Here is a 115,343-nt window from a genome sequence, read left to right on the forward strand (position 1 = left end):
TCCGTTGCCACCAGAATATACTGCCCCCGGTCACGCGCCGCGTACTCCCACTGCGCTTCCGTTGGCAGGGAAAACGCCAATCCCGTCTCCTTTTTCAGCCAGCGGCAGTAGCTGTCGGCCTCGCGCCATGACACCACCGCCGGACTGTTTTTAAAATGGGTCATATCCGCCAGCGTTTTATTTCGCCATTCTTTATCAAACTGCTGGGCAGGTAACCCCGCCATTTTCAGATAAAAAGCGTAATCCTCATGGGTCACCTTGAAACGACCGATGGAATAGCTGCTCAGCGTCACCTCATGCAGGGGTTTGGTATCTTTTTCCGAAGAGCAGCGCGCCCCCTCGCCATGCGTGTGGGAGCAAAAATCCCCCATCCAGAATGTGCCGCCCGGAATAAAAACCAGATCGCCGGTAATGCGTTGCAGGTATTGCGCTAATTCCGCGTTATCCCGCACCGCCGGTTCCGGTTTATCGCACCCGCTCAGCAACAGCACCAGCGCCAGGCTATATTTATAGATTCGGTTATTTTCCATTAATCGTTATTCTCCCACTTTTGCTGATACTGCGGCTCAACCGGCACAAAATGACACAGTGAGCTATAGAATGGATTATCATCACAATGCAGCTTATATTGCTTACTGCAGTTCGGAGAAAAAGAATAGCCGTAGGTTGGTTTTTCCTTTAAACGCGACACGAGCTCATCGAAATCGCGTAGTTCTAGTTTATCGATGATGTTATCCAACTCGTCATCACTATCAATGCCCGTCTGCAAGAATATCCGGATATTCTTTTGTGCCATTTTAACAACCGCATCCTCATTCCCCGGATACACCGTTCCCGTTGCTGTGATGCGCGTCAACACCTTTTTCCACTCCCGCTTGGTTTGAATACTGGACAAAATAAACAATACCGCTTTTTTTCGTTCATGGTTGGTATCCGGGATGAAGCCATCCCCCTGGTTATTGATATCAATGCGATCGTACGCGCCGTCTAAGGTCAGGATATACAGGGCAGCCCCTTTTGCTTCCGGCGAATAAAGATATACATTGCCAGGGTTGCTATTAATTTCAGACGCAAATTTATTGCGTTTTGCCGACTGGTCTCTTGCCATCATGATATCTGCAAATGTTGATTTAATAAAATCAGTAAAATCTTCCAGAACATTATCAAATTCAGCCTTCGCCTTATCATAATACTCTTGGTATTTTTTCTCCTGGTCCATCAACAAAATATATCCCAAAGCCTTAAATGCTTCTTCCTCAATAATCACCCAGTGCTTATAATCCATACCATAGAGTTGATAGATAACCCATACTGCGAACTCCATAAACAGTTCAGGATTAATCTCACCCTCCACAAGTCCCTTCGCGCCCGGCCCCAAACACAAACTACCATGAATATGGAACCTGAATCTTCCTTTAACAAAGCGAACCCTAAATTCACCGCTGGCTCCAGCGCCTAACTGAACCTCGCCACCAACTTTAAGTGAACCAAAATTCTGAAATGTTCCCAAATGATCGTCTTTCTTTTTATCATTCTCTTGTCTGAGTTGAATTGATTTTGCCATCGTTGCGGAATCAAGCATTAATTCAGGATCAAGACCTAACTTTCTTAACATGGCCGGGATTTCCGCGACCAGTGAAGTGAAGGGCTTCAGCCACTGTAATGTTCCCCCTAAACTAGCGCCGACTTTAGCACCACCAAAGGCTTCAGCTTTTACTTCCAGCCCCTTTTTTGCTTTGACTTTATTACCTTTAACTTTTACACCTTCTTTTCGTTCTGCAAATGTCGAACTTTTGGTGCGATTACCCATTAATAACTGTTTATTATTATGAGTCACAAACTGGAGGTTAGCTTCTACCTTAGCCGATGCGCCAACATACCCAGTTAACTCTCCGTCGATCTTTGCCCTCAGCACACCAATATTGGCTTCATCCTTGGCATTAATCATAAATTTAAGCGGCCAACCTGTTCGGTCTGGAACATAAATCGTAGAAGTTACTTTCCCGGAAAAAACCGTGAGTTCGGCCTGAGCCTCACCTTTTATTTGTGCTTGGCCAGTATCAGGGTTCCAGCTATTAAAAGTGGAAGCATTCGCTGTCAGGCGCATAAATTGAGCACCTGCGGAAACATCAATATACTCCCCTGTTTTGTTATAGGTTTTATCATTCCACACAGAAGCCCATTCAGTTAATGTATCTTCATACTTGATGTTGGCACTAACAATCATTGTGCGGTCCATCATTTGTTTGATCTTTACCCTGGCCGCTTTCAACTTCTCTGATAAAGATTTTATATCAATACCAATAATATTATTGTCTTTATCTTTGGTGAAGATCTTATCACCACTAAAATCATCCACGGAAATCACTGTGAATTTTTCTTCAAACTTCTTATAATCTTCTTCTTTTATATAGGAATAAAATCGACCAAATGCCTTTTTTTTAACATCTTCAATGGGTATTAGCTCAATTATGGGTTTGTATCCGCTTTCTTCCCTGAATTCGCCTAACTCCTGTTGTAGATTTTTAGTTGCTGTTTGTAGCTCACCTTCGGCCTTTGAAATTTCCTTTTCCAGTTCAGGCAACCGGTCCTTATTGGCAGTATCCTTTAACTGCACACCATATTTTTCAATAGCGTTTGAATATTTTTTCTTTGCAATATGATGTGTGTTTACCAGATTGCTCAGCTTGCTCATTGCGTCCTCAAACGCGCTGGCATCCGCTTCATCAATAAAGATTAATTGTAATTTTTCAATCCTGAAATAACACTGACAAGATTTGACAATCACAATTTTTACATTTGATTCAATCTTCTTCGTTTGATGTTCTGCTACTGGCGTATCTGATTCGCTCATAATCTTTTCCCTGATTATTCAGATGTATAAATTAATGAATTATCACTTCACCGGACTTGGGTGGTTAACGGCGCAGCGTACAGCTTTGTCGTCAGGAGAGTAACGCCTACTGTCCGGGTCCGCCTTATAGCGCACCATCGTCAGCCCGCGCCCCGGTCCCGAGAAGTCCTGGCTGCGCAGCACCCGCGTGTAGTACCCGTCCCGGTCTTTGAATACCGGCTGCTCCGGACCCTGCGGGTCTTTTACCGGCGAATGGCTGTAGTATTCCGGGTCATACCAGTCCTTCATCCATTCCCAGCCGTTTCCGGCCATGTCGTAAATTCCCAATGGATTAGGGGGACGAAAATCCCGGGGAAGCGGGGATAGCCACTTGAGGGTCAGGCCTGCCTTTTTGGCATACTCTTCAGCATCCAGCTCAGTGGCAATATTAATGCCCCTGCGATTTTCTATACGTATCGTGCCATCGTCGGTGGGCGCCACCACATATTTACCCCGGCTACGCGCCGCGTATTCCCACTGCGCTTCCGTCGGCAGCGAGAACGGCAGACCCGTCACTTCCCCAAGCCACGCGCAGTACCGCTCCGCTTCGTGCCAGTCCACGCGGGCTGGCGTATCCGGGATCCGTTTACTATCATTCCAGTCCCTCCCGCTTAAACGCCCCTTAACCTCCCGGCCCTTCAGGCCATTCCAGGCCAGATAAAACTGATACTGCTGGTTGCTGGCTTTGAACTTACTCAGCGAATAGCTGCTTAACTCCACCCGGTGCAAAGGCTTGCTGTCTTTACGCCCGTCGTACTGCAGTCTCTCCACACCATACTCTTCGCCAAAATCCCCCATCAGGTATTCACCGCCTTCCACAAATACCTGCTCTGACTTTATCTGCGCCACAAATTCCTGCAGCCGGGCCTGGTCTTCCGCACTGTGCCGGGGGGGGACTGAGGTGGGGTTTTGATCGCAGCCAGCCATCGCGCTGACTGCCAGGCTCAGGAGTAATAACGGATATTTCATCTTCATGACCATTCCTCAGAATTTGCGCCAGACAGCGGTGAAAATGTTCCCATACGCGGATAAAAAGGGTTATCCGCCGTCGTTAAGCGATACGCAGTGGTATTGTTCATCGTCAGGGCATATCCCCAGGCAGGCGTCGTTCTTAATCTTTTATAGATAAGATCCATTTCATTGACTTTATCGAAGCCTTCCTGGAGAAAACGCCTTACCGCATTCATTGAATTTTGCGCCACCATATATTTTAAGGCAGAGTTACCCTCTGCCATGTCACTCCCACTGGCATTAAATCGGCTAAATATCTGGAACCATTCCCGCTGCGTCTGGATGGATTGTAAAACGACAATAATCGCTTGTTTGCGCTCCTGATAAATATCGATAAAATAATCACCACGATTATCAAAATCAAAATGATCTGCGGTGCCATGGCGGGTAAGCAAGTAAAGTAATATTCCTTTGGCCTCAGGGGTACGCATCAGAAGTAAATCAGGGCTCTTAATAATATTTGCTGCCAGCTGATTTCTTCTTTCCGATTCATCAAAGGCGGATTCAATATCTTCAATTAATGAATCAAATTCATCCTCTATTGACTTGAGCGTTTCACTGCAAGCTGATAACCCATTTTTAATGGACTCTTCCATATCTGAAAGCAGTAAAACACTAACCTGGGTAAAGGCCTCAAAAGCTTTCTGTGCCATTATTTCGAAAAAGGCGTAGTCTAATCCATACAACTGATAAATGAGCCATTTTGAAAATTCATAAAATTTGTCAAAATCCACTTCGGCTTCAAAGCTACCTTTTGCCCCGAGTCCGACACAGAGGCTGGCCGCGATCTTGAAACAAAACTTACCGTTAACAAAATCACACTGAAAAGTACCACCAATTCCGGCGCCGGCCATTCCGACCAGACTTTCAGTAAAGGTACAAAAATCGGCGAACTCGTTAGCTTCTTTGGCATCGTCTCCGGTCTTGCCCTGGCGTACGGTAAGTTCCGGCGGCTGCAACCACTGTACTCCACCTGCGAGCTTTAGTTCTGCGCGCGCGCCGCCAAAAGCCTCTGCGCTCACTTTGGCGCCATCTTCGTTTTCCTCTCTGGCCTTATGGAAGGTTGCACCGCTCACATGCCGTTCGCTAAATCTCGGTAGACGCCCGGCGCTGTTACCCATAATCATTTGCTTACCGCCATAGGTGGTAATCTGCAATTGCGCTTCTGCCTGGGCAGAAGCCCCCACAAAGCCAATCAGTGAGGTTTTCAGATAAACTCTGAGCATTCCCATTTTTAATGGCTCAGTTCGATTTTCAGGCTGAAATGTCAGGCTCCAGCCGACGCGATCCGGAAGATAAAATGTCGTTTCAACAATGCCAGAAGCCAGAGAAAGCGTGGCCTTAAACTCACCTTTGATGGCCAACTCGCCCGTTGATGGATCCCATTCGGCAGAAGCCGCCAAATTAGACGTGCAGCGCATGAACTGCGCACCCGCTGAAAAATCGATAAACTGGCCAATTTCTTTATGCGAAACCAGACTGTTATTCCAGCTTTCTGCCCAGCCCGTTAACGTTTCATCTATTAATTTCTTGTCAATTGGATCAAAAAGGTTTACACCTTTATTTTCGAACTCCAGATCTTTAATCTGCTTTTTTAATTTAGAAACTGATATTCCTGTTATATTACCATTTTCTCTTTTTAGGATACTATCCGCATCCGATTGTTTAAACTTTACTTTATGTCTGACTCCTGCTCCTAAATTATCAACATATCCTTTTTTTGCAAAAACATAGCGTTTCTTAGTGCCAGCGCCACCATTTTTTCGAGAGATAGGGATGAGCTCAACCACATCATCATAACCAGCACCTTCGGATTCAAACTTACCCATTACTTTTTGTAAAGCATCCCTTTTGCCGGTTAAATTAGCTTCTTGATTAGAAATATTAGTTTCTTTGTCTGTAAGTGCAGAACTTTCCTCTATTTTTGAATTTAACACACCAAACTCTTCAACAGCTTTAGAATATTCCTCGTTAGCCTGATGAAATTCATCAACCGCCGTCATTATTTCACTGGCATGCTCATCAATATTTTTCGCTGCTGCCGTCGTTAAGAATAATAACTCCTGACTTTCAGTGCAATAATAGATATCACATGATTCATGTGATATCTGTACGGTATTATTTTCTTTTTTACTTAACTGATTCTCTGCTACGGGTAATGTGGATGTATCGCTCATGATACCAACCTGGTTTTATTCAAAGAACAATTTCATAGTCTGAGGTTCAAGGCCGTAATGAGATTGGGTATATCCATTCTCATCAGTCACACCACGAATAGTTTCACCACTTTCAGTTTCAATACGATATTTTATGTAAGGTTTAGGCTTACCATCCCCTTTGTCAACGATCTGAAAAGAACCATTCATAGGGTATTTATATTGCGGGTCAGAAACACTCATCGGCTTAAGCGCTTTTTCAAGGATGCCTACACCACCCCACTGGATATCAAGACTTTTTAGCTTAAGACTCCCCGGTGCGCCAAGCTCGATGGATCCATCTTTGATTTTTATATACGCCCCGCCAGTGCTGGTGAGCGTAATCCCCTGCTGAGCGTTTAAAACAACTTCGCCATTAACGCTATTAATATTCATTGTTTTATCTGACTGCAATCGCATCGCATCAGTTTGCGCCTGAATATCGATCATTCCTCTGGCAGCAAAAATTTTCATACCCATTTTTTGGGCAAACAGACTAATTGCTTCTCCGGCGGCAACGGTCAGACGTTTAAACAACGTCAGATCTGCATTTTCTCCCGTTGTGACAGTTAAAGAATGGCCCGCGGTGAGCTGTATATTTTTGGGTGTGGCCACACCTATACCAGCAGGGGCATTCAGTAACAAACCCGCTCCTTTTAATTGCGCCAGCATTTTCGTCAGTTCCTGCTGTGAAGCAATATCAGCATCAAGTGAACCGGATACCTTGGCGCTACTCGCTAACGCTGTAACCAGTTCGAGTGCATTTTGCAGCTCAGCAATTGCAGCCCGCATGTCCAACATCTCTCCCTGGGCCTGCGGCTGGTTATAAGCACTAATTAAGACCCCTTTACCACCGCGTACCGCCACCCAGTCGTCCGTGCGTAGCTCAGCCCCTTCTCCCCGCAGCGCACGCCCCGCATCCACGTTATGCCCCAGGTTCAGCTGCGTCTTCCCGCCGTACTCGGTGCTGAGCTTGATGTGCTCCTCGCCCCGTTTATCCTCCATACGCAGCTTGTTGTTCGCCGGCGTGCGGATGACGTTGCGGGTATGGTTTGCCTGTGTCACGTGGTCCGGATGCCGGGAGTCATGCAGCGCATGCGCGATATAGGGCCGGTCCGGGTCCCCTTCATGGAACGCCACCGCCACTTCTGTGCCCTGTATCAGCGGGAAGTGAATACCGTAAGTGTCGCCGCCGTAGGGTTTGGCAAGGCGTACTGGCATACTTTCGTAGCCCTGTTGTTTAGCATCGCGGTCCGCATCAAACTTAACCCAATAAAGCCCGCTCTGATTTAAATGAGCATATTCATCATTCTTTTTCGGGCTTGAAACACGTGCCATTAGCGTACCGCTAATTACTGGTCGCGGTTTGAGTGGAGGTCTCCAACAGCGCGTTTCACTGTAAATGGTCGCCATCAACACCACTTGTAGCGCTTCCTTGCGGCTTGCGCTGAATGAAACCGCCGTAACCAGCAAGCTGTTACGCACACTGACAGGAAGCGTTGGGACAGGTGTGGATTCCGTAATATTCAGGACCTGAGCCGGGCTGAGGCTTACATCGGTTGATAATCCAGAGATTGTCGCTTGTGAGGAGAGATAACGCTCATGTTCCAGACGCGCCCAAAAATTTCCTGTCTCAGGCGCCGGCGAAACCTTATCACCCGTTTCAAGATGGCGTGGGCGATAGTGGTAAACATCCCCATAAGTCACCTCGTCACCTTCACCGTAAGTCATATCGGTTTGTGCAGAAAATAATATTTTCTGAGCCTGGCGATGGTTATAATCCCCGGCAGTAACCGATGCCTGCACCGCAGACTGTTGGAACTGTATATCCCAGACTGAGTCGATGCCATTGTCATTCATTCCGGAGGGACTATTCAGCGGTAATGTTTTGCCAAACTCCCATGCGCTTTGTTTGTCAGCAAAATAGATCACCTCAGTGCCAGCATCAGGCTGAAGCCTAAAGAAGAAGAAAATCCCAACTTCAGAGAGCAGGCGTTCAATAAAAACCAGATCACTCTCCTGATACTGATTAATTTGCTCTCTTTTTGGATATTCCATTACCAAATCAAAATTATATTCCCAGTCTTTTAAACCATGTTCCTGTAAAATTTGAGTAACAACTTCCGGAACTGACATATTAATAAAGAAACGATGTGTACGAAATTGGTTTTTCAGCAACGCGACAAAGGGTTCAATGATTAACTGATAGGTTGCCTGGTCTTTTGAACCACTGATACGATGGAAAGATGTTACAATACCATGTACCATTTTGCGGGCAGTTAACTCACTTAACTTCCCCATTCCCATGGTCAATGTTGTTGATTTTCTAAGTATCGACTCTGCTGCAATGTCTTTATCATGGCTGGAAAAATTTACTACGTATCGATACAATGAACTCATTTCCTCTGTACCATTAAAGCTAATAACATCCAGTACAGATTTGCATGAAGGGATATACAATTGATAACGGTTTAATGTATTTTCATTTATAAATGAAATCCCGCCACCCAGTGATTCAGACATTCCCATATATTTAACCCTTGTTATTTTATAAAGAGCTATTTTTCAGATAATAAAAACTGCGCTCAACGCATTGTTTTTATCAGACTAACCAAATCCGTTTTCTCATTAGTGACAATAGAAAAAGTAAATTGACGATTCTCATTTGATATCCAAAGCTCTTCCCTTCCATTATTACTATAATCATAAAGATGAAAGCCAAGACCTGTTAGATAATTACGAATAATGCCTGCATCACCACCGCGAAAAATAATAAGATTTGTTTCTCGTGTACTCCCATCAGGAGAAATATATTCAAAGTAATAATCATTTGATATCCTTGGAGCCTGCTTGATATCAACATCGGTGTAGAAATAATAGTTAAAAAGATCGCTTTCCCGATATTCTAATTTATCTGGCCAGGGTATTAACAACGGTGACAAGAAAATCAATACAATCGTCACCAGTATTATTTTATAGTAGCTCATTACCATTCACCTCGACATAAATGAATAATAACCGCCATCCCCGGTGATAACTTCTACCCGACCAGAAGTGAAATCACTCCACGGTTGCACCCATGTCATAAACGAAGGTAAGCTTCCCTTATAGGGTTTATGCACAGCACAGTTATCCATGGGTTCTGGAAACAGTAATGGTAAAAATCCTTTATTCTTATAATTGCCTATCGGCCCATAAAAATCCCATCTACTCAGGGCCTGCTCTTTACTGACGAGCCTCAGTCTTGACTGGTAGTCTGAGGGAAGAATTGCCCGATAGAAGCCTAAAAGATCGGAGGTAAGGTCCTCTCCGCTAAAACCACTGTCGGTATACCAACTAAAACACAAATTAGATTGCAAACTTTCAAACAAGCGTGCAGTCGTCATCATCATGGCTAACGCAACGCTGTTTTTCTCACATGCAGATAAACCTTGTTTGATACGCCACTTAACAAACTTTCCTGTACCAAACTGGCGATGATATACAAACATCTTTTGGCTATAAATGACTTTATAATAACCATCACGGCCTGATTCACCTCGTTTTATATCTATCAGTAGGTTTTTAATATCACTTCCCTGTGCATGGCCTATATCTATCCATCCCAATATTTCGCTATAAACAAGCCCTGTTTTACGATCCGATGTCCACTCGGAAGGTTCAATAATATCGTTACGTTTACTCATCATTAAACTCCAGCATCATTCCCTCTTCATCATGCCAACTCAAAGTAAGCTGCTGAGGTTTTTGCTGCCGGGAAAGATACGTTAACAACTGCTGACTAAGCACAGGTAAGATTTGTTGATTGAGCAGACTATCGATATTCCTTGCCCCCGTATCCGGTAGCAGGCAAGCGGCGGTCAGGGCATCAAAAAGGCTCTCGGATATCGTCGTGGTGATGCCGTAGTGACGCAGTAATCGCTGGCTAACCTGATCCAGTTTCATTTGTACAATCGTACGTAGCGCAGATTCACTGAGCGGATGGTAGATAATCGTCTGGAAGCGGGCCAGTAGCGCTGGCTGGAAGTGATCGCGCAAAAGTGGGCGCAGCAGTTCGTGCAACTCAGACTCTGTGGTTTCCGGCTGTTCTTCCAGCATCTGCATTACAGCGTCGCCGCCAAGATTGGAGGTCATCAAAATAACGGTATTGCGAAAATCAATTTCACGGCCTTCGCCGTCACGCATGAAACCACGGTCAAATACCTGGTAAAACAGATTCATGACGTCGCGATGCGCTTTTTCTACTTCATCCAACAGTACTACGCTATAGGGGCGTTTTCGCACCGCCTCGGTCAGGATCCCTCCCTGACCATAACCCACATATCCCGGAGGTGAACCTTTTAGCTGGCTCACGGTGTGCGGCTCCTGATATTCAGACAAATTAATCGTGATCAGCGATTTTTCACCACCAAACAGAATGTCAGCCAGGGCCAGCGCCGTCTCCGTTTTGCCGGTTCCACTTGGTCCAGTAAGCAGGAACACACCCTGCGGGCCGTTTTCCGGCGTCAGTCCTGTTTTTGATGCCCGCAACCGCTGTGCGATCGCATTCAGCGCGTAATTCTGCCCGACAACGCGTTCTCCCATCTGGGTTTCAAGCGTCAGCAAGTCTGCCTGGGAGTCCTTCATTAATGATGACAATGGTACACCGGTCCAGTCGGCAATTACCGTAGCAACGGTGCGCGCGTCTACATCCGGAAACAGCAAAGGATGGCCCTGCTGAAGCATACTTAGCTGCAGTTGCAATTCAACCGTTTCCGCCTGACGAGAAATATCACGGCGGCTGGCCAGCAGTTGCTCAGTGAGCGTTAATTCCTGACCATACTGGGTTTCGCGTTCATCCAGTTCGACAAGCAGACGATTTTCACGCTGTTCAATGGTGGCCAGCCTTTCACCATGCTGACCATTTCCTACCGCGAGGTCTGCAAGCAACGCCTGCTTTTCAATTTCAAGCGCGGTGATCTCCGACTTCAAACGCGTCAGTGGTTCCGGAACAGTATCAAGGCTCATCCGCACTCTTGCACCTGCGGTGTCCAGCAGATCGACGGCTTTGTCGGGTAATTGTCGCCCGGTAAGATAGCGGCGAGAGAGCGTAACAGCAGTTTTAACCGCTTCGTCGGTGATGTGAACGCCATGGTGTTCTGCATAGCGTGATTTCAGACCACGCAGCATTAAGCAAGCAGTGTCATCATCCGGCTCATCCACTTTAACCATCTGAAAGCGCCGCTCCAGCGCAGCATCGCGCTCAAAATACTGTTTATATTCACTCCATGTGGTCGCCGCGATGGTTCGTAATTCACCTCTGGCCAGAGCGGGTTTTAGCAGATTAGCTGCGTCAGCGCCTCCCGCCTGATTACCGGCCCCAATAATGGTGTGTGCTTCATCGATAAAGAGCAGAACAGGCGTTGGCGATTGCTGAACGGCATCAATGATATTTTTTAACCGCTGCTCAAACTCACCTTTCACCCCGGCACCTGCTTGTAACAGCCCAAGATCCAACGTGCGTAATGTTACTGATTTCAGGCTATCCGGCACGTTACCTTCAGCAATACGCAGCGCCAGACCTTCCACCAGAGCGGTTTTGCCGACACCGGGTTCCCCGACCAGAATGGGATTATTTTTTCGCCGACGGGACAACACATCCACCATTTGCCGGATTTCATTATCGCGACCAAATACCGGGTCGATATCGCCGGCACGCGCTTTCGCGGTCACGTCCAGCGTAAATTTATCGAGAACGCCTTGTAATGCTGGCGATAACGTCGATTCAGCCAGGCCAGGACGTGGTTCATCATCAGGAGAAACCTGTGCCAGAGCGGCTTCTTGCTGTCTCTCAGGACGTTCATCCGACTGGACATTTAATAGCGGCAGGAGGCGTTCCAGTTGAGTATGTCCGGCGCTCAGAAGAGGCCACAGGCCATCACACTTCAGTAGCGAAGGCTTTCCCACCAGGGCCATCAGTAGATGCACACCACGTATCTGCGAATTTTCATCCGTTGCGGCACACAGCCACGCTTGTTGCATTAAAGAAAGGAGCGCATCAGACAACTGCGGGCGGCTTTTCACGGAACGAGGCTGAACATCCAGATGCGTCAGCAGCGATTGCCAGAGATTGTCGATATCCCATTCATAACGACGAGCAATGACAGTCATATCGCCCTCCCCCTGCTCCAACAGCTTCAGTAACCAGTGTTCGGGAGTGATTTCTGCATGCGCGCGCGTCTGACATAACGATGCCGCCGCTTCGAGCGCCTGGGCGCAATAGGGGTTGAGACGTCGTAATAACACTGCTGACTGGTGTTCCATTTGCTTCCTGGCTCCCTGTATTCAGGCACGCTACCGCCCGTGGCCGTAATCCAATGCCCATAAGGTAATAGTGATGTTGATACTCTCTGCTAAACCCCCGCCCCGGACGCTTAGCAGAGGGCATAAAAAAAACGGATGAGGAAATCCTCATCCGTTAGTGCATTACGCGGTGGTACGCTCGTTCCAGGCGTCAGAATGGATAATGTTGCCATCCTTATACGTCCAGACGATCTTCTCGTAGCGCAGTTCAATCTGTTCCAGGTGGTTATGCTTCTCTTTAGCGGGATCTTTGATGTCGTACATCACAGGGTTTACTTTCACCACTTTCACGTTGTGCAGAGTGGTGTTGAAGTATTCCACTTCCTGACCCGCATCATTGATGCGATACCATTTAAACTCGGCCTGGCGCAGGGTCTGACCGGTAGTTACAGCCTTGTACAGATACGGGCTGGAGGCATCGATTTCCTTAGTGAAAAGGAACGGGGTATGAATGCGCGTCCCGGTCAACTTACCGGTATTGTTATCGGTAGGGATGTACAGGTTATGTTCCTGAGCTACTACTTCGATACTGCCCACACGATCTTTTACATCAACAGAGCCTTTAATATCCGCGCCGCCGTCATCTTTCAGCCAAAGGTAGACTGGAATTGCCATAACTCTTTCTCCATTTTTACTTCGCTAATGCGTCACCGCTTTGCGGTGACGGTTCCTTCATGCCCGGCACCCGACAGGCATCAGCCTGCGGTACCAGACTGATCTCTACACGGCGGTTGGCAGCCCGACCCTCCGGCGTATCGTTGTTTTTGTAGGGACGTAATTCGCCGTAACCCTGAACGGCAAAACAACTCTCCGCGACGTCACCGGTATCACGCATCCAGTCGCGAACAGATTCCGCGCGTTTGAGAGAGAGCTGCTGATTAGATTTATCGTCACCCACATCATCGGTATGTCCGGCGATGACTATCAGCCAACCGGGCTTGGCTTTGATATTGACCAAAGCCCCAATGAGTACTTTTGTTGAGCCTGCTTTTAACGCCCATTTGCCCGTATCAAACAGCGACATACTGTCCAGGCGTACGGTTTGCGGAGAGGTCACTTTCGGTTTTTCAGGTGGCAGCCAGTCGCTGATGGCGGCCAGCAAAGGTGGGATCAATCTCATCCCCTGATACAATCCCATTGATAGAGAAAGGGGTTCACCGCGCTGATACCAGCGATCGAGACGCTGCGCATCACGACGAAGCTGATCCTGTGCCTGAACCTTTGGCTCAACAGGATTACCGGTAAGATGGCGGTATAACGTCAGATGATCGTTTGTGATCCTGATGAGATGTTGGTTATTGATAAAGCTGCACGTCATCGCCAGTCCGACAAAAATACCGCATAGCAGACCACTTACGCCCACCGTACGTTGAAATGCTGTCAGCGCCCGACGGCGAGATAAAAAAGGCAGCGCTAAATCAGGAAAAGGCAGCAGCTCGGACACTGCTGACGTCGCAGGGGAAAGTGTTGTTTGCGCAGTGATATGCCGTTGCCACAGATTATTTTCGCAGACCGCTAATGAGGTGAAACATACCACCCGTAAAGCAGAAAAAAGAGGTGGAGCGTGGCGATCCGTATCACCTTGCACCTTCTTCAGCCAGCCGAGTAAATTATCTAACCACATTGCATGTGTAAGATGAGAATGGCGAGCCGGGCGCTCTTGCGAAGAGAAAGGAACAAAATCGTCTAATCCCGTAGCCGACTGCACTTCTGCATCCTGGGGCGTTCGAATAAACCAACGTACAGCCTCATTGCATTGAGGCGAATTCAACCAACAGCACAGCCAAAACGGCGGTATACCTGATAACCAACGCCGACTCTGGGTCACCACACGCCGCCAACTGAGCAGCATGTGCTTAAGCGCGTCTTCATCATTATGCCGTTCCGGGATCAATGCCAGCATCACGGAAACGCGCATAAGAAGCCCCGGACGCTGCACAGCTATCTGACGAACCAGAGCAATATAATGCTCCGGGGACTGGACAGATAAATACCAGCCCTGCGAACTCTCGCAAGAATCGCCGCGTCCGGCAAACAAAGGGGCATTATCTCCACACACCAGCACAACAGGCCCACTGAAACTCTCCGGAGGGAGCGGAACTTCATGAGCCGAATGAGCAGACTTCAACCGACCATATTGACGCCAGCCATAAACGATCCCCGGAATGGAAAACAGTATAATAAAGACGGTAAGGCCGCCCCGGACACCCGCACTTAACGGACTGAATCCCCAGACAAGCAACAAAGCCAGGACGGTTGCCAGCACATAGTTAACGATCCCTCGCAACTGAGCCATGTCTTAACCCTGCCCAATAAGCTGAGCAATCTGCCCTTGTAAGACATGAGAAAATGTTAACCAAAAAGCACCCAGCGCCACCGCGCCGACAATCCATGCCAGCCACCAGCGGCGCTTACCGCCAGAAAAGCCGGAAGCCCGCATAATTACCGGCGCATCGTGCTTTAATTTAAAAGGCATCGCCTGAGTCGCCAGCGCTTCAAGAACATCTTCACGACGTTCGTCACCTTGCTCACGATAGCGCCCCACAAAACCGAGCGTGATTGCGCGATAAAAGCAGGTTAATACGGCGGTATCAGGAACGGGCTCGCGCAGAACGGTACGGATGCGCTCCCAGAGTTCTTCCCCGGCATTGGTGGTGTTGAAAAAGCGGGCCTGTAAAGGTGTCGCAAGCCAGGTAATATAACCGCTATCCTGCCGGTTGCGGTTCAACACGCTTTCATCCAGTAACGCACATTGCGTATAGAGCATGTGTTCAACGCTGTGTTCGCTGTACCCCATGTCACGCAATGTCTCACGCGCAGAATCAACCCATTGGCAGGCCCGGCGATAGAAAGCCGCCCCATCGCCGACTTCCGATCCGCCGCGTAACTGGCTGACAGCAAGCCAGGTTGGCCAGAATACCTGATCAATATCCTTATACATTTCAATCCCTTAATACAGCGAATAACTCAAGTTGAATCTCTCCCAGTGTTCCCGGCACATAGAAAGCGCAATTACCGGCGTCCAGCATGGCCTGGGCTGCTGGATGATTAATCTCAAGAGCAAAGTATTGATTTTCCAGTCGTAACGGGATGGCTGCAGGTACATGCGTCAGCGGTTTTAATGGAATACCGCTAAGTGCCACATTGACGACATCAGATACATCTGCCCGGCTCCCTGCTTTACAGAGCTGTGGAAATTGCGTTAGGAGGACATGCGCAGGAAGATCCGAACGAACGGAAAGGTAAAAATCAGCGCCTTCACGCAGTCGAGCATCCGACAATGCGCCATACCAGAACTGTCTCTCCTGCGTCAGTTCAATAGCGACAACGCGAGATGGCAGGCTGGCCTCCAGCAGTTCCACCAGGAGTGCAAACAGGGGTGGGAATACCTGCTGCAGATTGGCGTGCTGGTATGGAGGCACAACGCTGACATCATTTTCTAATGAAAAGGTCAGCAGACTGCCCGCTAACCGCGCTAGCTCACGCCACAAAAGTTCGGGATGACGGCCTGGGTTTTGCAGCATTTCTTTCAGAACGGGCTCTGAGCTATTAAGCGCATTCAGCAACCAAAACAACGAAACATCTGCTACCGCAAAATCCGCCATTCGTTCGTTACTTTCGCGGCGCAAGGCCATCAGGCGTCGACAACGAGCCTGGATACGATGCACCAAATCACTGAGCGAATTGATTAATGAGGGGCTGGCTGAGAGTGAAAGCGATGGGGGTAAAAAATCGCGTCCCAGCTCCCATTGCCCCTGAGCATTACGAATAAGGCAAGCTACCGGGCAAGTCAGGTAAGTGCTGTTATCGTCATGGGCATAGCGGAGGGTGATAGCATGCCGCAGCACTGCCATATCAGTCCGTTCCTGACCTGCGAGATCCTGTACTGGCAGCCACTCCTGCTGCCAGCGACACGGACGGCTAACGCCGTTGCCTGATGAAAGATTGCCGCCATTAGCCGAAAGCAGCGGCAACGCGAGGACGATATCAACGCTGCTGTAACCAGTAAGATGCGATAAATCACACGCCGGAGGCAGGTTATCTGAAATACCTGTATCCACTAACGTACCGTCAGGAAAGCGCACAACCAGATTAACGGGATTCAAACGAGAAACCGTTAGCGCACTTTCATCAAACTCCGCGCTGATGACGCCCCACGGTGATGAAAGCGACATGTGAGCAACAACGTCAGCTACATAGGCATCCCAACGTGTCTGTTGCTGAAACTGCTGGGGAGCCAGAAAGGCCCCCTCGCTCCATAACGGACGATAGATCTTCATCGCACCTCCTGTGCGCTGCGTCGTTAAGATTTCGACTTAGGCATTTGTGAAACTAACGACAAGCTGACGTCCATACCTTCAACCTGGAAATGCGGAATGGCATACAGGCGCACACGGAAGAAACCTGGGTTATCCTCAATATCCTCCACCACGACACGCCCATCACGCAGCGGGTGTGATGCCTGCAAGTCATCGCCAGGATCGGTCATTTCGGTTACCAGACTGCGCAGCCAGTTATTAAGTTCAAGCTCAAGCAGGCGGCGATCTTTGGTCGTTCCAATATTTTCTCGCTGCAGTATTTTCAGGTAATGAGCGATACGAGAAAGCAAGAAGATATACGGCAAACGAGAGTTAATCCGACTGTTAGCCGTCGCTTCCGGAGTATCAAACTGAGCAGGTTTTTGAGCCGAGTTAGCAGAGAAGAAACAGGCGTAATCACGATTCTTATAATAAGAAAGCGGAATAAAACCGAGGTTGGCAAATTCAAACTCCCGGGTTTCCGGAATCATCACCTCAGACGGGATCTTCACCTGATTACCGGTACCCAGATCGTACAAATGGATAGGCAAATCTTTCACCGCGCCGCCTGCCTGTGGCCCACGGATCTGGACGCACCAGCCATTCTTGATAAAACTTTTCACCATATTCACAGCGAAAGAGAAAGAGGCGCTGGTCCATAGATACTTTTCGTGATCCGGACCCTTAACTTCTTCAACATAGTTAAAACTGCGTACCGGCACGGTATCAGGGCCATACGGTAAACGACCCAGGACACGCGGCATAGTTAGCCCGATATAGCGTGAATCGTCGCTATCACGAAATGCTTTCCACTTGATGTATTCAGCACGTTCGAAATAATCATTGATATCTTTTATAGCTGCGACTTCTTCCATATTTTCTTTCAAGAAGAATTTCGGCCCAACGGAACCAATGAACGGCATATGACAGGCCGCCGACACGCCAGAAATATTGCGCAGCAGTGCAATATCCTGCGGACTGTTATCAAATTCGTACGCTGAAATCATTGCCGCAATGGGTTCGCCGCCAGGCTGATCGTATTCTTCAATATAAACATGGCGGTATAACCCGCTCTGGATAAGCTCCGGCGCATCGTCAAAGTCATCACGCAGCGCATCCTTGCTGATATCCATCATTTCTACACGGACATTTCGGCGAAAATCAATGCCGGTGATCATCGAATGCAAACCACGCCAGAGCGATTCTTGCTTCTGAAATTCAGCATGGTGCATAACTTCATTGACCTGATCGCTAATCTGCTTATCAAGACGAGCAATTTGCTCATCGAGCAGCGTTTTATCCAGGCGCTCTACGGGCTGCGCAGCATCCGCCAGACATGAAACCAGAACCTGAATAGCAGCAGTCACGCGTTCAGCGGGAGCGGCGTCAGAAAGCGCTTCATCACTCTGCCAAGCATCAACATTTTTTAATGTCGAAACCGGGGAAAGATTAATTTTGTCAAAGAGGGATTGATAAACGCTGCGTTCACTGGTCGTGGTGGTCGCGACTGAAGAGGTATGTTCCTGAACAGACATCAACATATTCCTTTTATGATCCTTTACTATTCCTGCCAATTGAGCGGAGGAAACCCTGTATAGCGTTAAATCTCTTCTGGCATCATGGTTGCCAGTTCATCACGCAGTTCCTGACTCAGGGCTGGATCTTTAAGGATAATTTCCAGCTCGCGACGAAAAGCAGCGTTATCAAGTAAGTTTGATTTCAGGTCACGAAGTAGGTTACGCATAGCCAACAGAACGCGTAATTGGGGGATATTTCGTGCGACCTGCTCGGGTTCAAAATCGCGGATATTTTTAAAGGTAAGGTTAATATCGTCCTTTCTGTCATCACCAGCCAACGTATTTTTAACACTCAGATTAACCACTGGTGAGAACTTAGCTAACACATCATTGAAATTATTCTTATTAATATCAACCTTTTCACGTTCAGATAGTGGTCGTTGTTCTCTACCATTACTGAAATCACCTACGGTCAAAAGTTTTAACGGCAATTCAACCTTTTTTTGAACGCCTCCGGTATGTAAATCTAACTTGATATTAACGCGTGCCGTCGGCACTTCATTCTGAAAACTGTCACCCATACGTCCCTCTCAGACCGGCGATTCCAGCCGATATTTTGCGTTTCCTAACGGAGCATTTTCCAATCGCTCAACGTGTTTCTTACAACGTCATTTCTGTGAGCCGTCAACAATGAATGTTAATGACGATTAATGATTATAATTAGTATGCCGACGTAATCCGATATATTCCCGGAGAGAAAATATGATCAATATCACTAATACACCAAATAATACATTAGCATTACTTATTTAAAAATAAAATCAAGAAATCATTTATCTAATACAAGCGACAGGAATTAATTAACCTTAAATACATTCATCAAATAAATACCTTTAAATTAAAATACATAATTGCAAAATATATTTACAGCCATATGCATAAACAATATTGATTATTAATTTATAATTACAGCCAATTTAACTATAAATAATAAAAGCCGGAGATATACTCCGGCTTTTTACAATTTAATTGAGAATACGCAAAAAGATTACTCTTCCTTCACCACAATCAGCGGTTCGATATCGCTCTCTTTTTTAATCACCAGCGACTCGTCGCCGCGCAGGCAGGTACCGCCGTAGTTACCGCCTACGGTGAAGGTACAAACCTGAATATATTTCCCGGCAACCTTTGGCAGACACCAAAGCTGCTGATAAATGTTCTTCTGCTCGGCAAACTTACCGCTGGTTTTATCCAGGAGCTCTTCCTGGTGGCTCACCAGATCGATGTTGCTGCCACAACGTCCTGCAATAGGTTTCACCGCATAACCGGTTTTCGCCAGCTCTTCATTAACAGTGAAATCCGTATCAAGCAGATAGCGGTGATGTGGGAACAGTTGCCACAGAATAGGCAGAATCGCTTTATTGCCAGGGATCACCGTCCACAGAGGTTCGAAGACCAACACTTCCGGGCGCAACAGCACGTCGATTAAACGCACTTCCTGATTCGTATGCCCGGTACGAATTGGCACCGCGGCGTACTCCGTTTCGCTGACCTCTCGCACCTGTTCAATCGCGGTTTCCCATGCCCAGGTTTTCCAGACGCAGTTCACCAGGCGACCGTCACCGTCAATCAACTGACCGGCGTCATCCCAACGTAGCTCATCGAGGCCACGCAGAATTTTGCTGTCAAACCCGGCCTGACGCAGCGCCTGCTGCATAAACTGCGCGTGATAGTTTTCCTCGATATCCTTATCCTGCATGATGTGGACAAAAGGTCGCGCGCGGCTGTGCTTCCAGGCCCCCGCCAGTTCGTTGATCAATCCTTCTGCCGGGTTGTGTCCCTGCCCTGTGTAGCCTCGCTCGGCCCATCTTTCGAGGATCAAACCGGCTTCAGTATGGCACGATGCGGAATCGGCGTTGTACTCATACACCTTCAGTCCGCGTTCATCCATACAGAAATCCATACGCCCCGTAATCATATGATGCCGACGACGCTGCCAGGAAAGGCGCAGGCGCGGCCAAAGGATTTTCGGGATGTCGAACAGCGCCAGCAGGTTATCGTCTTTCAGCACCTTGTCGGTCGCGTGCAGATACATCAGATGCAGTTCGTTGGTGGCTTTGATCAGTTCTTGTTCGGCACTCTCGGTAATAGTGAAGTACTGATGCGGATCCTGATTAATAACGTGGCCGTTCGCCAGCACGTAGGCTTTTTGCAGCGGATCCTGTTCATCCAGCCATTTACCGTCAAACTGCCCGTTATCTTCCAGTCGCGCGCCGCCAATTTTCAGCGAGTCATTGGCGATCTCCGGCTGCGGCAAACTGTCTCGGGTATCATCGGTCTGGATCATCCAACCAAGAATGGTGGTGTCGTCAAAGGTATCACGCAGGGTGTAACACCCGTTTTCAACCACCATCTCCAGTTCGCGGGTCCACTGCTGTCCGGGAGGAAGCGGCGTATGGAGCACGTTCTGTTCGGCAATACGAATTTTGTTTTGCAGCAACTGGGTGACGACCGCCACATGCCCGGTATCTTTAAATTCACCGCCTTTTTGCCAGATAAGCAGAGCGCCTGCTACCGGCGCGCGGGGCGAACCATTCGGAAATGCCTGTAACGGCAGGATATTGTCATTCACCACTTCGCGCAGGAAGCGTAAGGAGAAGATCTCCCAGGCCATGCCCACATCGGTGAAGACCACGCCATAGTTAAGGAAGAGAAAACGGCGTGCGAACTCTACGCACTGCCATTTGTGGCCCATGTATTCATCGTCGATATAGCTGCGAAATGCCGCATCATCGTCGTAGTCCCGTGGGTCGAGGGAGCTGTAATCTGAAGAGTAGATTGCTACGCCGCCTGGGGCGTAGCCCAATAATGTCCCGAATGGGGCATCCTGACTGGTCGTTCCTTTGCTCATGCACCTTACCTCAAAACAATACAGCCTGAGCAGGTTGGCGTGAATTTTTCGCTCTGATTACCTGCTCTGCGACACTAACCGGACAGAGGTCGATATCATCATACACCTCAACGCAGCGACTGGCGCTCAGAGGCGAAAAATTCACAACAGGAACTACGCTTTTGTCAGGGTGACCGGTACGCTTTTATACGCCGGAGTCAAACTTTGTGTGTCTACCGCTTCCAGCGAAAGCAGGACATTCGCTTCAGGCAGATAAGCGCCTATTGAGCCCGCCGCCATGTTGTAAATCACTACTGTTAAGCCGTACATGATGCGATCCGCGCAGGGCTGGCCGTTGTCGTCCAGCGCCTGAATATTGACCACATCGCCCTGGTCCAGGCCACGGCTCGCCGCCTCTTCGGCGCTTAAAAACACCACATCCCGACGACCGGCAATGCCACGATAGCGGTCGTTCATACCATAAATAGTGGTGTTGTACTGATCGTGACTACGCAGCGTTGCCAGTACCAGCGCATCAGCAGGCTGATGTTCCCGCTCAACCGCCCGTTGATGGCTGACGATAAAGTTGGCTTTGCCATTCTCCGTTCGCCATTCACGGCGCGAAGCAGGCGTATCCATGCGAAATCCACCCGGCTCGGCAATACGTGCGTTGTAGTCGTGGAACGCCGGGATCACGGCTTCAATGGCGTCACGGATCAACGTGTAATCTCCGGTTAACGCTTCCCAGTTTACCGGCGAAAGCGGCAGCGTGGCACGAGCCATACCCGCCACAATCGCGGGTTCCGATTTTAGCCAGCGGGAAGCCGGCTTCAGCGCGCCACAGGAAGCGTGAACCATCGACATAGAATCTTCGACGGTCACCGACTGGATCCCCGTTGCCTGCATGTCGCGCTCCGTTCGGCCTAATGCAGGTAGCAGGTAGTTATGCTTTGCCAGCAGCAGATGCGACCTGTTCAGTTTGGTCGCCACATGGACCTGCAGATCCAGATTTTTCATCGCCGCAAAGGTACGCTGCGGTTGCGGCATCGCCACCGCCAAATTGCCGCCCATGCAGATAAGCGCTTTTGCGTCTCCCCGCTCGATGGCGCGAATACTCTCCACGCTGGAGCGGCCATGTTTGCGCGGAACGCGGATAGAAAAATGCGTCTCAAGGCGTTGCAGGAAATCTTCGGACGCCGCTTCGTTGATCCCCACGGAACGATCGCCCTGCACGTTAGAGTGACCGCGCAACGGGCAGATCCCCGCGCCCGGCTTACCCATATTGCCTTTCAGCAGCAGCAGGTTTACCAGTTGCTGGACGTTCTCAGTGCCGTTTTTATGCTGGGTGATGCCCAGTCCATAACAAACGATAGTGGCACTGGATTTACTGTAGCTGTGCGCCAGGTCTTCCATCTGGCTACGCGTCAGACCCGAGTCCTGCTCCAGCTCCGCCCAGTTATGCTGACGTAAGTCGTCATACAGCGCTGCATATCCCGCGGTATGCTCTTCGATAAACGCATGATCGAGCGTCGGCTGCTGATCCAGTAAGATCCGCGCTTCGTCCATTTCGATCAGCGCTTTCATGATGCCTTTGAGCAGCGAAGCGTCACCGCCCATTTTTACCTGGTAGTAGTCGTTGCTTAGCTCCGTTGCCTGACCGGTGAACATCTCTTTCGGACTTTGCGGGAAGCTAAAGCGCTCAAGTCCCCGCTCGGCCAGGGGATTGATGGAGATAATTTTAGCGCCACGCCTGGCAACGTCGCGTAAGGTGGTCAGCATGCGTGGATGGTTAGTGCCGGGGTTATGCCCGATACAAATCACCAAATCGCAGTGGTCAAAATCCTCCAGTTCAACGGTCCCTTTCCCAAGGCCAATGGCAGGAGTTAGCCCTGCGCTGGTCGGTCCGTGGCACATGTTTGAGCAATCAGGGAAGTTGCTGCTGCCATATTCGCGGGCAAACAGCTGATACAAGAACGCCGCTTCATTTGATGTTCTGCCGGAGGTGTAAAACTCAACCTGTTGTGCTGAATCATAGCTGCGCAGACGCTCGCCGATCTCCTGGAAGGCGATATCCCAATCCACCGCCTGCCAGGTGTCTGTTGAGGCATCGTATTTCATTGGATGCGTCAAACGACCGATATTTTCCAGTTCATAATCGCTGTAGTGCCAGAGTGTAGAAACCGGATGACGGCTGAAAAATTCCGGTGATGCTTTCTTGCTGGTTGTCTCCCAGGAGACCGCCTTAACGCCATTTTCGCACAACTCCATTGGCGCACGGTGTCCTGGGTCCGGCCACGCACAGCCCGGACAATCGAACCCTTTCACCTGGTTCATTTTGAACATCGCGATAATGTCACGGGCGACAGCCTTTTGCGAAAACACCGAAGCAGTGACGGCTTTTACCGCGCCCCACCCACCCGCCGGGCCCTGATAACCGCTTACTCCTGGAACACCATTTTTCATTATTACTGCTTATTCACCGCCAATTTTTGATGGTGAATACGGTAGCAATTTCCGTCCAACATTGATTTCCTCTTCATGGAGTACGGACCGGGTACAATGAACGGGTTAGATTTATCTTCCCCTTTCAGCACAAAGCGACATAAAGTCCCAATCTGTTAAATTGAGTTCTACCTAACTGCTACACTGCATCAACACAACCACTCAGAAGGCAGGTCAATATGTCAGACAATACCTATCAGCCCGCGAAAGTCTGGACGTGGGAAAAATCGAACGGCGGCGCTTTCGCCAATATCAACCGTCCTGTTTCCGGTGCCACCCACGAAAAAACGCTGCCGGTTGGCAAGCATCCGCTGCAGCTCTATTCGCTGGGTACGCCAAACGGGCAGAAAGTGACGATTATGCTGGAGGAGCTGCTGGCGCAGGGCGTGAAAGGCGCAGAATACGATGCCTGGATTATCCGCATCGGCGATGGCGATCAGTTTTCCAGCGGCTTTGTTGAAGTGAATCCGAACTCGAAGATCCCGGCGCTGCGCGATCATTCGCAAAACCCGCCGGTTCGCGTTTTCGAATCTGGCGCAATTCTGCTCTATCTGGCGGAAAAATATGGTTATTTCCTGCCGCAAGATTTGGCAAAACGTACCGAAACGCTGAACTGGCTGTTCTGGCTACAAGGCGCGGCGCCGTTCCTCGGCGGTGGTTTTGGCCACTTCTATAACTATGCGCCGGTAAAAATCGAGTACGCGATCAACCGCTTCACGATGGAAGCCAAGCGCTTACTCGACGTGCTGGATAAGCAGTTAGCGCAGCATCAGTTTGTGGCCGGAGATGAATACACCATTGCCGATATGGCGGTCTGGCCGTGGTTTGGCAATGTGGTGCTGGGCAACGTGTACGACGCGGCAGAGTTCCTCGACGCAGGAAGTTACAAGCACGTGCAGCGCTGGGCAAAAGAGATTGCAGCGCGCCCGGCGGTTAAGCGTGGTCGTATTGTAAACCGCACTAATGGACCGCTGAACGAGCAACTTCATGAACGCCATGACGCCAGCGACTTCGATACCAATACCGAAGATAAGCGCCAGGGTTAACGTAAGATGCCGGATGGCGGCGCTAACGCCTTATCCGGCCTACATATAAGGCGCGGGCCTGATAAACGCTGCGCCATCCGGCATAAAATCACGCGCTGGTGACGTCGTACTCCATGCGGCGAAGTGCGTCTAACGTGGCTTTAGCTTCATCTTCATCAATGATGCTCATGGCGAACCCTACGTGCACCAGCACCCATTGCCCGACAAGCTCAGCCGTATCACCTTCACAAATCAGGGCAATATTGACATCACGTTTGATGCCGCACACTTCAACCTGCGCAAGCTGGTGAATATCTTCACCAACGGCCAGAACCTGACCAGGGACTCCAATACACATATCTGACTCCGCCCCATAGCAACTATGGGTTATTCGACTTCAATACTTTTCACTTTCAGTGAATCGCCAGCATCAACCCGCAGACGATCGCCCTGACATTGTGGACACTGCGCGTCATGCTGGGTGATTTCCACAACCTGACTGCAATCCCAGCACCACGCCTGGGCTGGTTTGTAATCAATATGCAGTTCACACCCCTGGGCCAGCGTTCCCTGACAGACGATGTCGAAACTAAACCGAACGGCGCTCTCTTCAACGCAGGAGAGCGCCCCGATTTCCAGCCAAACGCCGGTTACACGTTTGACACCGTGCTGCTCTGCCTGCTGTTGAACAATCTCAACCGCGCTCTGACAAAGGGACAGCTCATGCATTTTCGCAGTTCCGACGACCCAGCAGCAGCGCGCGGCGATTTAGCTGCGGCGCATTCGGATCGCTCACCGGCAGCGATAACAGCATGCGCGCGCAATCGTCAGTCAGACGGACGCCTTCTTGCGCCGACATACTGTGCGAAAGCGGCGACATCAGTGAGCAGGAGAAATATTGCGATACGCCGTCCAGTTCACCCACGGTAAAGGTCATCTCGCCATACGGCAGACGCAACCCGACTTTTTCGCTGACTTTACGCACCGGCCAGATCTGGTCCGGTCCGGGGAAAATCAGTGCGCTCAGCATCCAGGGCGTGATAACACACCCCGTCCACTGTCCTTCAAACAGCGTAAAATCAGAGACATATACCGGCATATTCGGATGCAGGAAAGAGAGATCGTGCATTGAACGCCGGGCAACCTCTTCAAACGCTGCCTGAATCTGCATCTTCGGGGCCGTCTGAAAACCGACAAACTCCTCAGACATGAGCCGCCTCCCGAGGGATCGCTTCAACGCCTGATTCGCGAAGCGCGGCAAGAACCTGCTCAAGCGCAGGTTCGATCATCGCTTCAACCGTTGGCGTTAGCCCGATATGCGGTTCCAGCGATTCCGGAATAACGCCGACTAACGTCAGCTTTTTCGGAAACTCGCCGGTAAAACGCAGGGCCGACAATACGTCGGCCAGGCCAAGCTGGTGCGGTGAGATTTTGTTGGTAAACAGCGCCGGGATCTCTTCATCCCGCAGGACCATCATCGTTCCTGGCGTGCTTTTCTTCGACACAATGGCGTCAGCAATGATCAGATGATCTCTGTTCGCCATATCGCCGAGAAGCTCCATCCCAGCCGTACCACCGTCCAGAACATCAACAAAGTCTGGCAGGATGTACCGCTGCTCTAATGCCTCAACGATACGCACCCCGATGGCTTCGTCGGTCAGCAAAATATTGCCGACCCCTAAGACTAATATCCGCATTACAGAACCTTAACTGAGACCACTTCGTTCCCGTCAACGTCCACCACATGCACCGCACATGACATACAAGGGTCGAAGGAGTGAATGGTACGAACCACTTCCAGCGGTTTGTTTGGATCGGCAATCGGCGTACCTACCAGCGAGCGCTCATACGGTCCCACTTCATCATTAAAGTTACGTGGGCCAGAGTTCCAGGTTGACGGAACAACCGCCTGGTAGTTGCTGATAATGCCGTCTTTAATCACCATCCAGTGAGACAGCATACCGCGCGGTGCTTCGAGGAAACCAACACCTTTGAATTCGCCCGTTGCCGGAATATCCGGTTTCACGAAGGTGGTGTGGTCGCCTTTACCGATGTTCACAATCAGCGCGTTGTACTGATCCTGCAGAACGTTCTGCAGTTCACAGCAGTGAACGGTACGGCCAATAATACGGCCCAGCGTAGAGTGCAGCTGTGACACTTCGATAGTTTTACCGGTCAGCTTGGTGTAAATCGCGATGATTTCATTCAGCTTGGCATGGGTAGACTCGCGTTTAGCCGCCAGTTTACACAGCATGTTGGCCAGCGGACCCACTTCAACCGTTTTACCGTAGAAGGTCGGCGCTTTAACCCAGGAATATTTGCCGTCATCTGACCAACCGGTGTAATCAGGAACCGTTGTGCCTTCCCACGGAGCCTGCGGCGCTTCGTCTTTGTACCACGCGTGTTTCGCGCTTTCCTGAATCCCTTTGATCAGGTATTCATCGGAATGAGAGGTGATCGGACGCCAGGTCGACAGATCGGCATCGGTGATATAACCGCCAGGGAACAGGAAGCTGCCGTTTTTACCGTCAGTCGGGAATTCCGGCGCGCTCAGATAGTTAACCGCACCCTGACCACGTTCCAGCCACTCAGGATAGAACGCCGCAATAACCGCGGTATCTACCTTGTAAACCTGCTCAACGAAGTCGCTCAGCTTATCGATGAAGGACTTGATGTACATCAGACGCTCAAGGTTCAGCACGCCGAGGCCGTCGAGGTTAATTGGGTTAGCAACCCCCCCTACCGCCAGGTTCTGGATGTGCGGCGTTTTACCGCCCAACAGCGCCACAACGCGGTTGGCATCTCGCTGGCATTCCAGCGCCTGCAGGTAGTGAGCGACCGCAATCAGGTTTACTTCCGGCGGCAGCTGCATTGCCGGATGACCCCAGCAACCGTTGGCAAAAATGCCTAACTGACCGCTGGCAACAAGATCTTTGATCTTGTTCTGAACCTTGGTGAACTCTTCTGCGCTGTTCAGGTGCCAGGAGGACACGCCGTTCAGCATGGCAGACGCTTTCGCAGGGTCAGCTTTCAGGGCAGAGGTGATATCCACCCAGTCCAGCGCAGACAGCTGATAGAAGTGAACAATGTGGTCATGCGTGGTGTGCGCAGCGAGAATGATGTTACGGATATACTGTGCGTTTACCGGAACATCAATATTCAGCGCGCTTTCTGCTGCACGAACGGAAGAGATAGCGTGAGTGGTCGTACAAACGCCACAGATACGCTGCACAATCATCCAGGCATCGCGCGGATCGCGGTTTTTCACGATCTCTTCCATGCCGCGCCACATGGTACCGGAAGCCCATGCTTTAGATACCACGCCATTTTCGATTTCGCAGTCGATGCGTAAATGACCCTCAATACGGGTTACCGGATCAATAGTAATTCTCTGGCTCATGCTTTGCTCGCCTCATGACGATTTTGATCGTTTTGTTTTAAAGGAGGAAGTATCGGCAGTAGACGAATGAGTACGATGTATGCACAAATCTCAATAGCCACAAAACCAATAGAAATCAACAGTTCTTCCCAGGTCGGGAAGTAGTGGTAGCCACCACCAGGATTGAACGCCACCAGCGAATAGGACAGACGCCATGTTGCACAACCCAGCAATGCGCTCAGCGCAGACAGATACAGCATGCGCGAGTCATTACGCAACTTAGTGACGCGCAGCACCACCAGCGGGAAGACCATCAGCACGACTTCAAGCCAGAACATCAGGGAGTAAAGATCGCCTGAGAACGCATAGGACAGCTTGTCGCGGTAGATCAGTTCGCCAAAGCGCAGTACCACGAAAATCGCCAACAGCACGCTGATGGTATTCGTCAGTTTGATGAACAAACTTTTCTCGTCCGGACCGTTACCTTTGAGACCAGCTTGTACCAACGAGCCTTCAAAGATGACGATCGAGAAGCCCATAATAAAGGCGGTTAATACGGAGAAAAGCGGCAACATTTCATAAGCTTGCCAGAGCGGATGCACCTTATAACCCGCAGAAATCATCAATGAACCCATTGAAGACTGGTGCATGGTTGGCAGCAGCGCGCCGAGGGCAATAATAAAGAACATCACTTTATTCAAACGCTTGAGAGAAACTTTCCATCCCAGACGTTCAAACAGAGCCGGAGCAAATTCCAGCGCCATGATGCCGATATAGATGGTCATACAGACCGCCGTTTCGAACAGTACCGAGTTCACGTTGAAGTGGCCCGGAATGTAGAAATACGGCAGGTTCCAGTAACGACCAACGTCAATGGTGATCGACAGACCACCCAGCGAGTAGCCAAACAAGCTCGCCAGCAGCGCCGGACGTACCAGCGGATGGTATTGTCCTCTGTTGAAAACATACACCGCCCACGCCAGCGCCCAACCGCCGCACGCGAAGCCGGTACCAATCAACAGGTCAAACGCGATCCATACACCCCATGGGAAACCGCCGTTCAGATCGGAGACTGAGCCCAATCCGAAGACCAGACGTTTCACGATCAGGAGCATACACAGGACGATAAGCGGCCCAAAAATAATGACCGGTTTGCTGATTATTTTTCCGCCCAGCGGTTTAGGATCATGACTCATGATCGTCTCCTCCATCGTGATGGTCGTTTTTCGTATTACGACGAACCAGCACGGTTAAGCCCGCCAGCGCAGCCAGGGGTAATATCATGCCCTTGTACAGGGAATGTTGAACATGTTCGGAACGCGCACCGGTTGAAAGATCATCCAGCTTCGGCAGATCCAAATCCTCGTAAGGAACACCTGTCAGAACCATTACCTGAGTACCACCACCCTCTTTCTCGCCGTACAAATGGGGGTAATACTTCGGTACCGTATGCAGATAGGTATCACCTGCTTTCACCGTCTGACGCGGATAGTGGTATTCGCTGCCCGGCTTCAGGGCGAGACGTTTTTTCGCCTCAGCCATCAGCTCTTCACGCGTACCAAAAATCACCGCACCGGCAGGGCATACTTCAACACAACCCGGTAAACCGCCTTTGTCCAGGCGCTCAACCCCTTTCTGGTTACACAGTTCACACTTGTGAAGCGCACCAAACGGGTTGTTGTAGTCGTACTTAGGCACGTTGTATGGGCAGGCGACCATGCAGTAACGACAGCCTGTGCAGACATCTTTGTCATAGTGGACGATGCCGGTTTTTGGATCTTTCTTCAGCGCAGAGACTGGGCAAACGGAGACGCAGTTCGGATCGACACAGTGCATGCACTGTTTCTTAATGTATGCGTAGCCATTTTCTTCCTGGTCTTTGTTAACGCCTGTTCCGCTACGCCACACCTGAATGATGTTATTGGTATACGGCGACAGTTTGTCGTTGTTTGACCAGGTCTGCTCGCCTTCCGGATTACGCGCAGGAAAGTTGATATCCTGACACTTGGTGACACAAGCCTGGCAGCCTACACACAGCGTTGAGTCATAGAGCATCCCTAAAGAACCAGGGATCGGCGGACGGTTTTCTGCAGCCGCATGGCTGATGGACGGCGCAGCGCCCAACAGCAATGCCCCGCTGGAGGCTGCTTTAATAAAGTTACGTCTGTTCACGGTTATTCTCCCCGTGAGTCAGCGTTATCTTTCTTCTGCTGACGACCCAGTTCACGAACCGCCATCACGCTGACGCCGGCAACCAGTCCTACTACGCCACCAAGCAACCCAATCGCTCCGGCAGAAACATTGCCGCCTTCTTTCATATTGACGTCAGGTTTTTCGGAACGCGGCGTTTGGTTTTCCACATGAGCAAGCTGGTGAATACCTTTATGGAAACCGATACCTTCTTCGTTACAGCCATAGCAAGGGTGACCGATAGCCACCGGCCATACGCCTCCAACATCGCAGAATTGCAGCGTTGAGCAGTTGCCGTAGGTTTCTGGTCCTTTACAGCCGAGATGGTAGAGGCACCAACCTTCACGGTGACCTTCATCGCCAAACTCTTTCGCAAAACGGCCTGCGTCAAAGTGCGGGCGACGCTCGCAGTGTTCGTGAATCAAACGGCCATAGGCGAATGTCGGACGGTTTTTGGTATCCAGTTTCGGCGGCTTACCGTAGGTGATGATATGCGCGACCGTGGCGAGGAAGTTGTGCGGGTTCGGCGGACAGCCGGGGATGTTGATGATGGTTTTGCCTGGCAGAACTTCCTGCAAGCCGACGGCACCCGTTGGGTTAACGCCAGCAGCAGCAACACCACCCCATGCGGCGCAAGAGCCGATAGCAATGATAGCGGCTGCGCCTTCTGCGGCCCGACGAATGTGATCCACGATCGGCTCACCGGCAACCATGCAGTAAATACCATTGTCTTTCAGTGGGATAGAACCATCTACAACCAAAACATATTGCCCTTTGTACTTCTCCAGAGCGTTATGTTTATTCTCTTCAACCTGATGGCCGAAGGCGGCGGAGAGCACCTCATGGTATTCCAGAGAGATGGTCTCCAGAACGAGGTTTTCCACTGTAGGGTGTGTCGCGCGAAGTAGCGATTCAGTACAACCCGTACACTCCTGAGCCCCAATCCAGATAACCGGTGGGCGCTGAGGACGAGAAACTGATTCGGCCATTTCTGCGGCGGCTTTGCTACTGAGCCCCATGGTAGCGGCCAGTGCTGCACAAAGCTTCATGAAATCACGGCGATTAATGCCGTTCGAATTGATGAGAGAGTTATCTCCAGTCATTTTATAGTTATTCCGTTGCGAAGACCTGGCTTTTATTTTGCACCATTCGCATGTTGCATATTGCGATCGGCGCGCCATTACCACACTTTTTATATGGTTATGTGCATTATAATACTTCGGCGGAGCAACAAAACGAAGGCGTAGGTCAATAGTGTAATTAATTAAAGCAAGATAATACCCCTTTCGGATCAAGCTTCGAGACGATAGCCAGCCATGAAAAAACGAATTGTTGTACTGGACTGGTTCTCTTTAAAGAAATCCATAACCATCTCTTTATCCAGCCCATAGCGGCGCGTGAGGATCCCCGCCTCCCAGGCGCTGAGCTGTCGATCGCCCGTTTTTTCAAACATTCGATGAGAAAATCCCAGTACAAAGCCGCGTTTATAATCAGCACAAAAATTGGCTACCGAGCGCGCGCTATCCGCGCTTGACGCGTTTAATCCGGCCATCAGGCCTTTTCCAAAATGGTTGTCCATGCATAACCTCCAATCGCTATATAATAAATTATATAGCGATTTTTTAAGCAAAGACCAGAGGTATCACGAACTTTTTATGTCAGCTTAAAAGGACACCCATTCATCCGTTTTAGCTGCCGCAGACGTTTTGCTGTCTGCTGAAGGGGAAGCGGTATTAGCGGCGGCGTACTGCACATCATTCGCTGAGAGGCGGAACTGTTGCACCGAGCGTTGCAGTTCTTCCGTTTGTCGTTCCAGCGCCACAGCCGCGGCGGAAACCTGCTCTACCAACGCCGCGTTCTGTTGCGTTACGCTGTCCATTTGGGTGATCGCTACGCTCACCTGCGAGATGCCTTTGTTCTGCTCTTCCGAGGCAGAGGCAATTTGTTTCATGATGACGGTCACTTCGGTGGCGCCGCGCAGAATCGCCTCCATGGTTAATCCCGTCTCTTTAACCAGACGAGCGCCCTGATCGACGCGACGCGACGACTCGCCAATCAGCGTCTCAATCTCTTTCGCCGCCCCGGCGCTGCGGCTGGCAAGGTTACGCACTTCACCGGCAACGACGGCAAAACCACGTCCCTGTTCGCCTGCTCTGGCGGCTTCAACTGCCGCGTTCAGCGCCAGAATGTTGGTCTGGAAAGCGATGCTATTAATAACAGAGGTAATTTCCGCGATCTGTTTAGAGCTGGCGGCAATGCCATCCATCGTCTCAACCACTTCTGAAACCAGGGTGCTCCCTTTACCTGCCGTTTCTGTCGCCGTGTCGGCAAGCTGGCTGGCTTCACGCGCGTTTTCAGCGTTCAGTTTTACCGTGGCGGTCAGTTGCTCCATGCTGGCAGCGGTCTCTTCCAGCGCAGCGGCCTGTTCTTCAGTTCGCGAGGAGAGATCGTTGTTGCCGGTGGAAATTTCCGTAGCACCTCGCCAGATGTTGTCACTACCTGAACGGATGGTACTGACGGCTTCGCGCAGGCTGTCCTGCATCGCGCATAGTAACGGCACCAGTTGGCCCACGCAGTTACGACCAAAATCTTCAATTGGATGGCTGAGGTCGCCCTGTGCAATCTGCTGGAACTGCTGGCGGATACGTCCCAACGGCTTCACCATCATGGCGACGAGGTAACGGTCAGTGAAAAACAGGAGAGCAATACCGAGGATCACGGCGGTAATGATTAGCGTCCGGATGATAGACGTTTTACCATCAACCATGACGCGCGTGGTATCAAGCCGCTCGCCTGCCGTGGTGTTAAAGCGTTCTGCACTGGCGCCAAACTCCCGGCTCAGCGCTGGCGTAACGGTGCTGGCATGCTCCGCAAAGGCCGTAAGCGTGCCCTGCTGCGCCAGTTGCATTTGCGGGATCACGCCGTTGTCCAGCAGCGCCTGCCACTTCGTCAGTACCGCCGCGGCCACTTCCGGATCCATTGGTCCTGGAGACAACGTTTTCATCTCCTGGAGTTTTTTGCTCATGTTCTCCAGGGACTGCTGCGCTGGCGCAAAATCAGGCGTTCCGCCGCTCATTTTGACATCCATGGCGCGACTCAAGCGCGTGACGAAACGAAAGTACTGATCGTTCCCCTGGCTGAGCACCGTCATCTGATGGACGAGATGACGGTCAATATCATTGCCTTCAGATATTTTTGATAAAGAATGAAGACTGAATAAACCCACGCCCGACCAGAGCAGGCAAAAAAGTCCCAGTATTGCCAACATGACAATACGAATAGTGAAGTTTTTCAGCAAACGCATAATAATTTCCTTGCCGTTGATGAGGAATTCGCCATCAGGCGATACTTATCCTTGTTATCGGCAGGCAACAGAGAAGATATAATGCGTTCTTTATTTTTTTACTTTCTTAAGTACATTCAATATCTATTTACACTATATCAACATGAATGCTAATGAAATTAGCTAGCATTATTATTCAGATGATTAACCTGAAGCATTAAATAATCCTTTGTTTTCTATCGTAAATATTTGTTAAACCATGCAAGAGTACGCTCCCAGGCTAAATCAGCAGCTGCTTTATCATAACGCGGTGTCGAATCATTATGAAAACCATGATTAACGCCGGGATAGATATATGCCTCATAGACTTTCTTATTAGCCTTCAGTGCCGCTTCATAAGCAGGCCATCCCTCATTAATTCGGGTATCTAGTTGCGCATAGTGTAGTAATAAAGGCGCGTTTATTTTGGGGACATCAGCCGCAGGAACCTGTCGACCATAGAAAGGCACCGCGCAGGCCAGTTCAGGGAAAGCGACGGCTGCGGCGTTCGACACACCACCGCCATAGCAAAAACCAGTGATCCCCACTTTTCCCGTCGCGCCGGCAAAACGCTGCATATATTCAATGGCGGCAAAAAAATCGTTCATCAGCTTTACCGGGTCAACCTGCTGCTGTAACTCCCGGCCTTTATCATCATTGCCAGGATATCCCCCCGCCGAACTTAATCCATCAGGCGCGAGTGCAATATACCCCGCTTTCGCCACCCGTCGCGCCACATCCTCAATATACGGATTCAGCCCGCGATTCTCATGCACCACCACAACCGCCGGAACGTTCCCCGTCGCATTAGCGGGTTTAACCAGGTATCCCCGCACATCGCCATGCCCTTCGGGTGATGGATAGGTAATATATTCCGCCAGGATATCAGGATCGGTGAACTCCACCTGCGTTGCGAGAGCATAATTGGGTTTCAACACGTTGAATAACGCCAGCGCCGTCATACCTCCGACTGCATATTTCGCCGCAAGATTGAGAAATTCGCGTTTCGTTATTTTTCCATGAGCGTAATAGTCATAGTAGTCGAGCAGTTCTTGCGGAAAGTCTTTGGCAGTTAGACGCGACATGGCAGGACTCCTGGCTGATGTTTTTTTAAGCAAAGCACAGTGGTCTGTTTTTGCCCAGTTTTTCATCCCAGTGTGACCTGGTGAACGGGATATTCGCCGTGAACCCGCTAGAATAGAAACGTTGTTTCGAAATTCACCTGCACTAAGGAGATCTCATGGCCTGGTTTGCCAATCCTGAACGTTACGAGCAGATGCTCTATCGCTACTGTGGGCGCAGCGGTTTACGCTTACCCGCGCTGTCGCTAGGTTTGTGGCACAGTTTTGGGCACGTTCAGGCGCTGGATTCCCAGCGCGCCCTGCTGCGTAAAGCATTTGATTTAGGCATCACGCATTTTGATTTAGCCAATAACTATGGGCCGCCTCCGGGCAGCGCAGAAGAAAATTTTGGCCGCTTACTGCGCGAGGATTTTGCACACTATCGTGATGAACTGATCATTTCTACCAAGGCAGGCTATGACATGTGGCCAGGCCCATACGGTTCTGGCGGTTCGCGGAAATACCTGCTCGCCAGCCTCGACCAAAGCCTGAAACGCATGGGCCTCGACTATGTCGATATCTTTTATTCGCACCGCGTTGACGAAAATACGCCAATGGAAGAGACCGCCTCGGCTCTGGCCCATGCGGTGCAAAGCGGCAAAGCGCTGTATGTCGGCATCTCATCCTATTCCCCGGAACGTACGCAGAAAATGGCCGAGCTGATGCGGGAATGGAAAATTCCGCTGCTAATCCACCAGCCTTCCTACAACTTGCTTAACCGTTGGGTAGACAGTAGTGGTCTGCTGGATACGCTGGAATCCAACGGTATGGGCTGTATCGCATTTACGCCGCTGGCCCAGGGGTTGCTGACGGGGAAATACCTCAACGGCATTCCGGAAGGTTCCCGCATGCAGCGTGAAGGGAAAAAAGTTCGAGGGCTGACGGAAAACATGCTGACGGAAGAAAACCTTACCAGCCTGCGTTTGCTCAATGAGATGGCGCAACAGCGCGGACAGTCGATGGCGCAAATGGCCTTAAGCTGGCTGCTAAAAGATAACCGGGTGACTTCGGTATTAATTGGCGCCAGCCGACCGGAGCAACTGGAGGAGAACGTTCAGGCGTTGGCTAACCTGACGTTCAGTGCCGAAGAATTGACGCAGATCGATAAGCACGTTGCGGACGGAAAGCTGAACCTGTGGCAGGCCTCATCTGACAAGTAACCGTATGCCACTTCGTGCCGGGTAGCGGCGTTAGCCTCCCCGGCACGTAATGCGGGCCAGCAAGTCCCTCACATCTCTTCCGCTTTAATCTCTGGACGTTGAAATTCCGGCCACACCAGCGCGACAAGCGCAGGATAAGCCTCCAGGCTGAACTCCCTGAAACACTGGCGTAAGTTGAGCACGTCCAGATCGGCATGCGGGACTTTCTCACCGCTCAGACAGCGCTTTTTAATATTGTCGTAATATTTATACACCGCAGAGTTGAGATCGCTACAACGCCTCTGTGCATCAAATAGCCCTGGCGTCTCATTCAACTCTACCATTGTCATCCGTTTGATCGTCGAATGGATAAAATCGATATATTCGTGATTAACGCGCCAATACCATACTGGGGTAATCGAATTCATCAGTAGCGAAAAATGATCCTCCCCCTCTTCTTTACTCAGCATTTCCGGCTGATTTTCAGAGTACCCATTTTCTGTTTCTCGGTTTTTATTTGCACTGCGCATCAACAAAAGTACCCCGCAGGTAAGCAATAGCAGGGTAATAACAGAATAAAATATACTGTTCATATACTGGCTCCATTTTTTTTGATTTTAAAATTACGCCATGCTATTGTCAACGCGGCCTGGTTTAATTAAAACAACATCTCATTGGCATCAAAGGATATTTCAACATGCTTCCCGAGCATCTTGTTCCCTCGCGTTTTCACTTATCCTGCTCCTCATCCAATACCAGCCCCGCAGATAATAGTGAAAATTTGACTCAGGGGAAGAGAACATTAAGTGATTACGAACCCGATATTTTGATTAGCTCTGCCGCTACCGGCCAGGCACGCAATATGTTATTTGAAGAGTGCGACCGCCATTTAAAAGAGCGCCTGTTTCGTGCCGCAAAAATTGAGTCATTCACTCGCCTGCTCAATTCACTACAAGCGGAAGGTGACATCAACGCTCAAGAATTAAGTAAAATTTTGTCCACAAAAATAGCCACCGTTAATGAGCAGGGCAATAAAATTTGGCTTAATTTAATTACCCGCGAAACCAGCGATCCTATTTTTTATTCTCTGGAAGAGAAATAAAATGAAAGATGTTGAGGATAATAATGTTTATTTGGCTTTAGATGACCATAAAAGCGATGAGTTTGTCTTAAAGCAAAATTTAGCCGTGCTGATTGCCAATAAAAACGCGACGCTGGAAAGCGTGGCCCAGGAAATAGTTTCTATACCTGCCGCACTGGTGCGTATGAAATGGCAAAATCGCCGTGAAATTTATGCACTACAGGCTAAGGAAGAGATCTACGGCGCCGCGATTGAAGCCATTATGGAGCAGCAACCAGAACTGCGGGACAAAATCATGGCCCGACTGGAGAGTACTTACCAGCATATACTCAAGCGAGAAACGGCCACCTTACGCCTGACGCGTAAACTGTCTGAGGGGAACTACGAACCCACCAGGATAACGACTGTCGCACTGGATGAGAACAGATAAGGGCGTGCGGAGGAGCTGGAACAGGAGCTGCAGGCCGGGTAAGGCGACAACCATTACCCGGCAACGAGGATTACTTCGCTTTTACGGTCTCTTCACCGACCAGACCAATTTTCAGGAAACCCGCCTGATGCAGCGTATCCATCACTTTCATCATGGTTTCATAATCGACGGTTTTATCCGCACGGAAGAAAATCGTAGTGTCTTTCTTCCCATCGGTCAGCGTATTTAATTCGCTAATCATGGTGTCGTCCGTCACCTGATTATTGCCGATAAACATACTCTTATCGGCTTTTACCGACAGATAAACCGGTTTTTCCGGACGCGGCTGCGGGGTACTGGTGGAAGCAGGGAGATTCACTTTCACATCCACCGTTGCCAACGGCGCGGCTACCATAAAGATGATCAATAAAACCAACATAACGTCGATAAACGGCGTCACGTTGATTTCATGCATTTCACCGTTATCGTCCAGGTTTTCATTAAAGCTCATTGCCATGGAACATCATCCTACACGTAATTTCTGCGCAGCACGTACTGGATGCGCAGAAGCGCTAGCATTCAGGTCCAGATCGCGACTTTGCAGCAACAGCACCTGTGCCGCGACATCGCCCAGCATCGCTTTATAGCTGCCAATCTGACGTGCGAAAATGTTGTAGATAACGACCGCAGGAATTGCCGCGACCAGACCGATCGCGGTCGCTAATAGCGCTTCTGCGATACCCGGCGCAACAACGGCCAGGTTGGTCGTTTGGGTTTGTGCGATCCCGATGAAGCTATTCATGATACCCCATACGGTACCAAACAGACCCACGAATGGAGAGATAGCCCCGATAGTGGCCAGGTATCCGTTACCGCGACCCATATGACGGCCTACCGCCGCCACACGACGCTCCAGACGGAAGCCGGTACGCTCTTTGATACCTTCGTTGTCGTCGCTGCCTTCTGACAGTTCCAGTTCGTTCTGCGCTTCATAAACCAACTGTGCGCCCAGGCTTTTGCCATCGAATCCTGCGGCAATCTCACTTGCCCTATCTAAAGAGCGGGCTTCCGCCAGCAGTTGCTGCTCACGCTTAAGGCGGCGTTTCTGAGTAAAGAACTCAAGGCTCTTACTAAAGAAGATAGCCCAGGTGACCACTGACGCCAAAATCAGCCCAATCATCACGCACTTAACCACGATATCGGCGTGCTGATACATACCCCAGACGGAAAGATCCGTCTGCATCAAATTATTACCCACTCTGTATCTCCAGGACGCAAATCACAAAATCTGAGCGTAATGATATCAAAAAGACGTCGAATTGATAGTCGTTCTCATTACTATTTACATATTGCCGCACCTTTGGTTTCTTTTCCTTGCGCTTACGCAGTAAAAAAGTCACCAGAAGCATTTTGAGATTATTTTCTACTGTATGACCGTTCCGCAGGATGCGTCACCTTTGATTCATGGTAGTTTAGACATCCAGACGTATAAAAACAGGTCAGACAACATGGCAGATAAACAACTTGAAACCAAACTCGTCCACGCAGGACGCAGTAAAAAGTACACGCTGGGCTCGGTAAATAGCGTGATCCAGCGCGCTTCTTCGCTGGTGTTTGACACCGTCGAGGCCAAAAAGCAGGCTACGCATAACCGGGCTAACGGTGGGCTTTTCTATGGCCGTCGCGGAACCCTGACGCATTTCTCCCTGCAGGAAGCGATGTGCGAACTGGAAGGCGGTGCAGGTTGCGCCTTGTTCCCCTGCGGCGCAGCGGCCGTTGCCAACACAATCCTCGCCTTTGTAGAGCAAGGGGATCATGTGCTAATGACCAACACCGCCTATGAACCCAGCCAGGATTTCTGCACCAAAATTCTCGGCAAGCTCGGCGTGTCCACCGGCTGGTTCGATCCGCTGGTTGGCGCCGGTATAGTGAAGCACATTCAGCCGAACACGAAAGTCGTATTTCTGGAATCTCCCGGCTCTGTCACTATGGAAGTGCATGATGTTCCAGCTATTGTTGCCGCCGTCAGACACGTCGCGCCGGATGCTATCATCATGATTGATAACACCTGGGCTGCCGGGGTGCTGTTCAAAGCGCTGGATTTTGGTATCGATATTTCTATTCAGGCAGGTACCAAATATCTGATTGGTCATTCCGACGGCATGGTCGGCACGGCGGTATCTAATGCCCGCTGCTGGGATCAACTGCGCGAAAATGCCTATCTGATGGGGCAAATGCTGGACGCCGATACCGCCTATATGACCAGCCGTGGACTGCGTACGCTGAGCGTTCGCCTGCGTACGCACCATGAAAGCAGCGTAAAGGTCGCCGAGTGGCTGGCCAGCCATCCGCAGGTCGCCCGCGTGAATCACCCGGCGCTGCCCGGCAGTAAAGGTCACGAATTCTGGAAGCGTGATTTCTCCGGCAGCAGCGGCCTGTTCTCCTTTGTATTGAATAAGAAACTCAATCATGAGGAGCTTGCCGCATATTTGGATCACTTCAGCCTGTTCAGCATGGCCTACTCCTGGGGTGGTTTTGAATCGCTGATCCTCGCTAACCAGCCGGAACACATTGCCGCTATCCGTCCGCAAGGTGAGGTGGACTTCAGCGGAACGCTCATCCGTTTGCATATTGGTTTAGAGAATGTTGACGATCTGATTGCCGATTTGGCCGCAGGATTTGCCCGAATCGAGTAAAATTGCCACAGATGGACATATATGCAGACACTTCTGGTGGAAAAGTCTGCAATTGTTGCGTCCGGGATCAAGGCATCCCGGACAATTCAGGAGTACAATCCACACATAAACGCTGTTCCACAGGAAAGTCCATGGTAGTCATTCAAGATATTGTCTCCGCGCTCTGGCAACACGATTTTGCCGCGCTGGCGGATCCGCACGTTGTGAGCGTGGTTTACTTCGTCATGTTCGCCACACTGTTTTTAGAAAATGGTCTGCTACCCGCCTCCTTTTTACCCGGAGACAGCCTGTTATTGCTGGCAGGGGCGCTGATCGCTCAGGACGTGATGAGTTTTTTACCTACCATAGCTATTCTGACTGCCGCCGCCAGTCTGGGCTGCTGGCTAAGCTACATTCAGGGACGCTGGCTGGGCAACACGCGGACGGTAAAAGGCTGGCTGGCGCAATTGCCTGAAAAATACCATCAGCGCGCCACCTGCATGTTTGACCAACACGGACTGATGGCGCTGCTGGCAGGACGCTTCCTGGCGTTTGTTCGCACCTTGCTGCCAACAATGGCGGGAATTTCTGGCCTTCCAAACCGTCGGTTCCAGTTTTTTAACTGGCTGAGCGGTCTGCTGTGGGTGACCGTCGTCACCAGCTTTGGCTATGCACTGAGCATGATCCCGTTCGTCAAACGTCATGAAGATCAGGTGATGACCTTTTTAATGATCCTGCCGGTTGCCCTGTTAACCGCAGGTCTGTTGGGAACGCTGTTCGTGGTAATTAAAAAAAAATATTGTAGCGCCTGAGCCGCATCCGAGGCCGGATAATCTCCGGCATTTCGCCTGATGGCGCACAGCTTTAAGGCCTGCGGAGTAACTGTCAGGCCAACATGAAATCAACTCCCCTGCATCATTCGAATTCTGGCCGCATCTTCCCCAGGCGTTACACCAAAGAAACGTTTGAACTCCCGGCTAAATTGCGATGCGCTCTCATAGCCGACGCGCATGGCAGCCGCACTGGCCTTCATTCCATCGTGGATCATCATCATCCGTGCTTTATGCAGACGGTAGCTCTTCAGATATTGCAGCGGCGACGTGCTGGTTACCGCTTTAAAATTATGATGAAACGCCGACACGCTCATGTTCGCTTCTGCCGCCAGCTGTTCTACATTGAGGTTTTCGGTGTATTTGGTTTCAATCCGCTTCAGCACCCGGCTTATCAAACTGAAATGCGTCTGACGGCTGACCAGCGCCAGTAACGCGCCGCCACGCGGCCCGGTCAGCACATGGTAGAGGATCTCGCGAATAATCTGTTTCCCCAGAATACGTGCATCCAGCGGTCGCTCCATCACATCCAGCAGGCGCTCAGCGGCGCAAAGAATTTCGTCAGAGAGCGTCGCGGAGTTGATCCCGCTGGCCGCCATAGCGGGCTGGAAGAGCTCATCTTCCCCGATGTCCATCAACAGCTCCTGCAACTGCAGAATATCAACATTCAGGTAGATACCGGCCAGGGGAACCTCCGGTGTCGCATGCGTTTCACATTCAAAGGGTAAAGGAACGGTTAGCAGCAGGTATTCGTTGGCGTCATAACGAAATACACGCTCATTGATGTAACCAATTTTATGTCCCGAAAAGAGAAATATGATGCCTGGCTGATACATGACCGGCGTACGGGCCGCTGGCTCCGTGCCGTGCAGCAGGCGGACATCTGGCAGCAATTCACTGAGTTTATTTTCATTGTTTTTCAGCTGTTTAATTTTATCTGTCAGCAGAAGGCAGATCTCATCACGGTTCATGGAGCACCATTTCATCATCGGTTTTCGACCCTGACATAATGCGCAGATTTATCCGTTTTCTCCAGCAGTCTGTAGAAATGGGCAAGACATCGGCAGAAATGAGCATTGAGAGCAACGCGGCGGGCGACCACAATGTTCATCATCCGGCAGACACCTCCTGCCCTCTTTTTTTACCCACATAAGGGAACGAGCAATGAACAACTTTAATCTCCATACCCCAACCCGTATTTTGTTTGGTAAAGGCGCTATCGCTGAGCTGCGCGATCAAATCCCTCAGGATGCTCGCGTACTGATTACCTACGGCGGCGGCAGCGTGAAAAAAACCGGCGTTCTGGCACAGGTTCAGGATGCGCTGAAAGGCCTGGATGTGCTGGAGTTTGGCGGTATTGAGCCGAACCCGTCTTATGAAACGCTGATGAACGCAGTAAAAATCGTGCGTGATGAAAAAGTGACGTTCCTGCTGGCTGTAGGCGGGGGTTCTGTGCTGGATGGCACCAAATTTATCGCGGCAGCGGCACAGTACGCTGACGGTATCGATCCATGGCGCATTCTGGAAACCCACGGTAACGACGTAACAAGCGCTATCCCGATGGGCTCAGTATTAACCCTGCCTGCAACCGGCTCTGAATCTAACTCCGGTGCGGTAATTTCGCGTAAAACCACCGGCGATAAGCTGGCCTTTATGACCCCGTTTGTGCAGCCGGTATTTGCCGTGCTGGATCCGGTTTACACCTATACCCTGCCGCCGCGTCAGGTTGCGAACGGCGTCGTGGATGCCTTTGTGCATACCGTTGAGCAGTATGTGACTTATCCGGTAGACGGGAAAATTCAGGATCGCTTTGCCGAAGGCATTCTGCTGACGCTAATAGAAGAAGGCCCGAAAGCATTGCAGGAGCCGGAAAACTACAACGTGCGTGCGAACGTCATGTGGGCGGCGACCCAGGCGCTGAACGGCCTGATTGGCGCAGGCGTACCGCAGGACTGGGCAACACATATGCTGGGCCATGAGCTGACCGCAATGCACGGTCTGGATCATGCTCAAACATTGGCCATCGTTCTGCCAGCGCTGTGGAATGAAAAACGCGACACCAAACGCGCCAAACTGCTGCAATACGCAGAGCGTATCTGGAATATCACCGAAGGTGATGATGACCAGCGCATTGACGCCGCTATTGCCGCAACTCGCGCTTTCTTCGAGCAAATGGGCGTACCGACTCGCCTGTCTGACTACGGCCTGGACGGTAGCTCCATCCCGGCGTTGCTGGAAAAACTGCAAGCGCATGGCGGTACGAAACTGGGCGAACATCAGGACATTACGCTTGAGGTCAGCCGTCGGATTTACGAAGCGGCTCGCTAAGGTTTTTTGACCTCCGCCTTTCGTTTTTGGGTATTTATACCAGGCTTAAGTCACACCATGTCACCGGAGTATGTTCCGGTGACAGTTATTCAGGGGGGAATTATGACCACTCCAACCATGATCAAACTACAGGATGGTAACGTCATGCCGCAACTGGGCCTGGGGGTCTGGAAGGCAAGCAACGAAGAAGTCATTACCGCCATTCATAAAGCGCTGGAAGTGGGGTATCGCTCAATTGATACCGCTGCGGCGTACAAAAACGAAGAAGGTGTCGGCAAAGCAATACGCGATGCTGGCATACCACGGGACGAGTTATTCATCACCACCAAGCTGTGGAATGATGACCAAAAACGTCCCCGGGAAGCCTTGCTCGAAAGCATGGAAAAACTCCAGGTTGATTACCTCGATCTGTACCTGATGCACTGGCCGGTTCCGGCGATCGATCACTACGTTGAAGCGTGGGAAAACATGATCGACCTGCAAAAAGAAGGTCTGATTAAAAGCATCGGCGTGTGCAACTTTCAGATCAACCATCTCCAGCGGCTGATGGATGAAACCGGCGTACCTCCGGTGATTAACCAGATAGAACTTCATCCGCTGATGCAACAGCGCCAGCTTCATGCCTGGAACGCCACACATAAAATCCAGACCGAATCCTGGAGCCCGCTGGCGCAGGGCGGGCAGGACGTCTTTGATCAAAAGATCATCCGTGACCTCGCTGAGAAATATGGCAAAACACCGGCGCAGATTGTCATCCGCTGGCACCTGGATAGCGGGCTGGTGGTGATTCCGAAATCGGTCACCCCTGCGCGTATCGCAGAAAACTTTAACGTCTGGGACTTCCGCCTGGATAAAGATGAATTAGGCGAAATCGCGAAACTCGATCAGGGCAAACGTCTGGGACCAGACCCGGACCAGTTCGGCGGTTAACTCCCCCTTTAAGCCCGGCGCCAGATGTCCGGGCTTACTCACTACCAGGCTGGCAAATCCCCGCTTTTGGTATCGAATGCGACGCATCCGGCAAGGAACATGTCACGCGATAAGCCTCGCCATCTGCCGCATGCACCCCGCCCAAACGACCGCCCAGTTCAACCTCGTACGAATCCCCTTCAGCGGAAATATGCAGCGCGGAGCGATAAATCCAGTCCATGGGGCCAATTGGCAGAAAGAATGTCCATTCGTACTTATCGGGAAAGGAAAAAAAACCATCTCGATCGGACACGGTACTGACTGGAGATGCGTTACTGTTTAAGGTAATTTCCGCACCCTGAACGGGTTGTCCAGCGCTATTTGTCAGTCGCCCATCCACCGCGGGCTGCGTCTGATGATGTGCCACACAACCGCTTTGTAGTATCACCGTCAGCAGCACTGCTGACCTTATCCACTTAGCCATCCTTGCTCTCACTTTGAATTAAGTCCATTTACGTTTTCCAGGAGCGAATGATACTCTGAGTCCATCATCCCCTGGAAGAGTCACCGCAATGACCTGTATTTTCTGTCAAATTGTTGAAGGCAAAGCGCCCTGCCATAAGGTCTGGGAAGACGAGCATCACCTGGCTTTTCTGTCGATTTTCCCGAACACCGACGGTTTTACCGTGGTGATCCCGAAAAAGCATTACCCCAGCTATGCCTTCGATATGCCGCCGCAGGCGTTGGCTGACCTGATGCTGGCAACCCAAAAAGTGGCTAAGAAACTGGATAAGGCTTTCCCGGACGTCAGCCGTACGGGGATGTTTTTCGAAGGTTTCGGCGTAGACCATGTGCACAGTAAATTAAGCCCCATGCACGGTACTGGCGATTTAACCCACTGGAAACCGATTGAAGCGCGGCAGAACAAATTTTTCGAGCAGTATGAAGGGTATCTGTCGTCACACGATCATGAACGGGCGGATGATGCAAAACTGGCCGCATTAGCGGCCAGAATTCGTGAGGCGTAAGTACTGAGTCTCTCTACTGGATGGCGGCGCAAGCCACTTACCCGGCCTACAAAATCGTGCTATTCGTAGGCCTGATAAGTATTTCACTACCAGGCAGGACGGATTAGCGCCCCGCCACTTTCCCACGTTTTTTGTTCGCGGCAGGCGTCTGGCGCTGATGCGCCACTGGCGTATGTTTAGTCAACGCCGGACGAGTATGACGGTTCTGACGACGTGCTTCGCGCATCTCTTCCAGCGTAGGCGCCGGAACCAGACATTCGCGACGACCACCGATCAGATGCTTTTTACCCATATCTTCCAGCGCCTGGCGGATTAACGGCCAGTTGGCTGGATCGTGGTAACGCAGCAGGGCTTTATGCAGACGACGCTGCTTATCACCTTTCGGCACCACCACGTCTTCACTCTTATAACCAATTTTACCCAGCGGGTTTTTCCCGGTGTAATACATGGTTGTGGAGTTCGCCAGCGGCGATGGGTAGAAGTTCTGCACCTGATCGAGGCGGAAACGACGTTGTTTCAGCCACAGCGCCAGATTCACCATATCCTCGTCACGCGTACCCGGGTGCGCGGAAATAAAGTACGGGATCAGGTACTGTTCTTTACCCGCCTGTTTAGAGTAGGTATCGAACAATTCCTTAAAGCGATCGTAGCTGCCCATCCCCGGCTTCATCATCTTCGACAGCGGGCCTTCTTCAGTATGCTCTGGCGCAATCTTCAGATAGCCGCCAACGTGATGGGTCGCCAGCTCTTTGATATAACGCGGATCTTCAACCGCGATGTCATAGCGTACACCGGAAGCGATGAGGATCTTTTTAATACCTTTCAAATCACGCGCACGGCGATAAAGGTTAATCGTCGGTTCGTGGTTGGTATCCATATGCGGACAAATATCCGGATAGACGCATGACAGACGACGGCAGGTCTGCTCCGCACGCGGTGACTTACAGCGCAGCATATACATGTTCGCCGTTGGGCCACCGAGATCGGAAATCACGCCGGTAAAGCCCGGAACGGTGTCGCGAATGGCTTCGATTTCATTGATGATCGAGTCTTCAGAGCGGCTCTGGATGATGCGGCCTTCGTGCTCGGTGATCGAACAGAACGAACAGCCGCCAAAGCAGCCACGCATAATGTTGATCGAGAAGCGGATCATCTCATAGGCCGGAATACGGCTGTCGCCATACGCCGGATGCGGCACGCGCTTGTAAGGCAGCGCAAAGACGCTGTCCATCTCTTCGGTAGAGAGCGGAATGGCTGGCGGGTTGATCCAGATGTAGCGATCGCCATGCTTTTGCATCAGCGCGCGCGCGCAGCCTGGGTTGGTTTCGTGGTGCAGGATACGCGACGCATGCGCATACAGCACTTTGTCGCCCTTCACTTTTTCGAAGGACGGCAGCAGCACGTAGGTTTTTTCCCACGGTTTCGGTCGTGGCGGCTGTACGGTTACCGCTTTCGCTTCCTGTTTTTTCGGGGCGACAGGTTTGTTGTCGGCACACGGCAAATCTTCGCCGTACGGATGTGGAATCGGGTCAATCTTGCCCGGCGTGTCGAGACGCGTGGAGTCCACCCCACTCCAGCCCGGCAGCGCTTCTTTAACCATAATCGCGGTGTTACGCACGTCGCGGATCTGATCGATAGTTTCACCCATCGCCAGACGATGTGCCACTTCCACCAGCGGACGTTCGCCGTTGCCGAACATCAGCATGTCGGCTTTGGAATCCACCAGAACGGAGCGACGAACGGTATCAGACCAGTAGTCATAGTGCGCGGTACGGCGCAGGCTGGCCTCAATGCCGCCGAGAATAACCGGCACATCTTTCCATGCTTCCTTACAGCGCTGGGTATAAACCAGCGTGGCGCGGTCCGGGCGTTTGCCTGCCACGTTGTCTGGCGTGTAAGCATCGTCATGGCGCAGTCGGCGATCGGCGGTATAACGGTTGATCATCGAATCCATGTTGCCTGCGGTCACACCAAAGAACAGGTTCGGTTTACCCAAACGCATAAAATCGTCTTTGTTGTTCCACTCCGGCTGGGCGATAATCCCAACGCGAAAGCCCTGCGCTTCCAGCATACGGCCGCAAATTGCCATGCCAAAGCTGGGATGGTCGACGTATGCATCGCCGGTAACCAGAATGATGTCGCAGCTATCCCAGCCAAGTTGGTCCATTTCGTCACGTGACATCGGCAAAAACGGTGCCGGGCCAAAACAGGCAGCCCAGTACTGCGGCCAGGAGAAAAGGTCTCTGTCCGGCTGGATCAGGGATATTGCGCTCATAGTGCTTCCAAAAATGGTAAAAAAATAATCAAAGGCCGGGGATTATAAGCCGGAATGCAATAGAGATCGAAAGATTATGAGCGCTGAAGCATTATTTTCCCGCACCGCAAACTTCGTCTATTCGCGCTTTGCCATCAAAAACAGAAGACTCGCCAATATACTGCCTGAAAGCATCGCGAAGTTCCGTACAAGAAATCCCTCCTGCATGTAGCGCGCTCACGACCTGCGATCCCTTATCTTCAGTGTAAAAACCGTGCGCCAGTTGGTTATCAGAGTAAGGCGCTTTACGCTCCAGTATGTCGCGAATAACAAGGGTAAGGACTTGCGGATCTCCATTACTGTAGCCCCTCGCACGGTCGATGGCCTCTTCCAGCACCTTATTGTTCCCATCGCGGTCGTCAAAATCCGTCCATTGTACGACGTCTTTGTCCAGAATGGCCTGAATCACCGGACGCGGCGCATACTCCACCAAATACTTCAAAAGCTGGTCGCGATAGTCGGAGTCGGTTTCCGCCTTCAGGATAGCGGGCGTAGCGGCAATATCATCCGCGATCGTGACATCTCCTGACAACGCTCTGGCCTGGAGCTGGTACATCCGCTTTATCGGTTGACGATGATTCCACAGAAACTGCGTCAGTTCAGCATCGCCTTCTTTGAGTATCCTGCGGTAAACCTCATCATTTAATAACGATGGCATGTGGCGTAATAAGACCGTTGCCATTGCAAAATAGCGCTGTTTTTGTTCGGTCGTTGGTATAGCAGAGAAATAAACATTATTGCTTAATGGGTTATCCTCCATCAGCGCTTCCCGATTGCGAGCAGCCTGTTCGGAATCACCTGACAATAATTCACTGAAAACCTTCAGCGCGGTCTTATTCTGGCTATTAACCGCCTGGGTCAGTGGCGATACATAAGGGTAGCCCGCGTTATCAAAAGGATTAGCCCCACTGGCGATTAAAATCCTGAACGTTGACTCCGGCATATCTTGTTCATATGCCGAATAAGAAAGCATTTTCTGACGGAAAGCGGGATCGCTTAACTGGTTTTTAAAGCTATCACTGGCCTGATGCAGCGTATAGAGTTGATTAATGTCTCGCGCGCGCTGGAAATCTACATAAAGCTGCGGCTCCAGTTGATTCTGACATACGAAAAAAATGGCTATGGCGACAAGATGGCCGCCAACCGAAGAACCGAGCAGTGTTTTTCCTTTGTACAGCAACCAAAAAGCCAATATTCCAGCAAGTATCGCAGGGGAAACGATCAAAAGAATACGCGAGTTTAATTCGTCGCCATAAAAAGTAAAAACGCCCCACAGCAATAGCAAAGCGACGCACTGTGGTAATACCAGCCATAGCAGGATATGACGACTGGTGAGATTTTTAAAACTGGAGCAAATCAACACCAAAATAGCGATGCCTGCTATTACAGGCATCGCCATCATCAAAAAAAATACAATAAGGTCATACCAGGTAAAACTAATCATCGTTGCATCCTTTGCAATAAAACGAATCCATGCGATATCAATAAATTAGCTACGGCGCCGGATTCACCAACATTTGTCCGATAGATCCCCGGTCCGCCATTTCCAGCGTCTGGCTGTTAAAGTAGAACGGGAAATGCGCCCATGACGGTTGCCCGTAGTAAACCAGTAATTCAACCTGACCGTCGACCCAGACGGTATCTTTCCAGCCTCTGTCTTCCGGGAACGGCATCGCGCCATTCACATTACGGATCAGGAACGAGACGCCTTCAATATGGAAAGACTGAGGCATATCCGCCCTTACCGTCCAGCGCTCCCAGGAGCCCTGCTGGGCGGTAATATCCATACGGTTGACGTCCCACAGTTGACCGTTAATGCCTGGATCGTCATCCAGGCTGATATCACGGCTGCGAATCGGCGAACCGCTGAGGATTTCAGTTGGCAGCAGGCGCATTGGCAGGCTATCAGTCACCAGTGGCAGAAGACCTGTCGGGCGCAACGTCAGTACCAGCGTGGAGATGAGAATACTGGAAGGCTCAAAGAATCCGCGGATCCTGTCGACAATGCTGGCCGCCTCACCGCAGGTGATAGAGACCTCATTTCCGTTTGTCATATCCACCAGAATCTCACGGCGCTCGCCCGGTGCCAGCGAGAGCTGCTTCACCGAAACCGGCGCAGGTAAAAAACCCTGATCGCTGGAAATCACATGCAGCGGACGGCCATCGCTCATTTGCAGCTGGTAACGACGCGAGTTTGACGCGTTCAGCAAGCGCAAACGCACCCAGCCGCGGGAGACTTCGACATACGGGCTTTGCGCCCCGTTGACCAGTAACGTATCGCCAACAAAACCACCGCTACCGGGCTCGCTGTATTCCGGCGTACCAAAGTTGTCCAGGCGCTTGTCCTGGATAATGATCGGAAAATCATCCACGCCATAGTGGTTTGGAATAGACAGTGACTTACTCACTTCATCTTCAACCAGCCACATCCCGGCAAGACCGTTGTAAACCTGCTGGGCGGTACGATTTGGCGTATTGGCGTGGTACCACAGCGTGGCGGCACTCTGGCGAATCGGTAGCACTGGCGCCCAGTCCGCATTAGGAGACATCATGCGTGCCGGGCCGCCCATCAGCGGGCCAGGCACCTGTAGTCCGGCGACGGTCATCGAGACATTTTCAGTCAAACGGTTGCTGTAGATAAGCTTGACGTCATCCCCTTTCCAGACGCGGATCGTCGGTCCCAGGTAGCGGCCATTAACCCCCCAGACAGGCGCGCGCGTGCCTTGCGTAAAGGACCAGTGCGCACGTTGCAGCGTCATAAATAGCGGCTGCCCCCGACGGGACTCCAGCAGCGGAGGCACGGGTAACGGTTGTTGCTGACCGGCAGCATTAGCCTTCAGCGGAACAGCACCTGCACACAGTGCGATCCCCGATGCCTGAATGAACTGACGCCGACTGAATGACATATAAACTCCATGAAAAACTGGCGATTAACACGCAGGAAATCTTTTCCTGTAAAAAACCCGAATTGCGCGGATTAAACCTTACCGGCGGCTTCCCGCTCAGCAACTTCTTTATCGAGTTCTGCGATTTTTTGTTCCATCAGCGTACGGCAATGCGCTGCCAGTTCACGAACCTGATCTTTCCCAAAGTGGCTAATATCCACCGGCGGCAGCATCTCTACAATCGCCAGACCATTATTGAGTCGGTTGAGTTTTATCTTGTTCGAGGTTGTTGAAACGCACACTGGAATGACCGGGACGCCCGCCGCAATCGCCGCATGAAACGCACCGGTTTTAAACGGCAGCAAACCGCGACCACGGCTACGCGTTCCTTCCGGGAACATCCAGATAGAAATGCGACGTTTTTTGAAATGGTTCACCACGGCTGCAATGGTGCTGTGCGCTTTTGCGCGGTTGTTTCTGTCAATCAGCAGGTTGCCGGTTAACCAGTACAACTGCCCGAAGAACGGGATCCACAGCAGGCTTTTTTTACCTACCGTCACCGTCGGCGGCTGAACGATATTCGCCGCGGTAACCATGTCATAGTTGTTCTGATGGTTACAAATATAGATAGCATTACCATAGTTCTGCGCGTCTGCCGGCATGCGGCACTCGACCTTCAGGCCATAAAGGGGAGCCAGGCGGCCAAACATATGACCGAACGTTGCGACGTGTTTTGGATTTCGTGGGCTGAACAGACAGTATATACAACCGAAAATACAGACCAGAATGCAGTAAATAACAGTAATGATTAAACGAAAAATATATAGCATAACAACCTCTAAGGCCTAAGAGCCTGGCATTTTACGTCACCTGATTCATCATGCAGTATCAGGTTAGGGCTTTGTTAAGGGCGGCTCTCTGGAAAAGCGTATTGTTAATCGCAACGCACGAATAAACAACGGTTTCACGGGAATTTTTAACGTTGGCTCTCCCTGGGCTAAAACAGAGAGAGCCGGACGGTAGCGTTATTCTTCGCTGTCGCCGTGACTGGCGCGTCGAGGCGAGTCAATATCAATGCTGTCGATACGCTGCAGACCACGCATTAGCGTCCCGCGACGGCCACGCTCGCCGGTTACTTTCTGCAACTCTTCAGGACGCAGTTTAATTTTGCGCTTACCGACGTGGATGGTCAGCGTGCTTTGTGGCGGCAGCACGTAGAGCTTCGCCAGGCCATCTTCGCCTTTCGCCGCTTCCGCTGAAGGGATATTGATAATCTTGTTCCCTTTGCCTTTCGACAACTGCGGCAAATCGCTTACCGGGAACATCAACATGCGACCAGCCTGGGTGATGGCCAGCAGCATATCGGTTTCATCTTCAATCACCACTGGCTGCATCACGCGCGCATTTTCTGGCAGTGTAATCAATGCCTTACCAGCACGGTTACGTGCTACCAGGTCATTGAAGGTGCAGACAAAACCGTAGCCCGCATCGGAAGCCATCAGCAGTTTCTGATCGTCGCCTTCCATCAGCATGTGCTCAACCGTCGCACCCGGCGGCAGAGTGAGCTTACCGGTCAATGGTTCGCCCTGGCCACGCGCCGACGGCAGCGTAATCGGGTCGATGGCATAGCTGCGCCCGGTCGAGTCAACGAACACCACCGGCTGGTTGCTCTTACCCTTCACTGCCGACTTAAAGCTGTCGCCCGCTTTATAGCTTAATCCTGGCGCATCGATGTCGTGGCCTTTCGCACTACGCACCCAGCCACTCTGGGACAACACAATGGTCACCGGCTCTGACGGCAGCATGTCGTGCTCGCTCATCGCCTTCGCTTCTTCACGCTCTGTCAGCGGAGAGCGACGATCGTCGCCATAGGCCTCGGCGTCAGCCTGCAGTTCTTTCTTCAGCAGGTTACTCATTTTACGCTCGGAAGCCAGAATGCCCTGCAGCTGATCGCGCTCTTTCGCCAGTTCATCCTGCTCACCGCGGATTTTCATCTCTTCGAGTTTGGCAAGGTGGCGCAATTTCAGCTCAAGGATGGCTTCAGCCTGGGTTTCAGAAATACCAAACCGCGACATCAGCTCGGGCTTAGGTTCATCTTCATGACGAATGATTTCGATCACTTCGTCAATGTTGAGGAACGCCACCAGCAAACCTTCAAGGATGTGCAGGCGTTTAAGCACTTTTTCCAGACGATAGTTCAGGCGACGACGCACGGTATCACGGCGGAACGCCAGCCATTCGGTGAGGATCTCCAGCAGGTTTTTCACCGCCGGACGCCCATCAAGACCGATCATGTTCAGGTTGATGCGGTAGCTTTTTTCCAGATCGGTAGTGGCAAACAGGTGGTTCATCACCTGCTCCATATCTACGCGATTAGAGCGCGGGACAATCACCAGACGGGTCGGGTTTTCGTGATCCGATTCGTCGCGCAGGTCGTCTACCATCGGCAGCTTTTTATTGCGCATTTGAGCGGCGATCTGCTCCAGCACTTTTGCCCCGGAAACCTGATGCGGCAGCGCGGAAATCACCACTGCGCCGTCTTCTTTCGTCCATACCGCACGCATACGTACGGAGCCGCGTCCGTTTTCGTAAATCTTACGAATCTCCGCACGCGAGGTAATGATCTCTGCTTCGGTCGGGTAATCCGGCCCCTGTACAATATCCAGCAACTGATCCAGCGTCGTTTTCGGCTGCTCAATCAGAGTAATCGCTGCTTTTGCCACTTCACGCAGGTTGTGCGGCGGAATGTCCGTCGCCATACCCACGGCAATACCGGTCGTACCATTCAGCAGAATATTGGGCAAACGTGCAGGCAGCATCTTCGGCTCCTGCATGGTGCCGTCGAAGTTTGGCACCCAGTCTGACGTTCCCTGACCGAGTTCACCCAGCAGGACTTCCGCATATTTAGACAGGCGGGATTCGGTATAACGCATCGCCGCGAAGGATTTCGGATCGTCTGGCGCCCCCCAGTTCCCCTGCCCGTCAACCAGCGGATAACGGTAAGAGAACGGCTGCGCCATCAGCACCATCGCTTCATAACAAGCGCTGTCGCCGTGTGGATGGTATTTACCCAGCACGTCACCGACGGTACGGGCGGATTTTTTAAATTTGGCGCTGGCATTCAGCCCCAGTTCGGACATCGCGTACACGATGCGACGCTGAACGGGTTTCAAACCATCGCCAATAAACGGCAACGCCCTGTCCATGATGACGTACATGGAGTAGTTCAGGTAAGCGTTTTCCGTGAATTCATGCAGCGCCAGGCGCTCTGCCATATCGCTCATTAATCGTGGTTCCTCAACTTTATACCCCTCAATGAAAGGGCAATATTGCCGCAGATACTACCCTATCTGGCGTGTTGAGTCACAAAGAAAAGGGCCGCGAATGCGGCCCTGATGGGGATTATTTGGCAACTTTGGTAATCTGTTTCACGTCGATTTCAACGGAGTTCCAGTCTTTATCCACCTCGCCCTGGATTTCAACCACATCCTGCGGCGTGACGGTTACACCGTTCCAGCGCTTGTGGTCGATATCCACATTCACCGTGCCGGTCGCATCTTTAAACACATACAGGTCGTCGGAAATACGTTCAACGATGTTCCCACGCAGGGTAACCCAGGTGTCATCACGCAGCGATTTGGCGCTTTCTACCGTTGTGCTGCTACCGTTCGGGCCGACAAATCCGCCGTTTTGGCTTTGCGTGGTGGTGGTTGGTCCAGAGAAGCCGCCCTGCTGAGCTGCCAGAACAGGTGCGGAACACAGTGCCATTACGGCAACCATTGCAGCTAATTTTTTCATCGTCATGTCTCCCTTTCATGTTGGTTTACGACTATTAAATAAGTTAATCCTTAACAAGTTCTTAAGGCAAAAAAAGATACTTTTTTTGCTGTACAGAGGCTGTAGCCACAGGTTTACTGATGGTAAAGAAAGCGGCGGCAGGGAAGAACATATGCGTATTTTACTGATCGAAGATGACACATTGATTGGCGATGGCCTGAAAACGGGTCTGAATAAAATGGGTTTCAGCATCGACTGGTTTAGCGAAGGCCGTCAGGGGAAAGAAGCGCTTTATAGCGCTCCTTATGATGCAGTTATCCTCGACCTGACGCTGCCTGGCATTGACGGACGGGACATCTTGCGCGAATGGCGAGCCAACGGGAAGCAGGAGCCGGTGCTGATCCTGACCGCTCGCGACGCGCTGGCAGAACGCGTTGAAGGCTTACGTCTGGGCGCGGATGACTATCTTTGCAAACCCTTTGCGCTGATTGAAGTTGCCGCGAGGCTGGAGGCGCTGGTGCGCCGTGCCAGCGGCCAGGCCAGCAGCATATTACGCCATGGTCAGGTGACGCTCGATCCCGGCGCGCTGGTCGCCACGGCGGCGGATGAGCCTTTGTCTCTCAAACCCAAAGAGTTCGCGCTGCTGGAGCTACTTATGCGCAACAAAGGTCGCGTCCTGCCACGCAAACTGATTGAAGAAAAACTGTATACCTGGGACGAGAACGTCTCCAGCAATGCGGTTGAAGTACACGTCCATCACTTACGCCGTAAGCTCGGCAGCGACTTTATCCGTACCGTGCATGGCATTGGCTACACCCTGGGTGACGCATGAAACTCACACAACGCCTCAGCCTGCGCGTCAGGCTAACGCTTATTTTTTTGATTCTGGCATCAGCGACCTGGGCCGTTTCCAGCTTTGTGGCCTGGAAGCAGACTACCGATAACGTCGATGAGCTGTTTGATACGCAACTGATGCTGTTCGCCAAACGGCTCAGCACGCTGGATCTTGACGAGCTAAAAGCCTCAGAGCGCATTGCGCATACGCCGAAAAAATTCAAACATGGCCATATTGATGACGATGTGCTGACCTTTGCTGTCTATACGCCAGAAGGGAAAATGGTGCTCCACGATGGCGACAATGGTCAGTACATTCCCTATAGCTATCGTCGGGAAGGTTTTGACGATGGCTATTTAACCGGCGACAACGATAAATGGCGCTTTGTCTGGCTGACGTCGGCGGATAAAAAATACCGCATCGTTGTGGGGCAGGAATGGGAATACCGTGAAGACATGGCCCTGGCGATTGTGACAACGCAACTGGTACCCTGGCTTATCGCATTGCCATTGATGCTATTAATCCTGATCGTATTGTTAAGTCTTGAGCTCAACCCCCTGAAAAAACTGGCGCAGGCGTTACGTTTGCGCGACCCGGAATCTGAAGATCCCCTCAGTTTAAAAGGCATTCCCGGCGAGGTTCGCCCGCTGGTTGAATCGCTCAACCAACTTTTTATCCGTATTCACACCACCATGGTGCGCGAACGGCGCTTTACTTCCGATGCGGCTCATGAACTACGTAGCCCACTCACCGCGCTGAAAGTACAGGCCGAAGTGGCGCAATTGTCTGACGATGATCCGCAGGCAAGGCAAAAAGCCTTAATGCAGATGCAAACCGGTATTGAACGCGCCACCCGACTGGTCGATCAGCTCCTGACGCTTTCGCGCCTCGACTCCCTCGACAATCTTCAGGATGTAGCGGAAATCTCGCTGGAGGAGCTACTGCAATCCGCGGTGATGGATATCTACCACCCGGCCCAGCAGGCGCACATCGATGTGCGTTTGCAGATTAACGCGCACGACATTACGCGTACAGGACAGCCGCTGTTACTCAGCCTGATGGTACGAAATCTGCTGGATAATGCGATCCGCTACAGTCCGCAGGGTAGCATTGTGGAAGTGACGCTCAACGCCCGCAATTTCAGCGTCAAAGATAATGGTCCTGGCATCGCGCCTGAGGTCCTTACCCACATCGGTGAACGTTTTTATCGTCCACCGGGACAAAGCGTGACCGGCAGCGGTCTCGGCCTGTCGATTGTCCGCCGTATCGCGACTTTGCATGGAATGTCAGCCTCATTTGGTAACGCTCCGCAAGGTGGCTTTGAAGCTAAGGTCAGTTGGTAACTGGGTTATTATTGCTCAAACAGCAAAAGACTTTGCACATTTTGCTAATTTCACCGCACCGCTGGTGGGAGTAAAATCGTCCTCAAACGTATTTCCTTGAGGACACAAAATGAGCAACATTCTGATTATCAATGGTGCGAAAAAATTCGGCCATTCTAATGGTCAACTGAATGACACCCTGACCGAGGTCGCGGACGGTATCCTGCGCGACCTCGGGCATGATGTTAAAGTCGTACGCGCAGACAGCGATTATGACGTTCAAACAGAAGTGCAGAACTTCGTGTGGGCCGATGCGGTTATCTGGCAAATGCCTGGCTGGTGGATGGGCGCACCGTGGACCGTGAAAAAATACATCGATGACGTGTTTACCGCAGGTCACGGTACGCTGTATGCCAGCGATGGCCGTACACGTTCAGATGCCTCTAAAAAATACGGTTCCGGCGGGCTGATTCAGGGCAAAAAATACATGTTGTCTCTGACCTGGAACGCACCGATGGAAGCCTTCACAGAAAAAGATCAGTTCTTCCATGGCGTTGGCGTTGATGGCGTTTATCTCCCGTTCCATAAAGCAAACCAGTTCCTGGGAATGGAAGCGCTGCCGACCTTTATCACCAATGACGTGATTAAAATGCCGGACGTCCCGCGTTATATCGCAGAATATCGCAAGCATCTGAACGAAATTTTTGGTTAACTGGTAACCTGGAATTAGAAGGAGTTAACCATGCTTACCGTTATTGCAGAAATCCGTACACGTCCAGGTCAACATCACCGCCAGGCGGTACTGGATCAGTTCGCTAAAATCGTTCCGACCGTACTGAAAGAAGAAGGCTGCCACGGCTACGCGCCGATGGTCGATCATGCTGCTGGCGTCAGTTTTCAGACCACGGCCCCGGACTCAATCGTAATGATTGAACAGTGGGAAAGCATTGCGCATCTTGAAGCGCATTTGCAGACACCGCACATGAAAGCCTATAGCGAAGCCGTGAAAGGTGATGTGCTGGAGATGAATATTCGTATTCTGGAATCTGGCATTTAAGATTGTCGATTTGCCGGATAACGCCACAAACAGACGTATCCGGCTTACACAGCAATCTCCAGGCCCGGTAAGCGCAGCGCCACCGGGCATTCTTTACCAGTAAAGCTTCCAGCTCTGAGTGAAGCGCATTAACGCCTCAACGTAGAAATAATCCCCCCAGCTTGCGCACTCATCGACCCCTTTGTTGCTCGACAGGTGATACACCGAGTGTTTCAGTAGCCCATTCCCCAGCTCATCTTTGCCCATCAGATAGTGCCTGGTCAGCGAAGACATGATCCCCATCGCCCACTGCTGATAGCGTTCGCGATCCGGATCGGTCACCGGCAGGTGTTTAATCAGCTCCAGCAGACCGCAGACGGCAATCGCTGCCGAAGATGAATCGCGCAGCGCATCGGTCCCGACTAATGCCAGATCCCAATGGCAAACGGCATCTTCCGGCAAACGATTAAGAAAATAGTTGGCCAACTTTTTCGACAGCTGCACCATCTGGGTATCACCGGTGTAGATATAGCTCAGCAGAAAACCATAAATTCCCCACGCCTGCCCACGCGACCAGCAAGAATCGTCGGCATAGCCCTGCTGAGTATTACCGTAACGCGGCTCGCCGGTTTGCACGTCCATATAGTAGGTGTGGAAGGTCGAGGCATCCTGGCGGATCAGGTATTTTGCTGCCTGCGCAACGTGCGCTTTGGCGGCATTCGCAAAACGCAGATCGCCCGTTTGCTCGCTTGCCCAGTACAACAGCGGCAGATTCATATTGCAGTCGATGATCATCCGCCCGGCCTGCTCGGGATCGCGAAGATCGCCCCATGCCTGGATGATCTGCGCCTTTTCATGAAAACGCTCCAACAGCGCTTCTGCCGCCATCAGGGAAAACCCTCGCGCATCACGATTACCCGTCAATCGCCAGGCCGCCACGCAGGAAAGCGTGTAGAGGAATCCCAGGTCGTGGGTGTTGGTATCGTGGCGTCCGCCAATACGCAAGCCAAACGAACGCACATGTTTCTCCGCCATCTCACGAAATTTGCTCTCACCACTCATTTCCCACGCCAGCCATAACTGCCCGGTCCAGAAGCTGGTCGTCCATTCCACATTATCTGTCAGCGGGTAATAACCTTGCACACAGGTTTCGGCAGGAAATTGTTCACCGAATTCCGTTAAATGACGGCTAATCAATTCGAGGACATGTTCTCGAGCGCTACTCATTTGATCCTGAAAGCTACCAGGATTAACCGGGCTGCCAGGAAATACGCGCAACGATTCCTCAACGATATGATTTAACATATTTCGGTTCCTTCTTACGTAAATTATTTTGCAGGATTATTTTCAGCAATATCGAGAGCGATATTTTTGCCTCGTTTGCTCTGACAGGCAGATAAAGTAAATGCTGATATCAATGTAAAGATCAGCGCCACAATGCCCATAATGATATATGTCTTCTCAAAACCGATCCGGTCATACATTAATCCAGCAGGTGATGAAACTACTACGTTACCGACATACAGCATGGCCTGATAACCCAGTAAATACATGGTCGCATTTACCCGTTTATCAAAATGCTCGGCAATATATTTAAAGACGGAAACCAGTAATAAACAGATCTCCAGACCGTATAGCGGTTTCAGCACAGAAATGAGCAGATGAGAGTCGCACAGGCCAGAGATAACCAACCGTGCGCCCACCAGCGCCCCAACAATCAGCAGGCCACGCTTTGCGCCAACGTAATTGACGAATAACGGAATGACCATGTACATGACAAATTCCATTCCCGACTGCACCGTCCCCAGATAACCAAACACGGCGTTCCCTTCATGCACATCCGAGAAGAAAGTGACGAAGTAGCGGGAGAACTGCTGCTCAGCGATGAACATCATCCACGCTACGCCTGCAACATACAGGCAGAATGCCCAGAATTTGCGATTTCGCAGCAGGGCGTACACATCCGCCGGGGCGATTTTCTCTTTGGTTAACACCTCCGAGGCGTTGGCCGCATTGACATTGACTTTCAGACTCAGCAGAACGACCAGCATCACCACCGACGCCACGCTGCCGAGCATAAAGTTATAGGCCGGAGAGAGGTTAAATAGCAGGCCAGAGAACGATGACGCCACTGCCCAGCCAAGTGACCCCCACATGCGGATTTGCCCAAACTCCATGCCGTTCAGGCGGCTGTAGCGATCGGAATACGATTCACAGGCAGCCACCCCGGCATACCACGCAAAGCTTAAGTAAATCGCGCCAACGATAATGCCCAGCATTGTATTGGACAGTAATAATGGCTGATAGACATAAATAAAAAAGGGTGCCATTAATGCAGACATCACCACGACAAAATAGAGCAGATATTTACTCATCCCTATTTTATCGAGAATATAGCCATAAATAGGTTTCAGAATAACCGAAAAAATACCATTCACGGCAAATACGGTGCCGATCACCGTACCACTCAATTGCGCTTTTTGCCCTAACCAGATAGCCAGCAGACCAATACTTGCAGACCATGTAAAGAAATAGAGGAATATAAAACTACTTATTTTATAATATTCAGTCCGATTTCCCATTGAATTATTTTTCATACCATCCTCGCTATAAAAAGAACGACAACTGGCGTGCACTTTCAGGCTGCTGAATAACAACCTGGCTATTGTTGATAGAAAGCAGCGGAACGGCGGCGTACTGTCTTTGCTGTCCACTGGCGCTCACGGCGCAGCAAAGCCAGCTTTCGCCCTGTGGGATTTCGGCGGTAAGCACAGGGATCGAGGCGCATTCAGGGAACATGATGCTGCTGTTTGGCGGCGTGACCACGTTGTCTGGCTGACGAACTATGGACGGTGAAAGATCAACGATAACGCTGGTTCCATTACGTGCCGCAATGAGACAGCCGCGATCGCGTAGCTGAGGCTCGGCTTTCATTACCGCAAATCCCCCTTCCACCGTTTGCAGGCTTCGCGCGCTGTGAATACGATGCAAACGAAGATGCCACTCACCAAACGGGACCAGCCATGTATCAAGGGTAACGTCATGCCAGGGAGACCAGCGGGACCAGATAAAATTCTCATCAACCCGAACGTCATCGCACTGACGACGGCCACGATAGTAGCCATCGCCGTCTGCCAACAGCAGCATAGAGTCACAGGCCGCATGTTTGATGCCGTAACGGCCACGCTCAATGGTGAAACCGAAACGGCTGGAGTAGGCGAATTTGGTGTATTTGGCTTCGGTATTGACGTAGTTGTTCAGTTCAAGCTGGCCTGAGGTCAGCATCGTGACATGTTCAGAATGCTCACTGTGCTGCATGATCTGCGCGGCATGCGTAATCACCCGTTTTTCATCAAGTACGGGTAAGGCCTGCTCTTCAGCCTGCCAGAAGGGATGCTTCTCGGGCAGAGCGAGGATCAAAAAGACCTTCAATGCCCAGTAGGGCGATCCCGGCGAGTTGTAATCTTCGCACATCGCCAGGTTCGGATAGGCAAACCCCAGTGTCAGAATGCCATCACGATCGAAAATCGGCTGCTTCTGCCACCAACGCAAATGGCGCAGGATCACGCCTTTAATGACGCCTGGCGAAAAGACATCCAGTTCAGCAAACGCTACTGCGCTCCAGAACGCAACCATGGCAAAGCGGTAGGTCAGGCTGCGGCCAAACGGCACCGATGCGCCGTCTGCTGCGGACAGATAAATGAAATCTTCGGCAAACAGACGCGAGCGCTCACGCAGAGTGGCGGCACGATCGGCATCATCGGGGCTTAGGGTGGCATATAACAGGCCATAAAAATGGAAGGCCATAGAGATGTAGTAATCTTTCGGACGCCCGGGACCATCGGAATACCAGCCGTCACCGAGATAGTAGGCTTCCATCAGCTCAAAACGGCGATCGATAGCAGCCTGATCATAAGGCAGACCCGCCCGCTTGAAGCCAAGCTGAACGATAATCGCAAAGTAGTTCCAGTTGCTGTCCGGCATTTGCGCGTCGGTTATCTGGTTCAGCCAGCAATGCAGATTTTCACGTTCGCGCAAGGAGAAGCAGTCCGTCAGTTGCGTCTGTAACAATGCCAGACCCAGACCATATGCAGCCATCTCGACCAGGCGCTGATCGTACGGGCCGGTATCCCCCCAGTAGTGTGGACTTTGCGGATCGGTGCCAAGTTTTATCGCCTGAATGTATTTTTCGGCATACGGCGCATCAGCCCCGCCCGCCATCAGCGGAAACAGTCCCCACAGCGCCCGGGAAAGTCCTTCCATACAGGCAATATCCACGCTGTAGTGAGCACAGGTATTGCCAAGTGAAAACTGAGCCTGTCCTACCGGAAACTGCTGATCCAGCGCACGCAAAATGGCGTGAACAGCGCACGTTACGTCTTCGCGTGATGACAATGGATTTGATTTTTCTTCAGTTGTTGACCACATACTCTGCCCCTCTGAATTAAGTGGCTAAAGAATAGTGAATCGCAGAGCAGCAGAAATGTTACGTCAATCACACCACCAGCATTAAAGTAAAACAGCGATTGAGGAAATTTAAAAATAGGGTTTATAAATTACTATTCGGCGGAAAAAATTTAAATTTATTGCACTATGACCTTATCCTCACAGCAAGAACATCTGGAGCTGATCGCCCTCAACGATGCGATTGCATCGTTCAGCCGTTTATTCGCCAATACGGTGCGTTACCACCACTGGCATCAGTGTCTGGAAGTGCTGTATGTGGAAGAAGGCTTTGGCGTGGTCACGGTTGACCATAAGCAGTTCACCATGCGACCAGGACGGATGTTCTTTTTTCCGCCGTTTACCCTACACAAGATATGGGTCGACGAGCAGGCGCGGGATGGTTATCGGCGTACCATTATTCATCTCGATCAACATGCGGTGCTGAAGGTGCTACGCGACTTTCCGCACACTCAGCAGCATCTGCAAAATCTGAGCGTGCGCGGCAGCGAAGCATGGGTTGTCGACGCGGCGGATATCCACACCCATGTTGATTTTCTTTTCAGCCGTTATGAAAAAATGGCTGCACAGAAGCCGCTGAACACTGAGCAGGTTGCCTGTCTGTTAGTTAATTTATTCAGCCTGTTACCCGAAGATAACGGCAATATGCCAGAAATTAGCAGTGGAATTGCCAGTCAGGTAATGTTCTGGCTGGATGAGCATTACACCCACAAATTTAGTCTGGCGGCGCTGGCGCAGGAGCTGGGCAAATCAAAAAGCTATGTTTCCCGCCGCTTCCAGATGGAAACGGGCGAGAGCATTCTCGACTATCTCAATACTCTACGTCTGCGAAAAGCCTGTGAAGCGCTGCTACACAGTGAAATCAGCGTGCGGGAGATTGCGCAAAAGGTAGGATTTTCAGAGGTGACGTACTTTATCAGCGCCTTCGGCAAAGGCATTGGCGAGACGCCGCTGCAGTATCGCAAGCGGCATAAACAGTAACGCCGGATAAGGCGGTTTACGCCGCCATCCGGCATTCACGGTCAATTATCCTTCGAGATCCGCCAGGTCGCCTTTCTCCTGCAACCAGTTACGGCGATCTTCAGAACGCTTCTTGGCCAGCAGCATATCCATCATTGCGTTGGTACGCTGATCGTCTTCATCATCAATGATGAGCTGCACCAGGCGACGGGTGTTCGGATCCAGCGTGGTTTCACGCAACTGCATCGGGTTCATTTCGCCCAGACCTTTAAAGCGCTGCACGTTCGGCTTGCCTTTCTTGCGCTTTAACTGCTCCAGCACGCCCGCTTTCTCTTCTTCCGTCAGTGCGTAATACACCTCTTTACCAAGGTCGATACGGTATAACGGCGGCAGCGCCACGTAGACGTGACCGTGTTTCACCAGCGTGCGGAAGTGTTTCACAAACAATGCGCAAAGCAGCGTGGCGATGTGCAGACCATCGGAGTCCGCATCCGCCAGGATACAGATCTTGCCGTAGCGCAATTGGCTCAGATCGTCGCTGTCCGGATCGATGCCGATCGCCACCGAAATATCGTGAACTTCCTGCGAGGCCAGCACTTCATCGGAAGAAACTTCCCAGGTATTGAGGATCTTACCTTTCAGCGGCATGATCGCCTGATATTCACGATCGCGCGCCTGTTTTGCCGATCCGCCCGCCGAGTCACCTTCGACGAGGAACAGTTCGGTGCGATTGAGATCCTGAGCGGTACAGTCCGCCAGTTTCCCCGGCAGCGCCGGACCGCTGGTCAGCTTTTTACGCACCACTTTTTTCGCCGCACGCAAACGACGCTGGGCGCTGGAAATCGCCATCTCAGCCAGCAGTTCAGCCGACTGCACATTCTGGTTCAGCCACAGGCTGAAAGCATCTTTCACGACGCCAGAGACGAATGCCGCACACTGACGCGAAGAGAGGCGCTCTTTGGTTTGTCCGGCAAACTGCGGATCCTGCATTTTTACTGACAGCACGTAAGCACAGCGATCCCAGATATCTTCCGCCGACAGCTTCACGCCGCGCGGCAGGATATTGCGGTATTCACAGAACTCGCGCATCGCATCCAGCAGACCCTGACGCAGACCGTTAACGTGCGTACCGCCCTGCATAGTTGGGATCAGGTTCACATAGCTTTCGGTCAGCAGCTCGCCGCCTTCAGGCAGCCAGAGCAGCGCCCAGTCCACAGTTTCCGTCTCACCGCTAAAATTACCGATAAACGGTTTTTCAGGAAGCGTCGGCAGGCCATTCACCGCTTCGCTCAGATAGTCATTCAGACCATCCTGGTAGCACCAGCGCTGTTCGCTGTTATTGACCTCATCCTTGAAGGTGATCTCAACGCCCGGGCACAGCACCGCTTTAGCTTTCAGTACGTGCGTTAAGCGCGAAACGGAAAAGCGCGGGCTGTCAAAGAAGCTTTCATCCGGCCAGAAGTGCACGCTGGTTCCGGTATTGCGTTTACCGCAGGTACCGACAACCTGTAAATCCTGCACCTTATCGCCGTTCTCAAACGCGATGTTGTACACCTGCCCGTCACGGCGCACGTTCACTTCCACACGCTTCGACAGGGCGTTAACCACAGAGATCCCCACCCCATGCAAACCACCAGAGAACTGATAGTTCTTGTTGGAGAATTTACCGCCCGCGTGCAGACGACAGAGGATCAGCTCTACCGCCGGAACGCCTTCTTCAGGGTGAATGTCTACCGGCATGCCACGGCCATCATCAATAACTTCCAGAGACTGGTCGGCATGTAAGATCACGTCCACGCGTTTCGCGTGGCCCGCCAGTGCTTCATCCACACTGTTATCAATCACTTCCTGTCCAAGATGGTTCGGACGGGTGGTATCGGTGTACATCCCCGGGCGACGGCGTACCGGCTCAAGCCCAGTGAGTACCTCAATGGCATCAGCGTTATAAGTTTGCGTCATGGTTTAAATAAGCAATTCGAATTGATCGTCAGAAACTGTGCAGTCCAAGGAAATCGACAATCGGGTTGAAATAATCTTCGAAGCCCGTGAATGCGTGGTTTCCGCCCTCAATAACTGTCTGGCGGCAGGAGGCGTAATACGCCACCGCCTGGCGGTAGTCCAACACTTCATCGCCCGTTTGTTGAAGCAGCCAGATCAAATCCGGCGCTTCCAGCGGGTCAATCTGCATGACTTTAAGATCGTAAATATGGCGTGACTCTAGCACATATTGCTGCCCCGTGTAGGGGTTCTCGTTTTGACCGAGATAGTCGACCAGCAGTTCATAAGGTCGGACAGCAGGGTTCACTACCACCGCTGGCAGTATAAAACATTGCGACAGCCAGGTGGCGTAATAGCCTCCCAACGAGGAACCGACAATGCCCAGCGACTCTCCGCCATGTTCAAGAATGATCGATTCCAGCATCTCTGCGGCCTGGGCCGGATACGGCGGCAGTTGCGGTACGATCATCTCAACGTGCGGATGGTGCTCCGCCAGCCAGTTTTTCAGCAAGCACGCCTTCGCCGAGCGAGGAGAACTGTTAAATCCGTGAAGATAGAGAAGCGTAGACATCAGTAGCCTTCTGAAGCGGTATCAGGGTGGAAGCGATTACCCTGCAGACGACGTACCTGAGTCTGCAACGTCCCGTCAGCAAAAAGCTCCAGCGTCCGCCAGCCGGGGCTAATGGTATCTAACGTGAAGTTGGAACAGTGCGGCTTGAACTGCACGCAGGTCGACGGCGTCGCCAGCAGGCGGCGTCCGTTCCAGTTCAGATCCAGCTCCTGATGAATATGCCCGCACAACAGATATTTAGCGCGAGGATAATTCACCAGCACGTTATCCAGCTCTGCGGCATTACGCAGGCTATGCTGATCGAGCCAGCTACAGCCCGCAGGCAGAGGATGATGATGCAGAAGCAGTAAGGTATTGCGCTCAGGCGCATCGGCAAGTTTACGTTCCAGCCATTCGAGCTGAAATTCGCTTAACTCACCGTGTGGAACGCCGAACACCTGACTGTCGAGCAACAAGATTTGCCACTGCTCGCCAATGAAGACGCGTTTAGCGGGGGAAATCCCTGCATCCTGAAGCGCGCTGTACATTGCTGGCTGAAAATCGTGATTGCCCGGTAGCCAAACGCAGGGCGCACGAAAACTTGCGATGCCCTCAGCAAAATGCTGATAGGCCGCAGCGGATTGATCCTGCGCCAAATCCCCCGTCGCGACGATCAGATCGTACTCAGGAGACTCTGCATGTATTGCATCCAGTACGGATTGATAGCTATCCCAGGTGTTCACACCCAGCAGCGTTTCATGCTTTTCGGCAAACAGGTGAGTGTCTGTAATTTGTAAGATCCTGACTCTGGCCTCACCAGCCAAAGGAAGGGTTAACAGGCTTTCCAAATGGTGTCCTTAGGTTTCACGACGCTAATAAACCGGAATCGCCATCGCTCCATGTGCTAAACAGTACCGTAACCAGTCGGCCAGAAACTGATTAATTTGATGCTTTTCGTCGCGTTGATGCAACTTTTTATTTGGATAATCATACCGCGCTTTGAAGCGAAAGATCTGCTGACTCGAACACACTTCAGCCACCCTTGCGTCATGATACAGGCGCACAGTCAATGACGGCAGGCTCCAGTAAGTGACTGCCGGTGCCGTTTGTTCGATCGCGACAAGCGTAGTGTATCGGGTCGATTCAACGATCGTTAACCGATATTGTGCGTTTGCTACCTGATAGCTCACTGTTTCACCGGCTGCGTCATTACGCGGCAACAGGCGGCGCAATTGCGAATAGTTGGTTTCGCACAGGCGCATCATTTCAGGGAAGTCAGGTGTGTAACGCTTCATTTTTTCCACTCAGTTTTTAACTCTTGATAGTGCAGCTGTAACCATTGCAAGGCGATGACAGAAGCCGCGTTGTCGATTGTCCCCTCTTCTACCCATTGGTAAGCCTGCTCCCGACTCACCACATGAACACGAATATCTTCGTTTTCATCAGCCAGACCGTGGATCCCGCTCGCGGTCGTGGCGTCCACTTCGCCAACTAAAATAGACAGGCGCTCGCTGGTGCCGCCCGGGCTTGCCAGATAGCTCAGAACGGGCTTCGTGCGTTTAACGTCCAGCCCGGCCTCTTCCATCGCTTCACGTCGGGCAACATCCTCAACGGTTTCACCCTCTTCGATCATCCCGGCTACCATTTCCAGAAGCCACGGGCTTTCGCTGGTGTCAAACGCCGCGATGCGGATCTGCTCAACCAGCACAACTTCGTCCCGCTCAGGGTCAAAGGGTAGCAAGACTGCTGCGTGTCCGCGCTCAAAAATTTCGCGCTTTACCTCACCGCTCATACCGCCGTTAAACAGGCGATGGCGGAACCGATAAAGATCCAATGAAAAAAAACCGCGGTACAGCGTTTCTCGTGCAATAATTTCTACATCATTTTTAGTGAAAGTCATTGGCAAGTTGTCTGGTTTACGCATTGTGCTGTCCTGAAACCAATAGTGATTAAAATGTGAATTTCAAGGTCGTTTGACTGATGTTTGAACGCCCTTGTGTTAAATTGATGCAAATTAACGCCGTATGGCACGTAACGCCAACTTTTTGAAGTGGCGGATTCTGCTAGAATCAGCAAATATTTTTACAATTTGATCAGCGCTAAATACTGCTTCACAACAAGGAATGCAAATGAAGAAATTGCTCCCCATCCTTATCGGCCTGAGCCTGTCGGGGTTCAGTACTTTGAGCCAGGCAGAAAACCTGATGCAGGTTTATCAGCAAGCACGCCTGAGCAACCCGGAATTGCGTAAATCCGCCGCCGATCGCGATGCTGCATTCGAAAAAATTAACGAAGCGCGTAGCCCATTACTGCCGCAACTGGGTTTAGGTGCCGATTACACCTACAGCAATGGCTACCGTGATGCAAATGGCGTCAACTCCAACGCAACCAGCGCGTCATTACAATTGACTCAGACGCTGTTCGACATGTCTAAATGGCGCACCCTGACGCTGCAAGAAAAATCAGCCGGCATCCAGGACGTAACGTATCAGACCGATCAGCAAACGCTGATCCTGAATACCGCTACCGCTTATTTTAAAGTATTGAACGCGATTGACGTGCTGTCTTACACTCAGGCGCAAAAAGATGCGGTCTATCGTCAGTTAGATCAGACCACACAGCGTTTTAACGTTGGCCTGGTCGCCATCACTGACGTGCAAAACGCCCGTTCACAATACGATACCGTGCTGGCGAACGAAGTTACCGCGCGTAACAATCTGGATAACGCTGTGGAAGAGTTGCGTCAGGTAACCGGTAACTATTATCCGGAACTGGCATCTCTGAACGTTGATGGCTTTAAAACCAACAAACCGCAGGCGGTAAACGCACTGCTGAAAGAAGCAGAAAACCGCAACCTGTCATTATTGCAGGCGCGTTTGAGCCAGGATCTGGCGCGTGAGCAGATTCGTCAGGCGCAGGATGGTCACTTACCGACCCTGGATTTAACTGCCTCTACCGGCGTTTCTGATACCTCTTACAGTGGGTCTAAAACCCGTGGTGCAACTGGTTCCCAGTATGACGACAGCAACATGGGCCAGAACAAAATCGGTCTGAGCTTCTCGCTGCCGCTGTACCAGGGCGGAATGGTTAACTCGCAGGTGAAACAAGCGCAGTACAACTTTGTTGGCGCAAGCGAACAACTGGAAAGCGCGCACCGCAGCGTGGTGCAAACCGTGCGTTCTTCGTTCAACAACATTAATGCTTCCATCAGTAGCATTAACGCGTACAAACAAGCGGTTGTCTCTGCCCAAAGCTCTTTAGATGCGATGGAAGCTGGCTATTCCGTAGGTACCCGTACCATCGTGGATGTGTTGGATGCCACCACCACGCTGTACAACGCCAAGCAGCAACTGGCGAATGCGCGTTATACCTATCTTATTAATCAGCTTAACGTCAAATCTGCGCTCGGTACGCTGAACGAGCAGGATCTGGTGGCGCTGAACAATACGCTGGGTAAACCGATCCCAACTTCTCCGGATAGCGTGGCACCGCAAAATCCGCAGCAAGATGCCGCGGTGAATGACTTTAACAGCACGGGCAATATCCCTGCGGCTCAGCCAACGGCCGCACGTTCAACCAGCAGCAACGGCAACAACCCGTTCCGTAACTGATGCTGATGACGGGGCTTCGGCCCCGTCTGAACGTAAGACAACGTAAAGATCCGCCTCTTCTTCCGCATTCTCGCCTCTTCCCGCTTCAATTTCGACCAGTCATCCTCTATTCTGAGCAGAGTTACCACTGGGTCCTGGAAGACATAAATGAAACGGACAAAATCTATACATCACGCCTCGTTCCGCAAAAGCTGGAGCGCACGCCACCTGACTCCTGTCGCTTTGGCAGTTACCGCTGTGTTTATGCTCGCGGGCTGTGAAAAGAGTGACGAAACGGTTTCGCTTTATCAGAACGCGGACGACTGCTCTGCAGCTAATCCGGGTAAAAGCGCCGAATGTACCACCGCGTTTAACAATGCGCTGAAAGAAGCTGAACGCACCGCGCCAAAATACGCCACTCGCGAAGACTGTATCGCTGAATTTGGCGAAGGCCAGTGCCAGCAGGCACCTGCACAGGCAGGTATGGCGCCGACCGGTGAAGGTCAGGCTCAGGCGCAGAATCAAAGCAGCGGCAGCTTCTGGATGCCGCTGATGGCCGGTTATATGATGGGCCGCATGATGGGTGGCGGTATGGGCGCTCAGCAGCCGCTGTTCAGCTCGAAAAATCCGGCCAGCCCGGCATACGGCAAATATACGGATGCAGGCGGCAAAAACTACGGCGCAGCAACGCCGGGTCGCACCATGACCGTACCGAAAACCGCCATGGCGCCGAAACCGGCCACCACCTCTACCGTAACCCGCGGTGGATTTGGCGAATCTGTGGCTAAACAGAGCACCATGCAGCGTAGCGCAAGCGGTACCACCACACGTTCAATGGGCGGCTGACCGTCATGGAAAGAGTCAGTATTGTTGAGCGCCCGGACTGGCGCGATAAAGCCACCGAATACGGTTTCAACTTTCACACGATGTACGGCGAGCCGTACTGGTGTGAAGACGCGTACTACAAGCTCACGCTTGCTCAGGTCGAAAAGCTGGAAGAGGTCACCGCAGAGCTGCATCAGATGTGCCTCAAAGTGGTGGAACGGGTCATCGCCAGCGATGAGCTGATGACGAAGTTTCGCATTCCGAAGCATACCTGGGGCTTTGTCCGCCAGTCCTGGCAGACACAGCAACCGTCGCTCTACTCGCGCCTCGATCTGGCGTGGGACGGTACGGGTGAGCCTAAGCTTTTAGAAAACAACGCCGATACGCCAACCTCACTGTACGAAGCCGCGTTTTTCCAGTGGATCTGGCTGGAAGATCAGCTCAATGCAGGCAATCTGCCGGAAGGCAGCGATCAGTTCAATAGTTTGCAGGAAAAACTGATCGAGCGTTTCACCGAGCTGCGTGAGCAGTATGGTTTTCAACTGCTACATCTGACCTGCTGTCGCGATACGGTGGAAGATCGTGGTACGATCCAGTATCTGCAGGATTGCGCTGCCGAAGCTGAAATCGCCACTGAATTCCTTTATATCGAAGATATTGGCCTTGGTGAAAAAGGTCAGTTCACGGATATGCAGGACCAGGTTATTGCTAACCTGTTCAAGCTGTATCCGTGGGAATTCATGCTGCGTGAAATGTTCTCCACCAAGCTGGAAGATGCCGGTGTTCGCTGGCTGGAACCAGCCTGGAAGAGCATCATCTCCAACAAAGCGCTGTTACCGCTGTTGTGGGAAATGTTCCCTGATCATCCGAACCTGCTGCCTGCGTATTTCGCCGAAGATGACTATCCGCAGATGGAAAAATTCGTCGTCAAGCCGATCTTCTCGCGTGAAGGCGCTAACGTTTCCATTATCGAAAACGGTAAAACGATCGAAGCAGTGGAAGGACCGTACGGTGAAGAAGGTATGATCGTCCAGCAGTTCCATCAGCTACCGAAGTTTGGCGACAGCTATATGCTGATCGGCAGCTGGCTGATCAACGATCAACCAGCGGGTATCGGCATTCGCGAAGACCGCGCGTTGATCACGCAGGATCTCTCGCGTTTCTATCCGCATATTTTTGTCGAATGATCGAGAGTGCCGGGTAGCGGCTCCGCCTTACCCGGCCTTCAGCATGAACTTAATGCCCGATAAGCGCAGCGCCAGCGGGCATACTTCATCCGACCTGAACCGACAACATGCTCAAACTTCCCATCTCAATCCCATCAACAGGAATAGTCACCGGCTCTTTGCCATCCCACGCGCCGAGTACATACAGCAGCGGCAGATAGTGATCCGGCGTCGGGTTTGATAACGATCCACCTTCATGATCGAGATAGTTCACCAGTGGGTGCTGTTCAACCGGTCCCTGCCATGTCAGGTTTGCCTTAACATAATCATTGAATGAGGTTGCCCATGGATACGGCGTGTTTTCACCGTGCCAACGCGCAGTACGCAAGTTATGTACCACGTTACCGCTGGCTACCAGCATAATGCCCTCATCACGCAGCGCCGCCAGCTTGCGACCCATCTCAAAATGCCAGGCCGCGGGTTTAGTGCTGTCAATGCTCAGTTGCACCATCGGAATATCCGCATTCGGGTACATCTTGATCAGCACGCCCCATGAACCGTGATCAAAGCCCCACGCCTCTTTATCTAAAGTAACGGGCACCGGTGCCAGCAGGTCAACCAGATGCTGTGCCAGTTCAGGTGAACCGGGAGCCGGGTAATGGGTGTCATATAATGCTTGCGGAAAACCGCCAAAATCGTGGATCGTTTTAGGCGCTTCCATGGCCGTTACGCCCGTGCCACGAGTGAACCAATGCGCCGAGACCACCACAATGGCTTTCGGACGCGGCAACGTTTCCCCCAGTTGCTGCCAGGCACGGGTATAAACGTTATCTTCCAGAACATTCATCGGGCTACCGTGGCCCAAAAACAATGCTGGCATACGAGTTGAAGACATGATGATATCCTTACTGAGGGAGTCATTTTGATACCACCACAATACGCTTATTCGGTTGATGAAGAACTCAGATAACCATGATGAAGATCATCAGTTATTTTGACGATCTAATCCGCAAAGCAGATTGATAAGGAGTTTTATTTGTCGATGTCAGTACCTTTACTTCTGACTTTACTGGCAGGTGCCGCCACGTTTATCGGCGCATTTCTCGGCGTGTTAGGGCAAAAGCCCTCCAACCGCGTTCTCGCCTTTTCTTTAGGCTTCGCCGCCGGAATTATGTTACTGATCTCACTGATGGAGATGCTACCAGCTGCGCTGGCCGCAGAAGGCATGTCACCGGTATTAGGCTACGGAATGTTCATCGTTGGCTTACTGGGCTACTTTGGCCTGGACCGTCTATTGCCGCACGCGCACCCTCAGGATCTGGTACAGAAAACAACGCAGCCTCTGCCCGGCTCTATTAAACGAACCGCGATTTTATTAACGCTCGGCATCAGCCTGCACAACTTTCCGGAAGGGATCGCAACGTTTGTTACCGCCAGCAGCAACCTCGAGCTGGGCTTTGGTATTGCCCTTGCCGTCGCATTACACAATATTCCTGAAGGATTAGCCGTTGCGGGTCCGGTCTATGCAGCTACGGGATCCAAACGTACGGCGATATTCTGGGCCGGGATCTCGGGCATGGCGGAAATACTGGGCGGCGTACTGGCGTGGTTAATTCTGGGGAGCTTAATCTCACCGGTGGTGATGGCGGCAATAATGGCGGCAGTTGCAGGTATTATGGTGGCGCTGTCCGTCGATGAACTCATGCCGTTGGCAAAAGAGATCGACCCGAATAATAATCCCAGTTATGGGGTACTTTGCGGCATGTCGGTGATGGGGTTAAGTCTCGTCATCCTCCAGTCCATGGGAATCGGCTAATTCATAGGGCGGATGCCACCCTGCTAATTTACAGCATCCGCTCATCCATAGCAGAACGTGAAGGACTATTCCTGTTCCTTAACCGCGCTGTTATCCTCGCCAGAATGACGAAAGAGTTTGTTTCGCGCCTCGAGTAATGCATCCCGATCTTGCCGAAATGCCCGACAATAACGCTTCATATGGCAATAATAACCAACCGCAACGAGTGCAATTAATACAATCCAGTACCAGGCAATAAACATTCTTTTACCCTTAAAATTTAACATCATTAAACATTTAACGTTAAAATTTTACACAACCTTATTCTGACATACTCCTATAGTGGCATATTCCTCAAACAAATATATGATTTCGATCATATAAACCAGCAGCCATGCCAATAGCCAACGGCGTTACAAAAAATAGACCAATATTGATAAACCCATACTTCACAATAATAAATAAACCCTTAATCCAGGGTACACATACCATTCAAATATATAAAAATATTAGCACGTTAAATAATACACTCTGTCAAAACTAATGCGCCTGTCATCAAATTAGTTTTATCAATATGGTTTTGATTTCATCGACATCATAAGAACATGATAAAAATGGTATTTGCGAACGAATAACCTGCAACCAGATTGTTGCTATTGGTTATGAGCGCTGACTGGGGAGTGGGAGGTGGTCAAAGCCAAACAAACTGCAGAGTAAACCAAGGCAGAGGTCTGTAATCAGACTTCTGCTTTTCTCACAATAGCTATACAATTCAAGTGTTAGTGCTTCTTCGAGTTAAAAACATTTCACATATATATCCCCCTAACACCAACGATAATTTTTCCATATTGATATATTCTGATTTTCAGAAACATAGTGCATCCAACTCACATTTTTAAAAAAATATCTTTCTGCCCTTAATACAAGAAAACATAATAAACCATCACACATTCCGATTCTTAATACCAAAGCAAATATAATATTTATATTATATATGATTATTTAATTGGTAGCGCGTCAAATTCTGAATTCAGTACGAGCACGAACATTCTGGGAATATCTGATGATATAATTTTTTAAAAGGCCTCGTGCCTTAACTTGTATATCAAGGATATTTTCATCACTAAAGGAATGTATATGAAATCAGCAAATAAGGCGCTGTTAGCACTGGCCATCACCGCACTAACCTCCGGCTATGCCTTCGCCGATGTTGATGGCGGTAGCGGCAAAATCACCTTCACCGGTACTATCATCAATGCCCCATGCGCTATCCTGCCTGAAGATATTGATAAGCAGGTCGAACTGGGTGAAGTACCTGCCTCCTACATTAATGCTAACGGGCATTCTGATGCGGTAGATTCCAGCCTGCATTTAATCAACTGCGACCTGCCAAACTCAGACAACGGTAGCGGCGTAGCCGTGAGCAAAGTCGATGTCACCTTCAACAGCGACAGCGTTACAACGGAAGACACCAGCCTGCTAAGCAACACTTTCGCCAGCGGCGCGCAGAATGTTGGTGTACGTTTGCTCGATAAAACGAGTGCCAATATTACTCTGGGTACCGCAAAGACCATTGATTTAAGCGCAGGTTCTGCGACCCAAATTCTGCCCTTTATGGCCTATATGCAAAAAGTGGGCGCAACGGATGTCACCGTGGGCGCCGTCGCCGCAACGGCAACCTACAGACTTACCTATAAGTAAGCACGCAATGGTGGCCGGATGGCCACCATCTAACACTTGCATCGACTGGGTATAGGTAAGGATTGCCATGAATACCTGCAAGATTGCGGCCTGTGGATGTGGGTTGCTGTTGTCATTTTCCGCTCAGGCTGTCGAATTCAACCTGAACGTACTGGATAAATCCATGCGCAACAGTGTGGATCTCTCTTTGCTGAAAGAAGATTCCGCAATAGCTCCCGGAAGCTATTTTGTTACCGTTGCCGTAAATAAAAATCAAATCTCCTCAGGTCGTCAGATAAGCTGGGAAAAACAGGGGGAGAGCGTCGCCGCTTGTATTCCATCTGAACTCGCCGGGCAACTGGGATTAAAAGAAAATATTTTAGGTTCACTGCCTGTACAGCACGAGTGCGTCGATTTCACTGAGTACTCTGATATCACCTTTACCTTAGATATGGCGAATCAACGTCTGGATATCAGTATTCCTCAGTCGCTATTGGCCTGGAAATCAGAAAGCTGGATGCCGCCCTCAACCTGGGATCACGGCGTGAACGGTCTGCTGTTCGACTACAACCTGTTTGCCAGCACCTACCGTCCCAACTCAGGTGGAAGTACAGAAAACCTAAACTCCTATGGCACCGCGGGCCTGAACATGGGCGCATGGCGCTTGCGTAGCGATTATCAGGTCAGTCAAAACCGCAGCGACGAAAATACCGAAACAACGCGGAGTATTTCACGCACCTATCTTTTTCGTCCTCTCCCTTCGCTGCGCGCCAAACTCACTTTGGGGGAGACAGATTTAAGCTCCAATATCTTCGATGGTTTTTCCTATAATGGCGCGGCTATGGCGAGCGACGACCGTATGCTGCCATGGGAATTACGTGGCTACGCCCCACAAATCAGCGGGATCGCGCAAACCAATGCCACCGTCACCGTTAGCCACTCCGGTCGCGTGATTTATCAAACAAAAGTGGCCCCAGGCCCCTTTGTCATTACCGATCTTAATCAATCCGTACAGGGAACGCTGGACGTAAAAATCACCGAAGAAGATGGCCGCACCAACACGTTTCAGGTTTCTGCCGCCTCCACGCCTTTTCTGACTCGTGAAGGACAGGTCCGTTATAAAATCGCGGCGGGTCGTGCCCGCCCGGACATCTCGCATCACGTAATTGATGATACCTTCGTCAGCGGCGAAGCCTCATGGGGCATGTTATCCAATACCTCGCTGTATGGCGGGATCCTCGCGGCAGGCAGCGATTACCGCTCTGCGGCGTTAGGAATTGGGCAGAACATGCTGTGGCTGGGGGCCGTTTCCTTTGATGTTACGCATTCCAGCAGTACCTTCGATGACGGCCATGAAGAAAGTGGCCTCAGCTATCGACTGAACTACAGTAAACGCTTTGATGCGACCAACAGTCAGATTTCACTCGCTGCATATCGTTTCTCCGAGCGCGAATTTCATAGCTATGCCAACTTTGTCGCCCATCAATTCAATAATGCGGATACTCAGGACGAAAAGCAGACCGTAAGCATCTCTTTCAACCAGCCGATTGATCCGCTGCGGATGAACCTGTACGTCAGCGCACTGCGCCAGCAATGGTGGGATGGCGACAGCTCCACTACCGCGTCGGTGACCGCCGGTTTTAATTTCGATCTCGGTGACTGGAAAGGCTTATCGCTGTCGACATCCTTCAGTACAACGCACTACGAGGAGAGTGATAACGACAAGCAGTTTTACGTTTCGCTCTCCGTTCCTTTCGACTATGGTCGACGGTTGAATTACGACATGCGTAATAGCAGCAACACTACCAATACACTCTCGTGGAATGACTCCTCCGATCCACACAACACCTGGGGCGTATCAGCAGGAACCGCGACTGACAGGCCGAACAACGGCGCGCAGTTCAGGGGAAATTACCAACATACCACCCCTGCAGGAGAACTGCAGTTCTCCGGAAGCTATGCCGCCAGCGACTACACCTCTGCCAGCGCCAGCTGGAACGGCTCAATGACCGCGACGAGCAACGGCATCGCGTTACATCGCCGCAGCTTTGGCAATGAACCCAGAGTCATGGTCGGGGCCGACGGCGTTGCCGACATTCCTGTGCAGGGCGACAGCAACCGTACAAACCATTTTGGCTATGCCGTTGTGCCGATGATTTCCAGTTATCAGCCCTCAACCATCGCCGTCAATATGAACGATCTGCCTGACGGCGTTACCGTTGATGAAACGATCACCCGTCAGACCTGGACCGAAGGCGCCATTGGCTACAAATCACTGGTATCACGCTCAGGCAAAAATATTACCGTCGCTATCAGAATGGAAAATGGCGACTTCCCGCCACTCGGCGCGATCGTACGTCAAATTGAAAACAACGCAGAAGTAGGAATGGTCAGCGAAGATGGTCATGCCTGGCTTGGCGGTGTCGACAGTGGACAGCAGTTTACGGTGATGTGGGGTGACAAACAGACTTGCACCATCACTTTGCCAGACGCGCTGGATATCTCCACCCAGTATCTGATTTTACCTTGTCATTAATTAAGGATGAAAAATGGCATTATTCAAAGGATTACCAATTGTATTACTCGCCTTATCGCTCACCAGCCAGGCGGCAATTCAGCCTGACAGAACGCGGATTATCTTCAACGGCAACGATAAGGCCAGCAGTCTGAAAATTGAAAACCAGAGCAAGCAGTTACCTTATCTGGCTTACTCGTGGATTGAAGATGAAAAAGGTAATAAGGATGACTCTTTTTTAGTCGCCCTGCCCCCAATACAGCGGTTAAACCCTGGGGCAATTTCGCAGGTGAGAATTGTTAAGCAAGATAAAGCACGCTCGCTTCCTCAGGATCGGGAATCACTGTTTTACTTTAATGTTCGGGAAATTCCACCTGCACCAGAAAATAAAGGCAACAATGCCATCGTGCAGATGGCGCTGCAATCCCAGTTGAAATTATTCTGGCGTCCAGCGGCTTTGAAGAAAAAGCCGGGTACTGAAGTTGAACTTCAGCTCAAAGTTAGCCAACAGGGAAATACGCTGTTGGTTAATAATCCTACCGCCTACTACATTACGTTGGCTTTTTTTGGCAAAGACAGCAAAAGCCAATTGTCAGGCTTTAGCAGTAAAATGATTGCCCCTTTTTCCTCTGTCACATTAAATGCCGGCGGTTATAACGGAAATGCGTTCGCACTGGGATATATGGATGATTATGGCGGACTGCGCATGCTGAACGTGAAATGCCATGGTCAATGCGATCTTATCGTGCCGGAGGCCAGAAAATGATCCGCACGCTACGGTTATTTCTGCTGTTAATATTCATCGCACTCCCTTTTCGTTCAGCGCTGGCGGTTCACTGCTATCTGGGAGCCACCGGTGGTCCTGTTGAAGGTTATACCGCTATCGAGCCGTTTGCAGTCCCTAACAACGCCAAACCCGGGGACAAAATCTGGGAAAGCAACGATATAAAAATCCCCGTCTACTGCGATAACGCAACCTCCGAAAATGCTTATAGCAGCGAAAACGTCTACGCATGGGTCAATCCCTACACCTCAGTCAACGATACCTATTATCAACTGGGCGTCACCTATGAAGGCGTTGATTATGACGCCACGCAAGGCGCAGTGAGTATTGATACACATCAGTGCATTGATAATCAGAAGCTTAAGATCTATACCGCCGCGCAAATCAAAGCCAGTGGTTGGGAACATTATCTCTGTTCAGGTAATGCAGAAGATACGCACTATTCAAGAACGTTTATTGCCCGCATGCGCCTGTACGTAAAAGTGATTTCGATGCCCCCCCACGACTACGCCAGTAGCATCGGTGATTATATTCTGGTGCAGTTTGATGGTGTTGGTGGGATTAACGTCAGCCCGGATGCCTCGAACCTGAAATATCACGTCACCGGCTTAGATCAAATTCGCGTGCTGGACTGTAGCGTTAAATTCAATATTTTCCCGGAAAATCAGACTATTGATTTTGGTACCTTCAATAATATGGAGATTAACGCCAAAACGCTGACAAAAGCGTTCTCGATTAAAACAACCAAGAATCTGAATTCTGACAGTGGATGTACCGATACGTTTAAGGTTTCATCATCATTCTATACCACAGAAGAATTGGCAGAAAATGACACATCCTTAAGAATCGGCAATGGTTTACAATTAAAAATACGCAATACGGAAGATAATACGCTCTCAACCTATAACGCCTACTCTGAGTATGCCGAATTCGATACAGAATTACTGACCAGAGAGAAAAGTTATCAGGCTGAATTAAGTCAGGTGACTGGCGATACCGTAAAGACCGGCCCTTTCGAAACGGTGGTATTATTTAAAATTAACTACAACTAAGCGCAAAAAAGCCGATGACATTGCATCGGCTTTTTGCGTTTTACCCGTTCGTCTTGCGATTAGCTGGCTTTGCGCTCATGCGCCTGACGGTAGGCCACCAGATCTTCGATAGTAACCACCGCCATATTATGCTTGCCGGCAAATTCGATGCATTCTGGCGCACGCGCCATGGTGCCATCGTCGTTGGTCAGTTCGCACAGCACGCCTGCCGGTTTAAACCCTGCCAGCGTCATCAGGTCGATGGTTGCTTCAGTATGACCACCGCGGGTCAACACGCCGCCTGCCTGAGCACGCAGCGGGAAAACGTGCCCCGGACGGTTAAGATCGGAAGGTTTGGCGCCATCCTTAATTGCCGCACGCACCGTAGTCACACGGTCCGCAGCGGAAACACCGGTGGTCACGCCCTCTGCTGCTTCAATGGTCACGGTAAAACCGGTACCGTAGGCGCTGGTGTTATTTTCCACCATCATTGGCAGATCGAGCTGTTTGCGTCGGTCTTCAGTGATGCACAGGCATACAATACCGCTGCCGTGGCGGATGGTCAGCGCCATCTGTTCAACGGTCATTGTTTCTGCCGGGAAAATCATATCGCCTTCGTTTTCACGATCTTCGTCGTCAAGCACCATTACACCGCGTCCTTCACGCAGCGCAGACAGCGCATGTTCAACACGTTCGAAAGGCGTACCAAAAGAGGAAAGTAGCGTCTGATTCATGGTAAAAAAACCTCACTAAAATTATGGTTACCAGAATCAGGGCAGTCTTAGGAGTACCGTCTAAGCGGCAAAAAAATAACGTGAGCGGGTCCATGCCCGACTGGATCGTTACTCTCTCCCATCCGGACTCTAACCGTCGGCCCCGGAATTACACCGGATCTGCTGACCTTTTTGCCGTAACAAAAAGCGCTCGCGGGCTTTCAACATTCGTTGATTTACCGCCGGTGGGGAATTTCGCCCCGCCCTGAGAATAAGCGGGTTAACTATAACGCTATTGATTACCTTCATCAACGCCTTTGCTCGTCTTAGCTTCACACAATTCTGGTTTATGCCTGTGCCAGTTCGCACTACAATAGGCAGCAACACGTACCAGTTCAGGGAAACCACAATGATTGACCCGAAAAAAATTGAGCAGATTGCTCGTCAGGTTCACGAGTCGATGCCGAAAGGGATCCGCGAGTTTGGCGAAGACGTCGAGAAGAAAATTCGTCAAACGCTGCAGTCACAGCTAACCCGTCTGGATCTGGTAAGCCGTGAAGAGTTTGATGTACAGACTCAGGTTTTGCTGCGTACCCGTGAAAAACTGGCACTGCTTGAGCAACGTCTGACTGAGCTGGAGTCGCGTGAAAAAACGGCAGAAGTTAAGCCTGCCCCCGCGATCCCGCCAGTCGATCCGCAAGAGTAAAACGACAACGGGCCGCAAGGCCCGTTTTTCTGTTAGTGTTCCAGTTCTAGCTTCCTGGCCTCTGTAGCCTGCTGGCAGTACAGCGCATAGCGTTTGCAAAACCAGCTACGATGTTCTTCATCCATGTTCCCAGTTATCGCCTGGATATCAACGGGATGGCCCTCAGCCTGCATCCTGGCAAAACTACGGGCCAGGAAATCGAAATTGTTCATTGAATACATATTGCTGTTCATGAGCATACCCTCCAGTTATTGAATATCTGCTAAGGCCATATGCTTTTTCTAATTTCAGTATTTCCCTGGATACGAAGTTATTCTGTACATATTGTGCGCAAAAAAACCGCCTGCTTCACAGTTTCCTACGAAATCTAAGAGGGGGATGACCCCCTTTTCGGATTTAAGGTCAGGGTGACGCATGTTATTGTAACGACATGTAAAAGTAAGGGGTAAAACCATTACTTTTGATACTGACAGGGAACGCAGTAACAGGAGGAAACAACTTGGTATTATTCACGGATTACAACAGCCCCTACCTGTTTGCTATTTCATTTGTACTGCTGATTGGCCTACTGGAAATCATCTCTCTGATTTTTGGCCATTTTCTTTCAGGTGCGCTTGATGCTCACCTCGAACATTACGATGCCCTGACCTCCGGCAATATCGGCCAGGCGCTTCACTATCTCAATATCGGGCGGATCCCGGCGCTGATCGTACTGTGCTTACTCGCAGGCTTCTTTGGACTCTTCGGTATCCTCCTTCAGCATGGCTGGGTCACGCTGTGGCAAGCACCGCTCAGCAATCTGCTGCTGGCGCCGGTGAGCTTTATTTTTGCGGTCTTCGCCGTGCATTACAGCGGGAAAATTATCGCCCCCTGGCTGCCACGGGATGAAACCACCGCCCTCGCTGAAGATGAGTTTATCGGCAGCATGGCAATTATTACCGGCCATTCTGCGAGTGCCGGAACCCCATGCGAAGGCAAATTTACCGACAAGTTTGGGCAGACCCACTATGTGCTGCTGGAGCCTGAGGCGGGCAAAGAATTCAAAAAAGGAGACAAGGTGCTGATTATTTGCCGACTCTCTGCAACGCGTTACCTGGCCGAGCTAAACCCCTGGCCGACTGTTTTATAATTTTATACAGAGGGACCTTATAGATGGATGATGTTTTAGGCATGTTACCTTCATGGATGTTTACCGCCATTGTCGCGGTGATCGTCTTAGTAATTATCGGGATTATTTTTGCCCGCCTGTATCGCCGCGCGTCTGCTGAACAGGCGTTTGTGCGTACCGGCCTTGGCGGGCAAAAAGTGGTGATGAGCGGCGGCGCAATTGTCATGCCTATCTTCCACGAAATTATTCCTATCAACATGAACACCCTCAAACTTGAGGTGAGCCGTTCAACTGTCGACAGTCTCATCACCAAAGACCGTATGCGCGTGGATGTCGTCGTCGCCTTTTTCGTGCGTGTAAAACCGTCTGTGGAAGGTATTGCTACCGCCGCACAGACGCTGGGACAGCGTACGCTGTCACCAGAGGATTTACGTGTGCTAATAGAAGATAAGTTTGTCGATGCCCTGCGTGCCACTGCGTCGCAGATGACCATGCATGAACTGCAGGATACGCGTGAAAACTTCGTTCAGGGCGTACAAAATACCGTCGCGGAAGACCTGTCCAAAAACGGCCTGGAACTGGAGAGCGTTTCACTCACCAACTTTAACCAGACCGAAAAAGTGCATTTCAACCCCAATAACGCCTTTGATGCCGAGGGTCTGACCAAACTGACCCAGGAAACGGAACGTCGTCGTCGCGAACGTAACGAAGTCGAGCAGGACGTAGAAGTTGCCGTTCGAGAGAAAAACCGTGATGCGCTGTCGCGCAAGCTGGAGATCGAACAGCAGGAAGCCTTCATGACGCTCGAGCAGGAGCAGCAGGTGAAAACCCGCACGGCCGAGCAAAACGCCAAAATTGCCGCCTTTGAAGCCGAACGTCATCGTGAAGCTGAACAGACGCGTATCCTTGCTGAACGCCAGATTCAGGAAACAGAAATCGAGCGCGAACAGGCGGTGCGTTCAAGAAAAGTCGAGGCCGAGCGTGAAGTTCGCATCAAAGAGATCGAACAGCAGCAGGCAACGGAGATCGCCAACCAGACCAAGTCCATCGCTATTGCCGCCAAGTCCGAACAGCAGTCTCAGGCTGAAGCACGCGCTAACGATGCGCTGGCCGAAGCGGTTCGCGCCCAGCAAAACGTAGAAACCACCCGTCAGACTGCAGAAGCGGATCGTGCCAAACAGGTGGCGTTGATTGCCGCCGCGCAGGATGCGGAAACACAGGCCGTTGAGCTAACCGTACGTGCGAAAGCGGAGAAAGAAGCGGCAGAATTACAGGCCGCCGCGATTGTTGAACTGGCTGAAGCCACGCGGAAAAAAGGTCTGGCGGAAGCAGAAGCACAACGCGCGCTGAACGATGCCATCAACGTGCTTTCCGACGAACAGACCAGTCTGAAATTTAAGCTGGCCCTGCTGCAGTCCCTGCCAGCAGTCATTGAGAAATCCGTTGAGCCAATGAAGTCTATCGATGGGATCAAGATTATTCAGGTTGATGGTCTCAATCGCGGCGGTGCAGTCGGTGAAGTGACCGCAGGTAACGTAAACGGTGGGAATCTGGCGGAGCAAGCATTATCCGCAGCTCTTGCCTATCGTACACAAGCGCCGCTGATTGACTCGCTGTTAAATGAAATTGGTTTGTCCGGCGGTTCGCTGTCGGCGCTGGCCGATCCGCTGAAAAACAGCCCACAGCCTGTTGAGAAAACGACTGAAGAATAAGATATAGAATTGCCGGATGGCAACGCTGACGCGTTTTATCCGCCATCCGGCAAACTTTCCAGGTGTTACTTATCGCTGTCTTTCTGGATCTTCTTGATGATATTGGTCGTTGAGCAGCCATCTTCGAAGTTCAGCACCAGCACTTCACCGCCGTTCGCCCACACCTCTTCGCTGCCCGCAATATCTTCCGGCTTATAGTCGCCGCCTTTGACCAGCAGATCCGGCAGGATGCCGGCAATCAGACGCTGCGGCGTATCTTCTTCAAAAGAAACCACCCAGTCGACGGACTCCAGCGCGCCCAGCACGATCATACGCTGTTCCAGCGGATTGACCGGGCGAGATTCGCCTTTCAGACGTTTGGTCGAAGCATCGCTGTTTACCGCTACGATCAGGCGATCGCCCAGCTTGCGCGCATTCGCCAGATAGGAAACGTGGCCCGCATGCAGGATGTCGAACACGCCGTTGGTCATCACCACTTTCTCACCGCGCTTGCGGGCGCTGGCAACGGCCTGTTTCAGCTCAGATTCGCTCATCACGCCAAAGCCAGTATCGGCCCGACCGCGCACGGCGTTTTCCAGTTCAATAGGAGAAACGGTGGAGGTCCCCAGCTTACCGACGACTACGCCTGCTGCGGCGTTAGCAAAATAGCACGCTTCTTCCAGGGTGTTACCCGCCGCCAGCGTCGCCGCCAGCACGCCAATAACCGTATCGCCCGCACCGGTCACGTCATACACTTCCTGCGCCTGCGTCGGCATATGCAGCGGCGATTTGCCCGGTTGCAGCAGCGTCATCCCCTGTTCGGAGCGCGTGATCAGCAGTGCGGAAAGGTCAAAATCCGCAATCACTTTCATGCCGCGCTCAACCAGTTCATCTTCGCTTTTGCACTTGCCCGCTACCGCTTCAAACTCAGACAGGTTCGGCGTCAGCAGCGTTGCGCCACGGTAGCGTTCAAAATCGGTCCCTTTAGGATCGATAAGCACCGGCACCCCAGCCTTCCGCGCCAGCGCAATCATCTGCTGCACGCTTGCCAGCGCGCCTTTGGCATAGTCGGAGAGTACCAGTGCGCCGATAGACCCCAGCGCCTGGTTAATACGCTCGTGCAGCGGCTGCGGATCCACACCTTCAAAACCTTCTTCGAAATCCAGGCGAATCAGCTGCTGGTTGCGGGAAAGCACGCGCAGTTTGGTGATCGTTGGATGGGTCGGCACGGACACGAAATCGCATTTTACGTTCACATCCGCCAGCGTTTTGCTCAGCGCACGCGCCGCGTCGTCAATACCGGTCAGGCCCACCAGACGCGAATTCGCTCCCAGAGAGGCAATGTTCATCGCCACGTTTGCTGCGCCACCGGGACGTTCTTCGATGGTATCAACCTTCACCACCGGAACCGGCGCTTCAGGTGAAATACGGCTGGTTGGACCGTACCAGTAGCGATCCAGCATCACATCACCGACAACCATGACTCCTGCACGTTCAAACTCTGGCAGCGTTACTTTCATTCCTGTCTCCTGAGAGATTCTCTGAGGGTCTTAAAATTTGCGCGCGATAATAGCACACTTCACTCAGCAACCAGCCACTTCTGCCAGCTGTCACGCACCAGCGTACGTTCAGCGTCGAAGTGCTCCGGCGCCACATGGCCCGGAAGTTCCTGCAACGCAAGATGGTGAAGTTCATCGCGCAGCGTCGTATAAGCACGGGTAAGCGCCAGCGCTTCCTGCTCATCCATAATGTCGTTTTGCGCCAGTAACTCCAGAATGCGCACGTTATCCGACCAGCGCGTCAGCTTCGGTTTTTCATGCGCATAGCGCAACACCAGATATTGCGTAATAAACTCAATGTCGGTGATACCGCCTTCATCCGCTTTAATATCAAAACGATCGCGATACTTATTGCCCAAATGGGCACGCATTTTCTCACGCATTTCGCGCACGTCGGTCTGCAAGGTTTTGCCATCGCGAACGAGGGTCATGATATCGCGACGAATCGCATCGAACTGAGAGGTCAACCGCGGGTCGCCGTATACCACGCGCGCACGTACCAGCGCCTGATGTTCCCATGTCCAGGCTTCGTTGCGCTGGTAATCGGCGAAGGCGTCGGTTGATGTCACCAGCATTCCCGCCGCGCCAGACGGACGCAGGCGCGCATCCACTTCGTACAAAATACCGGACGAGGTACGGGTGCTGAAAAGGTGCATAATGCGCTGCGACAAACGCAGATAGAACTGTCGCCCGTCAATCTCACGCTCACCGTCCGTCATCACGTCCATCGGACAGTCATGCAGGAAGATCAAATCGAGATCCGAGCTGTATCCCAACTCCCAGCCGCCCAGCTTGCCATAACCGACGACGGCAAAACCGCGCCCCTCGCGTTCGCTAAGATGAGTGGGTTGCCCGTAGCGAGCAACCATCTGCATCCACGCTTGCTGGACTACCGCATCAATAATAGCTTCCGCCAGCCAGGTTAGGTGATCGCTTACCTTCATCACCGGCAGCGTTCCGGCGATATCAGCCGCGGCAATACGCAACAACTGCGTTTGCTTAAACTGCCGCAGCGCTTCCAGTTGCTGCTCTTCGTCATCTTCCGGCACGCGCAGCAAATACTGGCGTAACTCATCACGGTAGGCGTCCGTCGCGGTGGGTTGATACAGGGTGTTCGGATCCAGCAGTTCATCGAGCAACAGCGGATACCGCGCCAGCTGGCTGGCGATCATCGGCGAGGCGGCACAGAGCGAAATCAGGTGCTTCAGCGCTCCGGGGAATTCGCTCAGCAGCTCCAGATAGGTCGTGCGGGTCACAATACCCACCAGCAGCGGTGTAATGCGCGACAGCGGTACCGAGGCGTCGTCACGCGAACAGACATCGCTCAGCAGATGCGGCATTAAATGATCCAACACCTGCCGTCCGCGTGGGCCAATGGTGCGTTTATCCAGCTCTTTGCGGAAATCAGCAATCAGAGACAGCACGCGCCGGCGATCGTCATCAGCCAGATGCGTCAGCACCGGCGTGGTGTCATCTTCCTGTAATGCGTCCTGCCACAGTTCGCGCCATTGTTCTGAGAGCGACTCTTCCTGGGTTTCAGCTTCGTCATCGCCAATCAGCTCGTTAAATACCCGGCGCACGTTGTTCATATGATTTGCCAGCACATCGGTTAACTGCTGCCAGTCATCGACGTTCATTCCCCACGCCAGCCGCGCGCGATTCAGTTCATCGCCAGGAAGCGTTTGGGTCTGTTCATCATTGATGCTTTGCAGCAGGTTTTCGAGGCGGCGTAAATAGAGATAGGCTGCTCGCAGTTGTTCCGCATCGGTATCAGACAGCAGGTGCAGCGCCTTGATGGCGCTAAGCGTCGGTAACAGCGAGCGGGATTGCAGCGACGGCTCGCGCCCACCGCGAATCAGTTGGAATACCTGTACGATAAATTCGATTTCACGAATGCCGCCCGCCCCCAGCTTGATGTTGTCTTTCAGGCCACGGCGGCGCACTTCTCGGGCAATCATCCCTTTCATGTTACGCAGAGACTGGATCACGCTAAAATCAATATAGCGGCGGAAGACAAAAGGTCGCAGCATAGCGCGAAGCTCGCTGACGTAAGTGCCATCGGAATCGCCCATAATGCGGGCTTTGACCATCGCATAGCGTTCCCAGTCGCGCCCTTGTTCCTGGTAATAATCCTCCAGCGCGGAGAAGCTCAGCACCAGCGGGCCGCTGTCGCCAAACGGACGTAAGCGCATATCCACTCGATAAACAAACCCATCCATTGTGGGCTGATCCAGCACTTTGATGAGCCGCTGGCCCATACGGGTAAAGAACTGCGCGTTATCCAGTTCGCGACGCCCACCCTGCGTACTGCCGTGCTCCGGCCAGGCAAAAATCAGGTCAATATCAGAGGAAAAATTCAGCTCGCCGCCGCCCAGTTTCCCCATGCCTAAAATCAGCAGCGGCTGCGCAACGCCTTCAGGATTACAGGGCGTTCCCCACTCGCGACAGCAGGCGGCGTATAACCAGTCGCGCGCGGCGACGATCAGCGTTTCAGCCAGATGGCTTAACTGCTGCAAAATACTCTCTTCCGCCACCAGCGACAGCGTCTGCGCCCAGGCGATACGCACCATGATGTGACGGCGAAACAGGCGTAGCTCGCGCATCAGCGTGTTTTCATCGCTGACGTCGGCCAATGCTTGCTGTAACCAGTCGGCATAGTGTTGCCATTCATCCGCCTGAGGGGGCGCGCTTTCCAGATCTACCAGCCATTCGGGATGGGCAATAATGCTGTCGCGGACAAAATCACTGAATGTAAGCACTGACTTCGCCTGCACGCTAAGCGAGGACTCAGATATTTCTGCTGGCAGCCGCTCCACAACGGTCGGCCAGTACTGCTGTAACGGTGAAGAGAGCTGCTTCATTTATGGACATCCTTTGCGTATTGAGGCCCAAGGTATGGCCTTATAGGCCTGATAAGCGCAGCGCCATCAGGCATCCCGGTCTCAACCCTGATTATCGTTTACCGCTATGCAGCCAGAACGGTTCCAGCGCGATTGCCTCGTTGCGGAAGTGTTCAATTTCAATATATTGATTGGCCGCAATGGCGTGACGCAGACCCTGCCAGTTGGCGATCCATTCCGAGGCAACGTTTTCGTCGTAGTACCCCGCCAGCATCAGCATGCTATCAATATTGCGCGTCAGGCGTGGAAGCTGGTCGGCGTACTGATCGCCAAGCGGCTGAGCAAAAGCGGTTTTCAGTTCAGCGGCATGGCGCGAAAGATGAGTATCTGAGAAACGCTTAAAGGAGTCGGCAATTTTGCCCTGCGCCTTCTCATCCAGGAACGACTGCCATCCTTTGGTCACCAGCCATTCGGTCAGGGCCAGTTTAGCCATTGCTGTTTGCGTGCTGTAAACCGCCGAAACGGCAGAAACATCCGACGCCATGACCGCTTCCGACTGGGTCAGCAAATCACGTAAGTGAGCGCTCGCTTTTCGCGGCACATTACCGCCAAACAGCATCAGTATGTGACGCACCAGGCCCATTGCCGCCAGCACCTCGGCTTTCGCCCCTTTGACGCCGCGCACCCACAGCTCTTCATGGTACTGCCACTGTGATAATGCCAGCTCCAGCGCCGCTTCCAGCCCTTGCTCAATGCTCGCCTTCGCCGGAACCTTCAAAATGCGCGTCGGTCTGAGTTCACGCGGCGCATTCCCCTGAGCCAGATGATAGCCACGCGCCGCTTTACTCAGACTGCCCTGGCGTAAGCCGGCTTGCGAAACCAGCTGGTTTGCCAGCTTCAATACCGCACGGGTATCGCCGCTTAGCAGTTCAAGTTCAAGCTCACAGATAGGTTCAGCAAACTCGCCCGCTTTCACTTCCCCAAGGTCGAGAGCCATTTCAATTCGACTGCCGTCAACATCAAGGAGCCATTTCTCACGATAAAAATCGGTGCTGAACAGCGGCTGCACCTGAGAGGCAAGTTCAGCAGGCAGCTCGCCATCGGGCCAGACTTCCGTTGGGAACAGAGCGAGATCCAGCTCTGGCGCGTTTAGCGCAACGTTATATTCAGGCCGCTGATGCAGGCCGCCCGTCACCCGTCCGGCAATTTTCATGGTCATTTCGTAATGACCATTCTCACCACGAATACGCAGCCCCATATCGTGACCACGCAACCACGCATCCGGCGTTTCGTAGTAGATATTCAGCAACTGACTGGGCGCATGATGCTCACCCCCCAGCGTATTCAGACGTTCACGTAGCGCATCTACAGCATCACTATTGACGATAAATTTTAATTCGATTTCCTGGGCCATGGTCTTGTACTTATGGGTTATGTCACAGTTGAGAAAACTGACTGCGAACTAAGTTCGTTCTTTATGGTCAGTAGATAGTATTTTGCGCCAAATTGCCATGCAACGAGCAATTTGACGGGCGTAAAAGTTTCGGGTGGTGGCTAAAAGGACACAGATGATTCCGATTGATGTCGAATGCTTTGCGTAGAGACACTGATGCCACTACTATCGTTCCACTTTCTATGACAATAACGACAGCCTGATGCCAAAATTACGCCTGATTGGATTAACTTTACTCGCACTTAGCGCCACTGCAGTTTCTCATGCCGAAGAAAAGCGCTATGTCTCTGACGAACTGAACACCTGGGTCCGCAGCGGTCCGGGAGATAATTATCGCCTCGTGGGCACGGTTAACGCCGGCGAGGAAGTTACGCTATTACAGACCGATGCCAACACTAACTACGGCCAGGTGAAAGACAGCACCGGTCGTACCGCCTGGATCCCGCTGAAAGAGCTGAACAGTACGCCGAGCCTGCGTACCCGCGTTCCCGATCTGGAAAACCAGGTTAAGACCTTGACCGATAAGCTCAATAATATCGATACCACGTGGAATCAGCGCACCGCCGATATGCAGCAAAAAGTATCGCAAAGCGACAGCGTGATCGACGGTCTGAAACAAGAAAACCAGAAGCTGAAGAACGAGCTTATTGTGGCGCAAAAGAAGGTCAGCGCAGCCAACCTTCAGCTTGATGACAAACAGCGCACCATCATTATGCAGTGGTTCATGTACGGCGGCGGCGTACTGGGTCTTGGTCTGCTGCTCGGTCTGGTTCTGCCACACATGATCCCAAGCCGTAAACGCAAAGATCGCTGGATGAACTGAATCGCCTTCTCCGCCACACTGACATATGATTAAGAGATCATAATTTCAAAAGGAAAGTGGCGTGAAGATTTATCTGGTCGGTGGTGCTGTTCGGGATGCGTTATTAGGGCTACCGATTAAAGATAAAGATTGGGTTGTTGTCGGCGCCACGCCGCAAGAGATGCTCGACGCGGGCTACCAGCAGGTAGGCCGCGATTTTCCCGTGTTTCTGCATCCGCAAACCCGGGAAGAGTATGCGCTGGCGCGTACCGAACGTAAATCCGGTTCGGGGTATACCGGGTTCACCTGCTACGCCGCGCCGGATGTAACCCTGGAGGCCGATCTTCAGCGGCGCGACCTGACTATCAACGCAATCGCCCGCGATGACGATGGAGAGATTATCGATCCGTATAACGGACGCGACGATCTGGAAAGGCGTCTGCTGCGCCATGTTTCTCCTGCCTTTAGCGAAGATCCGCTGCGCGTGCTGCGCGTGGCGCGCTTTGCTGCCCGCTATGCGCACCTCGGCTTTCGTATCGCTGACGAAACCATGACGCTGATGCGCGACATGAACGACGCTGGCGAACTGGAACACCTGACGCCAGAGCGGGTGTGGAAAGAAACAGAAGGCGCATTAACCACCCGCAACCCACAGGTATTTTTTCAGGTCCTGCGCGACTGCGGCGCACTGCGCGTTCTGTTTCCGGAAGTGGATGCTCTGTTCGGCGTTCCCGCGCCCGCTCAGTGGCACCCGGAAATCGATACCGGTATTCACACGTTGATGACGCTGTCGATGGCAGCCATGTTAAGTCCGGAGGTCGACGTGCGTTTCGCCACGCTGTGCCACGATCTTGGCAAGGCGTTGACGCCAAAAGCGCTGTGGCCGCGCCACCACGGCCACGGTCCGGCTGGCGTTAAGCTGGTCGAGCAACTGTGTCTGCGCCTGCGCGTGCCGAATGACATCCGTGATTTAGCCAAACTGGTGGCCGAGTTTCACGACCTCATTCATACCTTCCCGATCCTGCAGCCAAAAACCATCGTTAAGCTGTTTGATTCCATCGATGCCTGGCGTAAACCGCAGCGCGTGGAGCAAATCGCCCTGACCAGCGAGGCCGACGTACGCGGGCGAACCGGTTTTGAAGCGGCGGATTACCCGCAAGGCAGACTGTTGCGCGAAGCCTGGCGGGTTGCGCAGGCGGTGCCAACGAAAGACGTCGTTGAGGCGGGATTCAAAGGTCAGGCTATTCGCGAGGAGCTGACCCGGCGTCGCATCGCGGCAGTGGCATGTTGGAAGGAGCAGCGTTGCCCTAAACCCACCACCTAAACGGATATAACCCGTAGGCCGGATAAGGCGGAACGCCGCCATCCGGCACCACGGTAAGTCATCAGAAGAACACGACGCAAACGGCAGCCGCTACAACAAAGCGATAAATCGCAAACGGAATGAACGAGATACGCTTAATCAGCTGCAGGAAGGTTTTGATCGCTACCAGCGCCACGATAAACGCCGTCACGAAACCGACGGCAAACATCGGGATATCTGATGCGCTGAGAAACGACCAGCTCTTGTAGAGATCCAGCGCCGTTGCACCCATCATCATCGGCACGGCCAGCAGGAAAGAAAACTCAGACGCCGCGTAACGGCTCACGCCCATCAGCATACCGCCAGAAATCGTCGCCCCGGAGCGAGAAAAGCCCGGCCACAGGGCCAGACACTGGAAACAGCCGATCATAAACGCCTGCCTATAGGTCATATCATCCAGACCCGGCGCACGCGGCTCTTTCGGCTTCAGGCATTCTGCGGCAATCAGCAGCACGCCCCCTACCACCAGCGCATACATCACGTTGATCGGGTTAAACAGCGATTTGATGGTGTCGTGGAATATCAGCCCCAGCACCACGGCTGGGATCATCCCCAACAGAATATGTCCCAGCGTCAGTCGACCTTTGCCAGTACCTTCATGCGGGGCTTTGCCGAAGTGAATACCAATCAAACTAAACAGACGTCGCCAGAACATCACCACGACTGCCAGAATAGAACCTAGCTGGATTACCACCTCGAAAGTTTTTGCGGTGTCACCCTCAAAACCCAGCAGGTGGCCAACAATAATCATATGGCCGGTACTGGAAACGGGTAAAAATTCCGTCAACCCTTCGACCACACCCAAAATTGCCGCCACCAGCAGCGAGTGCATATCACTCATTAATAAACCCCTAGATAGAGAAACCACGGCAAAAAAGAGCCGACGAAAGGACCCTTTTATACCCGTTTGTTTTAGAAATTATTAAATTAATTATTTTCTTTCAGATTATTGCCACGCTCAATGATAACCCCGACGTTCGCCGCACGGGCTACCGCGCCAGGTTTACTGAGTTTGATCCGTACCCAGGGAGAATTAAAGCGGCTAAGCAGCAGCTCCGCCACCTCTTCCGCCACGCGTTCTACCAACGCAAAACGCCCACCTTCCACATGATTAACAACCGTTTGAGCAATATCAGCATAGCTCAGGCAATCAGCCACATCATCGCTTTTAGCCGATTTGCGGTTATCCCACGCCATTTCGATATCGAACACCAATCGTTGCTCGATCGTTTGTTCCCAGTCGTAAACACCAATAGTGGTGATTACAGAAAGTTGCTCTATAAATACAATATCCATCACGACCTGCCTGCTTTTTGGCTAACCCGGATACCACTTCCGGCGAAATATGCGTATTATCCACAGAAGTAGCGTTTTACACGACATTTTCAAAACGGAACAGCTTATGAGTGCAATCGCGCCTGGAATGATTATCTTCGCGTACCTCTGTGGCTCAATTTCCAGTGCTATTCTGGTATGCCGCCTTGCTGGATTGCCGGACCCGCGCGACAGCGGCTCTGGGAATCCGGGCGCGACGAACGTATTGCGCATTGGTGGCAAGGGAGCCGCCGTCGCGGTACTAATTTTCGACGTCCTGAAAGGTATGTTACCCGTCTGGGGTGCCTATGCGCTAGGCGTCAGCCCCTTCTGGCTGGGATTGATCGCGATCGCCGCCTGTATGGGACACATCTGGCCAGTATTCTTCGGCTTTAAAGGTGGGAAAGGCGTTGCCACCGCCTTTGGCGCAATTGCGCCGATTGGTTGGGACTTAACCGGCGTGATGGCCGGAACCTGGCTGCTGACCGTCTTATTAAGCGGCTATTCGTCGTTAGGCGCTATCGTCAGCGCGCTGATCGCCCCCTTCTACGTCTGGTGGTTCAATCCCCAGTTCACGTTCCCGGTGTCTATGCTGTCGTGCTTAATTCTGCTACGTCACCATGACAACATTCAGCGTCTGTGGCGTCGTCAGGAACCAAAGATCTGGACCAAGCTGAAGAAAAAGCGCGAAAGAGATCCCGAGTGATTTCGATGTCGGATAGCGACGCGACGGCGTCTTATCCGGCTTGAGGGATGTGATACCCCTCCACCGGTTTGCCTAAACGGTTCTGACACCACGTCGCCAGAAACTCCACGCACACGCGCAGCTTCACGCTGCGATACAGCGGCTCCTGATAAACCGCCCAGATATTGGCGCTTTGCGCATAGTCCGGCAGCACACGCACCAGTTCACCGCTTGCCAGAAACGGCTGCAGGTCCCATTCGGAACGCAGCATAATCCCTTTCCCCTGAAGCGCCCACTGCAGCACAATCTCACCGCTGTTAGAGGAAAGATGACCCGCTACCTTGATCGACTTTTTCTCCTTGCCGTTATCCAGGTCCCACACCCCGTGAGTCATATCGCGTTCTTTGGTAACCAGACAATCATGCCGGCTTAATTCCTGTAGCGTCATCGGTTTGCCGTATTTTTGTAAATACATCGGTGCTGCACATAATATTCTTCTGTTTTTCGTTAACAAATGCGCAATATAATAATCAGGAATTTCGTCATTAATACGAATATCCAAATCAATATTATCCTGTGCCAAATCAATTTGCCGATCGTAAAGTTCAAAATGCACCTGTAATTCAGGATAGCTATGCATCAATTCGGTAATTGCCGGTGCAATATAACTGCGCCCAAAACCAAAGCTACAGCCGATACGAATCATCCCTGCCGGGCGTGTTTTGAGCTGCGTGACGTCATCGACCAGATGCTGATAGCCCGCAAGAATAGCCTGCGCATGTTCATAGCAACGTTGACCACTCTCCGTTAATGCCACACCGCGCGCAGAGCGGCTTAGCAGCGTCGCTCCCAGCGTGGCCTCAAGGATCTGAATGCGTTTCGTCACAAACGCCGGCGTTTGGCCAAGCGTCGCTGCGGCGGCGCTGAAGCTGCCGCTACGCACAATTTCGACCAGCACCTGCAGGTCTTTCGCCAGGGGATACGTGTTCAGCATGATCGGTAGATCCGTAATGTTGTTAACCGCAGTGTAATTCCCTCATGCGTATTAAACCCTGCCTTTGCGCAATTTTTATTGTCTTATCCGGACATCATTCACGAACTGTTAATTGGATATTCACAGTGGCAAATAATATAAAACCACACTTTTAATGGTAGTTTGTGACGGAGAATTTATTTCCAGACAAACAAAAGAACTGGAGTTAACAAGATGAGCAATCAAAATAACCAAAATGCGATAACTACGCTGACGAACATTGTCGCGGACTTTACCGCCATGATTTCTACCCGCATGCCCGACGACGTCGTGGATAAATTAAAGCAGCTGCGTGAAGGCGAAACCTCGCCGATGGGTAAAATCATCTACCACACCATGTTTGACAACATGCAGAAGGCTATCGACCTGAACCGTCCTGCCTGTCAGGACACCGGCGAGATTATGTTTTTTGTGAAGGTTGGTTCCCGTTTTCCACTCCTCGGCGAACTGCAAAGCATCCTGAAGCAGGCCGTTGAAGACGCCACGGTAAAAGCGCCGTTGCGCCATAACGCTGTCGAGATTTTTGATGAAGTGAATACCGGCAAAAATACCGGTACCGGTGTGCCGTGGGTCACCTGGGACATCATTCCTGATAATGATGACGCGGAAATCGAAGTCTACATGGCAGGCGGCGGCTGTACGCTGCCGGGACGCTCGAAAGTGTTAATGCCTTCTGAAGGTTACGAAGGCGTGGTGAAATTTGTCTTCGAAAATATCTCCACGCTGGCAGTCAACGCCTGTCCGCCGGTGCTGGTGGGCGTAGGTATTGCCACCTCTGTAGAAACCGCCGCTGTTCTATCTCGTAAAGCGGTGCTGCGCCCTATCGGATCACGTCATCCGAATCCGAAAGCGGCCGAACTGGAACTGCGTCTGGAAGAAGGGCTTAACCGTCTGGGTATTGGTCCACAAGGGTTGACCGGGAATAGCTCGGTAATGGGCGTGCATATCGAATCCGCCGCACGCCATCCGTCGACTATCGGCGTTGCCGTCTCTACCGGCTGCTGGGCGCACCGCCGCGGCACGCTGTTGGTTCATGCAGACCTCTCCTTCGAAAACCTGTCTCACACCCGGAGCGCGTTATGAAAAAGATCCTCACAACCCCGATCAAAGCCGAAGATCTGGCAGACATTCGCGTTGGCGATGTTATTTACCTGACGGGTACGCTGGTGACCTGCCGTGACGTTTGCCACCGTCGCCTGATCGAACTGAAGCGCCCGATTCCTTATGACCTGAACGGCAAAGCCATTTTCCACGCAGGCCCAATCGTACGTAAGAACGGTGAGAAATGGGAGATGGTCTCCGTCGGCCCAACCACCAGCATGCGTATGGAAGCGTTTGAGAAAGACTTTATCGAACAGACTGGCGTCAAGCTGGTGGTCGGCAAGGGCGGCATGGGACCGCTGACAGAAGAAGGCTGCAAGCAGTTTAAAGCGCTACACGTCATCTTCCCGGCAGGCTGTGCGGTCGTGGCGGCAACCCAGGTTGAGGAGATCGAAGAAGTGCACTGGACGGAACTCGGCATGCCGGAGTCCCTGTGGGTGTGTCGGGTAAAAGAGTTCGGCCCGCTGATCGTTTCCATCGATACCCACGGTAACAACCTGATCGCCGAAAACAAAAAACTGTTCGCTGAACGTCGCGATCCTATCGTCGATGAAATCTGCGAGCACGTGCACTACATCAAATAACCCTCCCGGAGAGGCGCTGCGCCTCTCCCCTTTCGTAGGGATACAACAATGGCACCTTTAGCTGGTTGGTGGCGATACCTGGCTCCGCTGGTGGTCATCGCCATTATTGCTGTTCTGCCCGTTCCCACCGGTCTCGAGAGCCACACCTGGCTCTATTTTGCCGTCTTTACCGGTGTGATTGTCGGGCTTATTCTGGAACCTGTACCGGGCGCGGTGGTGGCGATGATTGGTATTTCGATCATCGCCGTCCTTTCGCCATGGCTGCTGTTCAGCCCGGAGCAACTCGCGCAGGACGGTTTTAAATTTACCGCCAAATCGCTGTCGTGGGCGGTATCTGGCTTTTCAAACTCGGTCATCTGGCTGATCTTCGCGGCCTTTATGTTTGGTACCGGCTATGAGAAAACCGGGCTTGGGCGGCGTATCGCGCTGATGCTGGTGAAAAAGATGGGGCACCGGACGCTGTTTCTCGGCTATGCGGTGATGTTCTCTGAGCTTATCCTCGCCCCCGTCACGCCTTCCAACTCCGCGCGCGGAGCCGGAATAATCTACCCGATTATCCGCAACCTGCCGCCGCTGTATAACTCACAGCCCAATAGCGCCAGTTCACGCTCCATTGGCTCATATATCATGTGGATGGGCATTGTCGCCGACTGCGTTACCAGCGCTATTTTCTTAACGGCGATGGCACCGAACCTGCTGTTGATCGGCCTGATGAAAGGAGCCTCCCACACGGCGCTGAGCTGGGGCGACTGGTTCTTAGGCATGCTGCCGCTGAGCATTTTACTGGTGCTGATTGTGCCCTGGCTGGCGTACGTGTTGTATCCACCAGTGCTGAAATCCGGCGATCAGGTTCCGCGCTGGGCGGATGCGGAGCTAAAAGCGATGGGACCGCTCTGCGCTCGCGAGAAAAAGATGCTGGTGCTGATGGTCGGCGCGCTGGTGCTGTGGATCTTCGGCGGCGATTACATTGACGCTGCGATGGTCGGATACAGCGTGGTGGCGTTGATGCTGGTACAGCGCATCATTAGCTGGGATGACATTATCAGCAATAAAGCCGCGTGGAACGTCTTTTTCTGGCTGGCCTCGCTGATCACGCTGGCCACCGGGCTCAATAACACCGGTTTTATTACCTGGTTTGGCAAGCTGCTGGCAAACGGGCTGAGCGGCTATTCGCCAATGATGGTGATGGTGGCGCTGATCGTGGTTTTCTATCTGCTGCGCTACTTCTTTGCCAGCGCCACGGCGTATACCTCCGCCCTGGCGCCGATGATGATTGCCGCCGCGCTGGCAATGCCGGAAATCCCGCTTCCGGTCTTCTGCCTGATGGTCGGCGCAGCCATTGGCCTCGGAAGCATTCTGACCCCGTACGCCACCGGTCCCAGCCCTATCTACTATGGCAGCGGCTATTTGCCAACGGCGGATTACTGGCGACTCGGTGCTATTTTTGGCCTGATTTTCCTCGTGCTGCTGGTGATTACCGGTCTGGTCTGGATGCCCCTCGTTTTACTGTAAGACTCTGGTGGGGCGGCGTATTGCCGCCCCTTTATCCATAAGCTTCTCATATGATCGATTTCCCGATGCGCTGAGGCATACTTTTTTGTATGCAAACACCCTCATGCTGATAAGGGAAACGCTCTGGACACGGTTGCGCACGAGACACTCACACGGGGCTGGCAGGCCGAACTGGATCTGCATTTTACCCGCACCGGGCACAAAACGGTGCTCGTCTCGGCGCGCCATCAGGGTCCATTGACGGTTCAGCGCCCGTTTTACCCGGAAGAGGACGTTTGCCATCTCTATTTGCTTCATCCACCGGCGGGGATCGTCGGCGGGGATGAGCTCCATATCGCCGTAACGCTCGACGAAAACAGCCACGCGTTAATCACCCAGCCAGGCGCGGGAAAATTTTATCGCAGCCGCGGACCACAGGCATTGTTGCGCCAGCATTTCACGCTTGCCTCACACGCCACGCTGGAGTGGCTGCCGCAGGATACGATCCTCTTTCCCGGTGCCAACGCCGCTATTCAGACCGTCTTTCATCTGACATCCGCAAGCCACCTGCTGGCCTGGGATCTGCTGTGTCTTGGGCGACCGGTTATGCAGGAAGTCTTCAGCCACGGCACGCTGCAAAACCGTCTGGAAGTGTGGCGGGATGGGCAGCCGCTGCTGATAGAACGCTTGCAATTGCGAGAGGGGAATCTGAGCGGCGTCGCGCACTTTCCCTGGGTCGGCACGTTACTGTGTTATCCGGCCAGCGAACTCATGCTGGAGGGCACCCGCGAGCGGCTTACGTCACTTGGCGATTACGCCGGGGCAACGCTTAACGACTCGCTGCTGACAATTCGCTTTCTTGCCGACGACAACCTGGTTGTTCAGCGCGTTATGCGTGACATCTGGCAATTTCTGCGCCCGCTGCTGACGCACAAAGCGCCCGTACTACCGCGAATCTGGCAAACCTAAGAGAATCCTTATGGAACTGACCCCCAGAGAAAAAGACAAGCTGTTGCTGTTTACCGCCGCGCTGGTGGCGGAACGTCGCCTGGCCCGCGGGCTTAAGCTGAACTACCCGGAATCGGTGGCGCTGATTAGCGCTTTCATCATGGAAGGGGCACGCGACGGGCAAACCGTGGCCGCGCTGATGGAGGACGGGCGTCACGTCCTGCGCCGCGATCAGGTGATGGAAGGCGTGCCGGAAATGATCCCGGATATTCAGGTTGAAGCCACCTTTCCGGACGGTTCGAAGCTGGTCACCGTCCACAATCCGATCGTCTAAGGAGCGGCAATGATCCCAGGTGAATATCAGATCGCAAAAGGCAATATCGCGCTCAATCAGGGACGGGAGACCTGCACGATCGTGGTGGAAAATCATGGCGACAGACCCATCCAGGTGGGATCGCACTATCACTTTTACGAGGTGAACCCGGCGCTACATTTTGACAGGCTGGCCGCACGTGGCTTTCGTCTGAACATTGCGGCGGGCACAGCGGTACGTTTTGAGCCGGGGCAAAAACGCGAAGTCGAACTGGTGCATGTAGCCGGCGCACAAAGGATCGTGGGCTTTCGCAGCGAAGTGATGGGCGCGCTGGAGGCAGATAATGAGTGAAATTTCCCGGCAAGCGTATGCCGACATGTTTGGCCCAACCACCGGCGATAAAGTGCGCCTGGCGGATACCGACCTGTGGATCGAGGTGGAAAAAGACTTCACCACTTACGGCGAAGAGGTCAAATTTGGCGGCGGAAAAGTGATCCGCGACGGCATGGGCCAGGGCCAAATGCGCGCGCAAGCGTGTGTGGATCTGGTGATTACCAACGCACTAATCGTCGATCACTGGGGGATCGTGAAAGCGGATATCGGTATCAAAGCCGGCAGGATCTTCGCCATCGGCAAAGCGGGTAATCCCGATATTCAGCCCAACGTCACGATCCCGATAGGCGTGGGAACTGAAGTCATCGCCGGGGAAGGCAAGATCGTCACTGCGGGCGGCGTAGATACGCATATTCACTGGATCTGCCCACAGCAGGCCCAGGAGGCGCTGGTTTCCGGCGTGACGACGATGATCGGCGGCGGCACCGGTCCGGCGGCAGGAACTCACGCCACCACCTGCACGCCGGGCCCGTGGTACATCGCGCGTATGCTGCAGGCGGCAGACGCATTGCCGGTTAACATCGGTTTGCTGGGCAAAGGCAACGGCTCAAATCCTGACGCCCTGCGCGAGCAAATCAGCGCGGGGGCAATTGGCCTGAAAATCCATGAAGACTGGGGCGCCACGCCTGCCGCTATCGACTGCGCGCTAACCGTGGCCGACGAAATGGACATCCAGGTAGCGCTGCACAGCGACACGCTCAATGAGTCCGGTTTCGTTGAAGATACGCTGGCGGCGATTGGCGATCGCACCATTCATACCTTCCACACCGAAGGCGCGGGCGGCGGCCATGCGCCGGATATCATCACCGCCTGCGCACATCCGAATATTCTGCCCTCCTCCACTAACCCGACGCTGCCCTATACCGTCAACACCATCGACGAGCATCTCGACATGCTGATGGTTTGCCACCACCTCGACCCGGATATTGCCGAAGACGTAGCCTTTGCCGAATCACGCATTCGCCGGGAAACGATCGCTGCCGAAGATGTTCTGCATGACATTGGCGCGTTTTCCCTGACTTCGTCCGATTCACAGGCGATGGGGCGCGTGGGCGAAGTGATCCTGCGCACCTGGCAGGTGGCACATCGCATGAAAGTTCAGCGTGGTCCGTTGGCAGAAGAAACTGGCGACAACGACAACCAGCGCGTTAAACGCTACGTTGCTAAATACACCATCAATCCAGCGTTAACCCATGGTATCGCCCATGAAGTTGGCTCCGTTGAGCCTGGCAAACTGGCCGATCTGGTGCTGTGGTCGCCCGCCTTTTTTGGCGTAAAACCGGCGACGATCGTCAAGGGCGGGATGATCGCCTGCGCGCCGATGGGCGACATCAACGCCTCGATCCCCACCCCGCAGCCGGTGCATTACCGCATGATGTTCGGCGCACTTGGCGCAGCGCGGCATCACACCCGGCTGACCTTTATTTCGCAAGCAGCTGACGCGCAAAACATCCCGCAGCAGCTCGGTTTGCGAAGCACTATCGCCGTCGTCAAAGGCTGCCGGACGGTGAAAAAGGCCGACATGATCCACAACGGCCTGCAACCCAATATCACCGTCGATGCTCAGACCTACGAGGTGCGTATTGATGGCGAACTTATCACCAGCGAACCGGCAGACGTTTTGCCGATGGCGCAACGCTATTTTCTGTTTTGAGGAGTGACGATGATCTACCTGACCCAACGCCTTGACCACGCCCACCGCGCCACCGCAAGCGTCACGCTACCCATTGATGTTCGGGTTAAAAGTCGCGCCAGAGTGGCGCTGAACGACGGTCGCGAAGCCGGGCTAATGCTACCGCGTGGTTTGCTGCTGCGCGGCGGCGATCTGCTAAGTACCGAAGATGGCAGCGAAGTGATCGAAGTGATCGCCGCGCCGGAGTCGGTTTCCGTGGTGAGCTGCGCCGATCCTTTTCTGCTCGCCAAAGCCTGTTATCACCTCGGCAATCGTCACGTTCCACTGCAAATTCTCCCCGACCAACTACGCTACCATCACGATCATGTGCTGGACGACATGCTGCGCCAGTTCAATCTTGAGGTGACGTTCGCCCAGTTGCCGTTTGAACCTGAAGCAGGCGCTTATGCCAGCGAATCACATGGGCATCATCACGGCCATGCGCACTGATGCATAACACCCAACAGCTACGTCTGATGCAGCTCGCCAGCAGCGCTCTCCCGGTGGGGTCGTTTACCTGGTCCCAGGGCCTGGAATGGGCGGTGGAAATCGGCTGGGTGAAAAGCGTCGATGACTTCTCTGCCTGGCAAATCCAGCAGATGGAGCAGAACTTTTTTACCGTCGACCTGCCGCTGCTGGCAAGACTGTATCGCGCCTGCGAGCAGGACGATCTCGCCGCCGCACGCCGCTGGAGCGCTTACCTGTTGGCCTGTCGCGAAACCCGCGAATTACGAGATGAAGAACGCAGTCGGGGCGCGGCGTTTACACGGCTGGTCACCGACTGGGAAGCGGACTGCTCGCGGGAGTGGCGCGCGCTCTTTATCGACAGCCAACTCTGCGGCATGGCCTGGCTGGGCGTGCGCTGGAAAATCCCCCTGACGCAGTTGGCGTTAAGCCTCGGCTACAGCTGGATTGAGAGCGCTGTCATGGCCGGCGTCAAGCTGGTTCCCTTTGGACAACAGGCGGCCCAGCGTTTGATTATTGCGCTCTGCGATCGCTATGCGCAGGGTCTGGCACAGGCGCTGGCGTGTCCTGACGCCAGCCTCGGCTCCGCAACGCCGCTGGCCGCTATCGCGTCTGCCCGGCATGAAACCCAATATTCCCGATTATTCCGCTCCTGAGGAGAAAAAATGAGTAATAACAAGCATCCCCTGCGTGTGGGCGTTGGCGGCCCGGTTGGCTCGGGCAAAACGGCGCTGCTGGAAGCGTTATGCAAAGCCATGCGCAAGAGCTATCAGTTGGCGGTGGTGACCAACGATATCTACACCAAAGAAGATCAGCGCATTCTCACCGAGGCAGGCGCACTGGAACCGGACAGGATCGTCGGCGTGGAAACCGGCGGCTGTCCGCATACCGCCATCCGTGAAGATGCATCGATGAATCTGGCTGCCGTAGAAGCGCTGAGTGAGAAATTCGGCAATCTGGATCTGATTTTTGTGGAAAGCGGCGGCGATAATCTGAGCGCCACCTTCAGCCCGGAACTCGCGGATCTGACGATCTATGTGATCGACGTTGCTGAAGGCGAGAAGATCCCGCGTAAAGGCGGGCCGGGGATCACCAAATCCGATTTTCTGGTGATCAATAAAACCGATTTGGCCCCTTATGTGGGCGCCTCGCTGGAGGTGATGGAGCGCGATACCTTACGCATGCGCGGCGAGCGTCCATGGACGTTTAGTAATTTAAAGTCCGGAGATGGCCTGGAAAAAATTATCGCGTTTCTGGAAGAGAAAGGAATGCTGCGGATGTAGCGTATTGCCCGGTGGCGCTACGCATACCGGGCCTACGATATTGTGAACTTATGCTGCCGGTAATTCCGCCAGCGGCCAGCGTGGACGCACGGTCACGCCAAGATCCGCCGTTGCGCCCGCTTTAAAACGCACCATGCCCGCGTAGGCGATCATCGCCCCGTTATCGGTGCAAAATTCCGGACGCGCATAAAACACTTCGCCACGACGTTTTTGCATCATCTCTGCCAGTTTTGCGCGCAGCGTACGGTTCGCACTCACGCCCCCCGCCATCACCAGACGTTTAAAACCGGTTTGATCCAGCGCGCGTTTGCACTTGATCATCAACGTATCAACCACCGCATCTTCAAACGCACGGGCGATATCTGCGCGGGTCTGATCGTCATTTTCGTTATTACGAATGGTATTCGCAGCGAATGTTTTCAGACCGGAGAAGCTGAAATCCAGCCCCGGACGGTCGGTCATTGGACGCGGGAAAACAAAACGTTTTTCAACGCCTTGCGAAGCCAGCTTTGACAGCATTGGGCCGCCAGGATAATCCAGCCCCAGCAGCTTGGCTGTTTTGTCGAACGCTTCGCCAGCGGCATCATCAATCGATTCGCCGAGTAATTCATACTGACCGATACCGGTGACGCTGATCAACTGCGTGTGACCGCCGGAAACCAGCAGCGCGACAAACGGGAAAGCAGGAGGATTATCTTCCAGCATCGGCGCCAGCAGATGCCCTTCCATATGGTGCACAGGAATTGCCGGCACGCCCCAGGCGAACGCCAGCGAACGTCCTACGGTTGCGCCAACCAGCAGCGCGCCAACCAAACCAGGACCTGCGGTATACGCTACCGCATCAATCTCTTTTGCCGTCAGCCCCGCTTCTTTCAGCGCGGCCTGGATCAGCGGTACGGTTTTACGTACGTGATCGCGCGAGGCCAGTTCTGGCACTACGCCGCCGTAGTCAGCGTGTAATTTCACCTGACTATACAATTGGTTGGCTAAAAGACCTTTTTCATCGTCGTAAATGGCGATGCCGGTTTCATCGCAGGACGTTTCAATACCCAGTACACGCATGACTTGTTTTACCTCGCTTTATTACCGCGCAGTGTAGGACCAATGCGGGTTGATGTAAAACTTTGTTCGCCCCAGGAGTTTCGCTCGTGTATACTCCTTGTCCTTATAAAAGTCCCTTTCAAAATCGCGTCGGTGCTTTACAAAGCAGCAGCAATTGCAGTAAAATTCCGCACCATTTTGAAATAAGCTGGCGTTGATGCCAGCGGCAAACCGAATTTATTAAAGGTGAGAGTTACATGCCGGTAATTAAAGTACGTGAAAACGAGCCGTTCGACGTAGCACTGCGTCGCTTCAAGCGTTCATGCGAAAAAGCAGGTGTTCTGGCGGAAGTTCGTCGTCGTGAGTTCTATGAAAAACCGACTACCGAACGTAAGCGCGCTAAAGCTTCTGCTGTGAAACGTCACGCGAAGAAACTGGCTCGCGAAAACGCACGCCGTACTCGTCTGTACTAATCCATTGAGAGCTAAAGCTCTCAATTCAGACTGAGTTGTAGTTGTAAGGCCGTGCTTCCGGAAGGAATGCGCGGCTTATTTTCGTTTATACACGTCATCATTCAAGCTGCCTCTGCGTTGGCTGCAGTCGTTCACCCCAGTCACGTACTTATGTACGCTCCTGAGGATTCGCTCCATTGCCGCCTTGATGCATCCTGAATGATTTTGTGTATATGAGTCATCAAAAAACAGGGGCTTATGGCTGGACGAATTCCTCGCGTTTTTATTAATGACCTGCTGGCAAGAACCGACATCGTCGATCTCATCGACGCACGGGTGAAGCTGAAAAAGCAGGGCAAAAATTATCACGCGTGCTGTCCGTTCCATAACGAAAAAACCCCCTCTTTCACCGTAAACGGTGAAAAACAGTTTTATCACTGCTTTGGGTGTGGCGCGCATGGCAACGCCGTCGACTTTCTCATGAACTACGACAAGCTCGAGTTTGTGGAAACCGTCGAAGAATTGGCCGCAATGCACAACCTTGAAGTGCCCTATGAAGCAGGCAGTGGCCCCAGTCAGATAGAGCGCCATCAACGGCAAAGCCTTTATCAATTGATGGACGGCCTGAACACTTTTTATCAACAGTCTTTGATGCAACCCGCCGCTACCCCCGCGCGCCAGTACCTGGAAAAGCGCGGATTAAGTAGCGACGTTATCACCCGTTTTGCTATTGGTTTTGCGCCCCCCGGCTGGGACAACGTCCTGAAACGGTTTGGCGGCAATGCTGAGAATCGCAAATCGCTGGTCGATGCGGGGATGTTGGTCACCAACGATCAAGGACGCAGTTACGATCGCTTCCGCGAACGGGTGATGTTCCCCATCCGCGACAAACGCGGTCGGGTCATTGGTTTTGGTGGACGCGTGCTGGGCGATGCCCTGCCGAAGTATCTCAACTCCCCGGAAACCGATATTTTCCATAAAGGTCGCCAGCTGTATGGCCTTTATGAAGCCCAGCAGGATAACGCCGATCCGCAGCGCCTGTTAGTGGTAGAAGGCTATATGGATGTGGTGGCGCTGGCGCAATACGGCATTAACTACGCCGTGGCATCCCTTGGGACGTCAACCACCGCAGATCACATCCAGTTGTTGTTCCGCGCGACGAACAACGTAATTTGCTGTTACGACGGCGACCGTGCCGGACGCGATGCAGCATGGCGCGCGCTGGAAACCGCACTGCCCTATATGACAGACGGACGCCAGCTACGCTTTATGTTTTTACCTGACGGCGAAGACCCCGATACGCTGGTGCGTAAAGAAGGGAAAGAGGCCTTTGAAGCCCGGATGGAGCAGGCGTTGCCGCTCTCCGCGTTTTTATTTAATAGCCTGTTGCCACAGGTGGATTTGAGTACCCCGGACGGACGCGCACAGCTCAGCACGCTGGCATTACCGCTGATTACTCAGGTACCAGGCGAAACGTTGCGCATTTATCTGCGACAGGAGTTGGGAAACAAGCTCGGCATTCTGGATGACAGCCAGCTTGAACGTTTAATGCCAAAACTGGCAGAAAATGGAGCTTCCCGTCCTGTTCCACAGCTAAAACGTACGACCATGCGTATACTTATAGGGTTGCTGGTGCAGAATCCGGGCCTCGCCCCGCTGGTTCCACCGTTAGGCGCACTGGATAGCAATAAGCTGCCTGGTCTTGGCTTATTCAGAGAACTGGTCAACACTTGTCTGGCTCAGCCAGGTCTGACTACCGGGCAACTTTTAGAACACTATCGTGGCACAAATGATGCTGCGACCCTTGAAAAACTGTCGATGTGGGACGATATAGCAGATAAAGATATCGCAGAAAAAACCTTCACCGACTCACTCAACCATATGTTTGATTCGATGCTTGAACTGCGCCAGGAAGAGTTGATAGCTCGTGAGCGCACACACGGTTTAAGCAGCGAAGAACGCCGGGAACTCTGGACGCTGAACCAGGAACTGGCCAAGAAATAAGCGAAAGACAAAACAAAGACAAAATCATTCGCGTTGTATCAAGGCAGCAAGTGAACGAACGCCAGGGAGTGTACATAAGTACATGACCAGGATGACAAATCCGCCGGGAGCGGATTTGAACGCTGCTTGCGGCGGCCCCGTAAGGGGCGAGGCTCAGGATGAGCCGAGTAACGAACGCAGCTAACGCAGAGACAACGTGAAGGATGAAGTATTTAACGGCTTAACTGCCGAATATCGATCGGGAAGCCCCCGACAGCCGCACGGAGAGGCAGCGGCAAAATATAAGTATGCCCTCGTTTTGCCGTTGGCGGTTTTACCGCCCAACACCAATCAAACGAATTAAGTGTGGATACCGTCTTATGGAGCAAAACCCGCAGTCACAGCTGAAGCTTCTTGTCCAACGTGGTAAGGAGCAAGGCTATCTGACCTATGCCGAGGTCAATGACCATCTGCCGGAAGATATCGTCGATTCAGATCAAATCGAAGACATCATCCAAATGATCAATGACATGGGTATTCAGGTGATGGAAGAAGCACCTGATGCCGATGATCTGCTGCTTGCTGAAACCTCCAACAGCACCGATGAAGACGCGGAAGAAGCGGCTGCCCAGGTTCTGTCCAGCGTTGAGTCCGAAATCGGTCGTACAACTGACCCGGTTCGCATGTACATGCGTGAAATGGGTACCGTTGAACTGTTAACCCGTGAAGGCGAAATCGACATCGCTAAACGCATCGAAGACGGGATTAACCAGGTTCAATGCTCCGTTGCCGAATACCCGGAAGCCATCACCTACCTGCTTGAGCAATACGATCGCGTAGAAGCTGAAGAAGCGCGTCTTTCCGATCTGATCACCGGCTTTGTCGATCCGAACGCGGAAGAAGACATGGCGCCAACGGCGACGCACGTCGGTTCTGAACTCTCTCAGGAAGAGTTGGATGACGATGAAGACGAAGATGAAGAAGAAGACGACGACAGCAGCGATGACGACAACAGCATCGATCCTGAATTAGCGCGTGAAAAATTTGGTGAACTGCGTACTCAGTACGAAATCACTCGCGACACCATCAAAGCGAAAGGCCGCAGTCATGCTGCCGCGCAGGAAGAAATTCAGAAGCTGTCTGAAGTGTTCAAACAGTTCCGCCTGGTGCCGAAGCAGTTCGACTACCTGGTAAACAGCATGCGCGTCATGATGGACCGCGTGCGTACTCAGGAACGTCTGATCATGAAGCTCTGCGTTGAGCAGTGCAAAATGCCGAAGAAAAACTTCATCACTCTGTTCACTGGCAATGAAACCAGCGAAACCTGGTTCAACGCGGCAATCGCGATGAACAAACCGTGGTCTGAAAAACTGCACGATGTAGCAGATGATGTTCACCGCGGCCTGCAGAAGCTGCAGCAGATTGAAGAAGAAACCGGCCTGACCATCGAGCAGGTTAAAGATATCAACCGTCGCATGTCCATCGGTGAGGCGAAAGCCCGTCGTGCGAAAAAAGAGATGGTTGAAGCGAACTTACGTCTGGTTATCTCTATCGCCAAAAAGTACACCAACCGTGGTCTGCAGTTCCTGGATCTGATTCAGGAAGGTAACATCGGTCTGATGAAAGCGGTTGATAAGTTTGAATACCGTCGTGGTTACAAGTTCTCCACCTATGCAACCTGGTGGATCCGTCAGGCGATCACCCGTTCGATCGCGGATCAGGCGCGTACCATCCGTATCCCGGTACATATGATTGAGACCATCAACAAGCTCAACCGTATCTCCCGTCAGATGCTGCAAGAGATGGGCCGCGAGCCGACGCCGGAAGAACTGGCTGAACGCATGCTAATGCCGGAAGACAAGATCCGTAAAGTGCTGAAGATCGCTAAAGAGCCTATCTCCATGGAAACGCCGATCGGCGACGATGAAGATTCGCATCTGGGTGATTTCATCGAGGATACCACCCTCGAGCTGCCGCTGGACTCTGCGACCACCGAGAGCCTGCGTGCCGCAACGCACGACGTGCTGGCTGGCCTGACCGCCCGTGAAGCGAAAGTTCTGCGTATGCGTTTCGGTATCGATATGAATACCGACCACACGCTGGAAGAAGTGGGTAAACAGTTCGACGTTACCCGTGAACGTATCCGTCAGATCGAAGCGAAGGCGCTGCGTAAACTGCGTCACCCGAGCCGCTCTGAAGTACTGCGTAGCTTCCTCGACGATTAATCTCGCCGCATAAGCATAACGCCACCGCAAGGTGGCGTTTTTCTTTATAGTCCTCGCCTGAGCAAGGCGTCATTCACTTCCCGATACGCCTCCACCAGTTTATCCAGCGTGATCCGGCTTAACCCGCTGGGATTCGGCAATACCCATATTTGCGTCGCGCCAATGGTCAGCGTCTGTTTCCCCCACTGCGCCCCACGCTGGCTAAGACCCTGCTCAAATGCCTGCTTGCCAAGGATCGCGAGCGCTGCAGGCTGATACTCCTCAATTTTCTCAATGAGCAGACGACCGCCGCTACGCATCTCCTGCGGCTTCACCTCATTGGCTTGCACCGTTGGTCTGTCGACAAATTTAGTCACGCCGCAGCGGAAGTCCAGCAGGTGCTGTGCCTCTTCAGGTTTTAGCTGACGATCGGTAAATCCCGCCTGATGGATGACCTTCCAGAAGCGATTAGCGGGGTGTGCAAAGGGGAATCCTGTACCTGCGGAAGACAGCCCTGGGTTAATGCCGCAAAACACCACCCGTAGCCCCGGCGCCAGTATGTCCTTAACCATAATTACTCCGAACAATACATCAAGGGAACAAGTATAACGGACTGAAAATACATTGTTTATAAAAACAGCATCCGTACGCTTATGTCTGGATTGCAACGCAGAGTTACTTTATAATCCACCGCCACGGCCCCTTAGCTCAGTGGTTAGAGCAGGCGACTCATAATCGCTTGGTCGCTGGTTCAAGTCCAGCAGGGGCCACCAAACTTCAAGGACTTGCGAGAAATCGCAGGTCCTTTTTCTTTGGGTGCCATTTGGGTCAGGAAAGTTATTGCCTCCGAGTCCTGTTCATCTCGCTGCCAGCGTTCGCGTAAAGTGCAGGGCGATGATGTCATGCAGTTTATCGATCGGTACGTTGATGGCCCCGGCTTCTGCCGGCTCATACATGAATACTTTGAAGAATAATCTGTCGTCGGGTGAGCGGAAGCAACGCCAGCGATTGTTCTATGATCTGCAGGCCGTCAGATTTATTCCTACGGGATCTCAGCGTGAAAAATCATTACGCTCCGGTAATGGACGTAGGGGATTCACAAAAATAATATCTATCTGATATTATTTTTGGTGCATATATAATCGTGATTACAAGCCCAGCGCTCTATCATCTCAGATAAAAAGATTGATAGAATCTGAATTTGTAGACAAAACAAACAGGACCATGGTGTGACACCAGGCATTCATATTATTTGAAACTTTGTTTAGCACGTTCATTATTTAGCCATTGCTTAAGCGCTGTAAGCTTAGCCACACCATTTCTTCTATAGACGTATACAGACTTTGCCGGGAGTCCCAAAGTTTGAGAAAAATTTTTCACTGTCTCTCCTCGGTAGTAACGGATGGCGACAGCCAACTCCCTTAAAGATAACCTCTTGATTTTTCTGTTTTTATATTTAATCCCTTCACTGAGAATTGACTCAACTCTGATAAAGTCCTGACTCAGGAGCTGTTCACAGGATAAATTAGCATCCGTGCAAAAAACTTTTGACAAAAGGGTTTCATTATTAATCAGCGGGCTTAAAATAAAGCTAACCCATGCAGGAGGAAAATCAGAAATAATATATACTGATGAACTACACTTTGTGTTGCAAATAATACTCGCTGTTTTTTTCAGCGCACTAAGAATAGTATCAATATTACCATTCAGATACACAAAAATGCATACTTCACCACTCTCTGGAAACAATAGCAATTCATCACCGGAGAGATACTCCTGGTCACAGGATATTCTCTTAGGTGCCTCACTCTCATGCATGAAAAGTGCTGTGGCGCCTTCACAAGCATAACTACAACAAGAGATGATATAATAGTGATTATATTTTTTAATTGAAGGCAAAGATGAATTACAAATCATATTCATTCCCTATAATAATAGTTATAATGAAAAATTGACCAGGAATCTACCCAATAATAAAAATGTTACCTTTTTCTAATAAATGTAACAAAACAATGCTTTAAAACTTAATTCAAGCATAACAAACATAAAACAAGAGGACCACACAATTATCAACAAAAAACATCAAAAAAAGCCATTACCTTTAACCCTTAGTATAAAAGATAATAAAGATCACATCACTTATCATTATTTGCCATGTACATTTCTGATCTTATTTCGCTGCAAAATAAACCCAATAATCTACAGCCCATTTTTGGAAAGTTGGCATACCAGACTTCGTGTTTCCCGTATAAAATATCACCTTATGATCAGAATATGATTAGATATTAAAAGTATTATTATTATTCTCAATGTATAATAAGTGGCGACTAACCATCTGAAAGGACCAATATACCAACGTTATTTAAATAATTAAACATAGGGGCTACCATATGGAAACAAAAATTTCCCCAGAGGCATTGCTTCATCGAAGAAACCTTATAAAAGCTAACCCTAAATTTAAAGAAGCCATAAGAGAACACTATCAAATCAATGATAAAATTTATAAGAAACAACCTTTGTTCTACAAAGTAATGCTTCAGGAATCAAGATTCAACATCGCACTCTCAATGTGTTGTTTTGTTTTTGGTAACCAGGCATCATGTATATCAGAGATTAAAGAGCTCTGCTCCAGATATCAAATCGCCAGTCCTAATAGCGTTATTGCAATCATTACGCTATTAAAAACAACGAACAGAATTAAAACATGGCGTAGCCAGGAAGACAGAAGGAAAATCCTGATCACGCCAACGCAAAAAGGAATCGATGAACTTAAAAGATATATGTCTGGCGCGTTTTCGCCGTTGAATCTGCTCTACCCTGAATATAATATTTCAGTAGATTCACTGGATGATGAAGCGCCACGGTATGATTTTTTCAAACGCGCATCCCAATATCTTTTTCGCGGAGTAACCTTCAAAAAAATCCTGCCTGAAGTCGGGATATTTATTGAAAAAGATGGCGGGCGAATGATTATGCTTTATCTTTACTTGCAAGCTATAGAAAAACTGACCAGTCGTGGTGCAGTCATTAATTATTCATCAAATGTACTGGCCAAAGAATTCTTTGTGTCACGGATTCATGTCAGCAGGATTATAAAGGTTGCCCAGGACACTGGTTACCTGAGAGAAAGAGCAGACGGATTGATTGAGATTTATCCTTCATTTATTCAGCTTGTCGAAAACTATGCAGGTCTGTATTTTGCTTATGTCATGCACTATCTGAATATACATCCTGAAAAATAGTTAAATCCCCCCCCATTCTTTCGTGCTAGCTTGTGGTAAGTTACAAGCGATCGATTTGCGTCGATCGCTTTTTTTTTATCTTTCGCGTAATGCCTCTTTTGCTTTGTTCAATGGTTTTAACAAATAATCAAGAATCGATTTACTACCTGTTTTTATATCAACAGTTGCAATCATGCCAGGAAATATAGGAAACTCTTTACCCTGCTTATTTTCAAGATGATTAGTGTTTGTTCTGATATAGACACGATAAAAATAGACATCACGTTTTACATCATCCTGAATTGTATCCGGTGAAATCATCGTCACTTCACCCTGCAGACCACCATAAATAGAATAATCATAAGCGGTAATTTTAACTAACGCTTTCTGTCCTGGGTGAATGAATGCAACATCTCTGGGAGAGATTTTTGCTTCAATAACCATTTGGTCATCCAGTGGAACCAAAGTCATCAGTTTTCCATTCGGCGGAATAACACCACCGACTGTCGTCACATCGATATCTTTAACAATACTTCTCACCGGTGCATTGAAAGTCAGTCGGGTTAATGAATCCTCACGGCCTTTCATTACAGAACGTTGCGCTTCAATTTCGGCATTCGCTTTAGCTAATTCTTCGCGTGCGCGCACAACGTATTGATTCTGCATTTCTGTCACTTTATTATCTAATTCGTTCTTTTGCCGTTGCAGACGAAGAACTTCCACATTACTGGCAGCGCCCTGCTTTACCAAAGGCTGAGTGAGAGCCAACTCTCTTTGAATCAACGCCATTCCCTGACGCAATCCAGCAACCCCCTTTTCCAGACTTTCGCGGCGTGAAGTAAAAAGTGCTGTCTCTTGTCTGACCAGGTCGACATCATCATCCAGTTCAGCCGGAAAAGTAAGTTCTGTACCATTCACTTCGGCAGTCAAACGTGAAGCAGTTGCCAGCGCCGCATTTAACCGGGATTCACTTTCCAGAACACTGGATTCTGTTTTTGTGCGATCCAGTTGCGCAACCTGCTGCCCGCGTTCAACGATATCGCCTTCCTGAACAAGCAATTTATGGATGATTCCACCTTCCAGCGACTGGATAACCTGCTCATGTGAAGAAGGCACTACTTTACCGCTTCCGGTTGTAACTTCATCAAGTTGAAACCACCCCGCCCATGCGATGAAAACAACAAGCATAGACACCACGCTCCATACCACCAGACTCGAGCGAGGAAGATGGGGCTCCTGAAGACGACTGTTAAAACGACTGAAATCGCTCATACGCCCTCCTCATTAACTACCGGTTTTTGAGAAGTGGCTTTTTTCATTGTTACCGTACGTTGGCCCGCTTTTTGTGGAGCCATACCATGTTCACGAAGAATGCTATCTCGTGGTCCATCCATAACAATTCGGCCGTTATCCAGCACAATGATGCGGTCAACCAGTTCAAGGATAGGTAAGCGGTGTGTAGCGACAATGAGTGTGCGCGTTTTTCCCAACCAGCCTTTCAGACTGCCGATAAACTGTTTCTCACTCACCTCGTCAAGCCAGGCCGTCGGTTCATCAAGCAGCAAAATATTAGGTGATGTTAAGAGTGCGCGAGTGAGCAATAGCGCCTGTCGCTGACCGCCAGACAGACCAGCCCCGCCTTCATTTACAATGTAATTCAGACCCATTTTCTGTTTACGAACGAAATCCAATGCTCCTGTTATCGCCAGCGCCTGATGGATCTCCTCATCAGTCGCTAAGGGATTGCCCATTATAATATTGTCGCGCACTGAGCCAAAGAACAGACGAGCCTGCTGGCTGAGTAGCTGCATGTCCCGGCGTAAATCAGCAGGATCAAGATGATTGAGTGAGATATCGTCAAGTAAGATGGAACCTTGCTGGGGTTCCTGCATACCCGCAAGAAGTTGCAGAAGCGTACTTTTTCCTGAGCCGTTACGTCCCAGCAGGGCAATACGTTCCCCGGCTTGAATTTGGAGACGTGATATATTTAATACATCAAGTTTTTCTTCCTCATCGTAATAGAAACTCACATCTTCCATGACGTAATTTCCACGCAGATGGGCTTTATGGACTTTCTTGCCGGATTGCGGATCGTCAATTGGCCGTTGCATCAGATCATCAAGCCCTTTGCGTGCAACTTTCGCTGACTGCCAGCGTGAAAGCACGCCGGAAATTTGCGAAAGTGGAGCAATTGTGCGCGATGCAAGGATAGAGGTACCCACTAACGCGCCGGTAGTCATATCTCCACTAATCACCAGATAACAACCTATCAGCAGCACCACAGCATAAACGATGGATTGAACCTCCTGGGTCCAGGTCAGGAGTAACCCCGTTAGCCAACGCTGTTTCATCGCCACATTAGCGGCGACATCATTGGTGTTATTCCACTGATTTTGAAAACGCTGCTCAGCACGCATCAGTTTGATATCTTCAAGGCCCTGTACCGCCTCTACCAATGTGGCGTTACGAATCGCCGACTCGCGCATCCCTTCGCTGGAGAGCCGTCCTAATGGACGTTGTACCAGCAGTCCAGGGATTAGCAGCAGCGGAACGGCCAGCAATACCACCAGCACAAGCGGCCCGCCGATCATCCAGAGGATAAAAACGAACAACAGGAAAAAGGGGAGATCGGAAATTGCCGCAATAGTCGTGGAGGTAATCAACTCTCGCACTGATTCCAGCTCGCGGATTTGAGCGATGAAAGAGCCCGTGGATTTTGACCGCGCACCATTTTTAATTCTCAGAGCATGAGCAAATACGCGTTCAGAGATCCGCAGGTCTGCGCGTTTACCAATTACATCTGAAAGATGGACGCGTAGCATACGCATGATGAACTCAAAGGTAATAGCCACCATGACCCCACCAAAGAGGACCCATAGCGTTGCTTCCGACTGTGACGGTACTACGCGATCGTACACCTGCATAGAAAACACCATGCCTGAAAGCGCCAGTACATTCGCGATCATCGCCACCAGCATGATATCGCCATAACGGCGCCAGTCTTTCAGCGCCAGCTGCCAGAACCAGTTTTTCTCATAAGGTTTGATATAGTCATCAACGCGTGCGTCCGGCGTTGACTCAAGAGGGCGAAGCACGAACCCCCCTAGCAGGCGCGTCGCAAGCTCCTCTCGCGTTAATACTGTTTCGAGACCGCTATCACCGCTGAATTGAAGACTAACATTCCCCTCTTTATCCATCCGGTTGATAACTGCAATTTGACCGCCAGTAAACTCAGCAATCAACGGCAAACGCCAGGGATCGAGTAATTCGGCATTCACCGAAACTTTCCTCAATCCTAATCCCAAATGGCGAGCCATATCTTCGAGGACCAGTTGACGCGGTGACTGGCTTTCGTGATTAATCACCACCCGGACATGTTCTAACGAAAAATCAAGCCGGTAATGTTTCGCAATAATAAGCATGGCTTGTAACCATGGCTCATAAAGCGGATGAGTCTTCATAGTGCTACTTCCTATCCAACAACATTGTCACGCATCGAAATTATGTCATTTAATTGATATATCAATACGAACAGAATCCTAATAAAAATGAAAAAAATCTTTATTTTTCTGTTTGTTATCAATTTTTATGTAAAGAAATGAATAGCTGCGAGAGTTTCTCCCCTCGCAGCTCATTTGATTACGCTAATAACAATTGATGATTTGCCAACAACGTGGCCAAATCGGTTTGCACACCATTAAGCGTCACGACGGTGGTCGGGTCGAACTGGCTACCCGTACCATCTCTGTCGATCTGAATCTCAGTGTTGCTCCCATTTTGTACCACCCGGATATAGTCAGTGAGATTGCTCGCCCCACTGTCCAACGTCGCCACGCCATTCACATAGCTCGCCGATCCCGTGCCGGTATAGCCGCTATCGGAAAGCAGATCGCGCAGGTCAATACGGTCAGTATCCGCCGTCCCCTCCCAGGTACCGACGGTAAAGCCGTTGACCACATCACTGCCATTGCCCCCCGTGGCATCCGAAGCGTTGATCAGCTTATAAAGCAACGTATCGTGACCGCCGCTGCCGATATTGAAAGTGTCATTACCGCCACGCCCTTCGAACTGGTTATCGCCGCTGTTGCCGGTAATAACGTCGTTGTAGTTGGAACCATTAATCCCTTCAATGTTAACCAGCGTCGCGGTATCGAACCCGGTACTCTGGGCCGTAGACCGCCCAAGATCGACGGTTACACCGGAAGTAGCATGGCGATAATCCACGACATCCATGCCGCCTGTACTGCTCCACGTGTCGTGTTCAGAGGTTGTCGTCCAGCCACCAGAACCGTTGTAGGTATAAGTACCCGCCTC

The 115,343-nt window shown here is 51.5% G+C and carries 104 protein-coding genes, 1 tRNA gene and 1 riboswitch (1 of these 106 running past the window's edge); of the genes, 43 read left to right on the forward strand and 62 right to left on the reverse strand.

Going from position 1 to position 115,343, the window contains the following annotated elements; translation table 11 throughout:
• The 16 genes from OGW16_RS25785 to OGW16_RS25860 all read right to left on the reverse strand — a co-directional run.
• Window positions 1-530, reverse strand: a 530-nt coding sequence (locus tag OGW16_RS25785; protein ID WP_286519297.1) for a formylglycine-generating enzyme family protein, incomplete at its 3' end; no start/stop codon positions are given.
• On the reverse strand, window positions 530-2,854 hold the full coding sequence (locus OGW16_RS25790; protein ID WP_100194838.1) for a hypothetical protein: 2,325 nt from the start codon (window positions 2,852-2,854) through the stop codon (window positions 530-532). The genes OGW16_RS25785 and OGW16_RS25790, both read right to left, overlap by 1 nt.
• A gap of 42 nt (window positions 2,855-2,896) precedes the next feature.
• The gene (locus OGW16_RS25795; RefSeq protein ID WP_286519299.1) at window positions 2,897-3,868 is read right to left on the reverse strand and encodes a formylglycine-generating enzyme family protein; all 972 of its coding nucleotides are present in this window, start codon (window positions 3,866-3,868) and stop codon (window positions 2,897-2,899) included.
• Complete coding sequence (locus OGW16_RS25800; RefSeq protein WP_286519300.1) at window positions 3,865-6,081, reverse strand: ATPase; 2,217 nt, start codon at window positions 6,079-6,081, stop codon at window positions 3,865-3,867. The genes OGW16_RS25795 and OGW16_RS25800 overlap by 4 nt, the downstream gene beginning before the upstream one ends.
• A 15-nt stretch (window positions 6,082-6,096) precedes the next feature.
• Window positions 6,097-8,628, reverse strand: coding sequence for a type VI secretion system Vgr family protein (locus OGW16_RS25805; protein ID WP_286519303.1), 2,532 nt, complete (start codon window positions 8,626-8,628; stop codon window positions 6,097-6,099).
• Between the two features lie 56 nt (window positions 8,629-8,684).
• A complete protein-coding gene (locus OGW16_RS25810) occupies window positions 8,685-9,086 on the reverse strand; it encodes a hypothetical protein (RefSeq protein ID WP_286519305.1) in 402 nt (133 codons plus the stop codon).
• A gap of 6 nt (window positions 9,087-9,092) precedes the next feature.
• A complete protein-coding gene (locus tag OGW16_RS25815; protein WP_286519349.1) occupies window positions 9,093-9,785 on the reverse strand; it encodes a hypothetical protein in 693 nt (230 codons plus the stop codon).
• Window positions 9,778-12,402: a type VI secretion system ATPase TssH gene (gene tssH / locus OGW16_RS25820; RefSeq protein ID WP_286519306.1), complete on the reverse strand. Its 2,625-nt coding sequence runs from the start codon at window positions 12,400-12,402 to the stop codon at window positions 9,778-9,780. Before tssH ends, OGW16_RS25815 begins: the two co-directional genes overlap by 8 nt.
• Window positions 12,403-12,564: 162 nt before the next feature.
• Window positions 12,565-13,056 carry a type VI secretion system tube protein TssD gene (gene tssD, locus OGW16_RS25825; RefSeq protein WP_003024437.1) on the reverse strand — a complete coding sequence of 164 codons (492 nt, stop codon included), beginning with the start codon at window positions 13,054-13,056 and terminating at the stop codon, window positions 12,565-12,567.
• Between the two features lie 16 nt (window positions 13,057-13,072).
• Window positions 13,073-14,737 carry an OmpA family protein gene (locus OGW16_RS25830; protein WP_286519308.1) on the reverse strand — a complete coding sequence of 555 codons (1,665 nt, stop codon included), beginning with the start codon at window positions 14,735-14,737 and terminating at the stop codon, window positions 13,073-13,075.
• Between the two features lie 3 nt (window positions 14,738-14,740).
• A complete protein-coding gene (gene tssL / locus OGW16_RS25835) occupies window positions 14,741-15,382 on the reverse strand; it encodes a type VI secretion system protein TssL, short form (protein ID WP_286519311.1) in 642 nt (213 codons plus the stop codon).
• 1 nt (window position 15,383) lies between these two features.
• Complete coding sequence (gene tssK / locus OGW16_RS25840) at window positions 15,384-16,721, reverse strand: type VI secretion system baseplate subunit TssK (RefSeq protein ID WP_286519312.1); 1,338 nt, start codon at window positions 16,719-16,721, stop codon at window positions 15,384-15,386.
• Between the two features lie 23 nt (window positions 16,722-16,744).
• Complete coding sequence (tssC, locus tag OGW16_RS25845; protein WP_043017608.1) at window positions 16,745-18,274, reverse strand: type VI secretion system contractile sheath large subunit; 1,530 nt, start codon at window positions 18,272-18,274, stop codon at window positions 16,745-16,747.
• 65 nt (window positions 18,275-18,339) lie between these two features.
• Window positions 18,340-18,837: a type VI secretion system contractile sheath small subunit gene (gene tssB / locus OGW16_RS25850; protein WP_043017609.1), complete on the reverse strand. Its 498-nt coding sequence runs from the start codon at window positions 18,835-18,837 to the stop codon at window positions 18,340-18,342.
• A 467-nt stretch (window positions 18,838-19,304) separates the two neighbouring features.
• Window positions 19,305-21,167, reverse strand: coding sequence for a bifunctional glutathionylspermidine amidase/synthase (gss, locus tag OGW16_RS25855; RefSeq protein ID WP_075146363.1), 1,863 nt, complete (start codon window positions 21,165-21,167; stop codon window positions 19,305-19,307).
• Between the two features lie 153 nt (window positions 21,168-21,320).
• Window positions 21,321-23,609: an FdhF/YdeP family oxidoreductase gene (locus tag OGW16_RS25860; RefSeq protein WP_286519315.1), complete on the reverse strand. Its 2,289-nt coding sequence runs from the start codon at window positions 23,607-23,609 to the stop codon at window positions 21,321-21,323.
• A 218-nt stretch (window positions 23,610-23,827) separates the two neighbouring features.
• On the opposite strand from OGW16_RS25860, the gene yghU reads away from it, so the two are divergent.
• Entirely contained in the window at window positions 23,828-24,694 is an 867-nt protein-coding gene (yghU, locus tag OGW16_RS25865; RefSeq protein WP_038633828.1) for a glutathione-dependent disulfide-bond oxidoreductase, read from the forward strand.
• 88 nt (window positions 24,695-24,782) lie between these two features.
• Here yghU and hybG read toward each other — a convergent pair whose 3' ends face one another.
• The 11 genes from hybG to yghX all read right to left on the reverse strand — a co-directional run bounded on the left by hybG (window position 24,783) and on the right by yghX (window position 34,649).
• A complete protein-coding gene (hybG, locus tag OGW16_RS25870) occupies window positions 24,783-25,031 on the reverse strand; it encodes a hydrogenase maturation factor HybG (RefSeq protein ID WP_003024459.1) in 249 nt (82 codons plus the stop codon).
• Window positions 25,032-25,060: 29 nt separating this feature from the next.
• On the reverse strand, window positions 25,061-25,402 hold the full coding sequence (gene hypA, locus OGW16_RS25875; protein WP_016157467.1) for a hydrogenase maturation nickel metallochaperone HypA: 342 nt from the start codon (window positions 25,400-25,402) through the stop codon (window positions 25,061-25,063).
• Complete coding sequence (hybE, locus tag OGW16_RS25880) at window positions 25,395-25,883, reverse strand: hydrogenase-2 assembly chaperone (protein ID WP_043017613.1); 489 nt, start codon at window positions 25,881-25,883, stop codon at window positions 25,395-25,397. Before hybE ends, hypA begins: the two co-directional genes overlap by 8 nt.
• Complete coding sequence (locus OGW16_RS25885) at window positions 25,876-26,370, reverse strand: HyaD/HybD family hydrogenase maturation endopeptidase (RefSeq protein WP_043017614.1); 495 nt, start codon at window positions 26,368-26,370, stop codon at window positions 25,876-25,878. The genes hybE and OGW16_RS25885 overlap by 8 nt, the downstream gene beginning before the upstream one ends.
• A complete protein-coding gene (gene hybC / locus OGW16_RS25890; protein WP_047408629.1) occupies window positions 26,370-28,073 on the reverse strand; it encodes a hydrogenase 2 large subunit in 1,704 nt (567 codons plus the stop codon). Before hybC ends, OGW16_RS25885 begins: the two co-directional genes overlap by 1 nt.
• Window positions 28,070-29,248 (reverse strand): Ni/Fe-hydrogenase cytochrome b subunit, encoded by a 1,179-nt coding sequence (gene hybB / locus OGW16_RS25895; RefSeq protein WP_003828354.1) that lies wholly within the window; start codon window positions 29,246-29,248, stop codon window positions 28,070-28,072. Before hybB ends, hybC begins: the two co-directional genes overlap by 4 nt.
• Window positions 29,238-30,224 (reverse strand): hydrogenase 2 operon protein HybA, encoded by a 987-nt coding sequence (hybA, locus tag OGW16_RS25900; RefSeq protein WP_003828357.1) that lies wholly within the window; start codon window positions 30,222-30,224, stop codon window positions 29,238-29,240. Before hybA ends, hybB begins: the two co-directional genes overlap by 11 nt.
• 2 nt (window positions 30,225-30,226) lie before the next feature.
• Window positions 30,227-31,345, reverse strand: coding sequence for a hydrogenase 2 small subunit (gene hybO, locus OGW16_RS25905; protein ID WP_043017615.1), 1,119 nt, complete (start codon window positions 31,343-31,345; stop codon window positions 30,227-30,229).
• A 188-nt stretch (window positions 31,346-31,533) separates the two neighbouring features.
• Window positions 31,534-31,821, reverse strand: coding sequence for a DUF2623 family protein (locus OGW16_RS25910; RefSeq protein WP_003024490.1), 288 nt, complete (start codon window positions 31,819-31,821; stop codon window positions 31,534-31,536).
• A gap of 84 nt (window positions 31,822-31,905) precedes the next feature.
• Complete coding sequence (locus OGW16_RS25915) at window positions 31,906-33,546, reverse strand: methyl-accepting chemotaxis protein (protein WP_043017616.1); 1,641 nt, start codon at window positions 33,544-33,546, stop codon at window positions 31,906-31,908.
• Between the two features lie 215 nt (window positions 33,547-33,761).
• Window positions 33,762-34,649 carry a YghX family hydrolase gene (yghX, locus tag OGW16_RS25920; protein WP_286519352.1) on the reverse strand — a complete coding sequence of 296 codons (888 nt, stop codon included), beginning with the start codon at window positions 34,647-34,649 and terminating at the stop codon, window positions 33,762-33,764.
• Between the two features lie 155 nt (window positions 34,650-34,804).
• On the opposite strand from yghX, the gene OGW16_RS25925 reads away from it, so the two are divergent.
• Window positions 34,805-35,845, forward strand: coding sequence for an aldo/keto reductase (locus OGW16_RS25925; RefSeq protein ID WP_286519317.1), 1,041 nt, complete (start codon window positions 34,805-34,807; stop codon window positions 35,843-35,845).
• Window positions 35,846-35,913: 68 nt separating this feature from the next.
• Here OGW16_RS25925 and OGW16_RS25930 read toward each other — a convergent pair whose 3' ends face one another.
• Entirely contained in the window at window positions 35,914-36,417 is a 504-nt protein-coding gene (locus OGW16_RS25930) for an ESA_00282 family adhesion-associated protein (RefSeq protein ID WP_043017619.1), read from the reverse strand.
• Between the two features lie 104 nt (window positions 36,418-36,521).
• Here OGW16_RS25930 and OGW16_RS25935 point away from each other — a divergent pair, with 104 nt between their 5' ends.
• Complete coding sequence (locus OGW16_RS25935; RefSeq protein ID WP_286519319.1) at window positions 36,522-36,926, forward strand: hypothetical protein; 405 nt, start codon at window positions 36,522-36,524, stop codon at window positions 36,924-36,926.
• 1 nt (window position 36,927) lies between these two features.
• Window positions 36,928-37,335: a hypothetical protein gene (locus OGW16_RS25940; protein ID WP_043017621.1), complete on the forward strand. Its 408-nt coding sequence runs from the start codon at window positions 36,928-36,930 to the stop codon at window positions 37,333-37,335.
• Between the two features lie 70 nt (window positions 37,336-37,405).
• Here the strand turns inward: OGW16_RS25940 and exbD are convergent, their stop codons facing one another.
• Together exbD and exbB are read right to left on the reverse strand one after the other, a co-directional pair.
• Window positions 37,406-37,831 (reverse strand): TonB system transport protein ExbD, encoded by a 426-nt coding sequence (gene exbD / locus OGW16_RS25945; RefSeq protein WP_016154501.1) that lies wholly within the window; start codon window positions 37,829-37,831, stop codon window positions 37,406-37,408.
• Window positions 37,832-37,837: 6 nt separating this feature from the next.
• Window positions 37,838-38,572 (reverse strand): tol-pal system-associated acyl-CoA thioesterase, encoded by a 735-nt coding sequence (exbB, locus tag OGW16_RS25950; RefSeq protein WP_043017622.1) that lies wholly within the window; start codon window positions 38,570-38,572, stop codon window positions 37,838-37,840.
• Window positions 38,573-38,822: 250 nt separating this feature from the next.
• On the opposite strand from exbB, the gene metC reads away from it, so the two are divergent.
• Together metC and yghB are read left to right on the forward strand one after the other, a co-directional pair.
• A complete protein-coding gene (gene metC, locus OGW16_RS25955; protein ID WP_286519321.1) occupies window positions 38,823-40,010 on the forward strand; it encodes a cystathionine beta-lyase in 1,188 nt (395 codons plus the stop codon).
• Window positions 40,011-40,141: 131 nt separating this feature from the next.
• Window positions 40,142-40,801, forward strand: coding sequence for a DedA family general envelope maintenance protein YghB (gene yghB / locus OGW16_RS25960; RefSeq protein WP_043017623.1), 660 nt, complete (start codon window positions 40,142-40,144; stop codon window positions 40,799-40,801).
• Between the two features lie 89 nt (window positions 40,802-40,890).
• On the opposite strand, the gene OGW16_RS25965 is transcribed toward yghB, so the two are convergent.
• The gene (locus OGW16_RS25965) at window positions 40,891-41,790 is read right to left on the reverse strand and encodes an AraC family transcriptional regulator (protein ID WP_140389834.1); all 900 of its coding nucleotides are present in this window, start codon (window positions 41,788-41,790) and stop codon (window positions 40,891-40,893) included.
• 193 nt (window positions 41,791-41,983) lie between these two features.
• Here OGW16_RS25965 and yqhD point away from each other — a divergent pair, with 193 nt between their 5' ends.
• A complete protein-coding gene (gene yqhD / locus OGW16_RS25970; protein ID WP_043017625.1) occupies window positions 41,984-43,147 on the forward strand; it encodes an alcohol dehydrogenase in 1,164 nt (387 codons plus the stop codon).
• Window positions 43,148-43,249: 102 nt separating this feature from the next.
• Window positions 43,250-44,077: a 2,5-didehydrogluconate reductase DkgA gene (dkgA, locus tag OGW16_RS25975; RefSeq protein ID WP_080626092.1), complete on the forward strand. Its 828-nt coding sequence runs from the start codon at window positions 43,250-43,252 to the stop codon at window positions 44,075-44,077.
• Window positions 44,078-44,111: 34 nt separating this feature from the next.
• Here the strand turns inward: dkgA and OGW16_RS25980 are convergent, their stop codons facing one another.
• A complete protein-coding gene (locus OGW16_RS25980; protein WP_087051195.1) occupies window positions 44,112-44,540 on the reverse strand; it encodes a carboxypeptidase-like regulatory domain-containing protein in 429 nt (142 codons plus the stop codon).
• Window positions 44,541-44,628: 88 nt separating this feature from the next.
• Here OGW16_RS25980 and OGW16_RS25985 point away from each other — a divergent pair, with 88 nt between their 5' ends.
• Entirely contained in the window at window positions 44,629-45,084 is a 456-nt protein-coding gene (locus tag OGW16_RS25985) for an HIT family protein (protein ID WP_008785817.1), read from the forward strand.
• 103 nt (window positions 45,085-45,187) lie between these two features.
• Here the strand turns inward: OGW16_RS25985 and OGW16_RS25990 are convergent, their stop codons facing one another.
• The 6 genes from OGW16_RS25990 to OGW16_RS26015 all read right to left on the reverse strand — a co-directional run bounded on the left by OGW16_RS25990 (window position 45,188) and on the right by OGW16_RS26015 (window position 54,081).
• Entirely contained in the window at window positions 45,188-47,359 is a 2,172-nt protein-coding gene (locus OGW16_RS25990) for a YgiQ family radical SAM protein (RefSeq protein WP_003024532.1), read from the reverse strand.
• 91 nt (window positions 47,360-47,450) lie between these two features.
• Window positions 47,451-48,842, reverse strand: coding sequence for a hypothetical protein (locus OGW16_RS25995; protein ID WP_286519323.1), 1,392 nt, complete (start codon window positions 48,840-48,842; stop codon window positions 47,451-47,453).
• 49 nt (window positions 48,843-48,891) lie between these two features.
• Window positions 48,892-50,304 (reverse strand): cell division protein FtsP, encoded by a 1,413-nt coding sequence (gene ftsP, locus OGW16_RS26000; protein ID WP_286519324.1) that lies wholly within the window; start codon window positions 50,302-50,304, stop codon window positions 48,892-48,894.
• A 71-nt stretch (window positions 50,305-50,375) separates the two neighbouring features.
• Window positions 50,376-51,113, reverse strand: a complete 738-nt coding sequence (gene plsC / locus OGW16_RS26005) for a 1-acylglycerol-3-phosphate O-acyltransferase (protein ID WP_043017631.1) — start codon at window positions 51,111-51,113, stop codon at window positions 50,376-50,378.
• Window positions 51,114-51,308: 195 nt separating this feature from the next.
• Window positions 51,309-53,567: a DNA topoisomerase IV subunit A gene (parC, locus tag OGW16_RS26010; RefSeq protein ID WP_043017632.1), complete on the reverse strand. Its 2,259-nt coding sequence runs from the start codon at window positions 53,565-53,567 to the stop codon at window positions 51,309-51,311.
• Window positions 53,568-53,685: 118 nt separating this feature from the next.
• Complete coding sequence (locus OGW16_RS26015; RefSeq protein ID WP_005123105.1) at window positions 53,686-54,081, reverse strand: YgiW/YdeI family stress tolerance OB fold protein; 396 nt, start codon at window positions 54,079-54,081, stop codon at window positions 53,686-53,688.
• Window positions 54,082-54,232: 151 nt separating this feature from the next.
• Between OGW16_RS26015 and qseB the strand changes: the two genes are divergently transcribed.
• The 4 genes from qseB (at window position 54,233) to OGW16_RS26035 (ending at window position 57,274) form a co-directional block, all read left to right on the forward strand.
• A complete protein-coding gene (gene qseB / locus OGW16_RS26020; protein WP_080626089.1) occupies window positions 54,233-54,892 on the forward strand; it encodes a quorum sensing response regulator transcription factor QseB in 660 nt (219 codons plus the stop codon).
• Window positions 54,889-56,238, forward strand: a complete 1,350-nt coding sequence (gene qseC / locus OGW16_RS26025; protein ID WP_172862400.1) for a quorum sensing histidine kinase QseC — start codon at window positions 54,889-54,891, stop codon at window positions 56,236-56,238. The genes qseB and qseC overlap by 4 nt, the downstream gene beginning before the upstream one ends.
• A gap of 109 nt (window positions 56,239-56,347) precedes the next feature.
• Window positions 56,348-56,929, forward strand: a complete 582-nt coding sequence (locus tag OGW16_RS26030; RefSeq protein WP_043017635.1) for an NAD(P)H-dependent oxidoreductase — start codon at window positions 56,348-56,350, stop codon at window positions 56,927-56,929.
• Window positions 56,930-56,959: 30 nt separating this feature from the next.
• The gene (locus OGW16_RS26035) at window positions 56,960-57,274 is read left to right on the forward strand and encodes a putative quinol monooxygenase (RefSeq protein WP_042289259.1); all 315 of its coding nucleotides are present in this window, start codon (window positions 56,960-56,962) and stop codon (window positions 57,272-57,274) included.
• 93 nt (window positions 57,275-57,367) lie between these two features.
• Here OGW16_RS26035 and OGW16_RS26040 read toward each other — a convergent pair whose 3' ends face one another.
• The 3 genes from OGW16_RS26040 to OGW16_RS26050 are packed head-to-tail and all read right to left on the reverse strand — an operon-like array spanning window position 57,368 to window position 61,681.
• On the reverse strand, window positions 57,368-58,558 hold the full coding sequence (locus OGW16_RS26040) for a glycoside hydrolase family 88 protein (RefSeq protein WP_075145627.1): 1,191 nt from the start codon (window positions 58,556-58,558) through the stop codon (window positions 57,368-57,370).
• Window positions 58,559-58,581: 23 nt separating this feature from the next.
• On the reverse strand, window positions 58,582-59,850 hold the full coding sequence (locus tag OGW16_RS26045; RefSeq protein WP_075145626.1) for an oligosaccharide MFS transporter: 1,269 nt from the start codon (window positions 59,848-59,850) through the stop codon (window positions 58,582-58,584).
• A 10-nt stretch (window positions 59,851-59,860) separates the two neighbouring features.
• The gene (locus OGW16_RS26050; protein WP_080626087.1) at window positions 59,861-61,681 is read right to left on the reverse strand and encodes a DUF2264 domain-containing protein; all 1,821 of its coding nucleotides are present in this window, start codon (window positions 61,679-61,681) and stop codon (window positions 59,861-59,863) included.
• A gap of 165 nt (window positions 61,682-61,846) precedes the next feature.
• Between OGW16_RS26050 and OGW16_RS26055 the strand changes: the two genes are divergently transcribed.
• Complete coding sequence (locus tag OGW16_RS26055; RefSeq protein ID WP_043017639.1) at window positions 61,847-62,698, forward strand: helix-turn-helix transcriptional regulator; 852 nt, start codon at window positions 61,847-61,849, stop codon at window positions 62,696-62,698.
• 45 nt (window positions 62,699-62,743) lie between these two features.
• Here the strand turns inward: OGW16_RS26055 and parE are convergent, their stop codons facing one another.
• The 5 genes from parE to nudF are packed head-to-tail and all read right to left on the reverse strand — an operon-like array spanning window position 62,744 to window position 67,149.
• Entirely contained in the window at window positions 62,744-64,636 is a 1,893-nt protein-coding gene (gene parE / locus OGW16_RS26060; RefSeq protein ID WP_003024571.1) for a DNA topoisomerase IV subunit B, read from the reverse strand.
• Between the two features lie 28 nt (window positions 64,637-64,664).
• Window positions 64,665-65,246 (reverse strand): esterase YqiA, encoded by a 582-nt coding sequence (yqiA, locus tag OGW16_RS26065; protein ID WP_043017640.1) that lies wholly within the window; start codon window positions 65,244-65,246, stop codon window positions 64,665-64,667.
• Window positions 65,246-66,073, reverse strand: a complete 828-nt coding sequence (gene cpdA, locus OGW16_RS26070; RefSeq protein ID WP_043017641.1) for a 3',5'-cyclic-AMP phosphodiesterase — start codon at window positions 66,071-66,073, stop codon at window positions 65,246-65,248. The genes yqiA and cpdA overlap by 1 nt, the downstream gene beginning before the upstream one ends.
• A gap of 24 nt (window positions 66,074-66,097) precedes the next feature.
• Window positions 66,098-66,520 carry a DUF1249 family protein gene (locus tag OGW16_RS26075; protein ID WP_003024582.1) on the reverse strand — a complete coding sequence of 141 codons (423 nt, stop codon included), beginning with the start codon at window positions 66,518-66,520 and terminating at the stop codon, window positions 66,098-66,100.
• Window positions 66,517-67,149: an ADP-ribose diphosphatase gene (gene nudF, locus OGW16_RS26080; RefSeq protein WP_043017642.1), complete on the reverse strand. Its 633-nt coding sequence runs from the start codon at window positions 67,147-67,149 to the stop codon at window positions 66,517-66,519. Before nudF ends, OGW16_RS26075 begins: the two co-directional genes overlap by 4 nt.
• Window positions 67,150-67,354: 205 nt before the next feature.
• Between nudF and tolC the strand changes: the two genes are divergently transcribed.
• From tolC to OGW16_RS26095, 3 genes are all read left to right on the forward strand, one after another.
• Complete coding sequence (tolC, locus tag OGW16_RS26085) at window positions 67,355-68,836, forward strand: outer membrane channel protein TolC (RefSeq protein ID WP_286519330.1); 1,482 nt, start codon at window positions 67,355-67,357, stop codon at window positions 68,834-68,836.
• A 147-nt stretch (window positions 68,837-68,983) separates the two neighbouring features.
• A complete protein-coding gene (locus tag OGW16_RS26090; RefSeq protein WP_016154521.1) occupies window positions 68,984-69,661 on the forward strand; it encodes a DUF1190 family protein in 678 nt (225 codons plus the stop codon).
• A gap of 5 nt (window positions 69,662-69,666) precedes the next feature.
• A complete protein-coding gene (locus OGW16_RS26095; RefSeq protein ID WP_100194853.1) occupies window positions 69,667-70,827 on the forward strand; it encodes a glutathionylspermidine synthase family protein in 1,161 nt (386 codons plus the stop codon).
• Window positions 70,828-70,912: 85 nt separating this feature from the next.
• Here the strand turns inward: OGW16_RS26095 and ygiD are convergent, their stop codons facing one another.
• Entirely contained in the window at window positions 70,913-71,701 is a 789-nt protein-coding gene (gene ygiD / locus OGW16_RS26100) for a 4,5-DOPA-extradiol-dioxygenase (RefSeq protein WP_043017645.1), read from the reverse strand.
• Window positions 71,702-71,848: 147 nt separating this feature from the next.
• Between ygiD and zupT the strand changes: the two genes are divergently transcribed.
• On the forward strand, window positions 71,849-72,622 hold the full coding sequence (gene zupT, locus OGW16_RS26105) for a zinc transporter ZupT (protein ID WP_003024600.1): 774 nt from the start codon (window positions 71,849-71,851) through the stop codon (window positions 72,620-72,622).
• 65 nt (window positions 72,623-72,687) lie between these two features.
• Here the strand turns inward: zupT and OGW16_RS26110 are convergent, their stop codons facing one another.
• A complete protein-coding gene (locus tag OGW16_RS26110; RefSeq protein WP_072033368.1) occupies window positions 72,688-72,864 on the reverse strand; it encodes a hypothetical protein in 177 nt (58 codons plus the stop codon).
• A gap of 874 nt (window positions 72,865-73,738) precedes the next feature.
• Between OGW16_RS26110 and OGW16_RS26115 the strand changes: the two genes are divergently transcribed.
• From OGW16_RS26115 to OGW16_RS26130, 4 genes are all read left to right on the forward strand, one after another.
• A complete protein-coding gene (locus tag OGW16_RS26115; RefSeq protein ID WP_087051986.1) occupies window positions 73,739-74,302 on the forward strand; it encodes a fimbrial protein in 564 nt (187 codons plus the stop codon).
• A 67-nt stretch (window positions 74,303-74,369) separates the two neighbouring features.
• Window positions 74,370-76,817, forward strand: coding sequence for a fimbria/pilus outer membrane usher protein (locus OGW16_RS26120; protein ID WP_286519331.1), 2,448 nt, complete (start codon window positions 74,370-74,372; stop codon window positions 76,815-76,817).
• Window positions 76,818-76,830: 13 nt separating this feature from the next.
• The gene (locus OGW16_RS26125; RefSeq protein ID WP_075145618.1) at window positions 76,831-77,562 is read left to right on the forward strand and encodes a fimbrial biogenesis chaperone; all 732 of its coding nucleotides are present in this window, start codon (window positions 76,831-76,833) and stop codon (window positions 77,560-77,562) included.
• The gene (locus OGW16_RS26130) at window positions 77,559-78,632 is read left to right on the forward strand and encodes a fimbrial protein (protein ID WP_047408556.1); all 1,074 of its coding nucleotides are present in this window, start codon (window positions 77,559-77,561) and stop codon (window positions 78,630-78,632) included. The genes OGW16_RS26125 and OGW16_RS26130 overlap by 4 nt, the downstream gene beginning before the upstream one ends.
• 59 nt (window positions 78,633-78,691) lie before the next feature.
• On the opposite strand, the gene ribB is transcribed toward OGW16_RS26130, so the two are convergent.
• Window positions 78,692-79,345 (reverse strand): 3,4-dihydroxy-2-butanone-4-phosphate synthase, encoded by a 654-nt coding sequence (gene ribB / locus OGW16_RS26135; protein WP_003828424.1) that lies wholly within the window; start codon window positions 79,343-79,345, stop codon window positions 78,692-78,694.
• Window positions 79,346-79,451: 106 nt separating this feature from the next.
• A riboswitch (FMN riboswitch) is annotated at window positions 79,452-79,601 on the reverse strand.
• A 132-nt stretch (window positions 79,602-79,733) separates the two neighbouring features.
• Here ribB and ubiK point away from each other — a divergent pair.
• Window positions 79,734-80,030 (forward strand): ubiquinone biosynthesis accessory factor UbiK, encoded by a 297-nt coding sequence (ubiK, locus tag OGW16_RS26140; RefSeq protein ID WP_032940759.1) that lies wholly within the window; start codon window positions 79,734-79,736, stop codon window positions 80,028-80,030.
• 32 nt (window positions 80,031-80,062) lie between these two features.
• Here ubiK and glgS read toward each other — a convergent pair whose 3' ends face one another.
• A complete protein-coding gene (glgS, locus tag OGW16_RS26145; protein WP_019077704.1) occupies window positions 80,063-80,269 on the reverse strand; it encodes a cell surface composition regulator GlgS in 207 nt (68 codons plus the stop codon).
• Window positions 80,270-80,529: 260 nt separating this feature from the next.
• Between glgS and OGW16_RS26150 the strand changes: the two genes are divergently transcribed.
• The gene (locus OGW16_RS26150) at window positions 80,530-81,159 is read left to right on the forward strand and encodes an OB-fold-containig protein (RefSeq protein WP_047408545.1); all 630 of its coding nucleotides are present in this window, start codon (window positions 80,530-80,532) and stop codon (window positions 81,157-81,159) included.
• 23 nt (window positions 81,160-81,182) lie between these two features.
• Window positions 81,183-82,850, forward strand: coding sequence for a flotillin family protein (locus tag OGW16_RS26155; RefSeq protein ID WP_075145616.1), 1,668 nt, complete (start codon window positions 81,183-81,185; stop codon window positions 82,848-82,850).
• Between the two features lie 65 nt (window positions 82,851-82,915).
• On the opposite strand, the gene hldE is transcribed toward OGW16_RS26155, so the two are convergent.
• The 3 genes from hldE to OGW16_RS26170 form a co-directional block, all read right to left on the reverse strand.
• The gene (gene hldE / locus OGW16_RS26160; RefSeq protein WP_043017653.1) at window positions 82,916-84,349 is read right to left on the reverse strand and encodes a bifunctional D-glycero-beta-D-manno-heptose-7-phosphate kinase/D-glycero-beta-D-manno-heptose 1-phosphate adenylyltransferase HldE; all 1,434 of its coding nucleotides are present in this window, start codon (window positions 84,347-84,349) and stop codon (window positions 82,916-82,918) included.
• Between the two features lie 59 nt (window positions 84,350-84,408).
• Window positions 84,409-87,249 (reverse strand): bifunctional [glutamate--ammonia ligase]-adenylyl-L-tyrosine phosphorylase/[glutamate--ammonia-ligase] adenylyltransferase, encoded by a 2,841-nt coding sequence (gene glnE / locus OGW16_RS26165; RefSeq protein ID WP_286519337.1) that lies wholly within the window; start codon window positions 87,247-87,249, stop codon window positions 84,409-84,411.
• A 91-nt stretch (window positions 87,250-87,340) separates the two neighbouring features.
• Window positions 87,341-88,642 (reverse strand): CYTH domain-containing protein, encoded by a 1,302-nt coding sequence (locus OGW16_RS26170; protein WP_043017655.1) that lies wholly within the window; start codon window positions 88,640-88,642, stop codon window positions 87,341-87,343.
• A gap of 241 nt (window positions 88,643-88,883) precedes the next feature.
• Between OGW16_RS26170 and OGW16_RS26175 the strand changes: the two genes are divergently transcribed.
• Together OGW16_RS26175 and OGW16_RS26180 are read left to right on the forward strand one after the other, a co-directional pair.
• Window positions 88,884-89,504: a TIGR04211 family SH3 domain-containing protein gene (locus tag OGW16_RS26175; RefSeq protein ID WP_043017656.1), complete on the forward strand. Its 621-nt coding sequence runs from the start codon at window positions 88,884-88,886 to the stop codon at window positions 89,502-89,504.
• A gap of 61 nt (window positions 89,505-89,565) precedes the next feature.
• Complete coding sequence (locus tag OGW16_RS26180; protein WP_080626079.1) at window positions 89,566-90,807, forward strand: multifunctional CCA addition/repair protein; 1,242 nt, start codon at window positions 89,566-89,568, stop codon at window positions 90,805-90,807.
• A gap of 61 nt (window positions 90,808-90,868) precedes the next feature.
• Here the strand turns inward: OGW16_RS26180 and bacA are convergent, their stop codons facing one another.
• Together bacA and folB are read right to left on the reverse strand one after the other, a co-directional pair.
• Complete coding sequence (gene bacA / locus OGW16_RS26185; RefSeq protein WP_286519341.1) at window positions 90,869-91,687, reverse strand: undecaprenyl-diphosphate phosphatase; 819 nt, start codon at window positions 91,685-91,687, stop codon at window positions 90,869-90,871.
• A gap of 86 nt (window positions 91,688-91,773) precedes the next feature.
• Window positions 91,774-92,142 (reverse strand): bifunctional dihydroneopterin aldolase/7,8-dihydroneopterin epimerase, encoded by a 369-nt coding sequence (gene folB / locus OGW16_RS26190; RefSeq protein ID WP_080626078.1) that lies wholly within the window; start codon window positions 92,140-92,142, stop codon window positions 91,774-91,776.
• A 106-nt stretch (window positions 92,143-92,248) separates the two neighbouring features.
• Between folB and plsY the strand changes: the two genes are divergently transcribed.
• Window positions 92,249-92,866 (forward strand): glycerol-3-phosphate 1-O-acyltransferase PlsY, encoded by a 618-nt coding sequence (gene plsY, locus OGW16_RS26195; protein WP_080626360.1) that lies wholly within the window; start codon window positions 92,249-92,251, stop codon window positions 92,864-92,866.
• 31 nt (window positions 92,867-92,897) lie between these two features.
• On the opposite strand, the gene ttdR is transcribed toward plsY, so the two are convergent.
• Entirely contained in the window at window positions 92,898-93,839 is a 942-nt protein-coding gene (gene ttdR / locus OGW16_RS26200) for an L-tartrate utilization transcriptional activator TtdR (protein WP_286519342.1), read from the reverse strand.
• A gap of 213 nt (window positions 93,840-94,052) precedes the next feature.
• On the opposite strand from ttdR, the gene ttdA reads away from it, so the two are divergent.
• From ttdA to ureG, 10 genes are all read left to right on the forward strand, one after another.
• Window positions 94,053-94,961: a L(+)-tartrate dehydratase subunit alpha gene (gene ttdA / locus OGW16_RS26205; RefSeq protein WP_016154538.1), complete on the forward strand. Its 909-nt coding sequence runs from the start codon at window positions 94,053-94,055 to the stop codon at window positions 94,959-94,961.
• The gene (gene ttdB / locus OGW16_RS26210) at window positions 94,958-95,563 is read left to right on the forward strand and encodes a L(+)-tartrate dehydratase subunit beta (protein ID WP_003828447.1); all 606 of its coding nucleotides are present in this window, start codon (window positions 94,958-94,960) and stop codon (window positions 95,561-95,563) included. The genes ttdA and ttdB overlap by 4 nt, the downstream gene beginning before the upstream one ends.
• Window positions 95,564-95,611: 48 nt before the next feature.
• Window positions 95,612-97,075 (forward strand): anion permease, encoded by a 1,464-nt coding sequence (locus OGW16_RS26215; protein WP_181231051.1) that lies wholly within the window; start codon window positions 95,612-95,614, stop codon window positions 97,073-97,075.
• 123 nt (window positions 97,076-97,198) lie between these two features.
• Window positions 97,199-98,023 carry an urease accessory protein UreD gene (locus tag OGW16_RS26220; RefSeq protein ID WP_196781245.1) on the forward strand — a complete coding sequence of 275 codons (825 nt, stop codon included), beginning with the start codon at window positions 97,199-97,201 and terminating at the stop codon, window positions 98,021-98,023.
• 10 nt (window positions 98,024-98,033) lie between these two features.
• Window positions 98,034-98,336, forward strand: coding sequence for an urease subunit gamma (locus OGW16_RS26225; RefSeq protein WP_003024678.1), 303 nt, complete (start codon window positions 98,034-98,036; stop codon window positions 98,334-98,336).
• 9 nt (window positions 98,337-98,345) lie between these two features.
• Entirely contained in the window at window positions 98,346-98,666 is a 321-nt protein-coding gene (locus OGW16_RS26230; protein ID WP_047408526.1) for an urease subunit beta, read from the forward strand.
• Entirely contained in the window at window positions 98,659-100,362 is a 1,704-nt protein-coding gene (gene ureC / locus OGW16_RS26235) for an urease subunit alpha (protein WP_043017662.1), read from the forward strand. Before OGW16_RS26230 ends, ureC begins: the two co-directional genes overlap by 8 nt.
• Window positions 100,363-100,371: 9 nt before the next feature.
• A complete protein-coding gene (gene ureE, locus OGW16_RS26240; RefSeq protein ID WP_047408519.1) occupies window positions 100,372-100,830 on the forward strand; it encodes an urease accessory protein UreE in 459 nt (152 codons plus the stop codon).
• Window positions 100,830-101,501 (forward strand): urease accessory protein UreF, encoded by a 672-nt coding sequence (locus tag OGW16_RS26245; protein WP_043017664.1) that lies wholly within the window; start codon window positions 100,830-100,832, stop codon window positions 101,499-101,501. Before ureE ends, OGW16_RS26245 begins: the two co-directional genes overlap by 1 nt.
• A gap of 9 nt (window positions 101,502-101,510) precedes the next feature.
• Window positions 101,511-102,128, forward strand: a complete 618-nt coding sequence (gene ureG, locus OGW16_RS26250; RefSeq protein WP_047408513.1) for an urease accessory protein UreG — start codon at window positions 101,511-101,513, stop codon at window positions 102,126-102,128.
• Window positions 102,129-102,176: 48 nt separating this feature from the next.
• Here the strand turns inward: ureG and tsaD are convergent, their stop codons facing one another.
• The gene (gene tsaD, locus OGW16_RS26255; RefSeq protein WP_003024694.1) at window positions 102,177-103,190 is read right to left on the reverse strand and encodes a tRNA (adenosine(37)-N6)-threonylcarbamoyltransferase complex transferase subunit TsaD; all 1,014 of its coding nucleotides are present in this window, start codon (window positions 103,188-103,190) and stop codon (window positions 102,177-102,179) included.
• A 236-nt stretch (window positions 103,191-103,426) separates the two neighbouring features.
• On the opposite strand from tsaD, the gene rpsU reads away from it, so the two are divergent.
• The 3 genes from rpsU to rpoD all read left to right on the forward strand — a co-directional run bounded on the left by rpsU (window position 103,427) and on the right by rpoD (window position 107,829).
• Window positions 103,427-103,642: a 30S ribosomal protein S21 gene (gene rpsU, locus OGW16_RS26260; protein WP_001144069.1), complete on the forward strand. Its 216-nt coding sequence runs from the start codon at window positions 103,427-103,429 to the stop codon at window positions 103,640-103,642.
• A gap of 237 nt (window positions 103,643-103,879) precedes the next feature.
• Complete coding sequence (gene dnaG, locus OGW16_RS26265) at window positions 103,880-105,625, forward strand: DNA primase (RefSeq protein WP_003828467.1); 1,746 nt, start codon at window positions 103,880-103,882, stop codon at window positions 105,623-105,625.
• A 359-nt stretch (window positions 105,626-105,984) separates the two neighbouring features.
• Complete coding sequence (rpoD, locus tag OGW16_RS26270; protein ID WP_043017666.1) at window positions 105,985-107,829, forward strand: RNA polymerase sigma factor RpoD; 1,845 nt, start codon at window positions 105,985-105,987, stop codon at window positions 107,827-107,829.
• 44 nt (window positions 107,830-107,873) lie between these two features.
• Here the strand turns inward: rpoD and mug are convergent, their stop codons facing one another.
• A complete protein-coding gene (gene mug, locus OGW16_RS26275) occupies window positions 107,874-108,380 on the reverse strand; it encodes a G/U mismatch-specific DNA glycosylase (RefSeq protein ID WP_100194860.1) in 507 nt (168 codons plus the stop codon).
• A gap of 125 nt (window positions 108,381-108,505) precedes the next feature.
• Between mug and OGW16_RS26280 the strand changes: the two genes are divergently transcribed.
• Window positions 108,506-108,581 (forward strand) — tRNA-Ile (locus OGW16_RS26280).
• Window positions 108,582-109,056: 475 nt separating this feature from the next.
• Here OGW16_RS26280 and OGW16_RS26285 read toward each other — a convergent pair.
• Window positions 109,057-109,725 carry a hypothetical protein gene (locus OGW16_RS26285; RefSeq protein WP_125461436.1) on the reverse strand — a complete coding sequence of 223 codons (669 nt, stop codon included), beginning with the start codon at window positions 109,723-109,725 and terminating at the stop codon, window positions 109,057-109,059.
• A 473-nt stretch (window positions 109,726-110,198) separates the two neighbouring features.
• Here OGW16_RS26285 and OGW16_RS26290 point away from each other — a divergent pair, with 473 nt between their 5' ends.
• Window positions 110,199-111,050 (forward strand): hypothetical protein, encoded by an 852-nt coding sequence (locus tag OGW16_RS26290; protein ID WP_032950251.1) that lies wholly within the window; start codon window positions 110,199-110,201, stop codon window positions 111,048-111,050.
• A gap of 75 nt (window positions 111,051-111,125) precedes the next feature.
• On the opposite strand, the gene OGW16_RS26295 is transcribed toward OGW16_RS26290, so the two are convergent.
• The 3 genes from OGW16_RS26295 to OGW16_RS26305 all read right to left on the reverse strand — a co-directional run.
• Window positions 111,126-112,301, reverse strand: a complete 1,176-nt coding sequence (locus OGW16_RS26295; protein ID WP_032950253.1) for an HlyD family type I secretion periplasmic adaptor subunit — start codon at window positions 112,299-112,301, stop codon at window positions 111,126-111,128.
• The gene (locus OGW16_RS26300) at window positions 112,298-114,490 is read right to left on the reverse strand and encodes a type I secretion system permease/ATPase (RefSeq protein WP_100193650.1); all 2,193 of its coding nucleotides are present in this window, start codon (window positions 114,488-114,490) and stop codon (window positions 112,298-112,300) included. Before OGW16_RS26300 ends, OGW16_RS26295 begins: the two co-directional genes overlap by 4 nt.
• Window positions 114,491-114,668: 178 nt before the next feature.
• Window positions 114,669-115,343, reverse strand: part of the annotated coding region (locus tag OGW16_RS26305) for a beta strand repeat-containing protein (protein ID WP_286519347.1) (this coding region is incomplete at its 5' end). 7,401 nt of the annotated region lie beyond the right edge of the window; 675 of its 8,076 annotated nt are in view.

The organism is Citrobacter sp. Ce104, from assembly GCF_030334595.1.
GTDB classification, from domain to species: Bacteria; Pseudomonadota; Gammaproteobacteria; order Enterobacterales; family Enterobacteriaceae; genus Citrobacter; species Citrobacter europaeus.

What these genes read in the sequence shown, in the direction of transcription:
- OGW16_RS25790 (WP_100194838.1), bottom strand. Translation starts at nt 2,854, where the DNA reads ATGAGCGAATCAGATACGCCAGTAGCAGAACATCAAACGAAGAAGATT.
- OGW16_RS25795 (WP_286519299.1), bottom strand. Translation starts at nt 3,868, where the DNA reads ATGAAGATGAAATATCCGTTATTACTCCTGAGCCTGGCAGTCAGCGCG.
- OGW16_RS25800 (WP_286519300.1), bottom strand. Translation starts at nt 6,081, where the DNA reads ATGAGCGATACATCCACATTACCCGTAGCAGAGAATCAGTTAAGTAAA.
- OGW16_RS25805 (WP_286519303.1), bottom strand. Translation starts at nt 8,628, where the DNA reads ATGGGAATGTCTGAATCACTGGGTGGCGGGATTTCATTTATAAATGAA.
- OGW16_RS25810 (WP_286519305.1), bottom strand. Translation starts at nt 9,086, where the DNA reads ATGAGCTACTATAAAATAATACTGGTGACGATTGTATTGATTTTCTTG.
- OGW16_RS25815 (WP_286519349.1), bottom strand. Translation starts at nt 9,785, where the DNA reads ATGAGTAAACGTAACGATATTATTGAACCTTCCGAGTGGACATCGGAT.
- tssH (WP_286519306.1), bottom strand. Translation starts at nt 12,402, where the DNA reads ATGGAACACCAGTCAGCAGTGTTATTACGACGTCTCAACCCCTATTGC.
- tssD (WP_003024437.1), bottom strand. Translation starts at nt 13,056, where the DNA reads ATGGCAATTCCAGTCTACCTTTGGCTGAAAGATGACGGCGGCGCGGAT.
- OGW16_RS25830 (WP_286519308.1), bottom strand. Translation starts at nt 14,737, where the DNA reads ATGGCTCAGTTGCGAGGGATCGTTAACTATGTGCTGGCAACCGTCCTG.
- tssL (WP_286519311.1), bottom strand. Translation starts at nt 15,382, where the DNA reads ATGTATAAGGATATTGATCAGGTATTCTGGCCAACCTGGCTTGCTGTC.
- tssK (WP_286519312.1), bottom strand. Translation starts at nt 16,721, where the DNA reads ATGAAGATCTATCGTCCGTTATGGAGCGAGGGGGCCTTTCTGGCTCCC.
- tssC (WP_043017608.1), bottom strand. Translation starts at nt 18,274, where the DNA reads ATGTCTGTTCAGGAACATACCTCTTCAGTCGCGACCACCACGACCAGT.
- tssB (WP_043017609.1), bottom strand. Translation starts at nt 18,837, where the DNA reads ATGGGTGACAGTTTTCAGAATGAAGTGCCGACGGCACGCGTTAATATC.
- gss (WP_075146363.1), bottom strand. Translation starts at nt 21,167, where the DNA reads ATGAGCAAAGGAACGACCAGTCAGGATGCCCCATTCGGGACATTATTG.
- OGW16_RS25860 (WP_286519315.1), bottom strand. Translation starts at nt 23,609, where the DNA reads ATGAAAAATGGTGTTCCAGGAGTAAGCGGTTATCAGGGCCCGGCGGGT.
- yghU (WP_038633828.1), top strand. Translation starts at nt 23,828, where the DNA reads ATGTCAGACAATACCTATCAGCCCGCGAAAGTCTGGACGTGGGAAAAA.
- hybG (WP_003024459.1), bottom strand. Translation starts at nt 25,031, where the DNA reads ATGTGTATTGGAGTCCCTGGTCAGGTTCTGGCCGTTGGTGAAGATATT.
- hypA (WP_016157467.1), bottom strand. Translation starts at nt 25,402, where the DNA reads ATGCATGAGCTGTCCCTTTGTCAGAGCGCGGTTGAGATTGTTCAACAG.
- hybE (WP_043017613.1), bottom strand. Translation starts at nt 25,883, where the DNA reads ATGTCTGAGGAGTTTGTCGGTTTTCAGACGGCCCCGAAGATGCAGATT.
- OGW16_RS25885 (WP_043017614.1), bottom strand. Translation starts at nt 26,370, where the DNA reads ATGCGGATATTAGTCTTAGGGGTCGGCAATATTTTGCTGACCGACGAA.
- hybC (WP_047408629.1), bottom strand. Translation starts at nt 28,073, where the DNA reads ATGAGCCAGAGAATTACTATTGATCCGGTAACCCGTATTGAGGGTCAT.
- hybB (WP_003828354.1), bottom strand. Translation starts at nt 29,248, where the DNA reads ATGAGTCATGATCCTAAACCGCTGGGCGGAAAAATAATCAGCAAACCG.
- hybO (WP_043017615.1), bottom strand. Translation starts at nt 31,345, where the DNA reads ATGACTGGAGATAACTCTCTCATCAATTCGAACGGCATTAATCGCCGT.
- OGW16_RS25910 (WP_003024490.1), bottom strand. Translation starts at nt 31,821, where the DNA reads ATGGACAACCATTTTGGAAAAGGCCTGATGGCCGGATTAAACGCGTCA.
- OGW16_RS25915 (WP_043017616.1), bottom strand. Translation starts at nt 33,546, where the DNA reads ATGCGTTTGCTGAAAAACTTCACTATTCGTATTGTCATGTTGGCAATA.
- yghX (WP_286519352.1), bottom strand. Translation starts at nt 34,649, where the DNA reads ATGTCGCGTCTAACTGCCAAAGACTTTCCGCAAGAACTGCTCGACTAC.
- OGW16_RS25925 (WP_286519317.1), top strand. Translation starts at nt 34,805, where the DNA reads ATGGCCTGGTTTGCCAATCCTGAACGTTACGAGCAGATGCTCTATCGC.
- OGW16_RS25930 (WP_043017619.1), bottom strand. Translation starts at nt 36,417, where the DNA reads ATGAACAGTATATTTTATTCTGTTATTACCCTGCTATTGCTTACCTGC.
- OGW16_RS25935 (WP_286519319.1), top strand. Translation starts at nt 36,522, where the DNA reads ATGCTTCCCGAGCATCTTGTTCCCTCGCGTTTTCACTTATCCTGCTCC.
- OGW16_RS25940 (WP_043017621.1), top strand. Translation starts at nt 36,928, where the DNA reads ATGAAAGATGTTGAGGATAATAATGTTTATTTGGCTTTAGATGACCAT.
- exbD (WP_016154501.1), bottom strand. Translation starts at nt 37,831, where the DNA reads ATGGCAATGAGCTTTAATGAAAACCTGGACGATAACGGTGAAATGCAT.
- metC (WP_286519321.1), top strand. Translation starts at nt 38,823, where the DNA reads ATGGCAGATAAACAACTTGAAACCAAACTCGTCCACGCAGGACGCAGT.
- yghB (WP_043017623.1), top strand. Translation starts at nt 40,142, where the DNA reads ATGGTAGTCATTCAAGATATTGTCTCCGCGCTCTGGCAACACGATTTT.
- OGW16_RS25965 (WP_140389834.1), bottom strand. Translation starts at nt 41,790, where the DNA reads ATGAACCGTGATGAGATCTGCCTTCTGCTGACAGATAAAATTAAACAG.
- yqhD (WP_043017625.1), top strand. Translation starts at nt 41,984, where the DNA reads ATGAACAACTTTAATCTCCATACCCCAACCCGTATTTTGTTTGGTAAA.
- dkgA (WP_080626092.1), top strand. Translation starts at nt 43,250, where the DNA reads ATGACCACTCCAACCATGATCAAACTACAGGATGGTAACGTCATGCCG.
- OGW16_RS25980 (WP_087051195.1), bottom strand. Translation starts at nt 44,540, where the DNA reads ATGGCTAAGTGGATAAGGTCAGCAGTGCTGCTGACGGTGATACTACAA.
- OGW16_RS25985 (WP_008785817.1), top strand. Translation starts at nt 44,629, where the DNA reads ATGACCTGTATTTTCTGTCAAATTGTTGAAGGCAAAGCGCCCTGCCAT.
- OGW16_RS25990 (WP_003024532.1), bottom strand. Translation starts at nt 47,359, where the DNA reads ATGAGCGCAATATCCCTGATCCAGCCGGACAGAGACCTTTTCTCCTGG.
- OGW16_RS25995 (WP_286519323.1), bottom strand. Translation starts at nt 48,842, where the DNA reads ATGATTAGTTTTACCTGGTATGACCTTATTGTATTTTTTTTGATGATG.
- ftsP (WP_286519324.1), bottom strand. Translation starts at nt 50,304, where the DNA reads ATGTCATTCAGTCGGCGTCAGTTCATTCAGGCATCGGGGATCGCACTG.
- plsC (WP_043017631.1), bottom strand. Translation starts at nt 51,113, where the DNA reads ATGCTATATATTTTTCGTTTAATCATTACTGTTATTTACTGCATTCTG.
- parC (WP_043017632.1), bottom strand. Translation starts at nt 53,567, where the DNA reads ATGAGCGATATGGCAGAGCGCCTGGCGCTGCATGAATTCACGGAAAAC.
- OGW16_RS26015 (WP_005123105.1), bottom strand. Translation starts at nt 54,081, where the DNA reads ATGAAAAAATTAGCTGCAATGGTTGCCGTAATGGCACTGTGTTCCGCA.
- qseB (WP_080626089.1), top strand. Translation starts at nt 54,233, where the DNA reads ATGCGTATTTTACTGATCGAAGATGACACATTGATTGGCGATGGCCTG.
- qseC (WP_172862400.1), top strand. Translation starts at nt 54,889, where the DNA reads ATGAAACTCACACAACGCCTCAGCCTGCGCGTCAGGCTAACGCTTATT.
- OGW16_RS26030 (WP_043017635.1), top strand. Translation starts at nt 56,348, where the DNA reads ATGAGCAACATTCTGATTATCAATGGTGCGAAAAAATTCGGCCATTCT.
- OGW16_RS26035 (WP_042289259.1), top strand. Translation starts at nt 56,960, where the DNA reads ATGCTTACCGTTATTGCAGAAATCCGTACACGTCCAGGTCAACATCAC.
- OGW16_RS26040 (WP_075145627.1), bottom strand. Translation starts at nt 58,558, where the DNA reads ATGTTAAATCATATCGTTGAGGAATCGTTGCGCGTATTTCCTGGCAGC.
- OGW16_RS26045 (WP_075145626.1), bottom strand. Translation starts at nt 59,850, where the DNA reads ATGAAAAATAATTCAATGGGAAATCGGACTGAATATTATAAAATAAGT.
- OGW16_RS26050 (WP_080626087.1), bottom strand. Translation starts at nt 61,681, where the DNA reads ATGTGGTCAACAACTGAAGAAAAATCAAATCCATTGTCATCACGCGAA.
- OGW16_RS26055 (WP_043017639.1), top strand. Translation starts at nt 61,847, where the DNA reads ATGACCTTATCCTCACAGCAAGAACATCTGGAGCTGATCGCCCTCAAC.
- parE (WP_003024571.1), bottom strand. Translation starts at nt 64,636, where the DNA reads ATGACGCAAACTTATAACGCTGATGCCATTGAGGTACTCACTGGGCTT.
- yqiA (WP_043017640.1), bottom strand. Translation starts at nt 65,246, where the DNA reads ATGTCTACGCTTCTCTATCTTCACGGATTTAACAGTTCTCCTCGCTCG.
- OGW16_RS26075 (WP_003024582.1), bottom strand. Translation starts at nt 66,520, where the DNA reads ATGAAGCGTTACACACCTGACTTCCCTGAAATGATGCGCCTGTGCGAA.
- nudF (WP_043017642.1), bottom strand. Translation starts at nt 67,149, where the DNA reads ATGCGTAAACCAGACAACTTGCCAATGACTTTCACTAAAAATGATGTA.
- tolC (WP_286519330.1), top strand. Translation starts at nt 67,355, where the DNA reads ATGAAGAAATTGCTCCCCATCCTTATCGGCCTGAGCCTGTCGGGGTTC.
- OGW16_RS26090 (WP_016154521.1), top strand. Translation starts at nt 68,984, where the DNA reads ATGAAACGGACAAAATCTATACATCACGCCTCGTTCCGCAAAAGCTGG.
- OGW16_RS26095 (WP_100194853.1), top strand. Translation starts at nt 69,667, where the DNA reads ATGGAAAGAGTCAGTATTGTTGAGCGCCCGGACTGGCGCGATAAAGCC.
- ygiD (WP_043017645.1), bottom strand. Translation starts at nt 71,701, where the DNA reads ATGTCTTCAACTCGTATGCCAGCATTGTTTTTGGGCCACGGTAGCCCG.
- zupT (WP_003024600.1), top strand. Translation starts at nt 71,849, where the DNA reads ATGTCAGTACCTTTACTTCTGACTTTACTGGCAGGTGCCGCCACGTTT.
- OGW16_RS26110 (WP_072033368.1), bottom strand. Translation starts at nt 72,864, where the DNA reads ATGTTTATTGCCTGGTACTGGATTGTATTAATTGCACTCGTTGCGGTT.
- OGW16_RS26115 (WP_087051986.1), top strand. Translation starts at nt 73,739, where the DNA reads ATGAAATCAGCAAATAAGGCGCTGTTAGCACTGGCCATCACCGCACTA.
- OGW16_RS26120 (WP_286519331.1), top strand. Translation starts at nt 74,370, where the DNA reads ATGAATACCTGCAAGATTGCGGCCTGTGGATGTGGGTTGCTGTTGTCA.
- OGW16_RS26125 (WP_075145618.1), top strand. Translation starts at nt 76,831, where the DNA reads ATGGCATTATTCAAAGGATTACCAATTGTATTACTCGCCTTATCGCTC.
- OGW16_RS26130 (WP_047408556.1), top strand. Translation starts at nt 77,559, where the DNA reads ATGATCCGCACGCTACGGTTATTTCTGCTGTTAATATTCATCGCACTC.
- ribB (WP_003828424.1), bottom strand. Translation starts at nt 79,345, where the DNA reads ATGAATCAGACGCTACTTTCCTCTTTTGGTACGCCTTTCGAACGTGTT.
- ubiK (WP_032940759.1), top strand. Translation starts at nt 79,734, where the DNA reads ATGATTGACCCGAAAAAAATTGAGCAGATTGCTCGTCAGGTTCACGAG.
- glgS (WP_019077704.1), bottom strand. Translation starts at nt 80,269, where the DNA reads ATGCTCATGAACAGCAATATGTATTCAATGAACAATTTCGATTTCCTG.
- OGW16_RS26155 (WP_075145616.1), top strand. Translation starts at nt 81,183, where the DNA reads ATGGATGATGTTTTAGGCATGTTACCTTCATGGATGTTTACCGCCATT.
- hldE (WP_043017653.1), bottom strand. Translation starts at nt 84,349, where the DNA reads ATGAAAGTAACGCTGCCAGAGTTTGAACGTGCAGGAGTCATGGTTGTC.
- glnE (WP_286519337.1), bottom strand. Translation starts at nt 87,249, where the DNA reads ATGAAGCAGCTCTCTTCACCGTTACAGCAGTACTGGCCGACCGTTGTG.
- OGW16_RS26170 (WP_043017655.1), bottom strand. Translation starts at nt 88,642, where the DNA reads ATGGCCCAGGAAATCGAATTAAAATTTATCGTCAATAGTGATGCTGTA.
- OGW16_RS26175 (WP_043017656.1), top strand. Translation starts at nt 88,884, where the DNA reads ATGCCAAAATTACGCCTGATTGGATTAACTTTACTCGCACTTAGCGCC.
- bacA (WP_286519341.1), bottom strand. Translation starts at nt 91,687, where the DNA reads ATGAGTGATATGCACTCGCTGCTGGTGGCGGCAATTTTGGGTGTGGTC.
- folB (WP_080626078.1), bottom strand. Translation starts at nt 92,142, where the DNA reads ATGGATATTGTATTTATAGAGCAACTTTCTGTAATCACCACTATTGGT.
- plsY (WP_080626360.1), top strand. Translation starts at nt 92,249, where the DNA reads ATGAGTGCAATCGCGCCTGGAATGATTATCTTCGCGTACCTCTGTGGC.
- ttdR (WP_286519342.1), bottom strand. Translation starts at nt 93,839, where the DNA reads ATGCTGAACACGTATCCCCTGGCGAAAGACCTGCAGGTGCTGGTCGAA.
- ttdA (WP_016154538.1), top strand. Translation starts at nt 94,053, where the DNA reads ATGAGCAATCAAAATAACCAAAATGCGATAACTACGCTGACGAACATT.
- ttdB (WP_003828447.1), top strand. Translation starts at nt 94,958, where the DNA reads ATGAAAAAGATCCTCACAACCCCGATCAAAGCCGAAGATCTGGCAGAC.
- OGW16_RS26215 (WP_181231051.1), top strand. Translation starts at nt 95,612, where the DNA reads ATGGCACCTTTAGCTGGTTGGTGGCGATACCTGGCTCCGCTGGTGGTC.
- OGW16_RS26225 (WP_003024678.1), top strand. Translation starts at nt 98,034, where the DNA reads ATGGAACTGACCCCCAGAGAAAAAGACAAGCTGTTGCTGTTTACCGCC.
- OGW16_RS26230 (WP_047408526.1), top strand. Translation starts at nt 98,346, where the DNA reads ATGATCCCAGGTGAATATCAGATCGCAAAAGGCAATATCGCGCTCAAT.
- ureC (WP_043017662.1), top strand. Translation starts at nt 98,659, where the DNA reads ATGAGTGAAATTTCCCGGCAAGCGTATGCCGACATGTTTGGCCCAACC.
- ureE (WP_047408519.1), top strand. Translation starts at nt 100,372, where the DNA reads ATGATCTACCTGACCCAACGCCTTGACCACGCCCACCGCGCCACCGCA.
- OGW16_RS26245 (WP_043017664.1), top strand. Translation starts at nt 100,830, where the DNA reads ATGCATAACACCCAACAGCTACGTCTGATGCAGCTCGCCAGCAGCGCT.
- ureG (WP_047408513.1), top strand. Translation starts at nt 101,511, where the DNA reads ATGAGTAATAACAAGCATCCCCTGCGTGTGGGCGTTGGCGGCCCGGTT.
- tsaD (WP_003024694.1), bottom strand. Translation starts at nt 103,190, where the DNA reads ATGCGTGTACTGGGTATTGAAACGTCCTGCGATGAAACCGGCATCGCC.
- rpsU (WP_001144069.1), top strand. Translation starts at nt 103,427, where the DNA reads ATGCCGGTAATTAAAGTACGTGAAAACGAGCCGTTCGACGTAGCACTG.
- dnaG (WP_003828467.1), top strand. Translation starts at nt 103,880, where the DNA reads ATGGCTGGACGAATTCCTCGCGTTTTTATTAATGACCTGCTGGCAAGA.
- rpoD (WP_043017666.1), top strand. Translation starts at nt 105,985, where the DNA reads ATGGAGCAAAACCCGCAGTCACAGCTGAAGCTTCTTGTCCAACGTGGT.
- mug (WP_100194860.1), bottom strand. Translation starts at nt 108,380, where the DNA reads ATGGTTAAGGACATACTGGCGCCGGGGCTACGGGTGGTGTTTTGCGGC.
- OGW16_RS26285 (WP_125461436.1), bottom strand. Translation starts at nt 109,725, where the DNA reads ATGATTTGTAATTCATCTTTGCCTTCAATTAAAAAATATAATCACTAT.
- OGW16_RS26290 (WP_032950251.1), top strand. Translation starts at nt 110,199, where the DNA reads ATGGAAACAAAAATTTCCCCAGAGGCATTGCTTCATCGAAGAAACCTT.
- OGW16_RS26295 (WP_032950253.1), bottom strand. Translation starts at nt 112,301, where the DNA reads ATGAGCGATTTCAGTCGTTTTAACAGTCGTCTTCAGGAGCCCCATCTT.
- OGW16_RS26300 (WP_100193650.1), bottom strand. Translation starts at nt 114,490, where the DNA reads ATGAAGACTCATCCGCTTTATGAGCCATGGTTACAAGCCATGCTTATT.